The following is a 115343-nucleotide window of genomic DNA, read 5'->3' as shown; positions in this document are numbered from 1 at the left end:
TATTAACAGTCTCTTGTGGTTTCAATATGTCATTTGTTTTTTCCACAACTGATACCACATCAACATCAAGTACAGCCTTAATATCCTTGGAAGAGGTTCCAATCAAAAACTTATAATTTCCAGCATCCACTACCCATGAAGAAGAAGCTTCATCATAAGAAGCCAAATCCGTAGTGTTCAGTTTCAAAGTGGCAGTAACAGTCTCACCTGGCCTCAATTCCTTAGTTTTGGTAAAAGCTTTAAGTTCTTTTTCCGGTTTGTTCATCTGAAACCTATTGGGAGCGGAGACATAAAGCTGAACAACCTCTTTCCCTGCAAACTTACCAACATTCTTCACATCAATAGAAACAGAATATATACCATTATCAACTTTGACAGACGGATTGACATACTCGAATGTTGTATACGAAAGACCATAGCCGAAAGGATAAGACACTTGCTTTCCGAAACTATCGAAATAGCGATAACCGACAAAAATATCTTCTTCATAATCCGTATAGTCTACATTCTTCACTGAAGAGCTTTTGTCCTCCTTATTCCTCACATCTGTATTAGCCCTAGCATCCATAGGAAAATTGGTCGAAGAAGCAACGTCCATCAACTTGTTCGGGAAAGTCATTGTCAACTTACCCGATGGAGATACCTTACCGCTCAACACATCCGTCACACTATTTCCACCCTCCTGTCCTGCCTGCCAAGCCAGCAAAATAGCATCCGGTAGTTTTTTCCAAGAAGCTGTTTCGATTACACCTCCGATATTCAATACCACCACCACTTTCTTCCCAGCAGCATGGAAAGCTTGGCTGACGGACTTCAGCAGTTGCAATTCTTCCTCACTCAGTTCAAAATCACTGACATTACGGTCTACAAATTCACCGGAAGTACGTCCCAGCGTAACCAATGCAACATCCGCTTTAGCAACTTGTTCTGACAACACCTTTGTAGTAGGGATAAGTTCTGTCGGGCGAGGTACCGGCATAAATCTGGAGAAAGGCTGAGACGAGTCAGGAGTATTTTTCTTATTCTCGGCCTCAATATACTGTTCATAATCGGCCTTCAATGCTTCATCTATCTGGTATCCAGCATTCTTCAAACCATCCAATAATGAGACTGTATAGGCACGATTCACATTACCTGAGCCGGTACCTCCTGCTATGAAATCATAGGAAGTACACCCGAAAAGAGCTATATTTCTGACCTTCCTTTCAAATGGCAAGGTTTCGTTATTATTCTTCAACAAAACCATTCCTTCAGTCGCTGACTGGCGGGTAACTGCTGCGTGCGCCTTCAAATCAGGTTTATTGGAATATTTGTATTCTTTAAAATGAGGAGTTTGGAGAATAAGTTCAAGAACACGCTTCACATTACGATTCAGTATGGATTCATCCAATTTTCCGGATTTCACCCCTTCGATAATCATATCATACTGGTTAGCCCTTCCCGGTTGGAGCATATCATTACCTGCTATCATCTGAGCCACGGCATCCTTCCCTCCAAACCAGTCAGTTACCACCATACCCTCGAAATTCCACTCATCACGCAATAAAGTGGACAGCAAGTCTGTATTCTCAGAAGCATAGGTGCCATTAATATGATTGTAAGAGGACATTACTGTCCATGGTGCCGATTCCTTCACTGCAATTTCGAACCCCTTCAAATAGATTTCCCGTAAGGCACGAGGAGTGATACGAGCATCATTAGCATTCCGATTGGTTTCCTGGTTGTTAACAGCAAAATGTTTGATGGAAGTTCCCACTCCGTTGCTCTGTATCCCTCTAACATATGCAGCAGCTATCTTGCCAGACACCAACGGGTCTTCGGAATAATATTCAAAATTACGCCCGCACAAAGGATTCCGATGGATATTCAAAGCAGGAGCCAGTAAAACATCCGCACCATATTCCAACACTTCATTACCAATTGATTTTCCAACTTCCTCTACCAAATCCTGATTCCAAGTAGAAGCAAGTAACGTACCGATAGGAAAATGTGTACAATAATAAGTAGCAGAATCCCCTTCGCGGATAGGATCTATACGTAAACCTGCAGGTCCATCAGCCAACACAATGGCAGGAATTCCCAAACGGGGTATCGGATAAGTAGTACCTGCTGCACCGGGAACCAACTTCTTTGTAGTGCCAATCACCGTACTGTCACCCGAAGTACCCACCATTCCGGTACCGATAACCAAATGTGCCTTTTCTTCCAAAGTCATGGCACCAATAACATCCTCAACAGAATCTTTACCCAATTGAGGAGCCGCAGGGCCACAAGCGCTCAACACGCCTGCAGCCAACAGCAAATAAAACAGTTGTTTTTTCATAGCCTAGTCAGATTTATTTAAACAACTTGGGAGCAAATACAGAGAGATAAATACGCCAGCAGGTCCATACATGTCCACCAGGAGTTTCCATAAACTCATATTTATATCCTTTTTTATCCAAATCAGCGCGATAAGCTGCATTGTTTCTATAAAGAAAATCGTCTTTACCGATACCCAACCAGTAAAGTTTGGGAGCCTTATCAAACTGAACAGCTAACTTTTTATCCATATCCTGATAAACCGGACTATTTTTCTGACCTGCACTCTGGACATTAAGGGCCGCAGAGAATAAACCTACATAGTCGAACATATCAGGATAGTTCAAAGAAATATTGGCAGAATGAAAACCACCCATTGAAAGCCCCGCAATAGCACGATGAGCTTTGTCCGCTTGTACACGATAATTACTTTCTACAAACGTGATAATCTCAGGGAAATAGGCTTCAAAAGCACCGTCCATGGTTCCATTCTTCATATGGTAAGGTTTATAGTATCCCAGACTACTCTCACCAGGTGCAGCCTCCATGGCAGCATGCCCATTGGGCATCACGACAATCATCGGTTCAGCCTTGCCTTGTGCAATCAAATTATCGAGAATCTGTGCAGCACGTCCAAAAGTTGTCCACTCATCTTCATCCCCTCCCATACCATGCAATAAATAGAGTACCGGATACTTCCTATCACCGGATTGTTCATAACCTGCCGGCGTGTAGATATTGATACGGCGATCCATTTTCATACCATCAGAGTGATACCAACGATGGGCCAATGTTCCATGAGGAACTTTATTTACCTTATATAAATCTGCCTTACCATTCCCTACAATAAACACATTGCTTGTGGTAGCAAAGTCACGATAGACATAAACATTGTTAGGGTCTATAGTCGGCACACCATCTACCATGAATTCATAGCTATAAAGTTCTGAATCCAACGGCTTGGTAGTATAGGTCCAAATTCCTTCTGAATTCTTTGTCATGTCTATCAAACCTGCTCCCACCATACCTCCAATGTGTTGTCCCTCCGCCTTTTCGGCAAAGTCACCGGCAATCTGCACCTTTTGGGCATCAGGAGCCTTAAAGTTAAAAGTCACTGTGTTATCTTTGTTCACAATTGCAGACTCGAGGTCTTGCGCTACAAACAAATTCTGCTGGGCAGACATTTGCAGTCCACAGGCTGCCATAAATGCGGCCAATATAATCTTTTTCATTTCAGTTCTTCAAATTAAAGTTCATTGATTCAAGTTCATTCTGCCACTGTAATAATCAGACGATGATAGCGGTTCATCTGTGGCGTACCGTTATCCGTAGCTTCCAAAATCAAGTGGATGGTATCACCGGGGTTGGCATCAGCCGGAACAGTAAAAGTTGTATTTGCAGAAGCAGGGTCATCTACCGCTACTTTGCCCCGATATGTACCGGCTGACACATATTGCCACCATTTAATGGTAAGGGCATCCTTATCCGGATCGGTTACAGTGTATTTAAGTTTCAGCTTCTCACCCGGCTTGGCACTCATGGCAAGCGCCCCTTTTATCACCGGTTCATGATTTGCGTCGGCATAGTTTGGAGTGACCGACCATTTAAAACGGGCAGCCAATCCATTCATTACCGGAGCAGTGAAGTCGGGCAAAGGATAGTGCTCGGCTCTATACTTTATCTGTTCCATGCGCGGAAGATTCTTCACCGAATCGGGAAGGACGGTTCTTCCACCGCACCATCCCCCATAAGTGGGGTCTTCGTGACCACGCAGGCCGTTACCTATCAAATTCAGGAAACAGTAAGTGTCGCCTTCAGCCAGATAGGACCCTTTCGGCTGGATTCCGGTCCAAACCACATAGCCTTGCTTTTTCAATTCATCAATCGTATAACCCGACAAACCGAAGAAATCGAACTTATCACCTTTCACCATCTGCTTACCGTCTCCCCAGACCCGATACATCTCGCCGAAAGGACCTTTACTGCGGATGTTCTCCTGCATCCATTCCGGAGAGTAGAAAATCTGATTTTCCTTGGAGGCTCTTAACTGTGCATTATAAGCCAGGCCGACTGTCATGCCCCCCATCTCCATTTGTCTGAGTTCCGGCCAGAAAGGTCGGATATACCGTGCATACGTATCATCCTGATCACCCGAAAGGGAAAGGACCACTTTTCCTATTATCTTCTCACGGATGCCTTTCCAGGCATCGGTATGCTCATAAATATCCTGAATGGACTTCAAGGCACGGGCGATGGTGCTGCCACCTCCCCAAGCATTGATGAATACCGGATCCGTACAATCATCGAGCAATACAGCTTTAATCAGCTCCGACCCCGGAGTGTCCTTGGAAATATCACCGTCGAACTCGATATTACCGATACGCACTTTAGACTTCAGGTATTCGGGAGTCGGATAAGACGAGTCGTGCACTTTCAGATTGGGATATACTTTCTCATAAGCTTCCACAGCATCGTCAATGAAACGTTCATCCGGATCCCAACGCCAACTTTCCATCGGTCCGTAGTCTATGCCATTACGGGAATATTCACGTCCCGGCACATACCACTTCGTGCCGTGCCCGTCACCTTTCCAATGGAACTGGCTGCTGGCATAAATCAAGCCTTCCACACGGAAATCCGTACTGAAAAGCAGGAAACGTATCAAAGAGTTCAGGTCATCAAGTTCCGGGTCACAAGTAATGATGACACGCGGTTTTGACGATTTTTCACCGGGCGTCTGCTGTCCGCTCATGCAAACCGGCATCACAGCCATAAGGCCTGATAGGAATAAGCATTTTAATTTATTCATAAACTAAGTTTTATTGATTAATTACCAACCCGGGTTCTGGGTCATATTCTTATTGACATTCATTTCAGTGGCAGGGAACGGAAGCAGTTCATGCTTACCACTCTTGAAGCCGGCAGAAGCATTTTTCTGCTCATCCCAGCTTACACGGCCGTCTTTGTAAAGAGCCGGTCTTTCCTGCCCTCTCTTGGCAAGTACCGTAGCAGCATCACCCCACCGAATCAAATCCTGGTAACGGCAGCCTTCCATCCAAAGCTCCAGACGCTTCTCCTTCTTGATATCATCCATAGAAACGTTGCCCAATGCAGGCAACTGGGCACGGTCACGCACTTTATTCACATATCCGGCAGCCTTACTTGCATTTCCGGACTGAAGACTCGCTTCAGCAGCAAGCAGCAGAACCTCGGCATAACGCATGGCACGGGTATTGTTAGGACAACGCAACCACCAATAGTTAATGACATCTGCTTCATAAACACGGTATTTCCAGCTGAAGTAACCGGCATTGTCCGGCATATAAGCTATGGCATTGCTCAATGAGATACCCATATCCTCCATTTGCCGGTATGTCTTGATAGAGGCATTCAACCGATAAGTATCTCCCATTTCGACAAACGCATCGTAGCTTTCCTTCGTCGGATTAAAAAATCCCCAGCCTCCATGAGAATAGATTTGAGTAGGCTCATTGAATGCAAGCATGTCTCCACGCCAATGCACATATACCCAAATCATGTTACTCATAATGCCGGTAACATTGTTGGCGTCGTAAACATAATTACTTTCAAACAGACTTTCACAATTCGCCTCGCCTTTGGTAGTCTGGATATTCTCATAATCACTGTAAAGGTCGTACTTCCCGCTATTGATTACCTCATCCAAAACCGTAACAGCAGCACCATAATTCTTCTGGAATACGTATGCCTTGCCCAACAAGGCTTGTGCAAATTGTTTGGTGATACGATAGGTAAAGTTGTCCAAGCTTGTCTTTTCCTCCAAATTGCCACTGTTGACAGCTTCGGTCAAATCTTGGTTCACCAATGCCCACAGCGCCTCTGTATTGCCATTTGCCTGGGAATATTCGTTTGCTTTCAACGGATGGTCCACCAACGGCGGAGTTCCCCAAAGACTGATCAATTCGATGTAGGACATCGCACGGAAAACCTTTGCCTCTGCACGTGCACGAAGCTTAACCTCAGAATCATCGCCTACATACTGCAAAACAATGTTGGCGGCATAAATCACTTTATAAAGATTCGTATACAACGTTTTAATATGGGAAAAATCAGAGTCGAACGTATAGGTCGACAGCAACTGCGCACTGGCAGCCGTCCAGCTTTCCCCTGCCGAATAGCAATCGTCAGAAAGAAGATTCTTCAGCCAGAACGCAGGCTCATAGGTGTCCTTCCAATTGCTATAGCAGGCTATAATGGCTTCTTCCGCATCGGCATCCGTTTTATAGAAATTTTCGAAAGTGCTTACCCCATGCTGCGAAATATCCAGATTGTCCTCACAAGAGGAAAAGAAAGTGCAGCCGGCAAGTAACAGACTTGATAAAATATATTTTGCTTTCATATTTCGTATTGAATTAAAGATTAAAATACTACGTTAAGACCGAGCACGACTTTCTTGCTGGACGGATAAGAGCCCATATCCAAACCCATCGCATTGCCTGTACTCGTAAATTCAGGATCAAATCCGGGATATTTGGTAAATGTGAAGAAGTCGTCTAAAGAACAATACAAACGAAGGTTACTCAAACCCACCTGCTTCAACAAATTCTTAGGCAGGTTATAGCCCAACTGTATCTGCTTGATTTTAAAATATGAGCCGTCGAATACAAATTTGGAGCTCTTTAAATACTTATCATAATTGCTGGGATTGGAACGGGCATATTTTGCATTGTCTCCCACAGCAATCCACCGTCCGTCATAGAATTCCTTCAAGGTATTCGCTTTCATACGGGAAGTACGGTTATAGCCGGCAAACACATCATTGCCATGAGAACCGGAACCAAAGATTGTCAGGTCAAGGCCTTTCCAGGCAGCTGTCAAAGTAATACCATAAGTAAAGTCGGGAATGGCAGAACCGATCTCTGTCTGGTCGGCATCTCCAATAATGTCATCATCATTCTTGTCTTTGAACATTGGGTCACCCGTTTGCGGATCAATACCCGTGCACTCATAACCGCGCATGTACCAAATGGGATGTCCTTCTTCAAAATAATTCATAGTGCCGATACCTGCACTTGTTGTACTGGCAATACGCTCCAATGTTTCATGAAGATAAGTTACTTTATTCTTCAAAGTAGCGATGTTAGCTTTTACACTATAACTGAAATCTTTGATATGATCACGCCATGAGAGTTCAAACTCAAATCCGCTGTTCTTGACATTTCCCGCATTCATAGGTGAAGTAGTGTTACCCACAATCAAAGAAGGAGTAATACCGGTTACAATCAAGTCTTTGGTTTTCTTCTCATAATAGTCAAATCCGAAGCTCAAACGGTCATTCAGCATCCGGAGGTCGATACCCAAGTCTATCTGTTCGGAAGTTTCCCACTTCAAATCATAGTTACCGGTTGCAGATGGCAACGAACCTGTTTCATAAGACACATCACCTGACATCGGATAATTGATTCCAGACAAAATCGTAGCATCATACATATAGTCTGCCAAACCGGCGATACTACCATTCTGTCCCCAACTTGCACGCAACTTCAAATGAGAGATTGACTTGAGGTTTTCCATAAATTTCTCGTTGGAAAGTACCCAGCCGACAGACACAGCCGGGAAATAGCCCCAACGTTTCTGCAAAGGAAGGATAGACAAGTCGGCTGCATCCGCACGAAGGGTGAATTGGGCAAAATACTTGCCTGCATAGTCATAAGATGCCCGGCCAAAGTAAGAAAGATTGGCATACCTCCGCTTCTCTCCACCACTTACCGTACGAGTGGCAGTACCGGTCCGAAAAGCAAAATAGGCATAATTGGGATCCAACTTGGTAATACCCAAATCAACCTTGTCGCCGGAACGGCTACCATTGATTCCTCCCGTCACTCCAAAGGAAGTATTGGAAGAATAGGACATACCAAGCATCACGTTTACATTGTGCTTATCTGCAAATGTCTTGGTATAGTTGGCAAAGTTTTCCCATTGCCAGTACGTGGTGTTGGAGCTTGTCGCACTTACCGATACATAGTCCTGATAAAGGTCAGAGCAAGTAATGTTAGGCATAACATAGCCGTAGGAATTGCTGTAAGTATAACGGTATCCCAAACGTGAAGTGATGACCAACTCTTTGATCGGAGTAAAATCCAGATAAGTGGAACCGCTGAATACAAAACCATCCCTTTTCGTTGTGCCACGGTCACGCATGATATACGGATTGATATTATTGGAGTCGCCATAAGGGGAAATGGAATAATAATCACCATTGGCATTCTGAAGCAGAGTATGTCCCTGATTCATATAGTTAATCATAGTGTCGGGCAGTTTGTCCGGTGCATAGGTGACCGGCGTCAGAGGGTCAAGCTGAATGGCAGACAGCATCAGAGAACCGGTTGCCGAACCTTCGCTTACAGACTGTACATGATAACGGGAAAATGAATTGTTTGTCGTGAACTTCAACCAATCCTTTATTTTATAATCTGCATTGACAGTGCCGGTAATGCGGTCAAAAACATCCTTATTGCCAACAATGGGACCATTATTACTTAAATAAGAGAGTGAGGCGAATAATGAGCCATTATCATTGGCACCTTGGAAATTGACATTGTGACGCTGCATCATGGATGATTCAAATGTCTCTTCTATCCAATCGGTATTTGTCTTTCCATCCCAATACCTATCTATTGTTTCTCTGGGAATAAGATTACCTTCAGTCATATAATTGACATATTCCTGAGCATTCAGAATATCAGGAGTACGACCTAAAGACTGGGAGGACAACTGGAAATCATAAGAAATACGACGAACTCCTTTTTTTGCCTTCCGGGTGGTAATCAAGACAACACCATTACCGGCCTGGGCACCATAGATAGCAGCAGAAGCAGCATCCTTCAACACCTCCATACTCTCAATATCATTCGGATCGAGGTTACTGATGTCTTTCGTACGCAAACCATCGACCACATACAAAGGATCTGAACTGGCATTACTGCTATATCCACGGATACGAATGGCGGGATTCGAACCAGGAGCCGCAGATGCAGAAATAATTTGCACACCGGCTGTTTTACCCTGCAGGGCCTGCTCAGCATTGGTTATGGTACGATTTTCAAAATCTTCTGCTTTTACGGAAGAAATCGCCCCTGTTACGGAACTTTTCTTCTGTACACCATATCCTACAACAACCACTTCATCCAAAGTCTTGCTATCTTCCTTCAGTATAATATTCATAGTACCTGCAACGGCTTTCTTTTCCTGGGTCACATACCCGATATACGAAAAGACAATAGTGGAACCCTCGCTCGCTGATAAGGTATAATTGCCATCCAAATCAGTTATAACACCATTTGTCGTTCCTTTTTCCAATACACTTACACCAATCATCGGTTCATTAAGCTCATCAGTAATTCTGCCAGATACATTTACTTGTTTCTGTGCAAAAACAGATGTCATACCTACCAAAAGGAACAGCACTAAGGCCATTAACCTTTTCTGTCTAATTTGTGTTACAATCGTTTTCATTTAATATTATTTTGGGTTAACAATGAATTTAAAATATCAGTTTGAAAGAGTAATCAGTACCAGCCCCACAACAAAGAGCACAAACATGGTTGCAATCATAGGTACAGTCCCCTTTGGAGCGCCTTTGAACTCCTTCCATACAAAGAATCCCCAAATCATGGCTACCACCGGTGCGGCATTGCTCAATGCATAGGCTATAGCCGGATTGGCAGAACCAGCTCCCATAAAGCTGACTACCATACCACTCATCCAAATAAAACCTCCCAACATACCAATCAGATGTGTACGGGTGTCACCTTTCAGATAATCCTTCATTGTCACCTTGTTTCCCTGAGCCGGATGACTCATAGCAAACGTATTAAAGACAGGAGTCGTGATAAGGACACCGGCAGCAAAACAAAATACACCGGTATAGGGAGTCAGTGTTCCCGTACCACCCGTTACATACTGAGGATTTAGTGATTTTACAACCAAGCCATAGAAGAACATAATGGCCAACCCCGCTACAATAGCCAATAAGATACCTTTTTTAGGAGTAGACGCCTGACTTGCCGACATCTTTCCATAAGCCTTGCCACAAATGCAGATGGCTATCACAATAACAGCTACTCCTATCCAAAGCAATGTCTGGTTTCCAGGGTATACTTCGCCAGCTAAAGATATCAGTAGATAATTAAAAATTATACCGCCTATCCAAGCTAAGCCCCCACCAATGGGAAAACCTACCGACATCCCAGCTACAGCAATGGCTGCTGTCAGAAAGATATTACCGAAATTCCATACAATACCGCCCAGGAGCGCATACTTCATACTATTCCAGTCCATTACTGCCAAATCCTCAAAGAAAGTACGACCTTCACTTCCCAAGCTACCCAATGTCAGGGCACCTAACAGAGCTGTGAAAAATAAACCGAAAGTCAAATCCCAGTAGAAAAGCTCAAAACTCCAGCTTTTCGATGTCACCATCTTCTGCGTATTCGCCCAAGAGCCCCAACAGAGGCAACAATAGACACAACACAGAATGGCCCCAATATAGTTGTCAACAAGTATCATAATTTATTTTCTGTTGTTTACCGTGTGTTTACCTATTTATTCATGCACATACAGATTCCACCCCAAATAACCCTCGATGGCCTCATTCAGAATATCCTTTACATCATTACGAACCATAGCCACATGATGTTCAAAACCATTCTTGCAAATATGTTTCATCAAAATCTGTAAGTTATCCACTTTGGTAACAGCTATACATCCATCCATTCCATACGGATCATCCGTGATTTCACCAGTACCCAAATAAGCCTTGATAACGCCTTTAGTATCATCAGTGGAAATACGGAAGAATGTGAAATCACCTTTAGTCACTTTGCCATATACAGCACCGAATGTATTGACCTTACCTAGCGTACGTCCCAGAACGCCAAGTGTACCAAGCTTTAAGTCATTTCTGACAAACGATTTCGGGAAATTACCGCAATGAGTACACACACATTTATTCCGGTCTTCCGCAAAATTATTGTTCCAGTCAAGTAATGCCGATTGACCTTGCGCTGCCAATGTCAAAGCATACATGGATACAGCACCGGCAATATCAACCTCACAAGCGGCAGGTAGTAGTTTTTCACCCAGCATACTCATTGTCACACAAGCTGCACAACCATAGTTCTGTTCCAAAGAGTCCCAACACTGAACAGCCACAGCATCAATCTGATTGGCTTCAATCCACCGTTCCACAGCCACGCCAAACTTTGCCTGAAGCACCAGCTTGTCACTGTATTCTTTAGGAACTACTGCATAACACTTAATCTCTTCAAGTTTCTTCAGCAGTTCCACATCTGTATCCTCAATCTTACGGGCAGCACCGAGTATTTCAGAAAGATCGACAGGAACGACTGTAATACCACTCTTCTGCAACAGTTTTTCACTGGCACGTACCGTCTGAAAACCGGCTGGACGGGCACCGATAGCACCGACACGTGCATGGCGCAAACCATTGACCACACGACAGATACCGGCGAACTTATTAATATCCTTAGCCAATAGTTCAGAGTATATAGAATAGGTATGCAGCGTGGTATCTGTAAAAGGAATACCATATTGATACAAATTATTGCAAACAGAAATTTTACCACAGAAAGCATCACGGCGGCTGTCCAAGTCCACCTTGTCATTCTCGTCGTCACAGGCTTGTACCAAAATGGGAACATTCAAATCAGCCACACTGATAGCATTGATTATTCCAATCTCAAAGCCAAAGTTGGGTAGAGATACTATAATGCCGTCAATACGGTCACGATTTTGACGGAACAGTTCGGCACATTTCAATCCGTCTTCACGGGTTTCAATACTGCTACTGCCAGTAGGAGTAGCATCTTCAGGTAAAATTACATAGTCATAGCCTTCGTCTGCAAGTGTTCTCAACAGCTGTTTGCGAACATCTTTGGCCAATTCAGAATTAAAATAAGCACGAGTGCCGATAATTATACCGAAGCACATTCTTTCCTTGTTTTTCATCGTAAATAGTTGGTGTTAAAATTATACTTAGAAAATATTTATCCGATTAATTGATTTACTGCTTTCAGCCAGCCTTCACACCATTTCTCCATCAGTGGTAAGTTGCCCTGCGGTTCTATTCGGTAGCGGCTCCGGCGTAATACGGCCACTTGTTCAAAGCTCGTCCATATCTTGCGGGCCATTCCATTCATCACAACAGCTCCCAAAGCCGAGGCCTCCTCAACATCCGAACAATTGATCGGTACACGTAAACAGTCAGCCTGGAACTGCATTAAAAATTTATTTTTTGTAGGTCCTCCGTCAACCCTGATTTCTTTCAGTTTTATACCTGCCTGAGTGGTCATCGCTTTGACTAAATCATTAACTTGATAAGCTATGGATTCAAGCGCCGCCCTAAGAACATGTGGCTTCCCGGTACCTAAAGTCATCCCTAAAATGGCCGCCTTTATATCCCCTTGCCACCAAGGAGCACCCAGTCCGGCAAAAGCCGGTACAACATACACCCCTCCATTGTCTTCCACAGTAACAGCCAGTTCTTCTGCTTCATCGGGCGAACCGATCATCTGCAATCTCTGTTCCAACCACTTGATAGTACCGCCAGTACAATGAATATTCCCCTCAAAAGCATAGAACACTTTTCCAAGTGCGGCAAAACCTATGGAAGTGACCAATCCCCGAGGAGCTGTAGCAACCTTTTCGCCAATATTCACCATTACTGATGAACCGGTACCATAAGTGACCTTACCTAATCCCTCTTCAAAACACATCTGCCCAGTCAGTGCCCCATGCGAATCGCCCAATACACCGGCAATGGCAATAGGGCTCTTGAACAGCCCACCTACCGTAGTTTTTCCAAAAACAGCATCACAAGGCAACAATTCCGGCATCATGATTTTGGGTATAGTGAACAATTCCAACAAGTCATTATCCCATTGCATTGTATGAATATTCAATAAAAGGGTCCTGGAAGCATTCGTATAATCTGTCACATGGCGTTTACCATCGGTTAACTTCCAAATCAGCCACGTGTCAATGGTTCCCATCAATAAGTCTCCATTATCAGCAGCCTGACGGGCTCCCTCCACATTGTCAAGTATCCACTTCACACCACTAGCCGAGAAATAGGGGTCTAACAACAAGCCACTTCTTGCTTGTACAAACTCACTGTATCCTCTATTTTTCAAGTCATTACAGATATCAGCACCACGCATACATTGCCATACCACAGCATTGTATAGCGGTTTACCCGTATGTTTATTCCATACAACCACTGTCTCGCGTTGATTAGTGATAGCCAACGAATACATATTGTCTGCCGTTTCCTCTTCAATCAACTCAGCAATGCTTTTCAGCACATTCCGATAAATTTCTTCAACATCATGTTCCACCCATCCAGTTCGGGGATAATATTGTTCGTGAGTGACATTGACACGCTTCAGCATTTCACACCTCTCATTGAACAGCATAGCCTTGGTGGCCGAGGTGCTTTGGTCTATTGCAATTATCAAGTTTTTCATTTTAGGTATTATTAAAGGCTGATTATTTCTTACTTAAGGAAGTCAAGGGCAGTTTTCACGATACCAGGTGCATCCAACCCATAATGGGCAAAAATTTCGGAAGAACTCCCATGCACCACATTCTCGTCAGGAATCCCCAAAATTTTCACGGGTACGGGATTTTCGGAAATGATTTCAGTCACCATTGCTCCGAGGCCTCCATACTGACTATGCTCCTCAACCGTGATAATACGACCGGTTTCAGAAGCAGCTTTCAAAACAGCCTCCTCATCACAAGGTTTAATAAAGGACATATCCAGTACCCGGACTGAAATACCATATTTACGCAACTCCAAAGCCGCTTGATGTGCATGGTATACGGTTTCACCGGTTCCAATGATTGTCAAGTCGGTCCCGTCCAATAACCTATTTGCCTTACCTATGGCAAAATCAAAATCATCGTTCTCATAGACATCAGGAACTGCTGCACGTCCTACACGAACATAAACCGGTTCAGGATAGTCAATCAAAAACTCAACCAGTTTTTTTGTCTGTCGGGCATCACAAGGCAACACAATATTCATACCGGGGAAAGTACGTAACACGGCAATATCATGCAAGCTATGATGGGTAGCCCCCAAAGCTCCGTAAGCTACTCCTCCACTTACTCCCAATATCTTTACGTTGTTCTGACTATAAGCCAAGTCAACCTTTACCTGTTCCAGACTGCGAGCCACATAAAAACATGCCGGGCCACACACAAACACTTTCTTTCCGCTATGAGCCAACCCGGCTGAAATACCCACAGCATCCTGCTCCGCAATACCACACTCCACGAATTGCTGTGGCAATTCTTTGGCAAAATCATTTAACGTCACCGAACCACGTGCATCCGTTGTCACAGCAATGATATCTTTGTCCATCCGGGCCAATGACAACAAAGTGTCGGTGAAACTTTTTCTGCAAGCTATCATATCAATTATATTCTAAATTTTTTATCCTTTCTGAAATTTCCCGAATAGCCAGTTCATACTGCTCGTTGTTCGGAACCCCATGATGCCATTTGGCCACTCCCTCCATAAAAGACACTCCCTTGCCTTTTGTTGTATGAGCCACCAGCAAATGAGGATGGTGATTTGCATAATCAATGGAACGGAAAGTCCGGATAATGTCTTCCATATCGTCACCATTCATATCCTTTACCTCCCAACCAAATGCCGTCCAACGGTCACGGATGTCATCAATCCCCATCACATCTTCCGTATCTCCACTAATCTGCAAATGATTACGATCTATTACAGCTACCAGATTATCCAGCTTGTACTGCCGGGCAGCCATTGCAGCCTCGTATATGGAACCTTCACCCTGCTCACCGTCTCCCATCAGCACATAGGTTTTATAATTCCTCTTATCCATTTTAGCAGCCATGGCTATACCCACCCCGACAGACAAGCCATGCCCCAAGGCTCCAGTATTCACTTCAATACCCGGAACTCCGATAGTGGGGTGCCCCGAAAGAATGGAACCATATTGCCCCAATGTGTCCAAAATGCCTTTAGCCATGAACCCTCTGGATTCCAGCGTCACATACAAAGCCTCCACACAATGTCCCTTACTCAAAATGAAACGATCCCGCAAATTATCCTTAGGGTTACCTGCATCTACATTCATCACATCAAAGTAAAGAGCAGTAAGAACATTGAGGCAAGACAAGTCTCCACCGATATGTCCGGCTTTTGCTTTATAGATAATTTCAATTAATCTTTTTCGATTTCTTTCTGATTGAAGAATTAATTCTTTTGTTTTCATAGCTTATACACTTTCGTTTCCTTTGCAAATAAAACAAAAGAAAAGTATAAATCGAAAGAAAACGAAAGATTTTCACCTTATATTAACATATTTTACGATTAACAAGAAGGGAAAAGCAAATAAATAAAATATAAAACAAAAGCAATCGATAAAATAAAAGATAATTATTAGAATAAAAAAGAAGAAAAACAGTAAAAACGAACTTTCATTTGACTTTTTTTGACTACCTTTGCGAAAAAATTAAATGATTGCACAATGCTCAATACTATAGACGAAGGAATCAAAGCGGTTCGGCAAGGAAAAATAGTGATAGTTGTCGACGATGAAAATAGAGAAAATGAAGGGGATTTTATCGTATCCGGCGAAAAAATCACCCCTGATATTGTCAATTTCATGATTACACATGGAAGAGGGCTTCTTTGTGTACCATTACCTCGTTCCCGTTGTGAAGAGCTTCAACTATACCCGATGTCGGAAGACAACACTTCTCTTTTGGGCACTCCGTTCACCATGTCTGTCGACCTGAAGGGCTACGGCTGTACAACGGGGGTTTCTGCCTATGACCGTTCTGCTACCATACGCGCTTTGGTTACTGGCAATATAAAACCATCGGAATTGGCACGTCCCGGACATATTTTTCCTCTCTACGGACATGAGAATGGAGTATTAGGACGCGACGGACATACAGAAGCCTTGCTAGACCTGACAAGAATGGCAGGATTGACACCCGGTGGCGCCCTCATTGAGATACTGAACCAGGATGGAACAATGGCTCGTTTGCCTCAATTACTTGAAATAGCAGAAAAGTTCCAGCTGAAAATTATAGCTATCAAAGATATCCAAGAGTATCGCAGGAACAACAAGATATAACAATATATAAAGTAGATATGGCACTAAACCAAAGAAGAGTCAAGATTTTGGACCTAATCCGCGAAGACGGACATGCAAAAGTTCAAGAATTAAGCAGGATTTTCAATGTTACGGATGTTACAATCAGACAAGACTTGGAAGCCCTTGAAAAATTAGGGTATATCCAAAGAGAACATGGTGGAGCTTTCCTAAAAGACGTAGGCTCATTTGCAAAAACCGGAAAGGTCTTCAACCAAAACCATATTGAAGAAAAAAGAGAAATAGCCCGAAAAGCGGTATCGTTTATCCGCGAAGGCGAATGCATCATTCTCGATTCAGGTTCCACCACTACAGAAATAGCCAAACTACTTACGCAATACAAAGAGCTCACTGTCATCACCAATGCACTGAACATAGCGTTGATATTGGGCGAAAATCCCGGTATCACCCTCATCGTGACGGGAGGAGAGTTCAAAGCGCCTACCCTTTCACTGACCGGAAAGATGGCAGCCGACTCACTCAAAGGTTTCCATGCCAACAAATTATTCCTCGCCACAGCAGGAATATCTCCGGACATGAGCCTGACTTATCCAAGCCTCAGCGACCTGATGGTAAAATCGGCCATGATAAAGGCTGCCGAAGAAGTCATCCTGGTAGCCGATTCTTCCAAAATCGGGATAAGCGCATTCGCAAGTTTAGGGTCGATAACTATGGTGAACTCCTTCATCACAGACAATCATATCTCGAAAGAGAATATTGAGAAAATGAAGGGGAAAAACATAAATCTCCTGATTGGATAATTGAAAGGAAAAAAGAGACCCGGCCCTCGTACCCATTTATATTATATTACAAATATAAGTACAATCTGCCTGCATTCCCATGCCTTTTCATCTCACTCACTGAACGAACCGGATTCAGTCAGGGACTGAAAGCCTTTCACTCAGGGACTGAATGCCATTCAGTCCTTGAGTCATTGCACCCCCTCTCAGAAGGTATCAGGAAGGAGGTATAGCAAACCACCCACCCCGTAAAAACAAGCAATAAAATTATAGGACATCCTCCTCTGAAAGCCGATATGCTTCCCTGACCACTTCCTGCGGATAGCCGCACATCTCGATAATCCGGATGGCATTACGTTCCGTCACCGGTCCCGGCTTCAACTTATAATCAAAAGACAATGTATTGTCGGCAACACACTCACAAAAATGAAACAATTCATATTCGTCCTCAAGTAAGGAAGCCAGTTCGACATCGTGAGTGGAAGCAAACACAATACTGTTCTTGTGCGCCAAAGCAGACAGCACAGCTTTGGCTATAGCTATCCGTTCCACCGTATTCGTCCCCTTGAACAACTCGTCCAGCAGGAAAAACCGCCAACACTCCTTTCCGGCTTCCAGCATCTCTCGAACAATTTGCACCTCCTGCAGAAAGAAACTTTTTCCCTCCATCAGACTATCCTCCAGATGGATAGCAGAATATAACGCAGTATCCATAGGAAAACGGAAACTGCGAGCAAAACAAGTATGGAGCACTTGTGCGGAAAGCAGGTTAAGTCCGATGGCACGGATAAAAGTTGTCTTACCGGACATATTGGAGCCGGTAACAAGGACAGATTTGCCACAGAGTGTAATGTCATTAGGGATACAACGTTCTATAAGCGGATGATAAAGCCCTTCTGCATGAAACGTTTCACCCTCGCTGCAAGCTTCCGGTAAAACATAATAAGGCAGCCCATTCCGGAGTTCGGAAACAGAGCAAAGCACATCCACCAATCCGAAATAGCGGAAAACCTCTTCAATCTGTTCCTGTCTACCCTGCAATAGAAAGAAAGCCTTGGAAACCGGAATAACTTCCCGCAGAAAAAACACATTCACTATCTCGGTGAAGAAATAAGCGAAAATGGCGATGTCGCTCTCCAGTCTGATACTGAAACGGAAAGTGGAAAGTTTCTTTCGCAACGGATGCAATGCCTGCAAAGTCTTTTGGATATCCCGATGCACGGATGCACACAACGGAATCTGTGCCAACTTCTCCGCTTGCCTGAGCAACTGCCATAACTGAGGAATGGAAAAGAAATAGCCCTGAATCCGCGCCTTGCTGCGATAGTGCAGTACCATGTTCACCAATACCGATGTGCACAAAATCCCCAAAACATAAAGCGAAGACGTAATGTAAACTATTCCCAACAAAACAAAAGGCGCGAATTGCAAGATAGTCAGCAAACGGTAAAAGCGGCGGGAATACACGGGATGGGAAATGGAGAATAGCGATGCAATGGTATAAGCATCCGGCGTATCCAGTTTCCGCAACTCCGACCGGATTTCTGCACGCAACTCCTTGTCAGCAGAAAGCTTACGAATCACTTCCTCTTGTTCCGAAATCTCCGAAAGACGGTTGTAATGCAACACGTCGTAGAGGTACTGTCGGCCCACACAAGAAGAGGTACGGTCAGCCCATTCGAAAAAATCATCCAGATTGAGGTCATCCCAGGTTTTCTGCGACACCAAATGTTCTGTCTCCCTCGCCGACCGGTACTCGTGGTATAGCGATATATCCGAAAATGACTGTTCCATCAAAGAATTATTTGGAATGATGCACAAAAATAATGAAAAGATTGCATTCTATCTAATTTCCTTGCTGCTTTCCCTATATTATGTTTACTTTGCGGATACAAACACTTTTCATTACTTCACCATTAAAATTATAACAAGATGAAACACACTTTTTTCACATTGACACTGTTTTTACTGGCCTTACTGTCAACATCATGCGGAAACAAGAAAGTAGCATATCAGAATCCCCTGCCCATGGCCTTCGGAGACCCGTTCCTACTGAAAGCTTCCGACGGCAAATACTATATGTACGGAACGGGCGGAGTATCGAACGGTTTTAAAGTATACTCCTCCGATGACCTGGTGACATGGACAGACGAGGGTCCCATCTATCAAGGCGGCACCTCCGACTCATGGGCCACCGACTGTTTCTGGGCACCCGAAGTGTATGAACGGGACGGCAAATACTACCTATGGTTCAGCGCCAACTGGAAGGAAAATCCCACTAAGGAGCAAGAGAACTTCCGTATCGGTGTAGCCGTAGCCGATAAGCCTACCGGCCCTTTCAAAGAGCTGTTCAACCAACCGGTATTCGACCCCGGCTATCCTATCATCGACGCAAACATACTCTTTGACGATGCATCCGGAAAGACCTACCTCTACTACTCCCGCTGCTGCTACAAACATGCCGTCGAGAGCGAAGTCTCAGCATGGGCCAAAACAAAGGGCTGGTTTGACGAGATTGAGGAGAGCTGGATTTACGGCGTGGAGCTGAAACCGGATTTCTCCGGTGTCATCGGAGAGCCGGTAGCATTGCTTTGCCCGCCCAAAACGATGGACGACCCTCAAGCGAAATGGGAGAACCGTTCGGTGACTACACATGAGGTCAACAGACGCTGGACAGAAGGTTCGTATATGGTGAAACACGGGAATCTCTATTACATGCTTTACTCTGCAAACTTCTTCGGAGGAAAGAATTATGCGGTGGGCTATGCAACCTCCCAAAGTCCTTTAGGCCCATTCACAAAGGCTGCCAACAATCCGGTGCTGCAAAAGAACACAGAGCAAGGCGGCATCGTGACCGGAACCGGGCATTGTATGCTCATCGACATTCACAATCGGCTCTACTGTGTCTACCATGGACGCACCGAAACCACCGGTGACGAACGAATGGTATTCATCGACCTCATAGACATCCAACCAGACGGGAAACTGGTAGTCCACGGACCGAATACGGATTTACAGAAAATCACATATTAAAGCTATCAGGCGCAGACTGTACAGCATTTCACGGTTCATTATTCCCCGTGGCTCTCCTATACATTCCGCGCCTGATGAAAATTAAAAAGGACATATCCATACACAACAATCCGCTCCATATTTGTTCCTGACTTCAATTCTATTTTCACCGGTATCCAATACAATGCCTTTCCATTCCAGTACATTTACGGAATCAGGTTTTGCAGTCCCATATGCTTTGCCATTGATATACAATTTGGCAGCTCCGCTATTGCTGAATACTTGCACATCAACGGTTTTGCGGGTTCTGTTTACCAATCGTTTTCCTGCGATATATACAAACTTATCTTCTTGATTCCAGTTTGCCTTATAAAAGTAAAAGGCATCTTTCTTTATTTTCCGGTCGTAAGTCACCAGCCCCTTATCGTTGCGTCCCATAATGGATCCCTCCCTACGGCCTGCCGCCGAAAAGTCGAACATGCACCAGATGAAGTTGCACCACAAGAATTCACGTTCCTGAAGCTGTTTCCAATTCTCCACATGATAATAAGTCTGCCAGTTTTCGGGATGCCATTGCCCCCACGGTTCCGGATGCCTCAGCGAGTCTGCCTGCTGGAATACGCATGCCCCGGCACCATACTCGCTGATGCCCATCTTCCGCTCCGGATGTGCTGCATGCTCGCGGTCTATCCAGCGCCCCATGTCATCCATGTTGTCGCCATACCAGCCGAAATACTTGTTGAAAGCAATCAGGTCGGTGAATCCGTTGAAGTCGTCATCCTGATTACTGGCTCCCATAGTGGGACGGCTCGAGTCCAACTGACGGGCCAAAGCATGAAGCTCTGCCGCCATACGCGAAGGACGGTCCAGCCAACCGGAATTTATCTCATTGAACAGCCCCCAGAACAAAATGCAGGGGTGATTGTAGTTCTGTAAAATCAGTTCCTTCAATTGCAGGCGCAAGTTTTCATCATAAGCAGGATTATTCACATAAACATTGACAAAAGGAATCTCAACCCATGCCACCAGTCCCCGCTTGTCCATCTGTTGATGCATGTATTTGGCTTGCGGATAGTGACAAAGACGCACGGCATTGCATCCCATTTCCTGCATCAAGTCCAAATCTTCATCATGGTCTTGCGGATAAAATGCCGAAGCGCGTTCTGCCCTATCCTGATGCCGGTTCACGCCATTCAAGCGATAAGGCTTTCCATTCAGGAAGAAACCTTTCTCCGCATCGGCATGAAAGTAGCGGAAACCTATCTCTTCTTCGCGGCGGTCTATCTCTTTTCCATCCTTACGCAATATCACCACTCCTTTATATAAATAGGGATTCTTCACTCCATCCCACAAATGAGGCCTTTCAAGCACTATGTCCATCATCACCTTTTTATCCTCACCCACCTCTGCACTGGCAACACGGCAAAGCAACTTTTCCTTGTCATATAGTCGAAACTCCACCTCGCAACCGGTCACAGTAGTTTCCCTTGCCGAAAGCAGTGCTTCAATTTTCAAATGGGCCTTTTTCTCCGATACATCGGACTGAGTGAAGAATACACCTGAAGAGGCATAATAAGCAGGTTCTATGCAGACATCCTCCGTTACCAGCAGCTCCACTCCCCGATACAACCCGCCAAACATATTGAAGTCACCGCAAATGGGAGCGATATCCATAGTCTGAGCATTGCTGACACGAATTTCCAATACACTTTCTTTTCCCGGAACCAAGAAATCAGTCAGTTCTGCTACAAATGCCGTATAACCACCTTTATGTTGCATCACAAAATAATGGTCGATAAAAATGTCGGCAACCGTCTGTGCAGCCATCACTTTCAAGAAAAAACGTTTGCCCCGATAATGGGCAGGAACAGACAACTTACGACTGTAATTGCATAATCCCCTATAATAATCGGCATTGCCAAACATGCCATCGCCCGCATTCCAAGTGTGAGGCAAAGTAACCTTCACTATTTCCGAAGCAGGTGCCTGAAAACCCCGGTGGAAATTCCATCCTTCATTCAGTGGAATCACCTCTACGGCAAATACACATGTTGACAATATTCCCAAAGAGAATAAAAATAAAATGATGAATCTGTTCATTTTCGATAAAGTATTAGAAGGTTAATCATATTGGCAGGAACCAGTCCTTCCCTGCAAAGGTATGAAATAAATGTTGAATAATAAATGAGAAAAACACTTCAAGACACGCAAGACAACAAACGGATGACATGTTTAAGACTTATACGACCGCGATGCAACATTACAGACCTATTAATGCAACATATTTACGTTTATTTAAATAAGATATTGCTATCTTTGAGAATTCAATTTCAGATTATATAGTATGTCTTTTACAAACTATTTACACAAATTAGTGTTCCCCCTCATTATTCTGTTACTGGCTTATCTGCCGTTAGCAGGACAAACTCCGTATGTATTTCGCCATCTGAAAGTAGAAAACGGGCTTTCAAACAATAACGTAAAAACCATATTGAAAGACTGTGAAGGCTTTTTATGGATAGGGACCGCCAATGGATTGAACCGATACGACGGATATAACTTTAAAGTGTATCAACCCAAAGAAAAAGACATCCATTCTTTATTGTCTAACGACATCTGGAACTTACAGGAAGACGGTTTGGGCAATTTGTGGATTGGAAGCGAGGCAAGATATTGTATATACGACCGAGACAAAGACAACTTCATTACCGATATTCCCTCATACCTCCTTAAAATAGGCATCCAGATAAATGGTACCTACAAAGTACATGTTGACAAAAGACACAATTTATGGGTACTGCAAGGCCAAAATGCTTTTTACTTCAATTTTTCTCATAAAACCCTTAAAATATTCAAAATAGAAAACTTTCCAGAAGAAACTCCGGAACTGAGTATCAGCGATGATGGTGAAAACCTATATCTTCTTTGGAATTCGACCTTATTGAAACTAGAGAACAACGCAAAGAAATGTAAACGGGTAGATAACATCAGCTTACCCTCCAACTCTATTATCGAAAAGCACATATACATTGATTATCATGGAGGCATCTGGCTATATTCATATACCGATGAACAAATATTCTATAAGAAAAACATAAAATCGGAATGGAACCAAATCAATCTCCATTCCAAAATAGAGACAAAAAGTAATGCGGTAAGGAGCATACTGGATGACTCGAACGGACATGTCTGGATAGGAACGGACCATAAAGGAGTATTCATTTATGACTACGTAAATGATAACCTTGTCAACCTCCTGAATACCCCTATGTCTTCCACATCCCTTGCTTCCAACAGAATAAATACAATCTACCGTGATGATTCAGGCGTCATTTGGTTAGGAAATTTCAAAAAAGGAGTTTCTTATTATCACGAAAGCTTCCATGAATTTATTGATACCCAGCATAAAGAATGCGGTGATATAGCCTCCATTTTAGAGGATAAGGCCGGAAACATTTGGCTGGGAACAGATGGGAACGGACTTTATGTAAAAGAAAAGCAAAAAGGATTTGCCATTCGCAAACTATCCATCCCCGACATAGCCATCATCAGTCTTCTCGAAGACCATAAAGGACGGATTTGGGCAGGAAGTTATCAAGACGGATTGTTCTGCTATGAGAACAACAGTATTCGCCATTTTACTCCAGAGAACAGCCAACTGCCATACAGTGGCGTATGGAGTATGAAGGAAGACCGATATGGAAACTTATGGATAGGTTATGTACTGGAAACTTTGGTTTGTTTTAATCCGGACACAAATACTGCGACAAGTTATCTACTACCTGATGGGAATAATATCAATGTACTCAATATCTGTTATGACTATGGAGACAAAATGTATATCGGGACTACATACGGACTCTGTGTAATGGACATCGTGACGAGAAAACCCGAAATGATTTATGCCAATCGAAAAGAGACACAGCCATTCAAGCAGCTCTTCATTTCCACTGTATTCAAGGACGACAGAGATATATTGTGGTTAGCCCATAAACAAGGATTGACTGCCTGGGACTTAAAAAATGATTCACTACACTGGTTCGACGTAAACAACGGATTGTGTGACAATCTCATTAACAGTATAACCCAAGACAATCATGGTAACATGTGGCTTGCAACAAGTAACGGATTGTCTATATTGGAAGTAACCCCAGACACCCAGGAAGGAGTAGACTTTTCTTTCAAGAATCTTTCTACCAGAGACGGATTGCCAGAAAATCATTTCAACTCCCATTCCGCTTGTAAATTGTCCAGCGGAGATTTACTGCTGGGAGGCACCAGTGGCTATACATCTATAAATCCGAACAAGCTGACCGAAAAGAGCCGACCGCTGGCAAAGGTGTATTTTACAAATCTGACCATTGGCAATCAACATATAGAAGTAGACTCAATATATGAAGGGCGTAAACTATTAACAACTGTACTTGGCAGAACCCCATCATTGTCTGTCAGATATGACGATTATTTAATCTCCATCGAATTTGCCGCAGGCGATTTGCTGAATGCTGATAAAATAAGATATGCCTATAAACTGGAAGGATTAAATACCCAATGGTACTATACAAACGAGAACAAAGTAGCTTTCACCACCCTTCCTCCTGGCAATTACAAACTATTGATTAAAGCTTGTAACAGTGACGGTATATGGAATGACGAAGCTAGTGAGTTGAATATAACCGTTTCATCTCCAATATATTTATGTAATGTTGCTATCATCTTATACATATTGTTTGCCATTGGTATAATATCCTATGTAATATACCGATTCAAAAAGCATCACAACATAAGACTGGAGCAACAACGAGCAAAACTGGAGCAAGAACAAAAGTTGCTCCTGAATGAGATGAAGCTAAAGTTCTTTACAAATATAAGCCATGATTTACGTACACCACTGACGCTTATCATTAGCCCGTTACAAATGTTATTGTCAGAAACCCTGGATGACGGAATACGCAAAAAACTAAATACAATCAATAAAAATGCACAACAATTACTTACATCGATAAACTCTCTGCTTGATTTCCGGAAACTGGATGTAGGAGCCGAGACAGCTCATTACAAATCGGGAGATATTGTCAACTTTATCCGCGAGATTTGCAGTACTTTTCAAGAGTATGCTCTTGACCATACCATCAGCTTCTGTTTCATGTGCGAAGTAGAAAACCTGAACATGTCCTTCGATCCGGTTAAAATAAAAAAAGTAATGAACAACTTGTTGTCCAATGCCTTCAAATACACTCCTGATAAAGGAGAAATCAATGTACATCTTTATCGCGAAGATGACAATGTATGCATCTGTGTGGCAGACAACGGACAAGGTATCATAGACAAAGACAAGAAACATATCTTCGAACGTTTTTATCAGGTGCAACAAACTTCGGAAAAAACCGGCAGTGGAATCGGCCTGCATATTGCAAACGAATATGTACATCTACACAAAGGAACAATCTCCGTTACAGACAATTTTCCTAAAGGTTCCGTATTTACCGTTAAATTGCCTATCGTCACATATGCCAGTGAAAAGGAGGAATTACTTCCGGAACTGCTAAACAATGACAAAGCTCCGAATGAACTTCCCGTTCCAAATGCGGAAGAATTGCGGTATACCATCTTGTTGGTGGACGACAACAAGGATTTCTGTAGTTTCATGTCTGAATACCTGTCCGATGAATACGCCATACAGGTTGCCTACAATGGAGCAGAGGCATTGAAGATATTAGAAAAAAACAGTGTCAATATTGTAATAAGCGACATCATGATGCCAGTGATGAATGGAACAGAGCTATGTCGGCAAATCAAAACAAACATGCAATGGTCCCACATTCCCGTTATATTGCTTACAGCCCGTATGGCAGAAGAATACAAAAGTGAAGGATTTGAGCAAGGAGCCGATGACTATATCGTAAAGCCTTTTGACTTCAAATTACTAAAGCTGCGCATCAGGAAATTTATTGAATGGACAGAAAAAAGCCATCGTAAATTCAGTCAGAAAATAGAAGTGACACCTAATGAAATAACAATCACTCCACTAGACGAACAATTTATTGAAAAAGCTATCAAAATAGTAGAAGAGCGCATGAGTGATTCCGACTTCTCTGTGGAAATGTTAGGAGCAGAATTGGGGTTGAGTCGTAGCCATCTCTACAAAAAGCTGATGTGTATCACCGGTAAAGGTCCGGCAGAATTCATCCGGATTATCCGTTTGAAGCGCAGTAAGCAACTTCTAAAGGAAAGCCAGAAACAAATTGCAGAAATTGCCTATGAGGTGGGATTCAGTTCTCCAAAAAGGTTCACTGTAAACTTCAAGAATGAATTTGGAATATCACCATCTGATTACATCCGCAGTCTAAAATGATAACTTGAAACATAAAGGTATGTTATTTGAGACATGATAGACCTATGCTATTATGATAACTTTCCATATTTGCAGTAGCTTTTAATAACAGTTATTTTTAAATCTTAAATTAAAGTATTATGAAGTTACACGCAAATGTATGCTCTCAATGGGAATGGACAAAATTGAGACAATTGCTTGTTATCGTGTTACTAGGTTTGGGTATTGTTTCCACGTATGGACAAACCAAAACAGTATCCGGTATCGTTAAATCAGAATCGGGCGGTGAGCCACTTGTAGGAGCCACCGTCAAAGTGAAAGAAACCAATACGGGCGGCATTACCGACATCGACGGCCGTTACACCATCCAGGCAAATCTGGGACAAACATTGATAGTCTCTTACATCGGCTACCGCACCAAAGAGGTGAAAGTAGAGCGCACCACCCGCATCGACATACTGCTGCAAGAAGACAATGAGATGCTGGACGAAGTAGTAGTAGTGGGATACGGTACGATGAAACGCAGTGACCTGACCGGTTCCGTAGTCAGCGTGACGGGTGACGAACTGAAAAAGTCCGTAGTCACCTCGCTCGACCAAGCTTTGCAAGGACGTGCCGCCGGTGTGCAGGTGACCCAGAATTCCGGAACTCCGGGTGGCGGTATCTCGGTCAGCATCCGTGGTATCAACTCCTTGAACGGCAACGAACCGCTCTACGTTATCGACGGTGTAGCCATCTCAGGCAACAACACCAGCAACAGCAGCGTGCTCAGTTCCATCAACCCTGCAGACATCGTTTCCATGGAAGTATTGAAAGATGCATCGGCCACAGCCATCTATGGTAGCCGCGCCTCCAACGGTGTAGTACTCATCACCACCCGTCAGGGCGAAGAGGGCAAAACGAAGGTCTCCTACGAAGGTTACTATGCCTTGCAACAGCTTCCCAAGAAACTGGAAACACTGACACTCCCCGAATATGCAGTTTACCAGAACCTCCGCGCCGCCACCATCGGCTTCGGTGCACGCGAAGAGTTCAAAGACCCCTCACTCCTCAGCCGCGGTACCGACTGGCAGAATGAAATCTTCCGCACTGCCCCGATGCACAACCATCAGATAAACATCTCCGGAGGTTCGAAGAGCATGAAATACTCGCTCTCCGGCGGCTACATGCAGCAAGACGGTATTGTATTCGGTTCGGACTTTGAGCGTTTCTCTTTCCGCGTCAACATGGACAACGACATCAACAAGTGGCTCACCACCGGCTTGCGCGCCTCCGTAGCCCGTACACAGCAGACCAACAACGTAGACGGTTCGGGTGCCATCTACAATGCCCTGAACCAGCTCCCCGAAGTGCCTGCCCGCAACCCGGACGGCAGTTTCGGCATGCAGACGGAGAACATGTATGGAACTTACTTCTCCAACCCCCTCTCCGACCTTATCCAAAATGAAAACTATAGTCGCAACACACAAGTCTATGTCAACGCCTTTGCCGACATCAAGCTGTGGAAAGGACTCGTATTCCGCACGGAATATGCCGCCAACTTCAATTACAGCAACGACTATAAGTTTACCCCCTCCTACGACTACGAGCACTTCAAGCAGCAGTCGTCAGCAAGCCGTGGAGCCGGCAACGGAAGCAACTGGACATTGAAAACTTACTTTACTTATAATAATACCTTCGGCAAACACGGCCTCTCTGCCATGCTGGGACACGAAGCGCAAGAAAACAAGTACGAGTCGCTGAGCGGCAGCCGTACCAACTTCCTCTTCAACTCCGTACACGAACTGGATGCGGGTGATGCCACAACAGCAAAAGCCAACAGTTCCCGTGGTTCATCCGCCATCGAATCATACTTCGGCCGTCTGAACTACAACTACGACGACCGCTACTTGCTGACCGCTACGCTCCGTGCCGACGGTTCGTCTTCGTTTGCCAAAGAAAGTCGTTGGGGTTGGTTCCCTTCGGTAGCATTGGCTTGGAAAGTCAACAACGAAGCTTTCCTCAAAGATGTGGAAGCCATCAACTCACTGAAACTCCGCCTGGGTTGGGGTGTAGTAGGTAACCAATGGGCGGGTTCCTATGCCTACGGCGTCACCATGGCTTCGGCAGCCTCCATCTGGGGTACTGGTTTCTATGCAGGCAACTATCCTAATCGTGAACTGAAGTGGGAAGAAACAAACTCCTTCAATGTAGGACTCGACCTCGCCCTCTTCAACAACCGCATAGAGTTCATCGCCGATGCTTATTACAAGAAAACGGACAATCTGCTGATGCAAGCTTCTCTTCCTACCTACGTAAGCGGTCTGATTCGTGCACCGTGGGTCAATGCCGGTGCCATGACCAACAAAGGTGTAGAATTTACCCTGAACACGCACAACATCCAGACACGTGATTTCACCTGGACCTCAGGACTCACCTTCTCCATCAACCACAACGAAGTGACGAAGCTCTACTCCGAATCATCCGCTATTTCGGGAATCAACGGTTCGGAAACACTGACCTACACCATGGTGGGCGAACCGGTCGGGCAGTTCTACGGCTATAAAGTAATCGGTATGTTCAAGGAAGAAGGAGATTTCTACAAGAAAGGTGCCGACGGCAACTTCCTGCTCGACGAAACGGGCAACCGCATCCAAGTAGCCATCCCGAAAGACCAGACCATCGGCAAATCGGGCATCTGGGTAGGTGACTACATCTATGAAGACCGCGACAACAACGGTGTAATTGATGAGAAAGACCGCACGTTCCTCGGCAATCCGGCACCCAAATTCACGTTCGGCTTCAACAACTACCTTTCTTATAAAGGATTTGACCTCAACATCTTCCTGAACGGCTCGGTGGGCAATAAGGCTATCAACCTGATTCGCCGCACCTTCACCGATCCCATGCGTAACAGCAACCTGCTGAAAGAAGCTACCGGCATTGCCCAAATCGCCATGCACGACCCCGAAGTGGGCGACGAGGTACTTTCCAATGTTTACGTGGCCAACGCCGATGCAGCCAAAGTACAACGCATCACTACCAGTAGCGCCAACGACAACAACCGTATCTCCGACCGCTTTGTTGAAGACGCTTCCTACCTCCGCATAAAAAACATCTCGCTGGGGTACACCTTCCCACAGAAATGGTTGCGCCGTTTGCAGATAGACCATCTGCGCCTCTACGTCAACATCCAGAACCTCTGTACCATCACAGGCTACAAAGGCTACGATCCCGAAATAGGCGCTTTGAACTACAATGTATTGCTACGTGGTGTGGACGATGCGCGCTATCCTTCGCAACGTATCTATACATTTGGCCTTAACTTCAATTTCTAATGAGCCAGACAAATCATTTATCATTTAAAATCTCAATATAGTTATGAAACACAGATTTCTAACCCTTATATCATCGCTCCTTCTGCTTACGGCATGCAGCGACTCATTTTTGGAACGTGCTCCCGAAGGAAACTACGTAGATGTGACATACTACACTTCCGACGATGCACTCGAACAAGCCACTGCACCGCTTTACAACCGTGCATGGTTCGACCTCAACTCCCGCGCCATCGTGCCGCTGGGCAGTAACCGTGCCAACGATAACTTCAGTCGCTGGGGAGCTCCCGAGTTCACCAACTTCAAGGTGACAGCCCTGAGCGAAAACCTTGCCAATGCATGGACAGGTTTCTACTCGGTCATTACAATGGCCAATGCAGTTATCAGTGATGTGCAGACCAAATGTAGCAACAGCGTAAGCGAACGTGCCAAGCGCACAGCCATTGCCGAAGCCCGCCTGATGCGTGCTTGTGCCTACTTCTACATGGTTCGCCTCTGGGGACCGGTTATCATCATCGAAGACAACGACAAAGTGGTTGCCAATCCCATGCAACCGCTCCACCGCGAAGAAGATGTGCTGGAACTCGTTATTCGTGACCTCACTTATGCAGTCGAGAATCTTCCTGAAGTGGCAACCGCCAAAGGACGTGTCAACGCATGGGGTGCAAAAGGCATGCTTGCCAAAGTCTACCTCGCCCGCTCAGGCTGGAAAGGAGGCACACGCGACAACGCCGACCTGGAGAAAGCCAAGGAACTGGCCGCCGACGTGATAAACAACAGCGGCATCAGCCTTTACGAAAACTATGAAGACCTCTTCAAGTATAAGCACAACAACAATCCCGAATCGCTCATTGCCATGCAGTGGGTGCCACTGGGTGATTGGGGCGTATGCAACACTCTGCTTGCCGACCTCGCCGGCAACAGCAAGATGACCGGCGGTGTAAACGTATGGAGCAGCTATCAGGCAAGTATAGATATGCTCCAGCAATATGAGTTGGGCGACACTATCCGCCGCAACGCCACCTTCTGCACACCGGGTACATACTATTCATACATCTGCATTGCCGACGGTGGTTATACTTACGACGGCGCCACCTCTTGCATTAAAAAAGGTGTACCGGGCGGTCCGGACGACGACAACGACGGTTATATCCAGTCCATGAACTCTCCGCTCAACACCTACATCCTACGCCTTGCCGATGTTTACCTGACCTATGCCGAAGCTTGTCTGGGCAACAGCGAAGAACTGACCGGTGGTCCCGGCCTGGAAGCATTGAACCAGGTGCGCGACCGTGCACGTATCCCCCGCAAGGAACGCGTAACCTTCGAAGACATCATTCGCGAACGCCGCGTAGAGTTCTCGATGGAGTATTGTAACTGGTATGACATGGTATCGTGGTATCACTGGAAACCCGACTACATGCTGAATTACTTCCAGAACCAACACCGCGGCTACACAGTAGACCTCATCGTGAAAGACGAAGACGGTTACCTCCACTTCGGCAAGAAAGAAGGCGACACTTTCCTCGAAGGCATAGAAAATTGGCAGGAACCGGGCGAGAACATCGAAATCCACCACGGCAACATCCTGATGCCTTATCCGGAAAGCGATGTCATCCAGAATCCGCTACTGAACGAAGAACCGGTAGCATACGAATTCAGTGAATAAACCAAGTTATACATTCATTATCTCAAATAACGACTTTAATATGAAATATATACATTTTCCTTTTGTGTTGCTCACCATCCTGTTGGCATGCAACCTTTTCACCGCCTGCAACGATGACGAGGGCGGCGGTGTTCCCGTAATCCACCACATCCGTCTTGTCGACCCAGAGAAGGCCGACAGTACGTTCACCGATGTAAATCCGGGCACCATGATTGTAGTCATCGGCGAAAATCTGAATGATGTGCGGAAAGTGTTCATCAACGAACAAGAAGTTTCGTTCAATAGCAACTACGGCACTTCCACCAGTCTCATCCTCACTATCCCCGGCGAATTGCAACTGACGGGTGCCAACCCCGAACTGAAAGGCGAACTGCGTATCGAGACCTCGCACGGCATTGCCACGTACTCCATGCATGTACTCTCGCCCGCACCCTACATCACCCGTGTAGCCACAACCTTCCCCGTGGAGACGGGCACGCCTCTGCGCATCGTGGGCGGTAACTTCTACGAAATTCAGCGCGTTTATTTCACCACTGCCGTGGACGACATCACCAATGCACCTGTTTCGGTAGAAGTAACGGACTACACGGTAAACAAGAACTTTGACGAAATATCATTCAATGCTCCCGCAGGCCTGATTGATGAAGGCAGTCTGGTAGTGGAGTGCTATACCGCATCCGCATTTACTCCCTTCCGTCGCACAGCCCTCCCACCAAGTATCAGCAAGGTAAGCTCCATGATGCCTATCACGGGTACCACAGTTACCGTACTGGGACAGAATTTTATGGATATCGCCTCCATCACAATGGGCAATCGCTCGGTAGATCTCTCTACTGTTACCGTAAGCGAAGCTAACGATATGCTTACCTTTACCATGCCGCGTGCACCGCAAGGCACTTGCTCACTCGCCATTACCACAATGGGCGGTACTGCCGAAGTTCCGGGCTTCTATCCTTTGGAGAATATAGTATTGAACTATGACAACATCGGTTGGTTCTCCTGGGGCGGGCAAGCTGTACCCGTCACTGCCGACGGTACAGCAGCTCCTTTCTTCTCGGATGGTAAATGCTACAGCATATCAGGGGAACTTTCAGCATGGAATTACTGGTGGGGCCAATTGCAGAACGGTGCCGTATGGGGCATTGACACAGCCTTCCTGCCTACCGATACACCGACTTCCGAACTGGCTTTGCAGTTCGAATGCTTCGTGGCAGTGGAATATGGCGAAGGTCCTGTATTCCGCATCTACCTCAAAGGGAATGAGGCTCACAACTACACGAACTATCGTCCGGTGAGCGACTTCACCGGAAAAACCGAAGTAGGCCAATGGATGCAGTGCAGCATTCCGCTCTCCGAACTGGTAGACGAAACCACTTGGGGCGAGTTCCAAAAACGTGACGGTGACGAGTTGGCACTCCAGATGACAAACCCCAGCGAAAACGGTCCATACAACATCGAAATGTATTTTGATAATTTCCGAGTTGTCAAGATACAATAATTTGAATTAAATTCTGGCACAGGATTACACAAAGTGACACCTTCTTTTAAACTCTTAGACGCTGATTCAATTGAATCAGCGTCTAAAAATAAATACACCGAAATTATTAAAACGAAATTTTACCGATACCATGACACAAATCTTCAAGAAAACCTTATTAACCAGCCTGGTTCTATTTCTGATGACAGCTTGCTCTGACGATAAAAAGGAGCTGAAAATCATCGTAGAGCCTACTTCTTTCCATTTTGAACAAACGGGTGGTAGCAAGAAATTCGGTATCACCCCCAATGAACCAGCCACTTTCCAAAGTTCGGAAGCATGGTGCAAAGTAACCTCGGAAAGCAGCACTCCCGTACAGGCAATCTATAACATAACCGTAGAACCCAACACTACGCCCGACGTGCGCAACGCCATCATCACCGTCAGCGTAAAGGAGCATATACAAGAAATCAACGTGGAGCAGGCGGCCTATATCCAAAGCGATGAACCGGAAAAATACACTGTACGCGAGAATCTCACAACCCACCAACTGATTAACGAAATGGGACTGGGCATCAACCTAGGCAACACGCTGGATGCCGTGGGCGACTGGATAGACCCAAGCAACATTCTCAATTACGAACAAGCATGGGGAAGCCCTATTATCACACAAGAAATCATTGAAGGATATGCCAAAGCGGGCTACTCATCTCTGCGCATACCGGTCAGCTGGGGCAATCTGCTGTCCGACGACTTCAAAGTGCATCCTGACCTGATGGACCGCGTAGAGAAAATCCTAAACTGGACCCTCGACTGTGGCATGGTGGCTATCATCAATATCCACCACGAAAACGAATGGATTAAACAAGTACCCACCGACAGCAAAGCAAAAGAAAAATTCACTTCCATCTGGAAACAGATATGTGAACGCTTCGAAAAGTACGGTGACCACTTACTGTTCGAGCCAATGAATGAAATCGGATACGATGAGATTTGGACTCCGTGGGGCGGTAGTGAAGCCGACAAGGCAAAGGCACTGGGATACGTGAACGACCTCAACCAGCTCTTTGTCGACATAGTAAGAAACAGTGGCGGCAACAACGCCAAACGTCATCTGTTGGTGGAAATCTACAACACCAACTTGGAGTATGCTTACGACCCCTTGTTCAAGATGCCGAATGATCCCGCAAACCGACTTGCTCTTACAGTGCATTACTATACTCCCGCAAACTTTGCCATACTGGGTGGAGGCGAGGTTGTCGATTGGGGTGTAGGCCGGGAAAGCTGGGGAACGGAAGCTGACTTCAAGGAACTGAACGACAATATGGACCTACTGAAGAAGAATTGCGTAGACAAAGGAATCCCCGTCATCATAGGCGAATATTGCGCCGACTCCAGAAACAGAACAAAGGAAGTGATAAGACTCTTCTGTGTTTCCGTAACCGAAGCCATCTACTCGCGCGGCATGTGCCCAATGCTATGGGACACTCCGGGGGGACAATACAACCGACAGACTTGCCAGTTCGACGACCCTCTCTTCTTAGAAGAAATGATGGCTATTCCGGTTAAATATCCACGGAATTAAACAAATATTCATAATCAATAATCAAATAAAAATGAACAGAATCAGCACTTGTTTCGCCAGCCTATTGCTTTCTTGTGCATTGACGGCACAAGCACAGCAATATCAACTGAATTCACCGGACGGAAAACTAATTGTCAACATCGAAGCCGGACAAGCCCTCAACTGGGCGATTGCCCACGACGGTACCACCGTTCTTTTGCCTTCAGACATTGCCATGCAATGCACTGAATCTGAGGGAAAGCCCATTGCTTTCACCTTCGGCAAAGATGTGAAGGTGACCAAAGCTACCCGCACTTCCGTCGACACTTCCTTCCCCACTCCTTTCTACAAAAAGGCGAGTGTGAAGGACACTTATAACCAACTCACGCTGAAATGCCGTAACGGCTATAGCATACAGTTCCGCGCCTACGACGACGGAGCCGCCTATCGTTTTGTTTCCGAACTGCGCAAACCTTTCTGCGTGAAGGACGAGATTGCCGAGTTCAACTTCGACCGCGATTACCACGCTTTCGTGCCCTATATTAACGACAATCGCGCCGGCGAGCGTTACTGCTACTCCTTCGAGTCCTACTACGATGAGGCCCCCCTCTCTCGCATGTACAAAGACTCGCTTGCCATTACTCCGCTGATGGTAGAACTGGAGAACGGAAAGAAAGCCGTCATTATGGAAGCCGGATTGTCCAACTATCCCGGCATGTTCCTCACTGCCAACCCACAGATGCCCCACGGAGTGAAGGCAGAATTCGCCCCCTATCCACTGGAAACAGTCATCGGAGGCTATGACCGCTTGAACCTCGTCCCTACCAAACGTGCCGACGTTATCAGCAAGCCCAACAATGCCCCCTACTTCTGCCCCAACGGGCGTCCCACAGGGAAACAGACCTATCCTTGGCGTGCCGTGCTTGTTGTTACCCACGACACACAACTCGCCAACAACGACATGATGCAACGCCTCGCACCCGAATGCCGCATCGCTGACACATCCTGGATTAAACCCGGAAAAGTGGCATGGGACTGGTGGAATACTTGTAACCTGACCGGCGTGGACTTCAAGGCAGGCATGAATACGCCCACCTATAAAAAATACATCGACTTTGCCGCCGAAAACCAGCTGGAGTATATCATCATCGACGAAGGTTGGAGCGGAAAGGAATCATTAATGGAAGACATCAGTCCCGAAATCAATCTCGAAGAACTGGTGGCATACGGCAACCAAAAGGGCATAGGCATCATCCTCTGGGCAAGCTGGCGCAATCTTACGGGAGGAGGCGACATCTCCCCTGCCGTGGAACAAGTTATCAGCCACTACGCACAAATGGGAATCAAAGGTTTCAAAATTGACTTCTTCGACCGCGACGACCAACTCGCCATCTCTTCTACCGAACAACTCGCAGCATGTGCCGCCAAGCATCACATGTTGCTTGACCTACACGGACTGAAACCCTTCGGCATCCAGCGCGCCTATCCCAACATCCTCAACTTTGAAGGTGTGAAAGGACTGGAAAACAGCAAGTGGGAGCCCATCGTGAACGGTGCACCCTTGCATGACTTCCCGCGCTACGACGTTACCGCCCCCTATCTGCGCCAACTCGCCGGTCCGATGGACTATACGCCGGGAGCTATGGTAAATGCCACCCGTTCCCTGTTCCGCTCCGTCAACGACCACCCCATGAGTCAAGGTACACGTGTACACCAGATGGCTATGTACACCGTCTTCGAAGCACCCTTGCAGATGCTTGCCGACAGTCCCAGCAAATACATGAAGGAACAGGAATGCACCGACTTCATCGCCAAGGTTCCCACTACCTTTGACGAAACCATTGCTCTTGATGGTAAAATAGCCGAATACATCACGATAGCACGCCGCAAAGGAAACACTTGGTTTGTAGGCAGCATGACCAACTGGACTCCGCGTAGCTGCACCATCGACCTCTCCTTCCTCAGCGAAGGCAACTACGAAGCCGAAATCTTTGCCGACGGCATCAATGCCGACCGTGAAGCTACCGACTATAAAAAAGAAGTACGCATCGTCACTGCCAAAGACAAACTCAATGTACAACTGGCACCCGGCGGTGGATGGACAGCACGAATTACAAAAAAATGAATCTGAGAAAACTGTTTCTGCCATTGTGTTCAGTAGCCTTGTGCCTGCAATCCTATGCACAAGACAAATCCTTCCTTAAGGATATGCTCTGGTATATAGACAACCCTTCTGTATTTGAAAAAGGACAAGAGGAAGGACACGCTTGGCATATGCCCGAAAAGAGCATGCTACTGAATGGGACATGGAAGTTTTTCTGGTGCGATACACCGGAAGGGATACCTGCACACTTTTTTAACCCCGAATTCCCGGATAAGCAATGGGGCGACATCAAAGTTCCCTCAAACTGGGAAATGCAAGGTTATGGTGACAAGCTGTTCAGAAATGTATCTGCTCCCTTCGGGGTGAATCCACCACATGCTCCCAAAGAGTATAACCCTACCGGACTATACCGGCGAACATTCAAGGTACCTGCAAGTTGGGCAGCAAAAGACCAGATATTTTTAAGGTTCGAGAAAGTGGCATCCGCTTCTTTTGTATGGGTCAACGGTCATGAAGTGGGCTACAATGAAGGAGCACAAGAACCTGCCGAATACAACATCACTCCTTATTTGAAGCCGGGCGAAAACACGCTGGCTGTCTGTGTACTAAAGTATTCGGACGGCTATTACCTGGAAGGACAAGATTATTGGCGACTGGCCGGAATCTTTGACGACGTATGGTTGTACGCCACACCTGCTGTCAGGATATTCGACTGGCAAGTAATCACAGAGTTTGATAATACGTATACCGATTCGCAGTTAAGTATTCAGGTAAAAATCAAGGACTACCAAAAGAAGCCAAATGAGAATTATGGATTGAAAGCTTACTTAAAGGATAAAAACGGCAAGATTATCTGTAACTTTTCCGCAGCTCCATTTGAAATGGACGCTGCGGAAAAGACAATACAGTTGCATACCTTGGTACAAGAACCCCGGAAATGGACAGCCGAGACACCCGAGCTTTATACGCTCGGTCTGGAATTATCCAATCCGGCCGGTCTGCAGAAAGACAAGATAGAAACGGTCATCGGATTCAAAAAGACGGAAATCAAAGACGGTGTTTTTTATCTTAACGGTATCCCACTGAAAGTCAATGCACAAAATTCGCACATGCAGCATCCCGAAGAGGGACATGTCATGGACGAAGCCACCATACGCAAGGATTTTGAATTGTTGAAACAGTTTAATTTCAATGCCGTACGTACCTCTCACTATCCTCCGGTGAATAAGTATTTGGAACTGGCCAATGAATACGGGCTTTATATCATAGACGAGGTGGGCGATGAAGCCCATGCCTCGGAATGGATTTCAAGTCTCCCGGAATACGAAGAGATGTATCGCGAGCGATGCCGCAGAATGGTGTTACGGGACAGAAACCATCCCTGCGTCTTGTTCTGGAGCGCAGGAAACGAAAGCGGTGAAGGTATCAACATTACCCACACCATTGAAGAAGGGAAATCGCTGGACCCCACCCGCTTCTGGATGTATGGCGGAAATGCATTCTCCCATCCGGCAGAAGATATTATCGGACCCCGTTACCCTACTCCTATGGAACTGGAAATGCAGGTAGGCATAGGAGAGGATTCCCGACCATCGTTTATGGATGAATACTTATCGGTTGCAGGCAATGCCGGCGGTGCCCTGGACGATTATTGGGAAGCCATCTACCGACATCCCCGCCTGATAGGAGGGGCCATCTGGGATTTTGTAAGTCCGGGACTGACCGAACGGATAAGGCAAGTGGACGACCTTTCGCCCTTCCATACTCCCGCCCATCTGATGGGAAATGCCCGCTTGGTGAAGGAAGGAAAGAACACGGTGCTGGACTTGAACGGTCACGACCAATGGGTAGAGGTCTATCGTGCAGACAATGTGGAGTTGAACAGTAATGAACTGACACTCACTTGCAGAATCTACCCCCGGAAACTGGTAAGCAGTTGCGGCTCATTCATCACAAAAGGCAATTATCAGTTCGGGCTGCAACAACGCGGTAAAGACAAACTGGAATTTTATATCTATACTGATAAAAAGCATTCCGTATGCGCCTCCTTGCCTACTGACTGGGAATACAACTGGCATCAAGTGACGTGCGTCTACGACGGACAGAAAATGTCCATCTATATAGACGGAGCAGAAAAGGCCTCCACACAAGCATCGGGCAATATCCGGAACTTCCCCTACCCCGTCAACATCGGTCGGAATGCAGAAACACACGGCCAAGAGACTTCGGTCTACATCTGCGATGCTCAAATGGACGAAGTCGGCATTTTCGCCAAGGCACTGACTTCCTCTTTTCACCCGGAAGAAGCCGCTCTGTGGCTAGATTTTGAGCAAGAGACGGAAAATGGTACATTCTACAGTTACGGCATCGGTGCACGTACGTACGGCAGCATCTGGCCCGACCGTAGCGTACAGCCCGAAATGTGGCAAATGAAGAAAACCGGACAACCTCTTTCTTTTTCCATGTCGGATGTGACAGAGGGAGTCGTTGAGTTATGGAATCGCAATCATTATACAAATGCTTCCCGATATGCCATACGATGGGAATTGAAAGAAGATGACAAGGTTATTCAATCGGGCGACTTGGCACTCTCAACAGCGCCGCTTAGCCAAGAGCTGGTGCACATACCTTATAAGAAGCCAGCCCTGATTCCCGGCAAAGAATACCGCCTGATGCTTCATGCCGTCCTGAAAAAAGATGAATTGTGGGCAAAAGCCGGACATGAGGTGGCATGGGAAGAACTTGAACTGCCTTGGAGCCTGCCATGCTCTTCGGAAGAAAAGGCTCAAGGCGTACCTTCCTATTCACTTTCGGAGAAAGAATTGGTTGTCTCCGGAGATGGCTTCAAATATGTATTCAACCGTACCGACGGACAACTGACGTCGATGGTTGTTCAAGATATGGAACTGCTGGAATCACCGCTCCGGCTGAATCTTTGGCGTGCCCCGCTGGCCAATGAGCTGGACAACTGGAATGCCTCCAGCGCCCGCTCCTCCAACTGGAAAGAAGGTTACGGATACACGGTAGCCACAGAAATGTATTCTGCAGGGATTGACCGCCTGACACATCAGCCCCTCTCTTTTTCGGTGTCCGAAACCACCGAAGGCGTACATATACACATCATTGATGCGGAATTGATGGGCAAAGGAGAAAAAGAGAAAAAAGACCTCTACATCGAAGGAGTACAGAACAACGGCATCATCAACCACTATGAGTATATTATCAATAGTGAAGGGACGATAGAGATACGCCATGTATTGAAGCCTGAAGGGAAAATGCCGCTTTGGTTTCCTCGCATAGGACTTACGCTGACCGTAAGCGATGCGCTCGACCAAGTGAAATGGTACGGCCGAGGACCGCAAGAGAACTATCCGGACCGGAAAACCGGCTATCCGATGGGGATATATGCCTCTACCGTACAAGCTATGTACGAGCCCTATCTAATGCCACAAGATTACGGATTGCGGACAGATGTACGCTGGCTGCAACTGACCACGGACAAAGGCATCGGCCTTCAATTCAAGATGAACGAATGGTTCAACTTCAACATTTATCCGTACAGCACAGACAATCTGACGAAAGCGATGTATACCTACCAATTGCAGAAGCAGAAAGGCATGACCCTGAATCTCGATTATGCCACTACCGGGGTCGGCTGTACGGCCCGCGGTGTATTCGGTGCTTACAAGGCGATGCCGCAGGAATATCGGAGAACCATCAGCATAAGACCTATGATGAAATAAAAATATTGTATCGGACTGGTAAGATTATGAAAAACAAAAATTACTTTATTCTATTAGTGTTGTTTTTAAGCGCTTTACAAATAAAAGCGCAGTATTCATTCGACAACGTGCTTTATGGTGCAGCCTACTATCATGAATATATGCCCTATGAGCGACTGGATGAAGATATCCGGCTGATGAAAAGAGCCGGCCTGACAGTAGTGCGCGTTGGAGAATCTGCCTGGGGAGTATTTGAGCCGCAAGAAGGAAATTTTGAATTTGAATGGATGGACCGCATTCTGGACAAGATGCATGCAGCAGGAATCAAAGTCATCTTGGGAACTCCCACCTATTCCATTCCTGCATGGCTGGCATACAAACACCCGGAAGTGCTGGCAGAACACGCCAAAGGAAACAAAGCCTATTATGGAATCAGACAGAACATGGATTTTACAAACCCGACCTACCAATTCTATTGCGAACGGATTATCCGCAAGATGCTGGAAAGATATGCACAGCATCCGGCAGTCATCGGGTATCAAGTGGACAACGAAACAGAAGCGCGCGGAGTAAACAACAGAGACTATTTCTTCGGATTCAGGAACTACATCAAACAGAAATTCAACAATGACCTGAATCTGCTTGCCAAGGAATGGGGAATGAACTACTGGGGAATGAACATCAACACCTGGGAAGAGTTCTATCCGCGCGATGGAGTGACAAGCCCCTCGTACAAGAATGAATGGGAACGCTATAACCGGAAGGAAGTGGCCGATTTTCTGAATTGGCAGTGCGACCTTGTAAATGAATACAAGCGTAAAGACCAATTTGTCACCCACTGCTTTATGCCCGACTTCCATAATATAGACCAAGTGGAAAGTTTCAGGCAGATGCAATATCCTGCCATCAATGTCTATCACGATGTACAGGATAAACAAGACGGCCAGCGCATCGCTTATGCCGGTGACTTCGTGCGCACCGTGGCCGACAACAATTACATCGTCATGGAAACCAACGCACAAGGCATCGGCTGGGATGCCCGCACCCAGTTTCCTCCCTACGACAACCAGTTGCGGCAGAATGTGTACGCACATTATGCTTCCGGAGCCAATATGGTGGAATACTGGCACTGGTCTACCCTGCACTACGGGCAGGAGACATACTGGCGAGGCGTGCTGGGCCATGACCTCCAGCCCAACCGCATATACAAGGAATTCACCACCACCGCCAAAGAGTTGGAAAGAATAGGCAGCCACATCGTGAACTTGAAAAAGAAAAACCGGGTAGCTATCCTCTACAGTCATGATTCTTATCATGCTCTCGGCTTCATGCCCTACACTTACAAGAGCAATTATCCCATTGATATGGTGCATAAAGCCCTCTATTTCCAAAACATAGAAACGGACATCATCCCTTGTGACAAGACAACCGATTTCAGCGGATATGACATGCTTGTCATTCCCCCTTTGTATGTGGCTACCGACCAATTGCTATTAGCCATTGATGAATTCGTACAGTCCGGCGGACACGTGGTAATGATGCACAAAAGCGGTTACTGCAATGAGCACTCCGCAGTTCGGGCCACCTTGGCTCCCGGGCCGCTACGCAAAGCCTGCGGCTTCCATTACCAGGAATTCTCCACTATCGGTGACTTATCATTAAAGGATAACCCCTTTCAATTAGAGGGAAAGAACCAGATAAGCGACTGGTATGAATTCCTGATTCCCGAGACAGCCACCCCGTTGGCTTATGCAGAGCATCCGTTCTTCGGCAAATGGCCCGTTGTCACCGAAAACAAGTATGGCAAAGGCAAACTGACCTACATAGGAGCCTACCCTTCGCAGGAATTGCTGAATGCCATCGTGCGAAAGGCAGCCATCCATGCCGGTATCATCTCTTCAGAGAGCGACGTGTTCCCCATCATACAGCGTTCGGGAATAAACAAAGCCGGAAAAGCCATCCGTTACTTCTTCAATTACAGCAGCGAGAGTAAAGAAATCACTCATAACTATCCGACATCCAAAGAGCTGATTTCCGGCAAGACTGTAAAAGAAGGAGACCATGTAACATTGCCCCCCTGGGGAGTTCTCATCATGGAAGTTTATTGACCATCAGAAAACATGAGAAAAAATGAGAAAAAAGATATTTGCCTTTCTATTGCTAAGTGCCCTATATGCCGGCGTCCAAGAAGCTCCGGACTGGGAGAATCCTATTGTAGTCGGCATCAACAAAGAGCCGTATCATGCCACACTGACATTGCCTTCGCAAAAAGTCGATTGCAAAGAAATCATATCCCTGAACGGCAAGTGGCGATTCCAATGGTCTGCCGACCCGGGAAAGCGCCCGGCCGACTTCTACAAGAATGATTTCAATACCGACACATGGGATACCATCACAGTGCCGGGAGCATGGCAATTGCAAGGTTATGGGAAACCTATCTATTCCAACGTAAACTATCCCTTCCAGAAGGATGCACCCAGAGTGACAAGCGAGCCTCCCGCCGAATATTACAGTTACGGGCACAGAAATCCCACAGGCTCTTATGTCACCACGTTCGAAGTGACGCCCGATATGAAAGACAAGTGCCTATACCTTCACTTTGAAGGAGTAAAATCGGCCATGTATGTCTGGGTAAACGGAGAGCGGGTAGGCTACAGCCAGAATTCGATGTCGCCTGCCGAGTTTGACATAACCGAATTTGTGAAGAACGGAGCCAATCGTCTGGCAGTGGAAGTGTATCGGTGGTCGGACGGCAGTTATCTGGAAGACCAGGACATGTGGCGGCTTAGTGGAATACTCAGGCCGGTAGAGCTATGGGTACGTCCCCGGACAAATATCCGGGACTATAGGTTCAGCAGCGACTTGTCGGACGACATGCGTTCAGCTACATTCGGAACCGAAATTTGGATAAGAAACCAGACCGACCGCAAAGTAAAAGACCTGACCGTAGAAATAAACCTGGTGGGGAAAGACAACAGAGGAAATAAACTCGACAAAAAAATGGTGGCTCCCGTAGGTACTATTCAGGCCTTTTCTGAAACGAGCGTCACACTGTCCGAAATGCTCCGGGAGCCTCAACTATGGTCTGCCGAAAAACCGCATCTATATGACATCCACATCAAGCTTCGCAGGAAGAATGAACTTTTGGAATCGTTCGAATACCATTGGGGCATACGGAAAATAGAAATCGCGGGAGACGTCTTCAAAGTCAACGGGAAAGCCGTCAAGCTGAAAGGAGTGAACCGTCACGACTTCCATCCCCGTATGGGATTCTTTGTCGACAGCCGGACGATGGAGAGAGATATCCGGCTGATTAAACAAGCCAACATCAACATGATACGCACGTCCCACTATCCACATCTGCCATTGCTGTACGAGCTATGTGACAAGTATGGAATCTACGTAATGGACGAAGCGAACCACGAAAGTCATGCCTACGGTTTGGGGAACAAAGTATTAGGAGACAACCCTCAATGGACACTGGCCCATGTGGACCGGGCAGTAGCCGTGGTGGAAAGGGACAAGAACCATCCGTGCATCCTATTCTGGTCATTGGGCAACGAGGGTGGAAGCGGTGCCAATTTGCGAGCTATGGCAGACACAATCCGTGCCTTAGACCCCACCAGACCGATATACGACGATACAGACCGCACCGTATCCGATGTCTATGACGAAGCTTATCTGCATCCCGACGCTTTGAAGGAACTTGGCGAGAAAATAACCGACCGCCCCGTATTCATGAGAGAGTATGCCTACGCCATGGGAAATTCCATCGGCAACCTCAAGGAGTATTGGGATGTGATTGAAAAGGACGAAAGTATTATCGGAGCTGCCATTTGGTGCTGGGTAGACCAAGGCATTCCTAAAAAGCTTAACGGTGCACCGTTAAGTTTCGGCGAGAGCCCCTCGTCACTCCCATTACTGCCCGATGAATTCTGGGCGTATGGAGGAGATTTCGGGGACTATCCCAACGACGGTCCCACCGGCATTAACGGGCTGGTATCTCCCGACCGGGTGCCTCACCCCCATTACTATGAAGTACAAAAAGTATATCAATACATCAAGTTTGAAAAGAAGGGAACACAGCAAATCAAATTGACCAACGGGTATGCGTTTTCCGATTTGGATGAATTCGATTACAGCTATGAGTGGATATGCAACGGAAAGGCTGTACGCAACGGCGACCTCCACTTGTCCGAAGGGAATCTGCTGGAGGTACCTTCAAGACCGGATAAGTGTGGGGAACTTTGCCTCAATGTATATGCCACGTTGAAGGAATCCACGACGTGGGCAGAGAAGGGCTTCAAAGTTGCCAAGGAACAACTTACGTATCATGACTATGAATTCCCACAATTGAAGGATGACGGCGGGAAGGCCACGTTTAAGGAGACACCCGAAGCGGTGGAAATTATAGCCGCCGATGCCTTGTTCACCATAGAAAAAGGTACCGGTGCTTTGGTGAGTTGGCGAGTCAAGGGAGAAGAGTTGTTGCACAGTGCCTTGGAACCCTATTTTTGGAAACCGGCAAATGACATTCAGGTCCGCAACGGCTACAATGAACGTTTGAGCGCTTGGAAAAATGCAGAGCAAAAACGTATCGTAAAGGCATACCAAGCAACCGTAAACGATGGTATGGTGATAGTGGATGCCAGTCTCTCCCTCCCCCGGATAGGAGCCGGTTACCATCTCCGCTACACTGTGGACGGCAAAGGCCGCATACAAGTAGAAGCAACCTATCAGCCTGAAAAGGAAGATATTCCGCTGATGCCCAAATTCGGTATGCGCATGAGAATGCCCTCGGCGCTGAACCGGATAGCCTGGTACGGACGCGGCAAGTTCGAGAACTATCCCGACCGCAAGAGCGCCGCTTTCCTGGGAGTCTACGAGTGTGGCATACACGAATTTATCACGAACTACATCGTACCGCAAGACAATGCCAACCGGTGCGATACACGCTGGTTCATGCTGGGAGACAGTGAGCGATGGAAAATACAAGTCAAAGGCTTGCAACCCCTATGTTTCCGTATATGGCCCTACGGGGAAGAAGACCTGGAAGGGAAAGAGCATGCGCACGAACTGCCCGAACGCGACTTCATCAACCTGAATATCGACTCCAACATACACGGAGTAGGTGGAAACGACGGATGGGGCGCACAGACCATGAAGCCATACACCATTGACGGCAATCGCTCCTACCGGTATGGGTTTATCATGGAGTATATGGACAAAACAGAATAATCCGTTCATCAATGCATTCAAAAAGGGAATAAACATTTTGTAAACAACAATAAAGGTATGAAAAGAAACATCTTTAAAACAATTCTCCTATCCGCCTGCATCCTGCAAGGGGGCAGTGCATTGGCACAACAAGAGAAAGCAGAACCGGGCAAGTTCTCACCTACCTGGGAGTCATTGTCCCAATACGAAGTGCCCGAATGGTTCCGCAACGCCAAATTCGGCATATGGGCACACTGGGGTCCGCAATGCCAACCCGAAGCCGGCGACTGGTACGGTCGTGGCATGTACGAAGAGGGCGGTGCTGCCTACAAGTGGCACTTGGAGCATTACGGACATCCTTCGGAATTCGGCTTCAAGGATGTAATCAACGAATGGAAAGCCGAAAAATGGAATCCGGAGAGGCTGGTAGCCCTTTTCAAGAAAACCGGTGCCCGATATTTCTTTGCTATGGGCAACCATCACGACAACATGGACTTGTGGGACAGTAAATACCAATCATGGAACTCCGTCAACATGGGCCCCAAGCGAAACGTACTGGGCGAATGGGAGAAAGCGGCCCGCAAAAACAAACTTCCCTTCGGTGTCAGCATCCACTCCTCCCATGCTTGGACATGGTATGAAACTGCACAAGGAGCCGACAAGAAAGGCCCATACGCAGGAATCTCCTACGATGCCCGCGTAGTGACTAAGGAAGACGGCAAGGGAAAATGGTGGGAAGGCTACGACCCGCAAGAGCTATACGTACAGAATCATGCCCTGAGCGGACATGCTTGGGCTGCATGGGACTGGCCCGAAGGAACCTCTGTCCCCCCACAGAGCTACTACGACAACTTCTTCGACCGCACAGTGGACATGATAAACAAATATCATCCCGACCTGGTCTATTTCGACGACAGCGTACTCCCCTTCTGGCCCATCAACGATACGGGGCTGAAAGTCGTGTCGCACTACTATAACCAAAACATGAAGCTTCACAAGGGCAATCTCAATGCCGTAGTCTTCGGAAAGAAGCTGGAAGCTAAACATAAAGAGGCCATCGTATGGGATGTAGAAAAAGGGGTTCCATCGGAATGCCAGGACAAGGCGTGGCAAACCTGTAGTTGCCTCGGTACTTGGCACTATAACCGCTCTGCTTACGAAGACAACTGGTATAAATCAGCCGAGACCGTCATCCACATGCTCATTGACATCGTCAGTAAAAATGGCAACCTATTACTAAGCGTACCAATGAAAGGAAACGGCACCATCGACGACAAGGAAGAAAAAATTCTGGAAGACATAGCCGCCTGGATGGAGGTGAACGGAGAAGGAATATTCGACACACGTCCCTGGTGTATTTATGGTGAAGGTCCCTCCACAGAAACAGCAATACCTTTGGACGGAGCAGGATTCAACGAAGGCAAGAACGCACCCTACACTTCTGCCGACATCCGGTTTGTGAAAAAAGGGAAATACTTGTATGCCCATATCATGAAATGGCCCTCAGACGGAAAAATACAGATAAAATCACTGGCTACCGGCAGTCCCTACTGCAAAGGAGAAATCGAAAAGGTAGAATTATTAGGAGGTGGAAAGGCAAAGTTCAGAAGAACTTCCAAAGGCTTGCTTATTGACCTTCCCAAAGACAAGACACCCAATCCTATTTCTTTGGTACTGAAAATCACTAACCGTTAAACTGCTGATATTGTATGAAAAAGGGATTTTTTTTAAGACTATTTGTCCTGCTGATGCTGACATTTTTCATAGCAGAACAAGGCAGAGCACAAACCTACCAACGCACCTCACAAGGCATAAAAAGCACTGTGCAAGGTATAAATATAGATATTAGCTTCTTCTCTCCTGTCACAGTGAGAATCTTAAAATCGCCTGACGGCTGGAAGTATACCAAAGAAAGTTTGTCGGTCATCGGGCAACCGGAAAAAGTAAAACTATCCGTCTCTTCGAAAGGGGGCATATTGACTATCAAAAGCCATCAGCTTACAGTCCATCTCAACGAAGAGACCGGACAAATAACTTTTGCCTCTTCCGATGGAAAATCGCTGTTGCAGGAACAAAATAAAGGCGCACGTTTTGATGATTTCAACGATGCCGGCACAAAAACCTTCAGCGTTTATCAATCGTTCACCTTAGAGAAAGACGAAGCTATTTATGGATTGGGACAATTGCAAAACGGCAAAATGTCGCAACGTAACCAGACCAAACGCCTTATCCAAGACAATCTTGAGGATGTGATTCCCTTCTTCCAGTCCGTCAAAGGCTACGGTCTCTTTTGGGACAACTATTCGCCAACCATCTTCAAAGACAATCAAGAAGAGACATCCTTCCTTTCTGAAGTCGGCGACTGCATTGACTACTATTTCATGTACGGCGAAAATGCCGATGGAGTAGTTGCCCAGATGCGCTACCTCACAGGACAAGTGCCCATGTTTCCATTATGGACATATGGATTCTGGCAAAGCCGTGAACGCTACAAAAGCCAAAAAGAGATTGTTGGCGTAGTGCAAAAATACCGCGAACTGGGTGTGCCCCTCGATGGAATTATCCAGGATTGGAGATACTGGGGAAGCAACTACCTGTGGAACGCAATGGATTTTTTGAACGAAGAATTCTCCGACCCCAAAAAAATGATGGAAGACATACACGGAATGAATGCCCACATTATCATCTCCATTTGGTCAGCTTTCGGACCACATACCAAACCCTATCACGAGTTGGATAAAGGGAACATGCTCTTCAACTTCCGCACATGGCCCGAATCCGGTTCCGAGAAGTGGCCTCCCAATATGGACTATCCATCCGGTGCCCGCGTGTACGATGCCTACCATCCGCAAGCACGCGACATCTATTGGAAGTACCTGAACGAGAACCTACGTTCTGTGGGTATAGACGGCTGGTGGATGGACTCTACCGAACCCGACCATTTTCACCCCATTCCTGAAGATTTTGACACGCCCACCTATTTGGGGTCATTCCGTAAAGTACGCAATGCCTACCCTTTAATGAGTGTAGGTGGAGTGTACGACCACCAGCGTGCCGTAACTTCGGATAAACGCGTATTTATCCTTACCCGCTCAGCCTTTGCCGGCCAGCAACGTTATGGTGCCAATACATGGACAGGAGATATCACAGCATCATGGGAAGTTTTGGAGAAGCAAATACCTGCGGGATTAAACTTCTCACTATGCGGCATTCCCCATTGGAACAGCGATATCGGCGGATTCTTCCTATGGCAATATCCCTTGATGCTGGATGACCCGGATTATCGCGAGCTTTATGCCCGTTGGATACAGTTCGGTACATTCTGTCCCATGATGCGATCACATGGGGAAGGTGCTCCCAGAGAAATCTATCAATTCGGCAAAAAAGGCGAGCCAATATACGATGCGATTGAGAAATACATTCGGTTACGCTACAGTTTGTTACCATACATCTACACAACTGCCTGGGAGGTAACTGCCAATCAGTCCAGCTTCATGCGTGCCTTGGCAATGGATTTTGCCCACGATCGCAACGTGTGGAACATCCACAATCAGTATATGTTTGGCAAATCCCTATTGGTATGCCCTGTAACCCAACCCATGTATACCCAAACAGTTTCGGACACCATCCGTGTAGAAGATTTCAGTACCGTTAAGTCTATGCGAATATATCTGCCTAAAAATACGGAATGGTATGATTTTTGGACCAATCAGAAACACTCCGGCGGACAATATATCGTGAAAGATACCCCTATTGACATTTTACCACTTTATGTGAAAGCAGGTTCCATCCTGCCAATAGGTCCCGAAGTGCAGTATAGCACCGAAAAATCATGGGACAACTTGGAGATAAAAGTGTATCCCGGTTGTAACGGCGAATTCACACTTTACGAAGACGAGAATGACAACTACAATTATGAAAAAGGAATGTACAGCACCATTACGATGAAATGGAATGACCGTACTCGCATGCTCACTATTGAAAATCGGAAAGGAGAGTTTTCCGGTATGTTGAAAGAACGGAAATTCAACATAGTAACTGCTGATGGCGCAAAAAAGGCAGTGGCTTATAATGGGAAAAAAGTAACGGTTAAAATGTAATGGTTTCTAAAAACAGCTATTAATTTGCATTATGGAAATAAATACTCGTATGAAAAAATATCATCATTATCTTACCCTTTTAAGTTTATTTATGCTGCTCGGCATCCTGAAATTGCAAGCAGCGATACAACTCCCTGCCATATTTTCCAACCATATGGTGCTACAACGTAACTCAGAACTTACTTTCTGGGGATGGGGTATTCCGGGAGAAACAATTTCCATCGCCCCCGAATGGATGAAAGGAGAAATAATCAAAACCCAAGTCAATAATACGGGGAAATGGTCAGCCCGTGTACCTTCCGGCGAAGCCGGCGGACCTTATGAGATTCGTTTCAGCGGCTCGTCAGAAGTAACCTTGACCGATGTCATGCTAGGCGAAGTTTGGCTGTGCAGCGGACAATCCAATATGGAATGGAGCGCCAACCACGGCATAAAGAACGGAGACGAGGAAACGGCAAATGCCCATTGTCCCAATCTCCGAATTTTTCACGTGGCCAGAATAGCCGCCCCGTTCCCTCAAGAAAACTGTTTCTCGCAATGGACACAGTGCACGCCCGAAACGATGCGCAGCACGAGTGCCCTGGCCTACTTCTTCGGCCGCAACATCCAGGAAGAGCTGGACGTGCCGGTAGGAATCATCGTAGCCGCATGGGGCGGAACCACCGCCGAGACATGGACGCCCCGCGAATGCGTAATGAGCGACCCGGTCTTGTGCGACTATCCGTATGAATCCAATCCTTGGTTTCCGGCTGAAACAGGCACGTTGTACAACAGCATGATTTATCCCGTGATGCCCTACGGCATTGCCGGATGCATCTGGTATCAGGGAGAAGCCAACCAAGGCCGTGCCAGCTCCTACGCCCGGGTGATGCAGCGGCTGATAGGCTCGTGGCGTACCGGATTTAACAAGGAATTCCCATTCTATCTGGTCCAGATAGCCCCCTTCCAATACCACTCCAAAGACAACGGACCGGCACTGCTACGCGAGCAGCAGGCCATGTTGCCCGAAATGCTGGACAAGGTCAAGATGATTACCGTGTCAGATTTGGTGGACAATGTGCAGGACATCCATCCACGTGACAAAAGAAGCGTAGGCAAACGTCTCGCCAATCTTGCACTGGACGATACATACCATATATATGCAGGCCCCTATAAAAGCCCGGTCTTTGAAAGCGCCTGCCGCAAAGGCAACCATGTGACAATCTCTTTCAAAGACATAAAGAACGGACTGGCCGTACACGGGAAAAGGATAGAGGGGCTGATGATGGCCGCAGCCGGCCAGGAATGGCAAGAGGCCCGGGCCAGGATAGACGGGGGAAAGCTGATTGTCCCGGTAAAAGGAATCGAAAGCCCGGTTTCCATTCGCTACTGCTTCAGTGACGCTGCTCAAGGCAACCTTTTTTCAACGGAAGGCATCCCCTTAGCCCCCTTCCGGGCAGACAGCATTGCCTCTTCTGAAAACATTCCGGTTTCTACAGACAGCGCTTTGGAAGAATCTTTTGAATTCTCGCCCAAGTTCTCTACCGGCAATGCCAATCCCCTTCTCGACTTCCAATACATGGCCGACCCCACAGCAGTGGTGCACGACGGCCGCATTTATGTGTACGGCACTAACGACCACCAGCAATATGATGTAGTGGGCCGTAACGGGAAAAACACCTATCAGCACATCCATTCGCTGACGATGGTCTCTTCTGACGACATGGTGAACTGGACTTATCACGGAGTAATCAATGTAAAGGCTCTGGCTCCCTGGGGAATGGCTTCGTGGGCACCTTCCATCGCTTCGCGCAAGGAGGCCGACGGCAAAACCCACTTCTATCTGTACTACTCCAACAGCGGTTCCGGTGTAGGTATGCTGACTGCCACTTCCCCCGTGGGGCCCTGGACAGACCCATTGGGCAAATGTGTGGTAGACGGTAATACTCCAGGACTCGGCAAGTGTAAAGCTCCCTTCGATCCGGGAGTAGTCATCGACGACAAGGGCATCGGCTGGCTCTCCTTTGGCGGGGGCGACAGCGACGACTACATTCCCGGAGACGCACGCATCGTGCGGCTGGCAAATGACATGAAGACGCTGGACAGCGAAATAGTTGAAATAAAAGCGCCATACCACTTTGAAGCAAACGAACTGAACTATCTGAACGGCACTTGGATTTACACCTACAACACCAACTGGAAGAACCGGGATGCATGGCCCCACAAGGATATAGACAAGCCGAGCCGGTGCTGCATGAGCTACATGACGAGTCGCACGCCACTTGAGACAGACAGCTGGACCTATCGGGACAACTACTTCAAAAATCCCGGCGACTATGGCATGTCCGACAGCAACAACCATACACATCTGGTAAAATTTCAAGGGAAGTACTATCTCTTCTACCACTCACTGGGCTTGCAGGACAGCCGCGACCTCAAAGTGGGTGTCCGCAGTATCTGCGTGGAAGAAATAGAGGTGGACGAAAAGGACCTCACTATCCACATGGGCACAGCCACAGCCAAGGGCGTTTCACAAATCAAGCCTCTCGACCCGTTTGCGCAGCAACAGGCCGAGACCACAGCCGCCACACGCGGCGTTGCCTTTGAACCGACCGGACAGACAGGCAACATGTCTGCCGTAGGAAACAAGAGCGGACAGGCCATCTGTGTCCGCGGTGCGGAATTCCCGCAATCACCTCAAGCCATACAGATGAAGATAAAAGGGAAAGGCTCCATCGAAATACACATGGACAGTCCAGACGGTCCGCTCCTATCCACCTTGACCTTTGATACCGATACGTGGCAAACATTGACAAAGCCGTTGGACAAACAGATAAAAGGCAAACACGACATTTACTTCGTATTCGGGAACGGAAAGTTCTTATTTGACGAATGGAAATTCACAAAATAATGAATCCGTCGGCAGAATCTGCCCAGTATCTCTTCACCCTTGTGATGATATCGCTGCACAATTCGAGCCAACACACAACAAGCTAGCAAGTTACTTTGCCAGCGTTTTGCCACCATATTGGCAAAGTTTTGCCATGCCTTTGGCAAAGCTTTGCCAATGTGGTGGCAAAACCTTGCCAACTTGTCGGCAAGAAAGACAAAAGCAACATCGCTGTCCGCAAAGAGGCGGAAGCACGTCCTCAATATAATTCCGCTAACGGGAAAGAGACAGATTGGTTCCATTAACGGGCAGAAGTTTTAAAAAATGGGAAGGATTTGGCACAATAGTTCCGCGCAAATTCTCATTTATCGAACAAAAATTGTATTTTTGCCTGCGACTGAAAAATCAGTAATATCATAGAATAGACAATTCCCGAACAAATATGAGCGAAGATTTTGAAGCACCGAAAGATGATTTGGACAAGGAACTCCCGGCCGGGAGCGAAGAACACTCGGATTACAAACCTGCGGACGCAAAGGATGCCAATATAAAGCACCAACTGAGCGGCATGTACCAGAATTGGTTTCTGGACTACGCCTCATACGTTATATTGGAACGTGCCGTACCCCATATCATGGATGGTCTGAAACCCGTACAGCGGCGTATCCTCCACTCCATGCGCCGCATGGAAGACGGGCGCTACAACAAGGTGGCGAACATCGTAGGACATACCATGCAGTTCCATCCGCACGGTGATGCTTCTATCGGCGATGCTCTGGTACAGCTGGGACAAAAGGACTTGCTCGTGGATTGCCAGGGAAACTGGGGTAACATTCTGACGGGTGACAGCGCCGCTGCCCCCCGTTATATCGAAGCACGTCTCTCCAAGTTTGCACTGGACGTGGTATTCAACCCCAAGACCACCGAATGGAAACTCTCTTATGACGGGCGAAACAAAGAACCGGTTACACTACCGGTAAAATTCCCACTGCTGCTTGCACAAGGTGTGGAAGGTATTGCCGTAGGCCTGTCATCCAAAATATTACCACATAACTTCAATGAGCTGTGCGATGCTTCCATCAGCTATCTGCACAACGAAGAATTCAAGCTGTACCCCGACTTCCAGACGGGAGGCAGTATCGATGTATCCAAATACAACGACGGTGAACGTGGCGGTGCGATACGCGTGCGCTCCAAAATAGAAAAGATAGACAACAAGACACTTGCCATTAAGGAAATTCCTTACGGGAAAACGGTGGCCAGTGTATGCGACTCCATCGTAAAGGCCAGCGAAAAAGGAAAAATCAAGATACGTAAGGTAGAGGACCTAACATCCGGCAGTGTGGAAATATTAGTGCATCTAGCCCCGGGTGTATCATCCGACAAGACCATCGATGCCCTCTATGCCTTCACCGACTGTGAAGTGAGCATCTCTCCCAACTGCTGTGTCATCGACGACCAAAAGCCCCACTTCCTCACCGTGAGTGATGTATTGCGCAAATCAGTCGACAACACATTGGCACTGCTACGCCAGGAACTGGAAATCCGTAAGGGAGAGATACTGGAAAGCCTGCATTTCGCTTCACTCGAAAAGATATTCATTGAAGAACGTATTTACAAGGATAAGGAGTTTGAACAAGCCAAAAACATGGATGCCGCCTGCGAACATATCGATGAGCGCCTGACTCCCTACTACCCGACTTTTATCCGCGAAGTGACCAAGGAAGACATCCTCCGGCTGATGGAGATAAAGATGGCACGTATCCTCAAATTCAACTCCGACAAGGCAGAGGAACTGATAGCACGCATGCGAAAGGACATAGAGGAGATAGACTGCCATCTGGCAAACATCGTGGAATATACCGTCGACTGGTTCCGTATGTTGAAGGACAAGTACGGCAAAGCCTTCCCCCGCCGCACGGAACTGCGTAACTTCGACACCATCGAAGCAACCAAAGTCATCGAAGCCAACGAAAAGCTGTACATCAACCGCGAAGAGGGGTTCATCGGAACTGGATTGAAGAAAGACGAATTCATAGGCAACTGCTCGCCCATAGATGACGTGATTATCTTCTTCCGCGATGGAAAATATATCATCACACCGGTGGCCGACAAGAAGTTCGTGGGCAAGAATATACTTTATGCCAACATTTTTAAGAAGAACGACAAACGTACCATCTACAATGTCTGCTACCGTGACGGCAAGGAGGGGACAAGCTATATCAAGCGTTTTGCCGTCACTTCCGTGGTGCGTGACCGCGAATACGATGTGACGCAAGGTACTCCCGACTCCCGTATCACCTACTTCACCGCCAATCCCAATGGAGAAGCTGAAATCATCAAGGTAACCCTGAAACCCAATCCCCGTGTACGCCGTATTATCTTCGAGGAGGATTTCAGCAACATCAATATCAAGGGACGGCAGGCCATGGGAAATATACTCACGAAACTCCCCGTACACAAGATAGCCTTGAAACAACGTGGAGGCTCCACGCTGGGTGGACGGAAAGTCTGGTTCGACCGTGATGTGCTACGTCTCAACTACGACGGGCGCGGAGAATATCTCGGAGAATTCCAGAGCGAAGACACCATCCTTGTCGTACAGAACAGCGGAGAGTTCTATGCCACCAACTTCGACTTGAACAATCACTATGACGATGGCATACGCGTATTGGAGAAATACGATCCGAACAAAGTATGGACCGCCGTACTCTACGATGCCGACCAGCAGAACTATCCTTACATCAAGCGTTTCTGCTTCGAGGCAACCGCCCGCAAGCAAAACTACTTGGGAGAAAACAAGAACAGCAGCCTCATTCTGCTGACAGACGAGTGCTACCCGCGTTTAGAGGTGGTGTTTGGCGGCCACGACAATTTCCGAGAGCCGATGGTGGTGGAAGCCGACGAATTCATCGCCGTGAAAGGCTTCAAAGCAAAAGGTAAGCGCCTGACCACCTATACTATAGAAACCATCAACGAATTAGAGCCTACCCGCCAACCTGAACCCTCGCAGAAAACCGAAGAGCAGGAAACGGATGAAGAACCGGAAATTCTGGACCCCGACCACGGTAAAAGCGAAGGGGACATACTGGACGAGATGACAGGACAGATGAAACTCTTTTGATGAAGGACGGAAATGAAGTATTAGTGGCTAACGATTACTAATTTGTAATTGATAATTTAATATGTACATATACAAGATAATAATCCTATGCGGACTGCTCTTGGGAAGTGTCGGACTGAAAGCACAAGAAGCACAATGCAGCATCGACCGGAAGCTACGGGCTGACTCCACCAACCGTAACCGTATTATCACCCGTGCCACCATGTATGGTGTCGGCTTCACCAACGTGTTCGACACTTATCTTTCACCTCAGGAGTATAAGGGAATCGATTTCCGTATCTCCCGCGAAAGCATGCGGATGACACGGTTGATGGACGGCAACGTGTCTCTGCAAACTTTCTTCCAGGCAGACTTGGGATATACACACAACAAAGTAGACAATAACAATACATTCTCCGGACTGGCCAACTGGAACTACGGCCTGCATTATAATTTTCCAATCACGGGCAATTTCAAACTGCTTGCCGGAGGAGTCGGCGACTTCAACGGTGGCTTTGTCTATAATCTGCGCAACGGAAACAACCCCGCCCAAGCACGTGCCTATATCAACCTTGCCGCATCGGGAATGGCTATTTGGGACTTGCGCATCAAGAACCGTCCCATCACACTACGCTATCAGGTAAATCTTCCCTTGGCAGGTATCATGTTCATGCCCAACTATGGACAGTCCTACTACGAGATATTTACGTTAGGACATTGGGACGGAGTAGTGAACTTCACCTCCCTGCACAACCAGCCCTCTCTGAGACAAATGCTGACCGCAGACTTTCCGGTGGGACGTGCCCGGATGCGTTTCGCTTACATATGGGACGCACAACAGTCCAAAGTAAATGAAATAAAGACACATACTTACTCGCATGTATTCATGGTGGGGTTCGTAAAGGAACTCTATCTGTTTCCTAACAAGAGAAAGTAAAAAGTGACAAGGTGATAAACGATAAGATGATAAGGATAATGTGCATGAAAAGAAGATATATTTTAATAATTTGGAGTATCCTACTCACGTTATTGCCCCTATTGAACGGATGTATTCGTGAGGAAGAGTTCGACAATACCCCACAAGGCAATTTCGAAGCCTTGTGGGAAATAATAGACGAACAGTACTGCTTCCTGGACTACAAGCAAATAGACTGGGATGCCATCCATGACAAGTACCAGCCACTCATTACCCCGGGAATGAGCAACGACGGTCTATTTGAAATATTAGGTAACATGCTTGCCGAGTTAAAAGACGGACATGTCAACTTGTACTCTTCTTCCAACATGGCGCGCTACTGGGACTGGTATCTGGATTATCCTCGTAACTTCAACGAAAGTATCATTGAAAAGTACCTGGGAAGAGACTACCGCATTGCTGGAGGCGCCAAATATACCATATTGGAGGACAACATAGGATATATCTATTACGGTGATTTCTCCAGCGGCATCGGAAACGGCAACCTGGATGAGATTCTGTTATACCTTTCCGCTTGTAACGGCCTGATTATCGACGTGCGCAACAATGGTGGCGGCAACCTGACAAACGCCACCCGAATGGCACAACGCTTCACGAATGAAAAAGTACTGACGGGATATATTCAGCACAAGACCGGCAAAGGCCATAGCGATTTTTCAGATCCGACTCCCATTTATGTGGAACCTTCCAACAGTATCCGCTGGCAAAAAAAGGTAATTGTCCTGACCAACCGTCATTCCTATAGTGCAACCAATGATTTTGTCAACTCCATGCGCTGTTTTCCCAATGTCACCCTGGTTGGTGACAAAACCGGCGGCGGGTCGGGCCTGCCATTCTCTTCGGAACTGCCCAACGGATGGGGGGTACGCTTTTCTGCCAGCCCGCACCTCGATGCCCAAAAACAGCATATCGAGTTCGGCATCGACCCGGACAAGAAAGTGGATATGAGCAAAGAAGATGAGAACAATGACTTGGACACCATCATTGAGGAAGCAAGAAAAATACTGAAAGTGACTTTCTAAAACGACTTTATCTACAAAACAATTTGCCAAAACGAAAATTCTTTCTATCTTTGCTCCCGCTAATCGGAATTATTCCGCGGATGTGGCGTAATTGGCAGCCGCGCCAGACTTAGGATCTGGTGCCGTGAGGCGTGTAGGTTCGAGTCCTATCATCCGCACAATCCCTATAATAAATTTCAAAAGACAAACAACTAAGAGGGGAGGATATTCATTAAGAAGCATCCTCCCTAACCGCTTCAAGTACCTTTTTTATCTCATCAAAACACAATATTTAGAATACTTATTGTATCTTTGCTTCCAAGAAACACTTCGATTAACCTGAAAAAATGAAACAAAATACGATAAGACCGATGCTTTTCAAGTATTGGGTAGTGTGCCTTCTATTGTTCATCCTCTTCATCCAGGCCAGGGCTTCTTCCTTCATGCCCGCCGTCACCAACTATCTTGCCAAAGACTATGAAGCCGGTTATCAGAACTGGGCATGTGCGCAAGGCAGCAACGGCGAAATGTATTTCGGCAACAGCCAGGGGCTCCTGGTATATGACGGTTATCGCTGGACTCTCCACAAAGTGCCGGGGAACCATATTGTCCGTTCGGTGTATGTGAAAGAAGACCGTATCTATGTGGGGGCATTCGAGGAATTCGGCTATTTCAAGTATTCGGAGGCAGGCACTCTCCGGTACCATTCTTTGAGCAAATTCCTGAAAAATTTCCCCATGGAGAACAACGAGATATGGAACATTGTAGAGCTGGACGGTCGCATCTACTTCCAGTCGTTCAGCGCCTGGTTCTCCTACGACGGGAAGATGGTACACGCTTTCCGCAACAGACAGCAACAGCCGCTCTACTTCTACACCCAAAACGGACATATCTACACACAGATGATTGATGAGGACTTCTATGAATTCGACGGCAAGGATTTCCTTCATCTCTTCCCCCGCAGCCAAGTGAACGATGACAATGTAGTGGCATTACTGCCCGACGGGGACGACAGCTTCCTGATGGTCACAGAGAATAACGGATTGTTCCGCTACAACGGTGACATCACCCCCTGGAAAACAGACATTGATGCAGAGCTGAAGAAACAGCGGGTGAACCGCGCCGTCATGACCAATGATTCCATATTCATGATAGGTACAGTCTTGAATGGCATATACGCCATCGACCGCAAAGGACATTGCCTCTGGCACTTCAATCTGGATAACCGTCTGGACAACAACACAGTCCTGGGCTTGTTCTGTGACAAAGACAACAACGTATGGGCAGCATTGGACGACGGCATCGCATACATCCACCACAACTCACCCGTCATGCTGCTGACTCCTGCCAACCATGAAACCAAACTGGGCATGGTGTACGACATAGCCCACCGGGGCGACTGTTTCTATCTGGCCACCAACCAGGGCTTGTACGAATACCACCAGGTTACCGAGAATCTGCGCCTGCTTCCCCATACTGAAGGACAGAACTGGTATGTGAAGGACATTGACGGGCAACTCTTTGCAGGCAACAATGCCCATACCTTATTAATAGGCGAAAAAGGGAATGTTTCCGTCATAAGCAATACCAACAGCAGTACGTGTCTGATAAAGTGCACCCTCTATGGCGAAGAGATACTGTTGGAATCATCCTACGCCAATTTGCGTATCTATAAAAAGAAGAACGGGCAATGGACCTTTTCGCATGTCATAGACGGCTTCATTGCACCGGTCATGCACTTGGAGGTGGACCAAAGCGGTGTCATCTGGGCTTCACACATGTATCAGGGAGTCTATAAAATAGTCTTGAGCGATGACTTGTCGGCTGTAAAAAGCGTACGGCACATCTCCCATTTAGGCTCGGAATATATCATCGGCCCTATCCAAGTAATGAAAATGCGAGGACGTATCGTCTTTTCCAGTCCCAACGGCTTCTATACCTATGACGACATCACCCGGCAGATTATCCCCTTCCAAAAGCTGAATGCCATTCTGCCCTATATCAGGAATGCTCATTCTGTGGTATCCGTCACGAACGACCGCTTCTGGCTGTCCGGTTCACATGAGTACGTACTGGTAGAGTACGCAGAAGGAGAGTACATCGTGAAGCAGCGCATCCTCATCGAACTGTTTGATTCTCCATGCATAGAGAACTACAACAATGTGTTCGTCGACAATGACGTTGTCTATTTTAATCTGAACAACGGAATCGCCAGTTACAGCAAAAACACAGACAGCCTCAGTCCTACTCTGGAGTCCGCCCTCTCACTGAGCTCGGTCACTGCTTCCTCTTCCGATAAAAAGGAGAAACGCCTGCCTCTGTCTGGAAATGTCGAACTGGAAAGCAATTACCGGGATTTGCTGTTCTCAGTAAGCCTGCCGCATTACAATAAATTGTCCGTACATTTCCATTATGTCCTGCAAGGAGGACAAGGCATGGCGCTGACATCGGACCTGAAAGAGCCCGAAATCCGCTACGGTAGCCTGGATTACGGAGAATACACATTCCAGGCAGAAGCCTATAATGATTTGGGACAGAAAATCGGTGAGGTGGAATATCATTTTGCCATAGCCCGCCCTTTCTACCTCTCCTATTATGCCTTTGCGCTCTATCTCATAGTTCTCACAGCGCTTGTCTACTTTTTCTCCAAGTGGCGCGCCAACCGTGCCATGGAAAAGAAACGGAAGGAGTATGAGGCAGAGCAGGTGCAGCAGAACATCAAGATGCGCGAGCAGGAGCATCTGATAACTCTGCAGCAACAGCAATTGCTGGAAGCCGAGTTGTCGGCAAAGAGTAAAGACCTTGCCAGCATGGCACTGGGTGTATTTGCCAAGAACGAGGTCCTGGAGAAACTTCGTACTGTCGTACAAGAGTCCCTGGTGAAAGGGCAATATGGACGCAAGAACCTCGAATCTCTGCTGAAGCTCATCAACGAAAACATCGAGACACAGGAATTTTGGGATGTATTCCAGAACAATTTCGACCTGATTCATGAGAAATTCTTCCGTAATTTGCGCGAACGTTATCCCAGTCTTACCGCTACCGACCTCCGTTTTTGTGCGCTGCTGCGCCTGAATCTTTCTACGAAAGACATTGCGCAAATGACCAACCTCACTATCCGGGGAGTAGAGGCAGCACGCTACCGTTTGCGCAAGAAACTGGATATCCCCGACGGAACGGGATTAGTGGATTTTCTCATCGACTTGAAATAAAGCGGCTACAAATCATTCAATCATAACAAACTGATTATTAGAAACAAGTAACACGAAAACGTAGTAAAACGGTACCCATTTTTACCCTAAACGTATTATCGTGGTAGTGTTTTTTTTTGCCTTACTTACCGTAATTACTTCCTTTGCCGGCAGAATTATTAACTCTTAAATTTAGTTTATGAGAAGGCAAACTTTATTTCTTCTATTCATGATTTTGTTCTCATTGCCACTGACAGTTTTGGCACAAGGAACAAAGACAGTTAAAGGAACTGTTGTTGATCAGAACAACGAACCGATTATTGGAGCCACGGTTGTAGTAAAAGGCTCTACTATTGGAGCAGCTACCGACCTCGACGGTAACTATGTACTGAACGGCGTCCCCGAAGACGCAACTCTCGTATTCAACTATTTGGGCATGTTGCCGCAGGAAATAAGCGCTGCGGGACAATCCGTCATTAATGTAAAGCTACGTGAAGATGCACAACTACTGGAAGAAGTTGTTGTTATCGGTTACGGTTCGGCCAAGGCGAAAGACCTGACGGCCCCGATTGACGTTGTCAAAGAGAAAGAACTTATCAATGTTCCTACCTCCTCCCCGATGGCAGCATTGCAGGGAAAGGTACCGGGTGTTAACATCATCAATTCGGGAACGCCGGGCGAAGGTCCTAAAGTGACCATCCGTGGTATGGGTTCCTTCGGTGACACTTCTCCTCTCTATGTAGTGGACGGAATGTTCTACGACAACATCAACTTCCTGAACAATTCCGACATTCAGGACATGACCATCTTGAAAGACGCATCCGCATCTGCCATCTACGGTGTACGCGCCGCCAACGGTGTTGTAATCATCACCACCAAGAAAGGAAGCCGCAACCAGGATGCCAAGATTACCTATAACGGTTATGTAGGTATTCAGAAAGCCACCAACCTGCTGGAGATGTGTAACTCTCACGAGTATGCCACCATGATGTTGGAAGCCAACCCGGAAGCTTACCGGTCGATTTTCGAAAAGTCAGTAGCCGAATTCGGAGGCAATATGGAAAACCTGCAATTCAATGCCGATACCAACTGGTATGACGAACTGTTGCGCACAGCCATGATGACCAATCACAGCTTGAATATCTCCGGTGGTACGGAAAAAGCGACCTACTCTGCCGGCATGAGCTATCTGGCACAAGACGGTATCATGGACGTGGAAAACTACTACCGCCGCTTGAACTTCCGTGCCGCCCTTGACTACGAAGCCCGCAAATGGCTGAAAGTAGGCTTCAACGGCGTATTCAGCAACTCGCAGCAGCAGCTTCCCAAGAATGCCGCATGGCAACAGGCATACAACACACCGTCTATCATCCCGGTGTATGATGACCGCCGCGACGATGCCGTGTTCCCTAAGAAGTACACATCGCCCGAGCAGGTGGGCCTGACCAACAACTTCAACAATCCGGTAGCCACTGCCAACTATTACGACAACCGGAACGAGACCTACCAAGTGCTGACCAACTTCTATGCACAGCTCAACCTCATCCCCGACAAGCTGAATATACGCAGTAGCTACAGCTACGACTACTCAATGATTCGCGGTTCTGAGTTCACTCCTACCTACTATGTAGGCACCAACCAGAAGAAAGAGGTTACCGAACTCACTAAAAAGAACACTAACTACTACAAATATATATGGGACAACGTGGCCACTTATACTGACAAGTGGGGCAAACACTCCTTTACCGGTATGCTGGGTGCATCCATGCGTCAAGAGCAATACCGCCTGCTCGAAGGTACCGCCACCAACGTGCCCGAAGGTGAGGACGTGTGGAAATACATCGCACTGGGCAACAAGGAAGGCGCTACGGTGAAAGACGACGGCTGGAAATACCGCGGTCTCTCCTATTTCACCCGACTGAATTACAACTACAACGACAAGTACATGTTGATGTTCACCTTCCGTGCCGACGGCTCGTCCAAGTACAACGACAAATGGGGCTACTTCCCCTCCATCGGTGCCGCATGGGTCATCTCCCAAGAACCGTTTATGAAGAACCAGAATATCTTCGACTACATGAAGCTGCGTGCCAGCTGGGGTAAGCTGGGTAACGACAAGATTGCTGCCAGTGCAGGCTTCGCAAGCATACAGAACGTACAGTCCGTATTCGGTCCCAATACCGCCATCGACGGATTCATCAACACCACCAACTTCAGCTGGCTGGGTTGGGAAGTAGTGAACGAAACCAACGTGGGCGTCAACTTCAGTACACTGAAGAACCGCTTGAACGCCGACATCGACTGGTACTACCGTCTGACTGACAACGCCGTGATTTCACCCAAGCTCCCGATGAGTGGCGAGCTGCTGGCCGGCAACAACGGACAGATTCTGAATACCGGTATCGACCTCTCCTTGAACTGGAACGACAAGATTGGCCAGGACTTCAATTACAACATCGGCGTCAATCTCTCTTATCTGCATAACGAAGTGAAAAGCCTAAAAGGAAACATGAAAATCATCAAAGGCGGAAAGACCGTGAATATGGTGGGCGAGACGATGAACTCATTCTATGGCTACAAGGTCATCGGCATCTACCAGACTCCTGAACAATGTGCTGCCGACCCCATCGCCGTGGCCAACGGACTGGAACCCGGCGACTTCATCTACGAGGACGTGAACGGCGACCATGTGATAGACGGAAACGACAAGCAGGTGTTGGGCTCATACGTGCCCAGCTTTACTTATGGCTTCAATGCCGGATTCTCTTATAAGAACTTCGACTTCAGCCTCACTACCTACGGACAAGCAGGCGGCGAACTGTGGAACCGTAAGCGTGCCCTGCGCTATGCAGCCGACTACTATAACTTTGACCGCGCACAGTATGAGAACCGCTGGACGGGTGCAGGCTCTACCAACGAACATCCGTCGGCCAAGGCTCTTCTCAAAACCTGGAACAAATCAGACAGTAACAACGCTTCCTATTTCGTAGAAAGCTCCGATTACTTCCGCATCCAGAACATCACGCTGGGCTACTCGTTCAAGAACTTGAAGATAGGCAGCTACGTGATGCCGGGACTCCGCCTCTCATTGACGGCCGACCGCCCCTTCACTACCTTCAAGGCCAACAGCTTCACACCTGAAGTGTCGGATGCCGAAGGTTGGGATACCGAAGTATACCCTCTGACTTCAACCTATACTTTCGGAGTGCAAATAGATTTCTAAACCCTAAAACGTAAAACAATGAAATTCTTAAAGAAAACATTCGCATATATACTTCCCGCCATGATGGTGCTGGGAGGAGCCACCGCTTGCACCGATTTCATAGAAATCGATCCGGAGAACAAAGTTCCCGAACAAGGCGTAGACTTTACCAACAAGAACAATATGTACCAACCCGTAGTGGGTGCCTACTCCAAAGTACGCACACAGGGCATGCACTGGTGCAACGCACTATTGATGTTCACCCGCGACGGTGACGTGTGGTCGGGCCGTACCGACGACCAGGGCGATGCCGTGACCTTCGGACGCAAGTTCAACTATAACAACTCCTTCTGGGCGCTGAACCAGGTATGGATGAACTTCTACGACATCATCCGCATCACCAATGCCGCCCTGCAAAGCCTCGACAGCTATGCCGAACACCTTGCAGCAGGAAGCGAAGACTACAAGACCTACGAATCCTATTGCGGCGAAGTGCGTACCATCCGCGCATGGGCCTACTACTGCCTGGTGACCAACTTCGGCCCCACCGTCATCTACCGTGACAACCTGCAGACCGATTTCCGCCGTTCTACCGTAGACGCCGTATATAATTATATGCTGGAAGATTTGAACTATGCCATCGGAAAACTGCCCCGCATGCGTCCCAACCAGATGGAGCACAAGGGAGCCGTGACAGCCTTCACCGCCCAAGCACTTGCCGCCCGCGTCTATCTGCTGAAAGGAGACTATGCCCAAGTGGAGACTCTGACCGACGACATCATCAAGAATGGCGGATTCCGTCTCTACGATGACTTCTACCAACTGTTCAAGATTCCCGGAAAGTTGTGTGACGAGTCTTTGTTCGAATGCCAGGTGACGGACTACGGCAATGGTTCGGGCGATTATCTGGGCGTAGACCAGTGGTTCAACTTCCAGGGTCCGAACATGGCAGAGAAGTATGTTGAAGTAGTGAACGCAGATGGCACCATCAGCTACAAGCAGGCCGAAGGAGCCAAGTCCATAGGCGGCTGGAACTTCATCGGCTACGAACCCGAGTTCGTGGCATGGGCCGAAGCCCGTGGCGAAGGTGTGCGTGCCGAGACTTCTTTCCTGAAAGCCCTGAGCAAGACACGCGAGGGTTGGCAGGTAGGTCCCACATCGGCCACCAAGACCGACTGTTGGAACGGCAAAGGTTACCTTCCCTACAATCAGATGACTCTTCCACGTACGACCTACGGAGCCAACAACAATGTGCGTATCATCCGCTATGCCGAAGTGCTGCTGATGAACTCCGAAGCCAAAGTCAGACTGGGCAAGGATGGAGACGCAGGCTACAACGAAGTGCGCCGGCGTGCAGGCATGAGCACCAAAACCGGTGTTACCCTGAAAGACGTGATGGACGAACGCCGGATGGAGCTTTGCGGCGAATGGTGTGCCCGTTATGTGGACTTGGTGCGTACCGGCGATGCCGCCACCGTACTCGGTCCCAAAGGATGGACAGCAGAAAAGACTTATTGGCCCATACCGGCCAACCAGTTGGACGACCTTCCCGACCTGAAGCTGGAACCCATTGACGGAATTGCCGAATAAATCCGCTCCAATATGGTAAAAAGATTCCTAATCAGTTGTGGAATAGCCTTTGCCGCTCTGGCGGCAAAGGCAACCCCTGACGATTCCATCAAAGTGGTGAAGGGGCAAGTCAGTGACTATTACATCACTGTAACCCAAGACCGTATCGTAAAAGGACACGTACTGGACACCAACCGCCAGCCACTCGCAGGCGCCACAGTCATGTTCTTCGCAAGTCCCATGCACAATACCACTGCCCACGACGGCAGCTTTGCCATCAAAGGAGCGAAGAACGACGTGCACCTGTATGTCTACTATCCCGGGAAAAAGATAGTGAACAGAATCCTGGCACTGGATGAAACCGATATTGAGGTAGTGATGGAAGAAGAGGTACACAAGGCAACCGCAATCCGCCGTCCCGCCCAGGCGACCCGGTGGTATGACCCGCAGGCGCCTCTGTCGCGCACCTTCTGCAATCCGATGAACATCAGTTATAACTTCGAGCCTTTCAACAACAATGTGCGTCCCAACGGTTCGTTCCGTTCCTCTGCCGACCCGATGGCGGTGGAATACAAGGGAGAATACTTTCTGTTCTCCACCAACCAGGGCGGTTTTCACTATTCCAGGAACCTGGTGGATTGGGATTTCGTTCCTGCCGGCTTCCAACGCAAGCCTACGGACGACGACCAGTGCGCGCCGGCAGCCTATGTAAGCGGTGACACGCTGTTCTATACCGGCTCCACCTACGAAGGCCTTGCCGTGTGGTACAGCACACACCCCAAAACGGGACGTTTCAAACGTGCCATCGAAAAGAATGTGCTTCCCACATGGGACCCCTGCATGTTTCTGGACGATGACGGCAGACTGTATATGTATTATGGCTCCAGCAATGAATATCCGCTAAAGGCGGTGGAACTGGACCGGAATGATTTCTATCCCATCAGCAAGATTCACGACGTGATGATGCTCCGCCCGGAAGAACACGGCTGGGAACGTTTCGGAATGAACAACGATGACGAGGTGACGCTCCGCCCATTCACAGAGGGCGCTTACATGACCAAACACAATGGCAAATATTATTTCCAATATGGTGCTCCGGGCACTGAATTCAAAGTCTATGCCGATGGCGTATATGTTTCGGATTCCCCGCTGGGCCCGTTTGTCTACCAGAAGCATAACCCGATGTGCTACAAGCCGGGCGGTTATGTGCAAGGTGCCGGTCATGGAGGCACGTTCTGCGACGTGAAAGGCAATTACTGGCACGTGGCCACCTGCATGCTCTCCCTGAAGTACAAGTTCGAACGCCGCATCGGTCTTTATCCGGTGGCTTTCGACAAGGATGGTGTCATGTATTCGTCTACTGCCTTCGGCGATTATCCCAACTGGGCAGAACCGATGGACGTAAAGAACCCTGCAGAGCGTTTCACGGGATGGATGCTTCTGTCCTACGGCAAACCGGTGGAGGTATCATCTACGGATAGCATCCATGCAGCTTCCAACCTGACGGACGAAAGTATGCGCACCTACTGGGCAGCCCGTTCCGGCAACCCCGGCGAATGGGCCGGGATAGACCTGGGCAGTACAAAGAATGTACGTGCCGTGCAGTTGAACTTCTACGACCATAAAGCGGTTCAATACAACCGTGCCATGGATATTTATCACCAATACCGTATTTTTGCTTCCGAAGACGGAAAAGAATGGACATTGGTCATAGACAAGAGCGACAGTGACAAGGATTGTCCGCACGACTACATCGAGCTCAACGAGCCGTTGCGTGCCCGTTATCTGAAATACGAGAATGTGCACATGCCTACGGGAAATGTCGCCTTGTCCGGCTTCCGCGTCTTCGGGAACGGTGACGGCGATGTCCCGCAAGCCGTGAAAGGACTGACTGTGAAACGTGACAGGAAAGACCGCCGGAATGCCCTTATCTCCTGGCAACCCGAAGCAAGCGCCTATGGCTACAACATCTACTACGGCACCGCCGAAGGCAAGATGTACAATGCCATCACGGTACTGGGACAGACGGAATATGACTTCCGCGGACTGGATGCGGACACGGACTATTACTTCACTATCGAGGCGCTGAACGAAAACGGCCGTTCGCCATTGTGCAAGATGACAAAAAATTAAACACAAGAAATAAAGATATGAAAAAACCAATAATGATACATGTGCTGGCTTTGTTCCTGATTTCCACATTGGCGGGCTGTGCATCCTGCTCTTCCGACTTGAAGGAAAACGGGAAAGAGAACGGAAAAGAGGAAAAGCCCGACACAGAGGAAGTACGTCCCGAATCATTCGCTTCGGATGACGAAATGCTTGATTACATCCAGAAGGTACATTTGAACTACATGTGGGACGGTGCGGAACCGACCTCCGGACTGGCACGCGAACGCATCCACCTGGATGGGGATTATCCCGAAAAGGACCAGAATGTTGTCACCACCGGCGGCAGCGGATTTGGTATAGCCGGACTGCTGGTAGGCATCGAACGCGGCTTCATCCCCAGGGAAGAAGGCGTGAAGCGCCTGACCAAGATTGCCGATTACCTGAAACGCGCCGACCGCTTCCACGGCGTATGGCCCCATTGGTTGTACGGCCCTACCGGCAAGGTGAAACCTTTCGGACAAAAAGATAACGGCGGAGACTTGGTGGAAAGCTGCTTCCTGATGCAAAGCTTGCTTTGCGTACGCCAATACTTCCGCGACGGCAACGAGCAGGAAAAGGCGCTGGTAGAGAAGATTGACCAATTGTGGAAAGAGATGGAGTTCAGCTGGTATCAGAATGGCAAGGATGTCATCTACTGGCACTGGTCTCCCGAATACAACTGGGAAATGAACTTCCCGCTGGAAGGCTACAACGAAGCATTGATTGTGTATGTGCTCGCAGCCTCCTCCCCCACTTATCCCGTTCCGGCTTCAGCCTACCACAACGGCTGGGCACGCGGCGGCGGCATCAAGTCCGACTCTGCCCCCTACGGCCTGCCTTTGGAATTGAAACACAACGGAGCCGAGAAACTGGGCGGTCCCTTGTTCTGGGCACAATACTCGCACATCGGTCTGGACCCGCGCAACCTGAGCGACCGCTATGCCAACTACTGGAACGTGGTGCGCAACCATGCCCTCTCCAACTACCGCTACTGCGTGGAGAATCCCAAACAATACAAAGGTTACGGCGAGGACTGCTGGGGACTGACCGCCAGCTACTCTACCAAAGGCTATGCAGCCCACTGCCCGGGCGACAACGACCATGGTGTCATCACACCGACAGCAGCCTTGTCCAGTTTTCCCTACACACCGGAGGAATCCATGCGTGCACTGAAGTATTTCTATTCCAAAGGCGACTGGATTTGGGGCAAGTACGGATTCTACGATGCCTTCTCCGAGGGAAGTGACTGGACGGTACCCCGCTATCTTGCCATCGACCAATGCACCATTGCCCCGATGATTGAGAACTATCGTTCCGGCTTGTTGTGGAAACTCTTCATGAGCTGTCCCGAGGTTCAGGAAGGATTGCAGAAGCTGGGATTTAAGGCTTAGGGATTTACGATTGAAGTTAGTATGCGACATGATGGAGCAGCTAAGCTTAAGTTGAATTTCTATATCACTATTCCCCTCCCCCTTCAGGGGGCCGGAGGGGATAATCAAAATTATATCATATGAAGAAATACACATTATTAGCAGCCTTGGCTTTCTCTGCCCTCACCGTGACGGCAACGCCCAAAGAAAACACATCCCAAGGCAATCCGCAGGAGATGGATAAATTCATTACGGAGCTGATGGGCAAAATGACGCTGCACGAGAAAATCGGTCAGCTCAACCTGCCGGTAACGGGAAACATCGTCACCGGACAAGCCAAGAGCAGCGACGTTGCCGGTAAAATCCGCAACGGTGAAGTCGGAGGTCTGTTCAACCTGAAAGGCGTGAAGAACATCCGCGAAGTGCAGAAACTTGCCGTAGAGAACAGCCGCCTGGGCATCCCCTTGCTGTTCGGTATGGACGTGATTCACGGTTACGAAACGGTATTCCCCATCCCCTTGGCACTCTCGTGCAGTTGGGACATGGAGGCTATAGAGAAATCGGCCCGTATCGCCGCCATTGAGTCGAGTGCAGACGGTATCTGCTGGACGTTCAGCCCGATGGTGGACATCTGCCGCGATGCCCGTTGGGGACGTGTATCAGAAGGCAACGGTGAAGACCCCTTCCTGGGTTCAGCCATTGCACAAGCCATGATTCGCGGTTATCAGGGCAAGGATATGAGTGCCAACAACGAGATAATGGCTTGCGTAAAGCACTTCGCACTGTATGGTGCCGGAGAAGCCGGCCGCGACTACAACACGGTGGATATGAGCCGCAACCGTATGTTCAACGAATACTTCCCTCCCTACAAGGCTGCCGTAGAAGCCGGTGTGGGTAGCGCAATGACCTCCTTCAATGAAATTGACGGAGTACCCGCCACTGCCAACCACTGGCTGCTGACCGACGTACTGCGCAACCAATGGGGCTTCGACGGCTTCGTGGTGACAGACTATACAGCCATCTCCGAAATGATAGACCACGGAATCGGCGACCTGCAGGAAGTATCCGCACGTGCCTTGACCGCCGGAACAGACATGGACATGGTAGCCGACGGATTTATCGGCACACTGGAAAAATCCCTGAAAGAAGGCAAAGTGACTGAGGCCGACATTGACAAAGCCTGCCGACGCATCCTAGAAGCCAAATACAAGCTGGGACTGTTTGCCAATCCGTATAAATACTGCGACGTGAAGCGTGCCGAAAAAGAAGTGTTCACTCCCGAACACCGTTCCATCGCCCGCCAGATTGCCACAGAGACATTCGTACTGCTGAAGAACCAGGACAATCTGCTGCCCTTGCAACGCAAAGGCAATATCGCCTTGATTGGCCCGCTTGCCAACACCCGTGCCAACATGCCGGGCACTTGGAGTGTGGCAGCCACAGCAGACAAATACAGCACCCTGCTGGAAGGTTTCAAGAATTCTGTCGGCTCCAAGGCCAACATTCTCTATGCACAAGGCAGCAACCTGATGTACGATGCCGACTACCAGACACGCGCCACGATGTTCGGCCGTGAACTGCCCCGTGGCAATGACCAAGAACTGCTGGACGAAGCCCTGAAAGTAGCCGCACAAGCCGATGTCATTGTAGCCGCCCTCGGCGAGTCCTCCGAGATGAGTGGTGAGAGCAGTAGCCGTTCCGAACTGGAAATGCCGGACGCACAGCGCCACCTGCTGGAAGCATTGCTGAAAACGGGCAAACCCGTAGTATTGGTATTGTTCTCCGGACGTCCCGTAGTGCTGACTTGGGAGAATGAAAATGTTCCTGCCATCCTGAATGTATGGTTCGGAGGTAGTGAAGCTGCAGACGCCATTGCCGACGTAGTGTTCGGAGACGTTTGCCCCAGCGGTAAGCTGACCACCACTTTCCCGCAGAATGTGGGCCAGTTGCCTATGGCATACAACCACAAGAATACCGGCCGTCCTCTGAAAGAAGGCAAATGGTTCGAGAAGTTCCGCAGCAACTACCTGGATGTGAGCAACGACCCGCTGTATCCTTTCGGCTATGGCTTGAGCTACACCACCTTCCAGTACAGTGACATCACGCTCAGCTCCAAGCAACTGAATGCGGACGGCAAGCTGACCGCTTCCGTAACCGTAACCAATACGGGTAACTACGATGCAGATGAAATCGTACAGCTCTATATCCGCGACTTGGTGGGCAGCATTACCCGCCCCGTGAAAGAGCTGAAAGGCTTCGAGCGCATCCACCTGAAAAAAGGCGAAAGCAAGCAGGTGACCTTCACCATTACCCCCGAATTGCTGAAGTTCTACAACTACGACATACAGTATGTATACGAACCCGGCGAGTTCCATGTAATGATTGGACCCAACAGCCGCGATGTAAAGACTACGAGTTTTGAGTTGAAATAGGTATAGTTTTGCTTTTAGGTAAGAGGGCAGTCCGCGAAAACCGGGCTGCCCTTTTTTAACACCGTCACCAAATCTTTTTTGCATTTTGATTGTTCAGAGGAGAAACTGAATGATTTATCCACTAAAAAATCAATGTAATGAAGAAGAACCTAAACCTTCCCAAGAAGAAAACCGGAAGACTGAGAAACCTATTTCTGACGGTGTGCCTGCTGGCAAGTGTCGCTGCATCGGCGCAGGAGAAAACAGTAACCGGTACCGTGACCGATGCCCTGGGTGACCCGCTGATTGGTGCCACCGTATTGGTGCAGGGAACCTCCAATGGCGTGATTACCGACATAGACGGCCGGTACTCCATCCAGGCCACCCCGGAGAACACATTGGATTTTTCCTATGTAGGCATGGTGAAGCAAGCTGTCAAGGTAGGCAGCCAGTCGGTAATCAACGTCCAGATGAAAGACGACTCGCAGATGCTGGCCGAAACCGTTGTCATCGGTTATGGCAGCGCCAAGAAGCGAGACCTTACGGGCTCCATCACCAACATTAAAGGCGACGAAATCGCCAACAAGCCGGTGGTCAACCCCGTATCCGCACTGCAAGGAAAGATTGCCGGCGTGCAGGTGATAAACTCCGGCAAGGCAGGCTCCGACCCGGAAATCCGTGTACGCGGAACAAACTCCATCAACGGCTACAAGCCACTCTATGTGGTGGACGGACTGTTCAACGACAACATCAACTTCCTGAATCCGCAGGACATCGAATCCATGGAGATACTGAAAGACCCGTCGTCGCTCGCCATCTTCGGTGTGCGCGGTGCCAACGGCGTGATTATCATCACCACCAAGAAGGCGAAAGAGGGACAGACACGCGTCAATATCAACGGCTCGTTCGGTTTCAAGTCCATCACCGACAAAATTGCACTGACGGATGCCGAAGGCTTCAAACTGCTGTACAACGAACAGTTGAGGAATGAAGGCAACCCGGAATACAACTTCTCGGACTGGACGGGAAACACCAACTGGCAGGATGAAATCTTCCAGACTGGGTTCATCACCAACAACAACATCAGCATCACGGGTGCCTCGGACAAGAACAGCTTCTATCTCGGTGCGGGCTATGCTTACGAGCAAGGCAACATCAAGCACGAGAAGTACAGCAAAATCACGCTGAACATCAGCAACGACTATAAAGTGACGGACAACCTCAAGGTAGGTTTCCAATTCAACGGGGCACGCATGCTGCCCGCCGACACGAAGAGTGTGGCTACAGCCCTGCGCGCAGCTCCGGTGGCGCATGTATTCAACTCCGAGTACGGCCTCTACACTTCACTGCCCGGATTCCAGAAGGCGCAGATGAACAACCCGATGGTGGACGTGGACCTGAAGGCGAATACCACGAAAGCCGAGAACTACCGTGGCTCGGGCAACGTGTACGGTCAATGGGATTTCCTAAAACACTTCCAGTTCAAGGCCATGTTCTCCCTGGACTATGCCTCGAACAGCACACGGACATACACCCCGGTTATCCAGGTATATGACGCAAGCGTCGAAGGAGACATAGCCACGCTGGGCAACGGCAAGACCGGAGTGTCCCAAGCCAAAGAGACTGAAATGAAGGTACAGAGCGACTATCTGCTGACCTACACCAACTCCTGGGGCGACCACAGCCTGACGGCCACCGCCGGTTTTACTACCTACTACAACAAGCTCGAGAATCTGAACGGCGCCCGTACCCAAGGGGTAGGCCTGGTCATTCCGGACAATCCCGACAAATGGTACGTCAGCATCGGTGACGCAGCCACCGCCACCAACGGCAGCACGCAGTGGGAACGTTCCACCGTGTCCGTACTGGCACGTATCCTCTACAACTACAAGGGCAAGTACCTGTTCAACGGCTCCTACCGCCGGGACGGCTCTTCCGCCTTTTCCTACACCGGCAACCAATGGCAGAACTTCTACTCCGTCGGCCTGGGCTGGCTGATGAGCGAGGAGGCATGGATGAAGGACATCACCTGGCTGGACATGCTGAAACTGAAAGGCTCATGGGGCACACTGGGTAACCAAAACCTGGACCGCGCCTATCCCGCCGAACCGTTACTGACGAATGCCTACTCTGCCGTGTTCGGCACCCCGTCCGCCATCTATCCGGGCTACCAGCTTGCCTACCTGCCCAACCCCAAACTGCGCTGGGAGAAGGTGGAAGCCTGGGAAGCCGGTGCAGAAGCCAACTTCCTCCGCAACCGCCTGCACTTTGAAGGCGTGTACTACAAGAAGAAAACCAAAGACCTGCTGGCCGAAGTGCCGGGCATCTCCGGAACCGTACCGGGTATCGGCAATCTCGGCTCCATCGAGAATTCGGGCGTAGAGCTGGCCCTGAGCTGGCGCGACCGGATAGGCGACTGGAACTACAACGTGGGGATGAACCTTGCCACCATCAAGAACAAGGTACTGAGCCTCGTGCAGGAAGGCTACTCCATCATAGCCGGAGACAAGCAGCAGAGCTACACAATGGCAGGATACCCCATCGGCTACTTCTACGGCTACAAGGTGGAAGGCGTCTACCAGACCCAGGAGGAGATTGAGCACTCTCCCAAGAACACACTGGCAACCGTCACCCCGGGCGACCTGAAATTCCGCGACGTGAACGGTGACGGAGAAATCACCACGGCAGACCGTACGATGATTGGTAACCCCACCCCCGACATCACCTACGGCTTCACGCTCGGACTGGGTTACAAGAACTGGGAGCTTGCCGTTGACATGATGGGGCAGGGCGGCAATCAGATTTACCGCACGTGGGACAACTACAACTGGAGCCAGTTCAACTTCATGGAGCAACGCATGGACCGCTGGCACGGCGAAGGGACCAGCAACACCCAGCCACTGCTGAACACCAAGCATACCATCAACAATCTGAACTCCGAGTATTACATAGAGGACGGCTCCTTCTTCCGCATCCGCAACGTGTCGCTGGCGTACAACTTCGACAAGGCGCTGATTTCGAAGATAGGCATGCAGGCACTGAAGCTCTACGTGAACATACAGAACCTGAAGACCTGGAAGCACAACACCGGATATACCCCGGAACTGGGCGGCTCGGCCATCGCTTTCGGGGTGGACGACGGCAGTTATCCGATGCCGGCGATTTATACGTTCGGATTTAATCTGACGTTCTAAAAGCCCTCCCCTAAATAAGAAAGAGTAACTTCAAACCTCCCCCGACTCCTTCAAAGGGAACGGGGAATGAAAAATATAAATTTATGAAACTGATAAAATACATATTTACATTGCTGGTGGGTGCAACAGCCCTCTCACTGACATCCTGCAACGACTTCCTGGACCGCGATCCGCTGGGGCAGTTCACGGAAGATGACTCTCCCAACGCCCTTGTAGGCGGGAAGATATTCAACGTCTACTACCTGATGCGCTCGTACGACATCACTGCCGGTATTCCAGCTTTTATGGTGCACATGGTGCGCAGCGAAGACTCCGAGAAAGGCAGTGACGCCGGCGACGGCAGCAACGAGGCCGCCATGTGGGACGACTTCGAATACACTGCCTCCAACGGGCCGCTCAGCGCCTATTGGGGACAGAACTACAAAATCATCTACCAGTGCAACGAAATCCTGGACGACATTGAGAAGAGCGGACACAAGGACGACACCGAAGCCATCCGCAACCGCGGCGAAGCGCTCTTCTTCCGTGCCTGGTGCTACTTCAACCTGGTACGCGCCTTTGGCGAAGTGCCGCTGGTCACCATCAAGGTAGTGGAAGCCTCCGATGCCAACGTGCCCAAGACCACGGCGGAAAAGATATACGAACAGATTGACAAAGACCTGACCGAAGCCGAAGAATGCCTGCCCCTGCGGTGGGACAGCGACTACACGGGACGGCTGACCTGGGGCGCCGCACGCTCCCTGCACGCACGCACCTATATGATGCGAAACGATTGGGACAATATGTACACAGCCTCCACCGAAGTGATAAAATCGGGCATCTACAACCTGAATACACCGGTCGACAAAGTCTTCACCGTAGAAGGGGAGAATTGCGGTGAGAGCATCTTCGAACTGCAATGCGAAGCCACCGATGCCATGAAAGAGGACGCCAGCATCGGCAGCCAGTTCTGCCAGGTGCAAGGGGTGCGCGGAGCCGGCGAGTGGGACCTGGGATGGGGCTGGCACATGGCCACCAAACTGATGGGAGAAGCTTTTGAACCGGGCGACCCGCGCCGGAACGCCACATTGCTCTACTTCCGCCGCAGCACGGACGAGCCCATCACACCGGAGAATACCAACCAGCCTTATGGCGAGTCACCCGTATCCACCGCCATGGGTGCCTACTTCAACAAGAAGGCCTACACGGACCCGACACTGCGCCGCAAGTACACCCGCATGGGTTTCTGGGTAAACATCCGCCTCATCCGCTACCCGGACGTGTTACTGATGGCTGCCGAAGCCGCCAACGAGAAAGGGCTAACGGGCGAAGCCGCCGGGTATCTGGAACAAGTACGCGCCCATGCCCGCGGCACACTGGCAGACGTGCTTCCGAAGGTAGAATCTGCCAGCCAGTCTGTGCTGCGTGACGCCATTCGCCACGAACGCCGCGTAGAGCTGGCACTGGAACCCGACCGCTTCTACGACCTCGTGCGCTGGGGCATTGCCAAAGAAGTGCTGCAAGCTGCCGGAAAGAATTACCAGGACAAGAATGCGCTGCTGCCTCTGCCCCAGACAGAGATAGACAAATCGAACGGAGTACTGGTGCAGAACCCCGACTATTGATACCCGGCCAAAGGAAACAGCCGGCCCAATCAATGGCAAAAGGTCTGTTTCATAACTTACTTGCAATCAAAGCATTGCTACTGCAAAGAGCTGCAAACTTTTTGCAGTGGCACTGCAAAGGTGTTGCAGTAGCACTGCACAACAGTTGCAGTGTCGCTGCAAAGCAGTTGCAGTAGCGCTGCAAACCGTTTGCAGTATCACTGCAGAGAAATTGCAGCACCGTTGCAAAGAAGTCATAGCACTACTGCAATAGAGTGACGGCAATCTAAAAACAATGAAGGGAACATACTTACAAACAATTAATTCAATATGAATATGAAGAAAATTTTCAAGAGAACAAGTCTGCTGCTCGCGACCGCTTTAATAGGCGTCACCGTGCAGGCGCAGAAGTCTCCGCAGGACATGGACCGCTTCATCGACGCACTGATGCGCCGGATGACTGTGGAAGAGAAAATCGGCCAGCTCAACCTGCCCGTGACCGGAGAAATCACCACCGGTCAGGCAAAGAGCAGCGACGTGGCCAAGAAGATTGAGCAGGGGCTCGTGGGAGGGCTTTTCAATCTGAAAGGAGTGGCCAAGATACGCGACGTACAGAAACTGGCCGTAGAGAACTCCCGCCTGGGCATCCCCCTGCTGTTCGGCATGGATGTGATACATGGCTATGAGACCATCTTCCCCATCCCCCTCGGCCTCTCCTGCACGTGGGACATGGCAGCCATCGGGCAGTCTGCCCGCATCGCCGCCATCGAAGCCAGTGCCGACGGCATCTCATGGACCTTCAGCCCGATGGTGGACATCAGTCGTGACCCGCGCTGGGGACGTGTATCCGAAGGTTCGGGCGAAGACCCGTTCCTCGGAGGCGCCATCGCCCGCGCCATGGTGTTGGGGTATCAGGGAAAAGACCTGAACGACCAACTGACACGGAACGACGAAATCATGGCATGCGTCAAGCACTTCGCACTGTACGGTGCCGGAGAAGCCGGACGCGACTACAACACCGTAGACATGAGCCGCAACCGCATGTTCAACGAATACATGTACCCCTATGAAGCAGCCGTCCGCGCCGGAGTGGGTAGTGTGATGGCCTCCTTCAACGAAGTGGACGGCGTGCCCGCCACCGCCAACCGCTGGCTGATGACAAACGTGCTGCGCAAACAATGGGGCTTCAACGGTTTTGTGGTGACCGACTTTACCGGTATCTCCGAAATGGTGGAACACGGAATCGGCAACCTGCAGACCGTTTCCGCTCGTGCGCTCAACGCCGGTGTGGACATGGATATGGTGAGCGAAGGTTTCGTGGGCACGTTGAAAAAGTCGCTCACCGAAGGCAAAATAACCATGAAGACGCTGGATGCAGCCTGCCGCCGCATCCTTGAAGCGAAATACAAGTTAGGGCTGTTCGATGACCCTTACAAATACTGCGACCTCAGCCGTCCCGCACGCGACATCTTCACGCGCGAGCACCGCGACGCCGCACGCCGGATTGCCGCCGAAAGCTTTGTGCTGCTGAAAAACGAACCTTTTGAGGGACAAGGCAAGAAGTCTTCTCGTCCCGTCCTTCCTTTGGAGAAGCAAGGCACCGTCGCCGTCATCGGCCCCCTGGGCAATACCCGCAGCAACATGCCCGGTACCTGGAGTGTTGCCGCACGCCTGGACGACTATCCCTCTCTGTACGAAGGATTGAAAGAAATGACAGCCGGCCGGGTGAACATCACCTACGCCAAAGGCAGCAACCTCATCGGTGATGTAGCCTACGAGGAACGCGCCACCCTATTCGGCCGATCGCTGGGCCGGGACAACCGTACGGATAAGGAACTGCTGGACGAAGCTTTGAAGGTGGCCTCCGGTGCCGACGTGATTGTAGCCGCCCTGGGCGAGTCTTCCGAAATGAGCGGTGAAAGCTCCAGCCGTACCGACCTCGATATCCCCGACGTGCAACGCACCCTGCTGGAAGCCTTGCTGAAGACCGGAAAGCCCGTTGTACTAACCCTCTTCACCGGCCGGCCGCTGACGCTCACCTGGGAGCAGGAACATGTGCCCGCTATCTTGAACGTATGGTTCGGTGGCAGTGAAGCGGCATACGCCATCGGCGACGTACTGTTCGGCGACGTGAACCCAAGCGGTAAGCTGACCATGACTTTCCCGAAGAACGTGGGGCAGATACCTTTATTCTATAACCACAAGAATACCGGTCGCCCGCTGGCTGCCGGCAATTGGTTCGAGAAGTTCCGCAGCAACTATCTGGATGTGGACAATGAACCGCTGTATCCCTTCGGATACGGACTCTCATACACCACTTTCCAGTACAGCGACATCGCCCTCAGTACCCCGGTCATGGGACAAAATGGCTCCACCACTGCCGTAGTCACCGTGACCAATACCGGTAAGCGTGACGGCGCAGAAGTCGTGCAGCTCTATATCCGCGACCTCGTAGGCAGCATTACCCGCCCCGTACGCGAGCTGAAAGGCTTTGAAAAGGTGTTCCTGAAAGCGGGCGAAAGTAAGACCGTATCCTTCAAGATTACCCCTGAGCTGCTCCGCTTCTACGACTACGACCTCAACCACGTGGCCGAGCCGGGAGATTTCGATGTGATGATAGGTGGCAGCAGCCAGGCAGAAAAGACAGCCCGACTGACACTGAAATAAAATAAAATATTTAATATTGCACTCTAAAAACAAGAAAACATGAGATATACTACTTTACTCCTTTGTTTTTGCAGCATTCTGCTCCTTGGCAGCTGCAAGAGCCAGCCCTCCGCACAGAACGGACAGCCGCTGGAAGTGATGACGTTCAATGTCCGCCTGGATATTCCTTCGGACAGTGTAAACAACTGGAATTACCGCAAGGGTGACGCCTGCCGTATGATAGCCTACTACAGCCCCGACTTGCTGGGCATGCAGGAAGTGCTTCACAACCAAATGGAAGACCTAAAACGCGGGCTGCCGCAATACACAGCACTCGGTGTGGGGCGCGACGACGGCAAGGAAGCAGGCGAATACTGCCCGATATTCTTCCGGACCGACCGATTTACACTGGTGGAATACGGTAATTTCTCCCTCAGCGAGCAACCCGAAACTATCGGCATCAAGGGCTGGGACGCTTCCTACAACCGTGTCACCACCTGGGCGATACTGCAGGAAAAGAACAACGGACAAAAGTTTGTATATTTCAACACCCATCTGGACAACGACGGAAAGACAGCCCGCAAAGAGGGCGTGCAACTCATTCTCGACAAAATCAAGGAGATAGCACCGGGCATGCCCGCCATCATCACCGGTGACTTTAACTGTACGCCTGGTGAAGAACCTCTGCAAACGCTGGAAAAGGGAGGAATGGAAAATGCTGCAAAGACAGCTGCCGTCACCTACGGCCCGTCCTGGTCTTTCCATGACTTCGGCCGCCTGCCGGTGGAGGAACGCGTACTGCTGGACTATGTCTTCGTGACCAAAGGCGCAAAGATAGACCGCTACCGCGTTATCCAAGACAAACCAGAGAACAGCTATCTTTCTGACCACTGTCCTATACTTGTTGAATTGACCGTGCAATGAATATAGATAAGTAAATGATAAAAAAACAAGTAAGCATTGGTACAATGAAAATACAATACAGTTTATTATTGTTCCTGCTGTTGCTCGGTTTCACGCAATGCAAAAGCCCCGCCGCCAAAGAAGACCGGCTGAGCGACGATGCCCTGATGGACACCGTGCAGCGTCGCACCTTCAACTACTTCTGGGAAGGTGCCGAGCCCAACAGCGGACTGGCACGCGAACGCATCCACATGGACGGTGTCTATCCGGAGAACGACCAGAACGTAATCACGTCCGGCGGAAGCGGCTTCGGCATCATGGCCATACTTGCCGGTATAGACCGCGGCTATGTCACCCGCCAGGAAGGGCTGGAACGAATGGAGAAAATCGTCTCCTTCCTCGAAACCGCTGACCGTTTCCACGGTGCCTACCCACACTGGTGGTATGGCGATACGGGCAAGGTGAAACCCTTCGGGCAGAAAGACAATGGCGGCGACCTGGTAGAAACAGCCTTCATCATGCAGGCGCTGCTCTCCGTCCACCAGTACTACATCGACGGTTCGCCCGCCGAGCAAGCCCTCGCCGCCCGCATCGACAAGCTGTGGCGCGAAGTGGACTGGAACTTCTACCGCCAGAACGGCCAGAACGTGCTCTATTGGCACTGGAGTCCGGAATACGGTTGGGAAATGAACTTTCCCGTACACGGTTACAACGAATGCCTCATCATGTATATCCTTGCCGCCGCCTCGCCTACCCACGGCGTGCCTGCAGCAGTCTATCACGAGGGCTGGGCGCAGAACGGGGCCATTGTAGACCCTCATAAAGTGGAGAATATCGAGTTGCATCTGCGCTATCAAGGCACAGAAGCCGGACCGCTCTTCTGGGCACAATACTCGTTCCTCGGCCTCGACCCCATCGGGCTGAAGGATGAATACTGCGCCAACTACTTCGACGAGATGCGTAACCTGACGCTTGTGAACCGTGCCTACTGTGTCCGCAACCCCAAGCACTACAAAGGTTTCGGGCCCGACTGCTGGGGACTGACAGCCAGCTACTCCGTCAACGGATATGCCGCCCACGCTCCCAACGAACGCGACGACCAGGGAGTCATCTCTCCAACTGCCGCCTTGTCATCCATCGTCTATACCCCGGAACAGTCGCTGCAGGTGATGCGGCATCTCTACGAGATGGGCGATAAAGTCTTCGGACCCTATGGCTTCTATGATGCCTTCAGCCAGACGGACAACTGGTATCCCCGACGCTACCTCGCCATCGACCAGGGCCCGATAGCCGTGATGATTGAGAATTACCGGTCGGGGCTGCTGTGGAAGCTCTTCATGAGTCATCCGGATGTGCAGAAAGGACTGGAGAAACTGGGATTCTCAACGATTCCCAAATGACATCTTATGCTAAAAACGGGTGTATTGGAACAGACTATACACCATTTTTCAGACGCAGATGATGCAGATTTATTTTTCAGACAGAAGAACAAAAAGACAAAAGAGAGGAAATAAATATGTTCTTTTGTTCTTCTGTCTGAAAAATATTGCCCATTTCCACTCTCCCGAAACCCGCACTTCTCTATTCAGCAGAGAGTGCAAGCTTCAAAAAGGGATTTTTGGGCAATTCAATACCCTAAAGTTCATCTATTTGCGTCTTGATCCTCTCCACCCGGACAATCAAACTATCAAGTCTCTGTCTGTTCCTCCGGATAATTCGGGGACGAAAAACAAACCAGTTCAAACCAACCCACAGAAGGAAAACCGAATAGGCAACGACCCTGAACTGTAGTGAACTCTCCTGAATATGCTCGTACATATAAAGTCCTATTCCTACAGACAACGAGATGAAATAAAAGTTCATCAGCTTGGTTTGCATAAAGTTCTCCTTACGCCTCACGGCAAGTAACTCATTCAGATACTCCCGGTTGGATTGCTCCTCATCCACAATTCTATACAAGGGAATCATCTTATGAGTGAACACAGCAACAGTGCCCATAGCCACGATTGTCAAAAGAATCCCTATCTTCGTAACCAACAATTGCGGCTTAAAGTATATCCAGACAAACGCAACAAAGCAGATGGTCATCCATAAAACCGCATTAAGCACTATCAGTTCAAGAACCTTCTTTCTCTTGAAGTGATTTACCTCCTTGAATAATCCGGAACAGTCGGCAAATGGGACAGCCTGTTTCCGCCACAATTCTTTTATATCTATGTCACTCTTCATACGCTCTTATTTTCTTTGTCAACAATGCTTTGATTCGATGAATCCTCACCCGGACATTACCTTCAGACAGACCAGTGATTCGGGCAATCTCTGCCTGCCTGACATCTTCCAATTCGAGTGAAATGAGGATGCGGTCCATCTCCGGAAGTTCGGCAATGAGTTTGTACAACAGACGAAGCCGCAGACCGATACCCGTCCTTTCTTCTTCGGGCAGGTCGGTCGAGAGAGTAACCGGAACCATGCGGCTCTGCCGTTCCAACTGACGAAGACAGCGATTGGTGGCAATACGAAAAATCCAAGTACCGACTGCTGCCTCATTTCTGAATGACGACAGTTTCTGCCAAACGGCAACAAATGTCTCCTGAGCCATATCCTGGGCCAGACCATAATCATTCACATATCCCATACACAGACGGAACACCTTACTCCAATATTCCCTATATATAGCCTCAAACTCCACTCGTCACTCTTTTATAAAACCGGTTAGCTCATTCATAAACCACTCCTTATCATCAAACATCATGAAATGCAGTCCCTGCTCGGCATACCTTAACCGCACTCCGTGCAGATTCCTATACTGTTCATTTACAATAGATGCTATATTCTTGAAATGCGGTTCCAGCAAGACCAGGACCGGAACGGCAATACTTCTGATTCGCTCCCTCAAATCCGTGTTCGCAAAGTCACAATACATCGCGGCATACGTCTTTCTGTCAGAGGCTGCACCCCATTCCACGATTTCGTCAAACTTCAAAGAGTCCGTTGTCAAACTAGCCACACTCATTCGCTGCATCCGGACAAACTGCTCGTGGTTCATGGCAGTTATCCGGGTAATCATATCAGAACAGTCTTTATCCGCTACGGGGTTAAAGTCTGGGTGGGTCAAAGCCATCAAACAAGGCAAAGCATCCACTATGACAATCTTTCCAACGAGTGTGGGAAAGTCTGCTGCAACAGCAAGTGCCAGTCCGCCTCCCATACTGTGCCCTACGAGTATGGGGCTGTCAATCCTTTCTTCCTTAATGAATGTCGCAATCTCGTTTTTCCAGCCCTCGAAGGATGGATTTTTTTCCGGCGGTACACCGGCAAAACCAGCCATAGTCAACACGTAGCAGGTATAATGTGTTCCCAATTCCGCCACTGCCTCCTTCCAGACGTCTCCCGAACTCGCAAAGCCGGGAATAAAAATGACAGACTTCTTTCCTATACCCGATTTTATCACCGAAAAAGAGTAATCTTCTGCAAAAGAACAGACAGAAAACCAAAACAATACTAAAGTCAGAAATAACTTTTCCATCACTGTACACTTTTTAATTCACTCTTTAGATACAAAGAACTTGAAAATGTTACAATGCCGGTTACTATATTTTCCGTTCATTCCTTATCAACAAAAATACAATATTCCCCTGAGAACCAATACATATTATTTATTAATAAAAGAATTATCACTATCTTTGGGCAAATTCAAACCAATCATCATCATGAAACGTATCTTATTGGCCATCTGCATGATGGCAATGTCCGCACTATCTTACGGACAAAGTAACCGCGTCTCGTTCACTTTCGCCTGGCTCAGTGACGTACACCTCAATTCCTTCGCTTATGCCGAAGACGACCTGCGGCAATCCATTGAAGACATCAATGCCAATCCTGCCGTGGACTTCACGATTCTCAGTGGAGATGTCACCGAATTCGGTGATACAAAAGAGTTCCTGCTGCTGCAGGAAATTCTGGAAGGCTTCAGGAAACCTTATCTGCTGCTACCGGGAAACCACGACGTGAACTGGAGCGAAAACGGCTGCACCATGTTCAACAAGATTTTCCAAGCATCCCACTTCTGCTACGATTGGCAAGGAGTACGCTTCATCGGTTGTGGTACCGGACCAAGCCTGCGCATGGGGCCTCCCCACATTCCACGTGAGGAAATACTCTGGTTGGACTCCATTGTACGGGCCACCCCTAAAGAACTGCCGGTCATTTTCGTCAACCATTTCCCACTGAACCGGGATTTAAGTAACTGGTACGAAGTGACGGATATTCTCAAAACACGCAATGTACTGGTGACTCTTGCCGGACACCTGCACACCAACCGCGCTTATGATGCCGAAGGCATTCCGGCAGTCATCGGGCGCTCCTCCCTGCGGAGGGAAGACCCGATAGGTGGCTATAATCTCGTCACAGTCAACGAAGATTCCATCACCTTCTGCGAACGCATCATCCAAACGGAAACCCGTCCCGCATGGAATATTGTCCGCCTGAATGCAACAGCTATTGCTTCATCGAACATTCCGGGTGAAAAGAAAGATACCGTCTACTACCGCCCTGATTTCAGTATCAACAGCACCTATCCTGCCGTTCGTGAGGTGTGGAAGCAGAAAGACGTAACCGACGTTGCCTCACAAGGAAGCATTGACGGAGAACTGTATATCTATACCAATACGGCAGGAATGGTTCATGCCCTGAATGCCCGCAACGGAGAAACGGTATGGACTTATGCCACAGGAAATAAGATTTTCTCGGCTCCCTTCATCACTTCCCAACTGGTGGTTGTCACTTCCTGCGACGGGTTTATTCATGCACTGGACAAAAAACAAGGTTCCGCCCGTTGGAAATTCAACACGGATTACCCCATTGTAGCCTGCCCTACAGTAGCAAACGGCAATGTCTATACAGGCAGCAGCAACGGAAAATTCTACTCCATCCGCCTGGCAAACGGCACGCTCAATTGGGTTACCGACGGACTGAACGGCTACATCGAGTCCCGCCCGGCTATAGACCACGAACGCATCTATATCGGAACCTGGGGAGCCATGTTCTATGCCATCGACCGGAAAACCGGGAAAAAAGTATGGGAATTCGACACCGAACGCGGAAGATACTTCTCTCCGGGAGCCTGCTGGCCCACAGTTCTGCCCTACCGGAAGAATGGAAAAGCATCAGAACAGGTCATAGTGCTCAGTTCCGACTACTTTGTACGCGCCTTCAACCCGGAAGACGGAAAAATCCTCTGGGCATCGGATGAAGCGAAAGGACGCGAATCAATCGGTTTCTCTCCGGATGGAAAGACCATGTACATAAAAGGAATCAAGAACAACATTACGGCAGCAGATGTCTCAAAAGGAAACTACACTCCACTTTGGAATACATTGATGCCGTATGAAGGTAATTTCATCCCCACCCGCATGGAAACCACGGAAGAGTATGTGTTCATCCCTACCGAATTCGGAGTGGTCCATGCCGTGCGGACAGACGGAAGCGGGATAGCCTGGAGCCATAAAGTATCCCATTCGGCGGTCACCTCACTGAAGAAGGCAGGTGACCACCGTCTCATCGTCATGACAATGGACGGAACAGTCACCTGCCTGATATATCCGTAAATGAATTCGTAGTAGTCTATTCACCGCCGCCACCGGAACCGCTACCGCCACTCTTCACATCGTCATTGCTGATGGTGCGTGCAGCCTTCTTCACGCTTGCCTTCAGCTCGCCGATGCGGTAGCTGACGCTTATGCCGAAACGTTGGCGGCTATACTTATAGCTGCTTTCGCGTATAAAGCCGGCACCTTCGGTAGTAGAGCTCTGGTCCATATACTTCTTGAAGAAGTTGCTGGCAAAAGCGGACAAAGTGAGACGCTTGTTTAGGAATGACTTGTTGACACTCAAGCCATAATCGAAGAAGCTGCTACCCTTACCTTGCAGCATAATCCACGGCGTCTGTCCGAAGACATTCAGACTGATGCGCCAATCGTGGGGCAGCGTCTGCTGTGCACCACCGTAGGCAAAGAGGCTCCAGCCGTCGTTACGCATGCCCTCACTGCCCTCCATGTAAGAATAATCACCGCTCATGTTCATGTAGATACGTGTACGGGGAGTAGCGTTCCAGTTGACGTAAGCACTCACACTGGCACGGCGGGTCTTACCGATGTTGGCGTAGGTAGAATAGAGCACATCCTTTCCCGTGGGGTTCTTCAATCCCTCAATCTCCGTATCGGGCATGAGCTTCGTTACATTCTCAATACTGTTGTTGGTGAATGAATAGCGTGCTGAAAGGTTAATATTGAACTTCTGCGTGAAATTACTATAACTCAAATTGAATGCATGGCTCTTCTCACTGTCCAGTTCCGAATTACCCTGACTGATGTAGGAGGGGTCGGTATCATTCAGATACGGATTCAGGTACCAGATTCCCGGACGATAGATACGCATGTTGTAGCCCAAGCGCAGATTGGACATATCCGTCAGCTTGTAGCCGATGGAGGCGGAAGGCACTACGTCGTCAAAGTTCTTTGTGAAGTCCTCGCCACGCCCCACCAGATACTTCACATCCTGGATGGTATGCTCGTAGCGCACTCCCAAACGGCCGGACAGCCTTTTCACTTTCAGCCCATATCCCAGATAGGCGGCAATAATATCATTCAGATGCTTGTAGTGCGAGCTCTGCTCCTTGTTGTATTCATACTTTCCGGTATCGTCTGCATCAAAACGGTCGTCCTCCGAAGAGTTGTTGCGCAGGATGTACTTGGCACCAGCCTCCAGCGTATGCAGCTTGCCGATAGGCGTGGTATAGTCGGCCTGGAAAGTATGCTCGGTGGTGTTCTGCTCGCCGTCGTTATGCAAATTTCTCAGACGTTTCAGATAATCAGCCCAATCGGGATTATAGCCTTTGTCTATTTCATATTCCGTGTAGGAATCCGACGTTTGCGGACGGGTGTTTATCTTGTAGGAGAATGTCAGCATGCGGTCCTTCACCTTGAACAGACGCTGGTAGTCGACACCTCCATCGATGGAATACCAAGAAGACTTGCTGCGGTTGAAAGCCGAATAGCTATAAATGGGAGCGGCGTTTATGTTCTCCGGAAAGGTGGCGATGTAGTCCGTAGAGCCGTTGCTCTTGTTTCCGCCACCCCAAAGTCCGAAAGACATAGTGACCAAGCGCAGTGTATCTATTTCGTAGCTGGCCTCCATGCTGCCCGACTGGAAGGAACCGTGGCCCTTGTTACTGCCGTCATAGTCCAGATTGGAAGAATTCTCCGTAACAGCTTCCGACGTCACATGCTGGCTGCCGCTGCTGTAGTTGCGGGGCTGGTCATTATAATTGTAGTTGTAGCGGGCGCTGACAGTCAGCTTGCCGCTCTTTATCGTACCGAATGCTCCACCGCCTGCACCGCGGTTGCTGACGTTGGCACTGAACGTAGCCGTATAGCCTTCGAGTCCGCTACCCACGGTGACAATGTTCAGAATACCGCCCACACCTTCAGCATCATACTTGGGGCCGGGATTGGTAATCACCTCGATATGCTTAATGCTGTTGGCAGGCATACTCTTCAGTACCTCGGTCGGGTTATTGCTCATCATGTTGTTGGGCTTTCCGTTGACGTACACCTTGAAGCTGCTGCTCCCGTTCACCTGAATATTGTCCTCGCCGTCCACCGTCACCAACGGTACCTTGCGGAGCATCTCCAGCACAGAGTTCGACTGGGCATCAGGGTCATCCTGCACATTATATTCTATCTTGTCGATGTCCGCCTTTACCAAAGGCTTTTGAGCTACAATTTCCACTTGTCCCAGCTCATTGGAAGCATCCACGATGTAGAGTGTGCCGAAGTCCACCAGGTTCTCTCCAGCCTTCACAGAGAAATCCTTCACGATAGGGGTACGCCCCACGGAAGTGATGGTCATTACGAAGTTGCCCGTACCGGGAACTTTTTCCTGAAACTGGCCTTTCATATCCGTTACCAGCATTTTCAGCGCCTTTGCAGGGGCCTCTTTCTTCACGATTTTAATGGTAGCATAAGGTTCACCCTCCTGGGTGAGCGAGTCGAGCAAAATTCCTTTAACCTGGAAAGAAGTGTTTGCCGTGTTTTGCGCTGCAAGCAGTCCCGAAATCATCAGCATCCATAGCAGCACAGTCCATTTTGTTCTCATTGCGTTTTTATATTTAGTGACTATTCATGTTTATTGTCTTGGTATTAGACGTTTCCCGTTCGAGTTTTGTCACAATGAATTCGGCAAAAATAGCCCCTTTTTCATGCATTTACGAGACTTTCGGAGTTAAAAAAGCAAAAAGAAAGCAATTTAGAGAAAATAGAAGAAAAGTAACAGACAGATATTTGCGGCAATAACAGAGCCGAATCCCCCCAATATCCACGGCCGCAAAGGGCTTTTTCCACCGGCAAAGAATAACGCGTAGCACATGTTTACCGCTATATTGCTGACAATAGCCTGCATGCTGCAAGCCGTAATTACCAGCACCGCCACGCTGCCCGTCCCTTGAAGCAGGTTCAGGATGAAAGGAGTGATGTCACTGAAGCCCGAAATGAAAGAGAGCAGGTTCAGCCCACCCGTACCGGCATACACCAGCGTATAGTGTGTCAAGATAGTGAACACGACAAACAGCATGGCAAAAATCAGCGCCACTTTAAACTCCAACGGATTACTGCTGTCCTCGTCCTCCGTGGTCTGCGTGCCGTCGTCCACCCGTTTCCGCTTGGAATGCAGATACCATGCCACGGCAGCCGTTACCACCGACATTATCAGCAGGTAGGGATAAATGGCCAGTAGCGTCTCCCGGCTGAAAATACCTATCAATATCAAGAAACGGAGGAACATCATACTGACCGCCAACAACATGGCCGCCACATATTCGGGAGCATCCTGCACAGAAGCCTTACGGCTCTTTCGCGCCAGTACGGAAATGGTAGCCGTGCTGCTGTACAAGCCTCCCACGATGCCCGAAACCAGAATGCCCGACTCATGGAAAACGTAACGCTTCAACAGATAAGAAAGGTAGGAAATGCCCGATACAACCACCGTGGCCAGCCAAATACTGTATGGCGTCAGGTTGATGCCGGGAATAAGATTCTCATTGGGCAGCATCGGCAGGATAATGCCGCTGATGGCAAGGAACTTGGCAAGCGTAATCATCTCGTCGTTCTTCATGCGCTGGGCCAGTTCCGTGAAGGTGTGTTTCAGCTCGGTGAAGAGCAGGACGGTCACTATGACCATGACGTAGAACCACGACGGCTGCGTGGCCACAATGGGAGCAATGCAGTAGGTGATGAGTGCAATAATGATGGTGGTTACTCCGAACACATGGTACTGTGACTGCTTCACATAATAGTTCAGTCCGAGCAGCAGTCCCAGAATGGCGCCTCCTCCCATGAACAGACGATAGCCCGTAGGGTCGAGGATATAGAGCAGATAGCCCAGAATGCCTATAAAAGTGAAGGTGCGGTCGGTACCGAAAAGCGTAGTTTCCCCTTCGCGCTTCAAGCTGATTTTACGCTGTGAAAGCCCGATGAGTAAAGAGAATACAGTGACCAAAAGGAAGGTGACCAGTTCTCTTGGCAGGTAGTCGTAAAGTTTCTCCATGACGATTAAACAAGTACGGCATACAATTGGTTTGCTACCATGTGGTGAAAGGGTGTTTCATCAGTTGCGAGTTATAGTAGCGGACATCTCCCGTCACCTCCCGTCCGATGAATGCAGGTTTCACGAAAGGCTCGTCTTCCGAGGAGAGTTCCACCTCGGCCACAGTCAGTCCCTCATTCTCGCCATAGAATTCATCCACCTCAAAGACGTGCTGTCCGCTGCGCACCAGGTAACGGGTCTTGTCGATGATACCCGGTTCGCACAGCTTCAGCAATTCCCGCGCTTCGCACAGCGGAATTTCCTTTTCCCACTCGTAGCGGCTGGTTCCCGATTCATTGGATGCACCCTTGATGGTGAGAAATCCCCGTCCATCGCGGATGCGCACCCGTACTGTCCGTCCACGTACACTGCTGATGTATCCTTGTACGATACGGCTGTGTGCATACGCTTGTGGCTTGTATTCTCCCGTCACGAGGAATTTCCGTTCTATCTCCTGCGGCATGTCGTTTCCAGTGATTTTATCAGCCCCAGTAAGAGTAAGCCACAAACATGGCGATGACCAATACAATGGCTATTACTCCCATCGTCATCATCACTTTCTTGGCTTGTTGCTCTTCCTTCTGGCTGTGCATTGCTTTCTTTTTACTTTTTCCCATGGTGTGTTTTATAGTTTAAAGTTCAACGATGAACAAAGTAAGAAGAAATTCGGGAAGAATGCAAATGAAAGGGAGAAAATTTATTCGCCACTTCCTGCAAACTCCATCAGGTAAGCTTTGATAAAGCCGTCTATCTTTCCATCCATCACACCATTCACATCACTGGTCTGGAAGTTGGTACGGTGGTCCTTCACGCGGCGGTCGTCGAAGACGTAGCTACGAATCTGGCTACCCCATTCGATTTTCTTCTTACCGGCTTCCACCTTTGCCTGCTCGGCCATGCGGTGTTGGAGTTCCTTGTCGTAAAGCATGGAACGGAGAAGGCGGAGAGCGTTCTCGCGGTTCTTGGGCTGGTCTCGTGTCTCGGTATTTTCAATCAGGATTTCTTCCTCTTCGCCCGTATATGGATCCTTATACTGATAGCGCAGACGGACACCGGACTCTACCTTATTGACGTTCTGTCCACCGGCGCCACCACTTCGGAAGGTATCCCATGACATGCGGGCAGGTTCGATGTTCACCTCGATGGTATCATCTACCAAGGGAGTGACAAACACGGATGCAAAAGAAGTCATACGCTTGCCCTGGGCATTGTAGGGCGAAACACGCACCAAGCGGTGTACACCGTTCTCACCTTTCAGGTAGCCGTAGGCATAATCGCCGGAAATCTCGATGGTACAAGTCTTGATACCTGCCTCGTCTCCTTCCTGCAGGTTGGCGATGGTGGCCTTATAGCCGTGAGTCTCGGCATAGCGCAGATACATACGCATCAGCATGCTTGCCCAGTCCTGGCTCTCCGTACCACCGGCACCAGAGTTAATTTTCAGCACACAGTCCATCTGATCGGCTTCCTCGCGAAGCATATTCTTGAGTTCGAGGGCCTCGACAGCAGTGATTGCCTTGGCATAGGCATCGTCCACTTCCTCTTCAGTCACCAGTTCGTCTTTGTAAAAGTCGAAAGCCAGTTGTACCTCGTCAGTCAAGGTCTTTACCTCATTGTAGCCGGAAATCCATTGCTGCAAGCCTTTCACTTTCTTCATCTGAGCCTCGGCAGCCTTCTGGTCGTCCCAGAAACCGGGAGCCTGGGTGCGGAGCTGCTCTTCTTCCACCTGTATCTTCTTTCCTTCAATGTCCAGATAGCGGTTCAACGCCTCGGTACGTTCTTTGATATCTTTCAGTTGTTCTGCGGTAATCATATATGCATTTACAATTTAGGAAGTGCAAAGGTATAAAAAAACACATAATTCCGCAATTGTCAATCCAATAAGTAATGCTAACGGCAAATGATTCCACCAGAACACCCTAAAGATTTATTCAAAAGACAAGGTGCCGAAAAAGGCCGGACAGTGGAACATGGGGCGTTCCAGCCCGATAGGACTCCAAGAAAGGAAGTGGGGAGTCTGGAGTTTGTCACCACACTTGTAGAAATTCCCTTTCATTGTTTTTCCGTCCAGAGAACCGACGGAATGCTGGAAGAAAGCGGAAACGGGAATAACCATGGCCAGTTCCCAGCTGCACTCGCCCAAACGTTCCTCGAAAGGTTCGCCGGCCAACGAGCTCCAACGTTTCACCATGCCCAGCACCTCCTGACTCGCCGTAGGACGGCGCTCATTGACTGCACCTCCTTGAATCAGCAGCCTGCCGGCGCAGTTACATTCGAAATTGTAATAGCGGTCGTCACCTTCGGGAGATACGAAGAATTCCACACAAGCATCTTCCCATACCCGGCCATTGTCTCCGGAGGCCACTGCACGCACACTGGCTTCCTTCACTTTGTAGTGGAGCAGGATTTCGCGCCCCGTATGGGCTATGCGGAAACTCACTTCCGGCTTGTAGGGATAATCTTTCCAGTTGACCACATCAAGGGGCTGAAACTCTATCCCGTTCTCGTCCAGCAAAGACGGCACAGCCTCACCTTCCGGTGAAGCCGTACACATTACTTTCTTTACGGACAAGCTCTTTCCACTCTGGGCATTGCAACAAACCATGCCTACCATTGAAAACACCAAGAGCAGAAGGAGTTTGCTCCCGTAATCTCTCACTATCATAAAACGTCCTTTCATTTCTTATTAGTAGAAGCCTTGTCTGCTACTGCTACATCCCAACCGGAAACAACGTCGCCGTAAAGATAGAATGTCACGTCAAAAGTAGTCTTGCTATTCTCATCCACCACTTGGTAGCAGCGTGTCGCGTCATAGGAATCCACCTCCTTGTACTCGCCCAATGCCAGCGGAGCCGGCTCTTCCTTGCCGGCAGCCTTGGCTATGATTTGCTGCATGCGTTCCTGCATCAGCTTCATAATGCCTTCATGCTTGAAGGGGTCGGGATCCGCCACTTCGGGATGGGTAGCCTTTATCACCCCGCCATTGGCGGCACGCACGACTCTGACACTGTCCGTATAAGCCTTGAACTGCCTCTTCACCTCCGGAGAACGCAGTCCATGAATGGTAAATACGGCAATTCCCTGGGCGCCGTTGTTGAGAGCGGCATCCATGCATTCGAACATCATCGGGCCGTCGGTGGCGGTCATGCCGCAGTACAGTGTAGTCATATCGTTCTTGTCGCGTACATTCTCAACCGTACAGTCGGAAATGAAGCTGGCATCGCCCGTATAGAAGGTATGGTAAACCATCGGGAACACGATGTCGAGATTCCATTTGCCCCAGTCCTGGCGCACCATGCGTGAAGCCATCTTCGGGGTGGGGAACGGGGAGGCAGCCATTGTCTTGCCGTAGGAGTGCACCACTTCGGCAATCATATTGGCCACTTCGGTTATCTGGTCGCAACGGAACTGACGCCACTTCACATCAAGCGAAGGGTCTTCCTGTTCGCGAGGGTCATAACCATGCTGCTCCTTGAACAACCTGAGCATTTCCGGATGGTAACCGTAATCCCACGCAGCGTATTCACGGTCCTGCACAATGCCATAATGGGGCCACAAGGTGGTGGGAAGCACCACATCCACAAAACGATGATAGTCGATGGCAATGCCATTCAAGCCTTCCACTTCGCAGTAGGCCTTGATTTTTTCCTTGATGAACTCGCGGACTTCGGGCAATGCCGGGCAGAGAAACTTGTAATAGCCTACATAGGCGGTAGTGTCTGCCAGGCTCTTGCCGTTACGATTCACGCTGAACCATTCGGGATGCTCCTTCAATATCTTGTCACGGTCGTGTTCCAGATTCATGGTCCATAACCAGGCATACACTTCGATTCCGTGTTTATGGGCAACCGGTATGGCAGCCCGGTAATCGTCGGGAGTCGGCGCATTCAGCATAATTCCATCCATGCCGATGTCGTTCATCACTTGGCAGATGGAGTCGAAGTTCATGCCGGGACGATAGTCCAGCCACGTCCAGAACATGGGATATTCCTTGGTTGTTTCCTTAGCTCCCTGCTGGCACGAGAACATGCCCAGCGCAAGGAACAGCAGCAAGAATGCAGGTAAAAAGCTCTTTTTCATTCTATCTAAATTTTAAGTTTAACATGCAGTTTTTCCATCACCCACGTAACGCCGATTACCACAAAGGCAAAACAAAGGCAGTTGACCAGCCCCATGAATCCATGTGTGAACCAGTCCGGCAGGACAACACCGGTCACATCAGCAAAGCCATAGAAGACATAAGGCACCAGATAAGTGGTCAGCGTAGCCGTTCCGGCAGGGCGTATCAGGTTGAACCAACCTGTGACCTGATGGCTGACCAGATAGCCGAGCAGTGTGTAGAGCCCCACGGAAATGGCAGTCACATAGAACACCCAGGGAGGAGTACCACCCATCTTGGCCACAATCCAGAAATGGTGTGTCCCAATTCCGACCAGCAGAAGCAGAACGGCAACCGTCAGCCCATTGCGGAGTTTCCAGCCGTCACCCTTGCCGGCATAGCGGGCGCTGAGAATGGAAAGGATGACACCTCCCATTGTAAATGCGGGCAAAGCCCCGTTGCCGATATGCAGGATGGACAACATGCCCTGATAGAAGTTGCGTTCGGGAAAGGCAAGGATAGCCTCACCACCAAAGCCCTCGCGCAAAGGCGTACCCAGCAGGCATATCAGGATAAAGGCACCCCAGGCAGGCAGCAGATACTGCAACCGGTCACGGCTGAAGATATAGATTACGGCACATACCAGATAGGTCCAGCCGATGGAGCCCAATATTCCCCAATAGGCACCGAATACACCTCCCTGCGGATTGCGGAACGTGAAGGCAAGGTAAAGGAGAACCAATACTCCGATTATTTTAAAAGCACGGAAAAGGTTCTTCTGAGTGCCGGAAGCCGGTTTCGGATATTGGTTCCACACACCGATAAAGCCTATGGCCATCAGGAACCAGTATACTCCTATCGGATAGGGAGCTTCCGGTGAAAGCCGGAACTCCGAGTTCGTTATAAACGCCCCCATCACCAGCAAGGCAAAGGTGCGGGAAAGGATATGCCCCAAGGTGGACTCTGCCGAGAAGCCCTTGGCATATCTGCGCTCAATGGCGTAAGGTATGGACATTCCCACTGCAAACAAAAAGCAGGGGAATACAATATCCGCCAGTCCCATAAAATCCTCACCATAGACGGCATGTTCCAGCCAATGGGGTACGTCATGCACTTTCCAGAAGTCATTGACGAAAATCATGATGAACATGGTCAATGCCCTCAGCATGTCGATGGCCAGGTTGCGCCGTGAATAAACAGTCTTGTCACTCATATCATCTTGCTTTAGAATTCAGAAACCAACATCAGCCATCTGGCTGCCGAAGAGCCCCACACCTCTTTATAAGTAGCCGTATTGAACTGTGGCCAATAGGGCGCGTCCTCATTGAAATAGGACTGCATGCCTACGGGTATCTCTCCCACCGTTTCTCCGGGCAATGCCGTGTAGAGCTGCGGATAGTTGCTGCCTTCCCCATAAATCATGGACTGCCCGAAAGGATTCCGGCCTACAACCCAGAAGAGCTGCTGTTCTGCAATGTCTTTCAGTTCCTTGTCCTTCAGTACCCTGGCACAGATAGCGGCAGCTTTACCGGTAGACAAATGTACGGCAATATTTCCCTTAAACGAGAACCAGACGGGGAATATGCGCAAATAATGCTCTTTATCCAGACGGATACCGTTTTCGAGCTGTTCCTCAAAATCCTTATCGGCACCGCTGCGAATCCCTACCTGAACGGCATAGAAGTTGGCGGAATCCTTCACTTCATCTTTGTGATAGATGCCACTGGGCACCATTCCATAAGGATATACATACTTCATGATATTCTTCAGATAACCGCCATAGAGTTTCATGGCACGAATCCACTGCTCATACTCGGCATGGCCGGACTGTGTCTCGCAAAGGGCGGCAAGGGCTTCCATATAGGCATAGTCGCGAGACTGGTGGGTATAGTGTACAATGGACTTCCTGGCCAAATCACGGTAGAAGAAGCCGCAGGTCTTGTCTTTGTCTTTCAGCGGTTCGGTGCGCTGGCACTGCAAGGTGTAGCGGATAGCCTTCACGGCCTCATCGGCATACTGCTGTTCGCCGGTCAGCTTGTAGAGCATGCTGGCTGCCCATGAAATATTGGCGTGATACTGGCTTTCGGATGCCATGGCGGCATGTCCCCCACCCTTCTTTATCAGTTCGGCAAAGCCCAACTCATTAAAGCGTTTCATGGCATAACCGAAGTCTTCCTTTGCAATCTTTTTCAGATTGCTCCTGAGGGCTTCATCCTTCTCAACCATCATGGAGGCATACGCTTCAATTCCTGCAAGCAGGAAATTCTCCAAAGCTCCGTTATGGACAAGCAGTTCGCGGCGACCGGCATCATCGTCGGTGCCCACCTTACCGTCGGTCCATAGGTTGGTGCCCCATGTCTGTGCACGGTAGCCATCGCCCAGACGGGTCTTCATCACATAGTCCATTCCCCACAAAGCCTCTTCCATCAGGCGGTTGTACAAGTCTACATTGCCTTTTTCTTTGGCACGTTCGGCCATCAAGAGCAAGGAATAGGCTATCTCTCCCGTCTGTAAGGTCTGTTGGGACATATCGGCGGCATCGTGCCATCCTCCGTTTATAGGAATGATATGTCCGTTGTAAGTGGCATGCAGGTCATTATGACAAGCCCCGTGCTTTCCGGGAACGGGATAACCGCAACGCTCGCAGAACAGGAAGTTCACCATACGCCAGGCAGAATCATCCCACACATCCTGATGGATATAGAAAGGCAAGGTGGTGACATCCCCTACCTGAATGACGTAACGGCCTTGTGTCTTGAAGTCCGAGAAGTCTATCGTCTCGAACTCTCCCAGGCCGGTCTTTTCCTTACGAACGGGACCGGTATAAACAATGGCCTGCGTAGCGGCATCCTTCAACTGGAACTGTCCGCCGTGCTTTTCCACATTGACAATGGCGCTCTTGGGGCTCTCTATACTATAACCGGTAGTAGAGAAGATGATGCGGTTCTGTGCAGGCATCCAGCCTTTCACGGTTTCCGGGTTCTCCACCTTCTGAAGTTCCACGGCATCTACATCGAAGCGAAGAGAGTCACCCATAGTACGTTCTTTGCCGAACACTTCGATGGCAAATGAAATCTTGGTTACCTTGTCGCGCGCCAGTCCAGACATCTCGACGAAGCATTCGTTCCATTGGTTATTCTTCAGATTGATTTCGTGGTAGCCTTCCCGACCGTAAATGTCGGGTACTTTTATTTCTCCGTCATTCTCCACATAAAGGTTGAGGTAGATGCTGCGTGCTCCTTCGCACGTGGGATAGATATAGAACTTCAGACGGTTGTAACCTTCCCAGTCCGCGCCTCCTATATCATAAGAGGCCATGCAAGTGCCGCGTCCCAACCCCCAGCCGAGAATCTTCTCCGGATGGGCGGGAGCTTCCAGACGCAGACTGTACTTGCCGGACTTACTCCGTTCGTCAGTCAAACCAATCTTACCGATGCCCTTGTGCGACCATTTGGAGAAATCCTCCATATCACACAGCATCACGGTTTCCAACACTTTCTTTTTCAAGCCGAATGTTTCGAAAGCCTTTGTCTCGTCGAGCGGTAACGGACTGTGCACGTAGCCCGTACTGACGATGTCGGCTTTCAACTTTTCATCTACCTGGGCATGAAGCAAAACGGCCGGGGCACAAAGCAGACCGGTCAACAAGCAGAGAGGTTTAATGAGTTTCTTCATGATATATTTTAAGATTAAATCAGACTATTGAGAAAATTAAAATCAACTGTTAACTATATTGAGCAAAAAATATTTTTATAATCAAAGACCAACAAAAAAACACAAATCCTAATGTTAATGTATTGCTTATTAGTTAATAATCTTCAAAGAGATTATTTAAGGCCCAAACATCATCTTCGATTTCCATAAGACATTTTATTATTCAACACGTGTTAATCTAGTAATTTGATCTATATACTCCCTTTTCAAGGAATACTTTTCTCCATAAATAGTCGTAACACGAACAGAGACACCAGAAGTATATGGGCTTCCAAAAACAATATCCGCTGAATCATCATTAACACGGACAATCCACCCACCAGACGTATTCCAATTTTCATAACCAACAATCGGATGACTGCCTCGAACGCTCAACCTATGTACATCAACTCCCCAATGCTTCACTTCTTGAGGATAACCCACAAAATCTGCAGTAAAAGTAGATGGATACAAATATTCAATAGCTTTCTTGTCTCCCTCACTAAACCCAGACCATTGATATTCGGCAGTTCCTCCATTCATCACAGAATAGGAATCAGAATCAGGCGTTCCATAAATGTCATAAGCGTTAGATTCATTCCTTGATTTCCAATTTGTATGTCTTAAACCAAAGCAATGTCCCAACTCATGCACCATATTGTATATCTTCTGAAGTCTTGGAATGGTTTTGTTATAATCATAATCCAAATTTATCCAAATAGAGGGACCTGGTTTTCCGTTCATAGGCCAAGAGCCTGCCGCAATAGCATTGTTCGGTAAAGGAGTGCTGGCATCACTACGGATAAGTATATCCGGATTAGCAGCTGTAGTATAAGTCATTTTAAGGTTACTCAGAGGATTCCACAGATTGATGGCTTCCTGTATTTCATCTCGCCAATCATCTACACCTGATGCAGGTATCGAGCTATCAACACCAACGGTAATCGCTCTTTGTTTGGGGTGACCAATTAAACCGGTAGTATGATAAGCTTGTCTTGTTTGTGGCTGACCATAAGCAACAAGTTTACTTTTTTCTATATATATATCACCTTGAATCAGATATCCTGATTTTAGTTTTACTACATCTAAAGTATCAAATCCAAGTGATTGGATTATGCACATATCATCTCCGATAGAGGCGGGTCGTTGTGGCTTTTGTTTTTCAAAGCTAACTGCTTCTAATCCATTATCACAAGCACTTGTTAATGCTAAAAACATTGAATAGCACAATATGAATAAACTGTTCCGAATATATTTTGCATTCATAAAAATCAAGTATAATATCAAATATTGTATAAGGAGAAGTATGAGAAACATATCTCAGACTTCTCCCTATTTTCATTTATCAAAGATTATTTTTTCCAGAACTCTTTTATCTATGATACGATTAGCCTAGAAGTTCGGTTTATCTATATCCCAAAATACACGAGTACCCGCATTATCAGGACCACCCAATTTGGAAACCGCATCCGCATAGTCGGGATTAGTAGTTTTCTCAGCCAATGTGAAAGGCAGACGACGAGGTCCCAAATCCGTGTCAATCTCTCCTTGACTATAGTTAACGTCGTTCTTGAAAAGCTTAGGATAACCTGTACGACGATAATCGGCCCAACCGTTGATACCTTCGGGGAAGATAGCAATCCAGCGCTGTGTGGCAATCTTGGCAAACTTCTCTTCGTTGCTCAAAGCATCGTTCCACTTGGCTGTCACCTTGCTGACAGCTTTTGTAGAAGCTGTCGGCAACAAATTATCGTTATGGTCAGTTGCAGGAGTTTCACCTTCAAGGTAGTTTCCAATAACTGCTCCCCATTGTTCGAACGAAGTCTGTACCCCTCTTTCATAAAGGCTTTTTGCGGTTCCTTTGCCGTTAACGTTCCAACCACGCAAAGCAGCCTCGGCCTCCAGTAAAAGCGTTTCACTGGCAGTAACCAAAGGAATCGTTTCATCAATTTTTGTAGCAGGCGAACTTACCTTGCCAAAAGCCACGTCTTTAAAACCACCCGGAATATCAACACCTGTTCTAAAACCAACGACTTTACCATCTATTTCATTGGCCATCAGCTTCAAACGAGCATCGTTCATACCGCCCAAGATAGAAGTCATATTCGCATTCAAACTGCAATCGCCCCATGCAACCAAAGTTGTCAACGGATTAGTATAGCCTTTACCAGAGAATTTGAGGTTGCCATCGTTGGTTTCAATCAGACCATTAGAATCGCTCATGGCAGCTTCAGCTTCTGTCTGCGCCCAAACGGCATCAAACTTCACTACACGCATAGCTAAACGAAGACGCAAAGAGTTGCACAGCTTGGCCCACTTGGCAAGGTCTCCACCATAGGCAAGGTCGAAGGCACCAAAACCTACCACTGATTTCGTCAGAGCGTCACGCAATACATCTGCAGCCTCTTTCAATTCCTTAAAGAAAGCCTTATAGACCACATCACCAGCATCGTATTTACCTCCGGTGGCCGACTTGCCATATTCAGAATAGATGATGCAACCGTATTGGTCAGCCGTACGCGACATGGCAAGCACGCGGATAATGGTACTGATGGCATTGAAGTGAGCATAGGTATCCGGGTCTTCCGCACATTTTTTCTGTGCCTTCAGGCATTCCGACATGACCGTATTATAAGCATAATCCCAGCAGTAATCGTTCCAACCGGCATTCATGGAATAAGTCATATTATTGACATTGCCATTAAAGGGATTGATACTTGACATATAGCCGGAAAACATGTCGGCGTGCAAGTTCTGCGTCAACTGGAATTCCCAGTTTCCACCGCTGGTATTGTAATAAACCGACTTCATCATAGGTACAAAATGAGCACCTATATAATTACCGTCCTGTTTCAGTTCTTCGTCTGTAACCCCTTTGGGATCTGTATTCATATCTTCAAAAGCTCCCGTACAAGCAGTAAGGAAAGAGGCTGCTAAAAAAGCAATACCTGTATATTTTATAAATTTCTTCATATTTGCTAAATCATTTAAAAGTTAACCTTCAAGTTGAAACCAAACGAGCGATTAGTCGGCATACCGAATACATCGACACCTTGCAAACGATTGCTGGTAGACATCAGACCGTCCGGGTCGTAAGGAGCATTATTCTTGAAGAAGAACAGATTGCGCCCTATCAAAGAAATTTGTAGCCCTTTGATGAAGCCGGTTTTGGCAAGCAGTGCTTGCGGCAATGAGTAAGAGAGTGACAATTCGCGCAGACGGATGTTGGTAGCATCATACATATAGTGTTCTGTCACACCGGCACGTCCGCCCACCACATTGTAGAATTCCTGAATATTCCGGTTGTTTTTTCCACCGTCGATGCGGGTTCCTTCCAACATAATGTACCCACGGTCACGGGCATCACCCGATGTCTTGCTTACACCTTGTTGATCCAAGTCAGCTTCTGTCAATGACATCACATCACCGCCAAACCGTCCATCAATCAAGAAGTAAAGAGAAAAGTCCTTCCAAGTGATGGTGTTGCTCCATCCCAAATTGAAGTCAGGACTGGAATTGCCCAGCTTCACGGGATCCTTATTGACCATTGGAATAGTCATGGTCTCTTTCGTTCCGTCAATTTCCACTTCTTTCTTCTCATACTGAATCTTGCCATTGTCATCGCGTACAAACGTAGTACCATAAATATCACCGAACGAGCCGCCCACTTCCAGATAGCTCCATACATTATTACTTTCACCACCGTTGAACATAAAACGGTCAAGTTCATCCACCAGTTTGATTGCTTCATTCTTGTTGGTGGCAAAGTTCACACCTGTTTTCCAACGGAAATCCTTAGTCATCACCGGAGTGGCATTCAGCACAATTTCCACACCCTTGTTTTGGATTTCACCGGCATTGACATAATAACGCGCATAAGAAGAACCGGTAGGAGCCGGCAGATTGAAAAGCTGATCCTTGGTACTTGTCTTATAATAGGTAAAGTCAAACTCCAAACGGCTATTGAAGAAGCGCCATTCCGTACCGAATTCTATAGAAGTAGTTCTTTCCGGTTTCAGTTCGTCAAACGGGGCAGTAGTATTAAAGTTTACATTACCATTTTTGCTAATAGAATTGAGTGGATGAGAAATATAAGAACTCAATCCGTTACCCACTTGCGACCATGCACCACGAATTTTACCCAAGTCAATCCATTCGGGTAGTTTCAGCGTTTCGTTGAGCAACCAAGTCACACCTACCGACGGATAGAAGAAACCTTTGTTCTTGTATTTAGTGAATGCAAGTGTGGAAGTCCAATCATTACGAGCAGTGACATCTAGGTAAAGTTGGTCCATAAAGCCTACCTGTCCGGTGAAGAATACTGATTGCGACTGCGTGTGAGTCTTCCAATCGCTCGGAAGACCTCCGTTCACATCCACATTACCTATTACAAATACATTCGGAATGGAAAGCGTACCCGGATAGGAGTCAAATCCCGTACCTCTGCCGGTATAGTCATTTATACTGGCGCCGACTGATGCGTTCACACTAAACTTCTCGAATTGTTGCTGATAAGTAAACAGAATATCACCATAAGTGGTCAGTTCACTGCTTTCGCCATAGATATAACGGCCATTGGAACCCGTCTGCTGGGCGTTCAGACCCGCCAAGATAGAGCTGGTACCGGCATACATGTGTGTCTCATTCTTGTCGTTGATAAAGTCTGCACTACCACGGGCTTGCAGGCTAAAGAGTTTGTTAAACTGATACTTTACACTCAAATTAAACATGGCACGATAACGGGTATCCTCGTTAGGAGCTTTGTTAATCAACCAATAGGGATTCTGCTCAAAGTCGCCTGCACCTACACTGGCGTTCTGATACCAAGCTTGATCCATCATATTACGAGACGGATTAAGTACCTGATAGTTCTCTTTATAGTAGTAGAAGTCTTTGCCCCCTTCTACTCCACCACGTGGGAAGTGATAAAGACCTACCAGAGGATTCATATAGTAACCGCCGGAAGTTACACGGTTGTTACCACGCTGGTACATACCATTAATATTAGCATCAATAGTCAACTTGTTATTCAAGAAATTGGCAGTTTCGCGGAAGTTGAAGTTATGCTTCATCAGACGATTGTTTTCTACCACACCCTTTCCTACGGTATTGGCATACGAGAAATAAGTCTGCATAGCCTGCGAACCCATGCTCAAAGAAAGGGAGTTGATGGTAGTTACACCGGTTCTGAAGAACTCGTCGGCATAATCGGGACTACCGTTGATTTCACTACCCCAACTTTGGCCGGTACCTGTATAATGGTTTTGAAACTCGGGAATGCCATAAGCCGCATTATCAATCGTCGTACTTGAATTGAAAGTAATACTGGCGCGTCCTTCCTTGCCCTTCTTAGTGGTAATAATCACCACACCATTGGCAGCCGAACTACCGTAAAGTGCAGCAGCGGCAGGGCCTTTCAATATGTTCATGCTCTCAATATCATCGGGATTCAGATTGGAAATACCGTCGCCACGGTCGTAGTTACCACTGTCGTTGTCTCCGCCGATAGTAGTTGAGGTATTTTCGTTGGCAGATGAACCGAACGGTACACCGTCTATCACATACAACGGCTGGTTACTTCCGCTTACAGAACGGTTACCACGGATAATCACTTTAGAAGAACCTCCCAAACCGGAAGAACTCTTATTAATCTGCACACCTGCCGTCTTACCGGCCAATGCGTTCATCATATTGGGGTCTTTCACGCGTGCCAGTTCATCACCGTTTACCACCTGGGTAGAGTAAGTCAGTGATTTTTCTTTCTTTGCGATACCCAATGCCGTTACCACCACTTCATCCAGCAGCTTGGCATCATTCTTTAATGTGACTCTTATCGTCCCCGGAGTGATGGGAACTTCTTGTGTTATCATACCTACGAAAGACACTTGCAGGATTTTCGCACCTGCGGGCGCATCTGTAATAGTGAATTTGCCGTCTAAATCTGTTACGGCTCCGGTAGTGCTTCCTTTTACCAATACGGAAGCTCCGATAATCGGTTCATTGTCCTCAGCTGAAATAACGATACCGGTAATGGGGGAATTCTGGGCTGCTACCCAACCGATGGCTGCCAGCAGGCAAACCAAGGTCAGCATAATTCTTTTTTTCATAAGCTGTTTTTCGGAAAATAAATATTAGATTAAATGTGTTAAGTTAATAAACAGATTCTGATGGGGTCTGTCTTTCCGATTGACAAGCAGGGTTGAATGTCAATCTCATTTGTTTCTTTTTGTATGCTACATAGGCTATTAGAATGTTACGGTTAATACTCGAGCTTATTAAAATGTCTCTTATTCTGCAGATTTCTTTTTAAGCTTCGTATATAAAACCGGGTAGAGAACCGCAACCCTATCGAGAAACAGAAGTTTCTTTGCTAATAAAAGTTAATCGGGTTCGGAAGAAGAAGGAAAAACTAATACGATTTTCTTAATGTTGCCCTCACCGCCCTCACTCACTTCCCGAACCGCCCTGTTCATCGGCATTACATGGGTGAGTGAGGGCAAATAAAAAGGGTGAGGGCAAATTTTGCCCTCACCGGTGTTCGGTCTGTCCCGTTCCCTTGCTTTCTCTTGTCTCGTCCCCTTCTTTCTCTTGTTGTGTCCGCTTCTTTGTCTTATAGAGGCTTTGAGTTTCTGAGCGGCTCACTATAGTGGTCTGACTCGTTCACTATAGTGAACGGAGTTGTTCACCATAGTGAGCTGATTTGTTCACCCGAGTGAGCCGACAATGAACAAAGGCTGTTTCGGGGACAGACACCAAGCGTTTGAGGGATAAAGCAACGGGGAAAGACGGACTGAACAAGGGGAGCGTTCCGGACTACGTGCTTGAATCCCGTGACAGATGACAGACGGTTCTTCCCCTTTATCTTTGAAGAAGCTGTTTTGAAATGATAAATCCCCATTTATCTACCAGGCTGTTTTTTTAAGCCTAACTAACGTGCACATACTCGAGAGTCCTATCTGCCAAGGGCAAGTCCATACATAAAACAAACCGTCCGGCCCGGAATGAAAATAATTCACTCCAAGTCGGACGGTTCAAAAACAAACAAATGGAAATCTATTCCTCGTACATCTTGTCAATCAGCCCCTTGTAGTTCTTTGCCACTACAGAGCGTTTCAGCTTCAGCGTGTTCGTCAGCTCGCCACGCTCCATGCTGAACGGTTCGGTCAGGAGCGTGAAGCGCTTCACTTGCTCGTAATGGGCGAACTGTTGCTGCAAGGTATCGATACGGGCACGGAACAACGCTTGTATCTTGGAATGTTGCAGTAACTCATCCATATTGTTGTATGCAATGCCTTTCTCCTTGGCATAATCCTTCACAAAGCCATAAACGGGAACTATCAAAGCGGAAACAAACTTACGCTCATCGGCAATGACAGCAATCTGGTCAATGTAACGGTCAATAGCCAGCTTCGTTTCCAATGCCTGCGGCGAAATGTATTTTCCGTTGGAGGTCTTGAACAAGTCTTTGATACGCTCCGTCAGATACAGATGGCTATCCTTCAAATAACCGGCATCACCCGTGTGGAACCAACCGTTACGGTCGATGGCAGCAGCCGTTGCCTCCGGTTTCTTGTAATAGCCGGTAGTGATAGTCTTACCACGAAGAAGTATCTCGTTGTTCTCGCCAATCTTCACCTCCACATCAGGCATCACCGTACCTACGGAACCAATCTCATAGCCTTCGTTGAGGAAGCAGGAAACGGTAGCCGTAGATTCCGTCAGACCATAGCCCACCACCATGTTTATACCTACAGAATGCACAAACTCGCAGATTTCATCGGGCACAGCAGCACCTGCCGTAGGGAAGAAATTACCGTTCTCAATACCTATCGTCTTCTTCAGCAGAGCATAAATGGTCTTTTCGTAGAACTTGTATTTCAGATGAAGCATCATCGGAGGAGTCTTTCCTTGGCGCAAATAATCAATGTTATGCGTCCTGCCCACCTTGATGGCATCCAACATCATCGCCTTACGCAGACCGGTTTCCTGGGAAATCTTCTCCTGCACACCGGCATAGACTTTCTCCCAAAAACGGGGTACACTGCACATCAGTGTAGGGCGTATCTCTTTAATAGTAGTTTGGATATCTTGTGGACGGAGATTGATGCAGACCTGCACCCCCCGGTGTATACAAAGGTAGGTCCATGCCTTTTCGAATACATGGGTCAGCGGAAGGAAGTTCATGGAAACATCCCGGTCTGTCATGAAAGGCAATCGGATATCATGAATGCGGAAAGCCTCTCTATAATTGAAATGATGGAGCATGACACCTTTCGGCTCACCGGTAGTACCGGAAGTATAAAGGATATTGGCGAGGTCATCATCTGAGGCAGCTGCTGTACGTTCTTCTACAATGGCATTGTGCTGCAACTCTTCATCCATTGCCATAAATTCATCAAAATAGATGGAAGTCATGTCGCGCGGATCTTTCACCACAGCACGGTCGAAGATGATGAGCTGCTGCAGAGACTGGCAAAATCCGAACACGCTGAAAGCGGCATCGTACTGGAACTGCTCGCCTACAAACAGATAACGTATCTGTGCATCGTTGATGATATACTGTGCCTGGGCCGGTGAGCTGGTAGCATACAAAGGTATAGTCACCGCCCGGTTGGCGAATGCACCGAAATCAGTAAAGAGACATTCGGGTTTATTCTGCGAGAAGATACCGATATTCTCTTGTGGCTCTATTCCCAAAGCCACCATTGCATTGGCAGTCCGGCGTACAGTCTGTGAGAACTCTTTCCAAGAGATGGGTATCCATTGTGCAGTTTCATAGTCCCTGTATTTCAGGGCTATTTTGTCTCCATACTTCTCTGCCTGGCGATGCACCAGGACAGATAAATGATGATAAGTCATAACTTTTGATATTGGTAAATACGGTACAAAGGTAGTGGTTTCATTTGAAACTAATTTGATATTAGCGGGTAATTATTCAAACTTTACCTTTAAAGTATCCGACCATCCGTTAGCAAATTATCCACAAAAGATACTTTCTTTACCATTAAAACAATAGAAATATATTAAATATATATATATTTGTGGTGATATACAAACTAAATCAAATTCAATGAACATGAAAAAAGTATTGCTTTTAATGGCTATGCTGACCATAGGTTTAGCAAGCATCAATGCTCAAGACAACCTCAGATGGGGAGCAACAGTCGGCATGAACTCCAGTAACTTCTCCATTACCGGTTTCGACAGTAAAATAGGCTTTCATGCTGGGGTAAAGGCTGAAGTAGGATTGCCTCAAATTTCAGAAGGAGTCTACCTCGATATGGGTGCATTACTTACGCTGAAAGGAGCCAAAATAGACGGAGGCTCTGCTGCTTCTATCAAGTTCAATCCCTACTACCTGGAAATTCCTGTACACATTGGCTATAAATATGCAGTGAATGAGAACTTTGCCATATTCGGCAATGCCGGTCCTTATTTAGCCATCGGTCTTTTTGGCAAAGCCAAGGCAGAAGGAGATATTCTTGACGAATATGAGTTTGATGATAACTCCACCAATGTATTCGGGGATGATGCCATGAAGCGTTTTGATTTCGGTCTCGGATTAAAAGCCGGAGTCGAATTCAGTCAGAAATATCAGATTTCCATCGGTTATGACTGGGGACTGGTAGAGAACATTAAAGATTCAGGCAACAAAAACCGCAACTTGATGATATCACTCAGTTGCTTCTTCTAAACAATATTGAAAAAACAGAAAGGACGTCGGTTTGGCGTCCTTTTCATTTTTTATCCGTAAGTTTGCGGCCAGATTATTTATTTACCGAATATGATTTACGATATACCGACTTTAACTTCCGAAGCAATCGGATTGCTCAAATCACTGATAGCCATTCCTTCCTTGAGCCGCGACGAGGAGAAAGCGGCGGATTATCTGCAGAACTATATCGAAATGCAAGGCATGGCAACAGGACGTAAAGGCAACAATGTATGGTGCCTCAGCCCGATGTTCGACCTAAAGAAACCGACCTTGCTGCTGAATTCCCATATCGACACCGTAAAACCCGTCAACGGGTGGCGGAAAGATCCTTTCAAACCAACGCTGGAAAGTAATGGAAAGCTCTACGGGCTGGGCAGCAACGATGCCGGAGCCAGTGTAGTCAGCCTGCTGCAAGTATTCCTGACATTGTGCCGCACCACTCAGGCCTACAATCTGATATATCTTGCCTCGTGTGAGGAGGAAGTATCAGGCAAAGGGGGAATAGAATGCGTATTGCCGGAACTCCCTCCCATACAGTTTGCCATTGTAGGCGAGCCGACAGAGATGCAACCTGCCATTGCAGAAAAAGGATTGATGGTGCTGGACGTAACTGCTACCGGAAAATCGGGACATGCTGCCCGAAGCGAGGGAGATAATGCTATATATAAGGTATTGGATGATATTACCTGGTTTCGTGATTACCGTTTTCCAAAAGAATCTTCCCTGCTGGGTCCCGTGAAAATGAGCGTAACCATGGTAAACGCCGGTACACAGCATAACGTCATTCCCGACCGTTGTACTTTTGTCGTAGACATTCGCAGCAACGAGTGTTATAGCAATCATGAGCTATTCGATGAAATACAGAAACACATCACGTGTGAAGCCAAAGCCCGCTCCTTCCGGCTAAGCTCTTCACACGTAGCTCCGGAGCATCCGGTAGTGCAAAAGGCCATTGCCATGAAACGTACTCCTTTCGGCTCACCGACCTTGTCCGACCAGGCACTGATGCCGTTCCCTTCTCTAAAGATGGGGCCGGGGAAAAGTGCCCGTTCACACACTGCCGATGAATTTATCTTTGTCAAGGAGATAGAGGAGGCGATAGGGATGTATCTGGAGTTGCTGGAAGGAGTAAAAATTTAAATTATCATTATCTGTTCAGCCACGGCTCCGGATTCAGTTTTTCCTTCTCTTTCCTCAATTGGAAGTGTAGCACCGTACGACCATTGTCGGCCCCATCCGAGAAGATTTGTCCGAGAGTCTGTTTGGTGGCAACATCATCGCCCTGCTTCACCGAGGCCGATGACAAGTTGCAATAGACTGATATATAATTCCCGTGACGGACAAGGATATTGAACAGTCCGTTCAGTTTAAAGACAGCCGCCACTTTACCATTGAAGATGGCACGGGCTTGGGCACCCGGTTTCCCTTGTATATCGATGCCCTTATTGTCCAGCTTGACATTGCGCAAACCTTCCACAGAATACTGGCCGTAATGGCTGGTAATGATATACGCTCCGGTGATGGGCATCGGCAACTTACCGCGATTATTAGCAAAGTTCCCTGATAATTCACGGTCTGCCTTACTCATGGAGTAAGTTTCCAAAGGCTGTGCCTTCGGTTTTGCGGGCGTAGAGGCAGTTGCCGTTTTTTCGGTTTTCTCACCAGCCTTTTTACGTGCGGCTGCCTCACGGCGCGCTTCTTCTGCCGCACGCTTACGCGCTTTCTCTATTTCTTCCGCTATCAGACGGTCAATGCGTGCATTGAGCTGATTGGCTTCACGGCGTTTCTTATTCAGTTCGTTCTGCAATCCCCGCTGTTTCTTTTTCAGATTGGCTACCAACAACTTTTGTTCCTTCTCCTGCGCTTCCAGCTTGACTTTCTCCTCTTCACGTTCTTTCAACAATCCTTCTTTGGCAACCTTCACTTGCTGAAGCTCAGTCTTCTTACGGTTCACCTGCTCCTGCTTTTTCAACACTTCCTCGCCTTGCAGGCGCTGATAAGTAGCATATTCACGTACATAGCGCATGCGTCGATAGGTCTGTGCCAGGCTCTTGGCAGAGAAAATGAACATCAGCTTCTCTTCAATGGAGCGGTTCTTATACAAATATTGAACGGACGATTCGTATTTCTTCTTCTTGTCCCTTAGGTCACGTTGCAGGCGGGTCAACTGACGTTCTAATGAAGACAACTCGCGCTCTATGGATTCCACATCATTATTGATAGTCAGAATATAGCGTTTGCGCTCTTCTATCTGTCCGGTCAGTGCAGCAAGACCGTTCAACTGGCTTCCCACATCCTTCTTGGCGGTTATCAACAGCGTTTCCGACTCTGCTATCTGTTTCTGCAAGGCACCACGCTTGCTTTCCAGTTCCTTAATCAGCTTGTTGGACTGGGCAAGGAGCGGGGAAACCGGCAAAAGGAGGAGAAAGAAGAGAAGGAGAAGCTTCATAAGTTATGAGTTATAAGTTATGAGGGATTATCCGACAATTATCAATTATCAACTATTAATTATCAACTAATCAAAGGTCCATCAGCATTTCCAGCAGTTCTTCCAGCTCCACCTCTTTATATTTCTGTGAGAGCTGGGTAGGAGTCAGGGCAAAAGGCTTATCCGAGAAGTTGGAAAGTTCAATCTTTCCCTTTTCCAGAGAGGGTATCCCGAGTTCCTTGCCGGTAAGCACCTTCTTGCCATTGGGTTTGGAAGCAGCATAAAGCAGTTTCTCCAAATGGGCAAAATCCGCCTTCTTGGGCAGCACATCCTTCAGTTCCTTACGTGTTGCACGGACATAACGTTTTCCCATACGGTCTACCAACAGAATCTCATCCGGGGTGACTTCCATACGTGCCACCTCCGTACGAAGTATCGGCATCAGAAAGGAAATCTGCATGCATTCTTCCTTCTTCAACTTCATCGTACCGTTCACAGTAAGGGTGGCATCTTTATGGGGTACCGTCAGCTGCACTTTGGAGGAAAGGCAGGCAGATTCTCCGGACAGAGAACTTGAGTGACGCGAAGTCTTGCAACCGGCAAGCCCCACAGCCAGCAACAACAGCAAGGACAATAGGCGGCACGTCCTTGCCATATCATTCAGCAGGTTTAGTTTCATCTGATATATATTTCTTTTTTTGTATTTTCTGTTTCAACGTATCAGAGCGATTGCCCTTATCCCAGGCTTGCTTCCAGTATTTCAAGGCACCTTCCGCATCGCCAGTCATGTAATAGATATCTCCGCAATGTTCCAAGACCACGTCACTGCTATCTTTATCATTCTTTATCGCCTCATCTATGTAGAGACGCGCCTCGGCATAATTACCTTTAACAAACAATATCCATGCATATGTATCGAGATAGGTGGAATTGTTCGGCTCGGCTTTCACTGTCTTGTAGCTCATCTCTTCCGCCTTGTCCAAGTCGCGGCGCTCCACGGAAAGATAATATGCGTAGTTATTCAAGGCACCGATGTTTGAAGGATTGTACACCAAAGCGGAATCATAAGCCGCATAAGCTTCCGCATGCAGATTCTTGGTGTGATAAGCATCACCGATAATGGCATAAAAATCTGATACGACCTCCTTCTTGCTGTCGTCCTTGACGTGCGACAAAGCCTTTTGACAGATGGCAAGGGCATCATCCGTCCGTTCCGCCTGGTTGTAGGCAATGGCCAGATAGAAATAGAACTCCAACATATCGGGATTGGACTCCACACCGGCTTCGCACAAATTCATTATTTCCTTGTAATCCTCCTGGCGCACAGCTTCCCCCAGCAATGTCATACGAGCCGCTGTGTTGGTAGGGTCTATCGCCAGAACCTGGCGCAGAACCGGCCCTGCCTCCTTGTTCATTCCTTTGGAAAGAAGATATTGGGCATACAGCAAAGGTAATTGCGCCTCATCGGGCTCCTGCTCCATGATGCGGTTGAAGAGCGTAATGACACGTGTACTGTCCTTGCCTGCCTGCTCGTTCTGCACGATGAACTGCCGCATCACATTCAGTTTGGTGTCCGAAGCCACTTTCTTGTTCAGCAACAGCGTGTCCAATTGCTGTTCATACAGCTCCTTCTGTCCGGTCTCTTCGTAGTAAGAAGCCAATGAGTACATGGCCATTGCATTGTCCGGCTCTTCGGCCAGCACCTTCTTGTAAATCTCATAAGCTTCCTGCTTTTTCCCGTTCTGCATATAGACATCCCCCAGCACAACCTGATAGCGCATATCGTTGGGATACTCTTCTACCAGACTTTCTATTTCATGAAAGGCGCTCTTGTCGTCCTTCTTTTGCAGATAGATGCGGAACTTCTCCATACTGAGCTGTTCATTCTTGCCCATCCGTTCCTCGAGCTTGTTCAGTATACCGATAACTTTGTCATACTCTTCCTGGCGGTTGTAAATCTCCAGCAAGTTGTATAGCGGGTCCAGCTTATCCGAGAAACGTACCGCCATATTTTCCAACAAGGCAGCGGCTCTCTCCGTTTCGTTTTGCTGCATATACAGATTGGCAAGTCCCTGGGCATACCAGTAATTATGGGGAGCATTCTCCACCGCCTTTTCCAAGGCGGCTTGTCCCAACGGCACCTGCTTGAGGTACATATAATACTGGGCCATCTCATACAAAGCCGATGATGCGTTCGGGTTTATCGTCAGGCAATGTTGCAGGACATCGAAAGCCGCATCATAGTCTTTTTGGACTTTCAGACGGGCGGCTTCAAGAAAGAAGTAGTCGTAACGGCGCTGCTGTTCGGGGGTAAGCTCCTTTACGAGCGAAACGTCGGCTTTCTTCGACTTCTTCCGTTTCTTCAATTCCTTCCGTGCCTTTTCAGACCGACCGTACCCGCTCATTTTCTCCTTTGAAGCTTGAACGTTGGCAGCCTGCACTCCGTACGTAGTAAAGCAGAAGGTACCTATCAACAACGCAAGTATTATTTTTACTCTGATTCTCATCTATTTAATTATAAATTCTTAACCCGTAAAACGGAACAATATCCATTCATTTTTTACCCGTATGCCCGAAACCTCCGGCACCGCGCTCCGTCTCATCCAGCACTTCCACTTCCTGCCAAAGAGCTTGTTCGTGACGCGCTATCACCATTTGTGCAATCCTCTCCCCATCTTCGATGACGAAGGTTTCTGCAGAAAGGTTGACGAGAATAATACAAACCTCACCACGGTAATCGGCATCAATCGTTCCAGGGGAGTTCAGCACGGTAATCCCCTTCTTAATGGCCAATCCACTACGCGGACGCACTTGCGCCTCAAATCCTTCCGGAAGAGCGATATAAAGGCCCGTAGGCACCAGACACCGCTGCATCGGAGCCAGCGAAATAGGTTCGTTAAGGTTTGCACGGATATCCATTCCTGCAGACAGCTCAGTGGCATAAGCCGGAAGCGGATGCTTTGATTTATTGATGATTTGTACGTTCAACATGATGTTATTTACGATTTGACGATTTACTATTTACGATTGGGGCTACTTCTATTCTTACAATTCGAGTAATTCAAGTTTCGCAATTCATCTTCCTTTTACTATAAACTTGGGCGAAAATACGGCTTTTTATACAAAATAGTGATACATTTGCAGTTAAATAATAGTAACTTCAATCGTAAATAGTAAATCGTCAAATCTCAAATAACATCATGATGAATTGGAATACGCTCATATCTGCCAAACGCTTCGGACTGGAAGAGTTTCACCAGGAACGCCATGAAAACCGCTCGGAATTCCAACGTGACTATGACCGCCTTGTCTTCTCTGCTCCCTTCCGCCGTCTGCAGAACAAAACCCAGGTATTCCCTCTTCCCGGTAGTGTATTCGTCCACAACCGATTGACACACAGCTTGGAAGTATCATGTGTAGGCCGCTCACTAGGCAACGATGTATCGAAAGCTCTCATTGCCCGCCGTCCGGAACTGCAAGACAGCTACCTCACCGAAATAGGCTCCATCGTTTCCGCCGCCTGCCTGGCACACGACTTGGGAAATCCTCCTTTCGGACATTCGGGAGAACGAGCTATTTCCACCTTTTTTTCTGAAGGAAAAGGAATGTCCCTGAAGGGCCAACTGACACCTTCCCAATGGGAGGACCTTACCCACTTTGAAGGGAATGCAAATGCGTTCCGCCTGCTTACCCACCAGTTTGAGGGAAGGCGACAGGGAGGATTTGTACTCACCTACTCCACCTTGGCAAGCATCGTGAAATATCCCTTTTCATCGAGTCTTGCAGGCAAAAAGTCAAAATTCGGTTTCTTCATCACAGAGGAAGAAAGTTTTCGCCGCATAGCAGAAGAGTTGGGTATGGAGAAGCAGAACGATGCCCCGTTGAAATATGCCCGCCACCCGCTGGTCTATCTGGTGGAAGCCGCCGATGACATCTGCTACCAGATGATGGATATTGAGGATGCTCACAAACTGAAAATTCTGACTACACAAGAAACCAAAGAGTTGCTTCTTTCTTATTTCTCGAAAGAGCGCCAAGCACACCGGCTCAAAACGATGGAGATAGTAAGTGACACCAATGAACAAATAGCCTATCTGCGTTCCAGCGTTATCGGACTGCTTATCGGCGAATGCGTGCAAGCCTTTGTAGACAATGAAGAAAAGATTCTGAAAGGAGAATTTGAAGGAAGCCTCATCAACCATATATCCGAGGTACCAGCCAATGCCTACAAGCACTGTGCAGACATCTCCCTGAAGAGGATTTACCGTTCACGCGATGTACTGGACATTGAACTTGCCGGTTTCCGCATCATCAGTACCCTGCTCGAACTGATGATTGACGCCGTGCGTTCTCCGGAAAAGGCATATTCGCAACTGCTCATCAATCGCGTATCGGGCCAGTACAACATAAAAGCGCCTGCACTCTACGAAAGGATACAGGCGGTATTGGATTACATCTCCGGAATGACGGATGTATTTGCACTCGATTTATATAGGAAAATAAACGGGAATAGCTTGCCAGCGGTATAACAGACGACAAACATTCCTCCGGATAGTCCTATGATACAACCTTATTTGCTCCCGACGTAAGCTTGCACGCCTCCGGTTCGCTCGCTATGAACGACTCGATGTGGCGAATGCGCTTTTCTGCCAAAATCTCGTCCACGGCAATTAGGATACCCGTTTCCTCCACATCTCCGAAACCGTAATTGATGGCTGTACCGAACATACGCATGGTAGGGCTGAGACTCATATAGGCATTCACCAGCGGGGGAATATTATACCCCGCCTTACGGATTTCACAATTCAAAATCTTATAGTCTTCCTTAAAAGAGTCTTTACAGAAGAGAGCCGCCAATTCATTCTCGTCCGATTCCAGAAGCAACGGCTTCATCGGAGTAATCAGGTTGTCCTTATCCGCAAAGTGTTTCCGAAGAAAATAAAGAATCTTATCACGACTCTGACGATGATAGCTGGGATACATAGTCACCTTTCCGAAGAAATACTTCACATTGGGCATGACTACGGTCAGTGCGCCCAAACCATCCCACAGATTATCCAACGCAAACAGACCTTTACTGTCTGCACGCGTAGACTGATACTCCAACGTAACGAACGAACGTCCTAACTCGATGGTCGTAGGAAGATAGTCCTTCAAAAACTTATCCGAAAAGTTAAACATATGGGCAGTTGCCAGAATAGGGGCACCATGTTCATCAAAACGCACATCCGTACCTAAGATATAACGGTATCCACCCAAAATTTCTTCTGCTTCCGGATTCCAGACAATCAACTGCTTGTACGGGTTGTCCATGATGTCATATTCATCAATATCCATAGACTTGCCCGTTCCTCCTCCCGCAGCACGGAATGCAATCTCGCGCAAACGGCCGATCTCCTTCATTGTATTCGGAGAGTCTTGGGCAGTAATGATATATATCTGATTATGACTTCTATTGGTCATGCGCAGACGCTTTTCCTCAGTCAACTCCGCTTTCAACAGCTCCTTGCTTATCGGTGCAATAACATCTTCCATATTTTTCTGTTAGTAGTTCTTCTTTAATATAAATACGGTCTCTCTACAATTTATATACAATATCCTTCACATATTGCGCCCATCCGGCCGGGCTTTTCGATTTGTCGAAAGTTTGCCAGGGGATAGGCTTCCCTATGGTGATGGTAAATGTTTTATGGCGATTCTTCAGCATTTCATCTGCCAGGTAAAGCATGGCGATATTGAACTTGATGCCCAACATCTTACAAAAATTGGCAAGATTATAAAAGAAGTTGGAGTTCCGCCCCTCGAAGTGGATGGGAACTACATCACGGTGGGCTTCGACACTCTT

The 115343-nt window shown here is 48.1% G+C and carries 68 protein-coding genes and 1 tRNA gene (2 of these 69 running past the window's edge); 35 read left to right on the top strand and 34 right to left on the bottom strand.

Annotated features, from left to right (window positions below; translation table 11 throughout):
* From DXD78_RS08620 to DXD78_RS08575, 10 genes are all read right to left on the bottom strand, one after another.
* Window positions 1-2323, bottom strand: the 5' portion of a protein-coding gene (locus tag DXD78_RS08620; protein ID WP_005824986.1) for a glycoside hydrolase family 3 protein. It extends 14 nt beyond the left edge of the window; only the first 2323 of its 2337 coding nucleotides appear in the window; the start codon lies at window positions 2321-2323; the stop codon falls past the left edge of the window.
* A gap of 13 nt (window positions 2324-2336) precedes the next feature.
* Entirely contained in the window at window positions 2337-3533 is a 1197-nt protein-coding gene (locus DXD78_RS08615; protein ID WP_005824987.1) for an esterase, read from the bottom strand.
* Window positions 3534-3568: 35 nt separating this feature from the next.
* Complete coding sequence (locus tag DXD78_RS08610; protein ID WP_034529284.1) at window positions 3569-5110, bottom strand: DUF1593 domain-containing protein; 1542 nt, start codon at window positions 5108-5110, stop codon at window positions 3569-3571.
* A 21-nt stretch (window positions 5111-5131) separates the two neighbouring features.
* Window positions 5132-6679, bottom strand: coding sequence for a RagB/SusD family nutrient uptake outer membrane protein (locus DXD78_RS08605; protein WP_009037748.1), 1548 nt, complete (start codon window positions 6677-6679; stop codon window positions 5132-5134).
* A gap of 20 nt (window positions 6680-6699) precedes the next feature.
* Window positions 6700-9756: a TonB-dependent receptor gene (locus DXD78_RS08600; RefSeq protein WP_009037747.1), complete on the bottom strand. Its 3057-nt coding sequence runs from the start codon at window positions 9754-9756 to the stop codon at window positions 6700-6702.
* A gap of 75 nt (window positions 9757-9831) precedes the next feature.
* The gene (locus DXD78_RS08595; RefSeq protein ID WP_034529281.1) at window positions 9832-10848 is read right to left on the bottom strand and encodes a GRP family sugar transporter; all 1017 of its coding nucleotides are present in this window, start codon (window positions 10846-10848) and stop codon (window positions 9832-9834) included.
* A 36-nt stretch (window positions 10849-10884) separates the two neighbouring features.
* A complete protein-coding gene (locus DXD78_RS08590) occupies window positions 10885-12309 on the bottom strand; it encodes an L-fucose/L-arabinose isomerase family protein (protein WP_009037745.1) in 1425 nt (474 codons plus the stop codon).
* A gap of 38 nt (window positions 12310-12347) precedes the next feature.
* The gene (locus DXD78_RS08585) at window positions 12348-13826 is read right to left on the bottom strand and encodes a glycerol kinase (protein ID WP_009037744.1); all 1479 of its coding nucleotides are present in this window, start codon (window positions 13824-13826) and stop codon (window positions 12348-12350) included.
* Between the two features lie 29 nt (window positions 13827-13855).
* A complete protein-coding gene (locus DXD78_RS08580; RefSeq protein ID WP_009037743.1) occupies window positions 13856-14779 on the bottom strand; it encodes a transketolase family protein in 924 nt (307 codons plus the stop codon).
* A 1-nt stretch (window position 14780) separates the two neighbouring features.
* Window positions 14781-15614 carry a transketolase gene (locus tag DXD78_RS08575; protein WP_009037742.1) on the bottom strand — a complete coding sequence of 278 codons (834 nt, stop codon included), beginning with the start codon at window positions 15612-15614 and terminating at the stop codon, window positions 14781-14783.
* A gap of 255 nt (window positions 15615-15869) precedes the next feature.
* Here DXD78_RS08575 and ribB point away from each other — a divergent pair, with 255 nt between their 5' ends.
* Together ribB and DXD78_RS08565 are read left to right on the top strand one after the other, a co-directional pair.
* Entirely contained in the window at window positions 15870-16484 is a 615-nt protein-coding gene (gene ribB / locus DXD78_RS08570) for a 3,4-dihydroxy-2-butanone-4-phosphate synthase (protein WP_009037741.1), read from the top strand.
* 17 nt (window positions 16485-16501) lie between these two features.
* Window positions 16502-17263 carry a DeoR/GlpR family DNA-binding transcription regulator gene (locus tag DXD78_RS08565; protein ID WP_009037740.1) on the top strand — a complete coding sequence of 254 codons (762 nt, stop codon included), beginning with the start codon at window positions 16502-16504 and terminating at the stop codon, window positions 17261-17263.
* Between the two features lie 246 nt (window positions 17264-17509).
* Here DXD78_RS08565 and DXD78_RS08560 read toward each other — a convergent pair whose 3' ends face one another.
* Entirely contained in the window at window positions 17510-19036 is a 1527-nt protein-coding gene (locus DXD78_RS08560; protein ID WP_009037739.1) for a hypothetical protein, read from the bottom strand.
* A gap of 138 nt (window positions 19037-19174) precedes the next feature.
* On the opposite strand from DXD78_RS08560, the gene DXD78_RS08555 reads away from it, so the two are divergent.
* Entirely contained in the window at window positions 19175-20275 is a 1101-nt protein-coding gene (locus DXD78_RS08555; RefSeq protein WP_009037738.1) for a glycoside hydrolase family 43 protein, read from the top strand.
* An 81-nt stretch (window positions 20276-20356) separates the two neighbouring features.
* Here DXD78_RS08555 and DXD78_RS08550 read toward each other — a convergent pair whose 3' ends face one another.
* The gene (locus DXD78_RS08550) at window positions 20357-22354 is read right to left on the bottom strand and encodes a glycoside hydrolase family 2 protein (protein WP_009037737.1); all 1998 of its coding nucleotides are present in this window, start codon (window positions 22352-22354) and stop codon (window positions 20357-20359) included.
* A 244-nt stretch (window positions 22355-22598) separates the two neighbouring features.
* Here DXD78_RS08550 and DXD78_RS08545 point away from each other — a divergent pair, with 244 nt between their 5' ends.
* The 28 genes from DXD78_RS08545 to DXD78_RS08410 all read left to right on the top strand — a co-directional run bounded on the left by DXD78_RS08545 (window position 22599) and on the right by DXD78_RS08410 (window position 81324).
* Complete coding sequence (locus DXD78_RS08545; RefSeq protein ID WP_009037736.1) at window positions 22599-26609, top strand: hybrid sensor histidine kinase/response regulator transcription factor; 4011 nt, start codon at window positions 22599-22601, stop codon at window positions 26607-26609.
* 119 nt (window positions 26610-26728) lie between these two features.
* The gene (locus tag DXD78_RS08540) at window positions 26729-29905 is read left to right on the top strand and encodes a TonB-dependent receptor (RefSeq protein WP_005834643.1); all 3177 of its coding nucleotides are present in this window, start codon (window positions 26729-26731) and stop codon (window positions 29903-29905) included.
* A 43-nt stretch (window positions 29906-29948) separates the two neighbouring features.
* The gene (locus DXD78_RS08535) at window positions 29949-31571 is read left to right on the top strand and encodes a RagB/SusD family nutrient uptake outer membrane protein (protein ID WP_009037735.1); all 1623 of its coding nucleotides are present in this window, start codon (window positions 29949-29951) and stop codon (window positions 31569-31571) included.
* 40 nt (window positions 31572-31611) lie between these two features.
* Window positions 31612-33069: a glycan-binding surface protein gene (locus DXD78_RS08530; RefSeq protein WP_005834641.1), complete on the top strand. Its 1458-nt coding sequence runs from the start codon at window positions 31612-31614 to the stop codon at window positions 33067-33069.
* A 130-nt stretch (window positions 33070-33199) separates the two neighbouring features.
* Window positions 33200-34633, top strand: a complete 1434-nt coding sequence (locus DXD78_RS08525; RefSeq protein WP_005830286.1) for a cellulase family glycosylhydrolase — start codon at window positions 33200-33202, stop codon at window positions 34631-34633.
* 31 nt (window positions 34634-34664) lie between these two features.
* Window positions 34665-36737 carry a glycoside hydrolase family 97 protein gene (locus tag DXD78_RS08520; RefSeq protein WP_005834638.1) on the top strand — a complete coding sequence of 691 codons (2073 nt, stop codon included), beginning with the start codon at window positions 34665-34667 and terminating at the stop codon, window positions 36735-36737.
* A complete protein-coding gene (locus DXD78_RS08515; protein ID WP_227741076.1) occupies window positions 36734-40459 on the top strand; it encodes a glycoside hydrolase family 2 TIM barrel-domain containing protein in 3726 nt (1241 codons plus the stop codon). Before DXD78_RS08520 ends, DXD78_RS08515 begins: the two co-directional genes overlap by 4 nt.
* A gap of 26 nt (window positions 40460-40485) precedes the next feature.
* Complete coding sequence (locus DXD78_RS08510; RefSeq protein ID WP_005830295.1) at window positions 40486-42546, top strand: beta-galactosidase; 2061 nt, start codon at window positions 40486-40488, stop codon at window positions 42544-42546.
* A gap of 22 nt (window positions 42547-42568) precedes the next feature.
* Entirely contained in the window at window positions 42569-45676 is a 3108-nt protein-coding gene (locus tag DXD78_RS08505; RefSeq protein ID WP_009037732.1) for a glycoside hydrolase family 2 TIM barrel-domain containing protein, read from the top strand.
* Between the two features lie 57 nt (window positions 45677-45733).
* Window positions 45734-47350 (top strand): alpha-L-fucosidase, encoded by a 1617-nt coding sequence (locus tag DXD78_RS08500; protein ID WP_009037731.1) that lies wholly within the window; start codon window positions 45734-45736, stop codon window positions 47348-47350.
* A gap of 14 nt (window positions 47351-47364) precedes the next feature.
* Window positions 47365-49755 carry a TIM-barrel domain-containing protein gene (locus DXD78_RS08495; protein ID WP_009037730.1) on the top strand — a complete coding sequence of 797 codons (2391 nt, stop codon included), beginning with the start codon at window positions 47365-47367 and terminating at the stop codon, window positions 49753-49755.
* Between the two features lie 49 nt (window positions 49756-49804).
* Window positions 49805-52645, top strand: coding sequence for a family 43 glycosylhydrolase (locus DXD78_RS08490; RefSeq protein WP_016272467.1), 2841 nt, complete (start codon window positions 49805-49807; stop codon window positions 52643-52645).
* 158 nt (window positions 52646-52803) lie between these two features.
* Window positions 52804-52929: a hypothetical protein gene (locus tag DXD78_RS21440; protein WP_255342453.1), complete on the top strand. Its 126-nt coding sequence runs from the start codon at window positions 52804-52806 to the stop codon at window positions 52927-52929.
* A gap of 137 nt (window positions 52930-53066) precedes the next feature.
* Complete coding sequence (locus DXD78_RS08480; RefSeq protein ID WP_009037727.1) at window positions 53067-55748, top strand: DNA gyrase/topoisomerase IV subunit A; 2682 nt, start codon at window positions 53067-53069, stop codon at window positions 55746-55748.
* A 61-nt stretch (window positions 55749-55809) separates the two neighbouring features.
* Window positions 55810-56664, top strand: coding sequence for a DUF3316 domain-containing protein (locus tag DXD78_RS08475; RefSeq protein ID WP_005830316.1), 855 nt, complete (start codon window positions 55810-55812; stop codon window positions 56662-56664).
* A gap of 44 nt (window positions 56665-56708) precedes the next feature.
* Complete coding sequence (locus DXD78_RS08470) at window positions 56709-57725, top strand: S41 family peptidase (RefSeq protein ID WP_085939557.1); 1017 nt, start codon at window positions 56709-56711, stop codon at window positions 57723-57725.
* 76 nt (window positions 57726-57801) lie between these two features.
* Window positions 57802-57883: transfer RNA gene (locus tag DXD78_RS08465), tRNA-Leu, on the top strand.
* A gap of 168 nt (window positions 57884-58051) precedes the next feature.
* The gene (locus DXD78_RS08460; RefSeq protein WP_005830320.1) at window positions 58052-60916 is read left to right on the top strand and encodes a hypothetical protein; all 2865 of its coding nucleotides are present in this window, start codon (window positions 58052-58054) and stop codon (window positions 60914-60916) included.
* A 178-nt stretch (window positions 60917-61094) separates the two neighbouring features.
* Window positions 61095-64118 (top strand): TonB-dependent receptor, encoded by a 3024-nt coding sequence (locus DXD78_RS08455; protein ID WP_005830322.1) that lies wholly within the window; start codon window positions 61095-61097, stop codon window positions 64116-64118.
* Window positions 64119-64136: 18 nt separating this feature from the next.
* Entirely contained in the window at window positions 64137-65687 is a 1551-nt protein-coding gene (locus tag DXD78_RS08450) for a RagB/SusD family nutrient uptake outer membrane protein (RefSeq protein ID WP_034529274.1), read from the top strand.
* A 12-nt stretch (window positions 65688-65699) separates the two neighbouring features.
* The gene (locus DXD78_RS08445) at window positions 65700-67799 is read left to right on the top strand and encodes a family 43 glycosylhydrolase (protein WP_009037724.1); all 2100 of its coding nucleotides are present in this window, start codon (window positions 65700-65702) and stop codon (window positions 67797-67799) included.
* Window positions 67800-67816: 17 nt separating this feature from the next.
* A complete protein-coding gene (locus DXD78_RS08440; RefSeq protein WP_034529406.1) occupies window positions 67817-69208 on the top strand; it encodes a glucoamylase family protein in 1392 nt (463 codons plus the stop codon).
* A gap of 119 nt (window positions 69209-69327) precedes the next feature.
* Complete coding sequence (gene bglX, locus DXD78_RS08435; RefSeq protein ID WP_005830329.1) at window positions 69328-71619, top strand: beta-glucosidase BglX; 2292 nt, start codon at window positions 69328-69330, stop codon at window positions 71617-71619.
* 137 nt (window positions 71620-71756) lie between these two features.
* Window positions 71757-74792: a TonB-dependent receptor gene (locus DXD78_RS08430; RefSeq protein WP_009037722.1), complete on the top strand. Its 3036-nt coding sequence runs from the start codon at window positions 71757-71759 to the stop codon at window positions 74790-74792.
* Between the two features lie 83 nt (window positions 74793-74875).
* Window positions 74876-76396 carry a RagB/SusD family nutrient uptake outer membrane protein gene (locus tag DXD78_RS08425; protein ID WP_009037721.1) on the top strand — a complete coding sequence of 507 codons (1521 nt, stop codon included), beginning with the start codon at window positions 74876-74878 and terminating at the stop codon, window positions 76394-76396.
* A 315-nt stretch (window positions 76397-76711) separates the two neighbouring features.
* Entirely contained in the window at window positions 76712-79042 is a 2331-nt protein-coding gene (gene bglX / locus DXD78_RS08420) for a beta-glucosidase BglX (protein WP_034529404.1), read from the top strand.
* A gap of 39 nt (window positions 79043-79081) precedes the next feature.
* A complete protein-coding gene (locus DXD78_RS08415) occupies window positions 79082-79945 on the top strand; it encodes an endonuclease/exonuclease/phosphatase family protein (RefSeq protein WP_034529271.1) in 864 nt (287 codons plus the stop codon).
* A 44-nt stretch (window positions 79946-79989) separates the two neighbouring features.
* The gene (locus DXD78_RS08410) at window positions 79990-81324 is read left to right on the top strand and encodes a glucoamylase family protein (protein ID WP_034529401.1); all 1335 of its coding nucleotides are present in this window, start codon (window positions 79990-79992) and stop codon (window positions 81322-81324) included.
* 235 nt (window positions 81325-81559) lie between these two features.
* Here DXD78_RS08410 and DXD78_RS08405 read toward each other — a convergent pair whose 3' ends face one another.
* The 3 genes from DXD78_RS08405 to DXD78_RS08395 are packed head-to-tail and all read right to left on the bottom strand — an operon-like array spanning window position 81560 to window position 83450.
* Window positions 81560-82153 carry a hypothetical protein gene (locus tag DXD78_RS08405; protein WP_009037717.1) on the bottom strand — a complete coding sequence of 198 codons (594 nt, stop codon included), beginning with the start codon at window positions 82151-82153 and terminating at the stop codon, window positions 81560-81562.
* On the bottom strand, window positions 82143-82613 hold the full coding sequence (locus tag DXD78_RS08400; RefSeq protein WP_009037716.1) for an RNA polymerase sigma factor: 471 nt from the start codon (window positions 82611-82613) through the stop codon (window positions 82143-82145). The genes DXD78_RS08405 and DXD78_RS08400 overlap by 11 nt, the downstream gene beginning before the upstream one ends.
* Window positions 82614-82616: 3 nt before the next feature.
* The gene (locus DXD78_RS08395; protein WP_016272457.1) at window positions 82617-83450 is read right to left on the bottom strand and encodes an alpha/beta fold hydrolase; all 834 of its coding nucleotides are present in this window, start codon (window positions 83448-83450) and stop codon (window positions 82617-82619) included.
* A gap of 184 nt (window positions 83451-83634) precedes the next feature.
* On the opposite strand from DXD78_RS08395, the gene DXD78_RS08390 reads away from it, so the two are divergent.
* Window positions 83635-85530 carry a PQQ-binding-like beta-propeller repeat protein gene (locus DXD78_RS08390; RefSeq protein ID WP_187370432.1) on the top strand — a complete coding sequence of 632 codons (1896 nt, stop codon included), beginning with the start codon at window positions 83635-83637 and terminating at the stop codon, window positions 85528-85530.
* Between the two features lie 16 nt (window positions 85531-85546).
* On the opposite strand, the gene DXD78_RS08385 is transcribed toward DXD78_RS08390, so the two are convergent.
* The 13 genes from DXD78_RS08385 to DXD78_RS08330 all read right to left on the bottom strand — a co-directional run bounded on the left by DXD78_RS08385 (window position 85547) and on the right by DXD78_RS08330 (window position 106214).
* Complete coding sequence (locus DXD78_RS08385; RefSeq protein ID WP_034529267.1) at window positions 85547-88078, bottom strand: TonB-dependent receptor domain-containing protein; 2532 nt, start codon at window positions 88076-88078, stop codon at window positions 85547-85549.
* Window positions 88079-88228: 150 nt separating this feature from the next.
* On the bottom strand, window positions 88229-89524 hold the full coding sequence (locus tag DXD78_RS08380) for a DUF4010 domain-containing protein (RefSeq protein ID WP_005830344.1): 1296 nt from the start codon (window positions 89522-89524) through the stop codon (window positions 88229-88231).
* A 34-nt stretch (window positions 89525-89558) separates the two neighbouring features.
* Window positions 89559-90026: a CYTH domain-containing protein gene (locus tag DXD78_RS08375; protein ID WP_009037712.1), complete on the bottom strand. Its 468-nt coding sequence runs from the start codon at window positions 90024-90026 to the stop codon at window positions 89559-89561.
* Between the two features lie 19 nt (window positions 90027-90045).
* Window positions 90046-90180 carry a hypothetical protein gene (locus DXD78_RS21435; RefSeq protein ID WP_005830349.1) on the bottom strand — a complete coding sequence of 45 codons (135 nt, stop codon included), beginning with the start codon at window positions 90178-90180 and terminating at the stop codon, window positions 90046-90048.
* A gap of 80 nt (window positions 90181-90260) precedes the next feature.
* The gene (gene prfB / locus DXD78_RS08370; protein ID WP_005830350.1) at window positions 90261-91376 is read right to left on the bottom strand and encodes a peptide chain release factor 2; all 1116 of its coding nucleotides are present in this window, start codon (window positions 91374-91376) and stop codon (window positions 90261-90263) included.
* Between the two features lie 114 nt (window positions 91377-91490).
* Window positions 91491-92243: a carbohydrate-binding family 9-like protein gene (locus DXD78_RS08365; RefSeq protein WP_009037711.1), complete on the bottom strand. Its 753-nt coding sequence runs from the start codon at window positions 92241-92243 to the stop codon at window positions 91491-91493.
* A complete protein-coding gene (locus DXD78_RS08360) occupies window positions 92240-93643 on the bottom strand; it encodes a family 10 glycosylhydrolase (protein WP_034529265.1) in 1404 nt (467 codons plus the stop codon). Before DXD78_RS08360 ends, DXD78_RS08365 begins: the two co-directional genes overlap by 4 nt.
* Before the next feature lie 5 nt (window positions 93644-93648).
* Window positions 93649-94875 carry a DUF5009 domain-containing protein gene (locus DXD78_RS08355; RefSeq protein ID WP_009037709.1) on the bottom strand — a complete coding sequence of 409 codons (1227 nt, stop codon included), beginning with the start codon at window positions 94873-94875 and terminating at the stop codon, window positions 93649-93651.
* An 11-nt stretch (window positions 94876-94886) separates the two neighbouring features.
* A complete protein-coding gene (locus DXD78_RS08350; protein WP_009037708.1) occupies window positions 94887-97337 on the bottom strand; it encodes a glycoside hydrolase family 9 protein in 2451 nt (816 codons plus the stop codon).
* 198 nt (window positions 97338-97535) lie between these two features.
* Window positions 97536-98621 (bottom strand): M57 family metalloprotease, encoded by a 1086-nt coding sequence (locus DXD78_RS08345; protein WP_227741064.1) that lies wholly within the window; start codon window positions 98619-98621, stop codon window positions 97536-97538.
* A gap of 126 nt (window positions 98622-98747) precedes the next feature.
* Window positions 98748-100328, bottom strand: coding sequence for a SusD/RagB family nutrient-binding outer membrane lipoprotein (locus DXD78_RS08340; RefSeq protein ID WP_009037705.1), 1581 nt, complete (start codon window positions 100326-100328; stop codon window positions 98748-98750).
* Window positions 100329-100342: 14 nt separating this feature from the next.
* Entirely contained in the window at window positions 100343-103462 is a 3120-nt protein-coding gene (locus DXD78_RS08335; RefSeq protein WP_009037704.1) for a SusC/RagA family TonB-linked outer membrane protein, read from the bottom strand.
* A 946-nt stretch (window positions 103463-104408) separates the two neighbouring features.
* Window positions 104409-106214, bottom strand: coding sequence for a long-chain fatty acid--CoA ligase (locus tag DXD78_RS08330; RefSeq protein WP_009037703.1), 1806 nt, complete (start codon window positions 106212-106214; stop codon window positions 104409-104411).
* Window positions 106215-106431: 217 nt separating this feature from the next.
* Between DXD78_RS08330 and DXD78_RS08325 the strand changes: the two genes are divergently transcribed.
* Window positions 106432-107049, top strand: a complete 618-nt coding sequence (locus DXD78_RS08325; RefSeq protein ID WP_005834577.1) for a porin family protein — start codon at window positions 106432-106434, stop codon at window positions 107047-107049.
* Window positions 107050-107139: 90 nt separating this feature from the next.
* Window positions 107140-108210, top strand: coding sequence for a M20 family metallo-hydrolase (locus DXD78_RS08320; RefSeq protein WP_009037702.1), 1071 nt, complete (start codon window positions 107140-107142; stop codon window positions 108208-108210).
* A gap of 7 nt (window positions 108211-108217) precedes the next feature.
* Here DXD78_RS08320 and DXD78_RS08315 read toward each other — a convergent pair whose 3' ends face one another.
* From DXD78_RS08315 to dut, 4 genes are all read right to left on the bottom strand, one after another.
* Window positions 108218-109519, bottom strand: a complete 1302-nt coding sequence (locus tag DXD78_RS08315) for a murein hydrolase activator EnvC (RefSeq protein ID WP_117652681.1) — start codon at window positions 109517-109519, stop codon at window positions 108218-108220.
* Between the two features lie 70 nt (window positions 109520-109589).
* A complete protein-coding gene (locus DXD78_RS08310; RefSeq protein ID WP_005830366.1) occupies window positions 109590-110177 on the bottom strand; it encodes a DUF4292 domain-containing protein in 588 nt (195 codons plus the stop codon).
* A complete protein-coding gene (locus tag DXD78_RS08305; RefSeq protein WP_034529262.1) occupies window positions 110155-112005 on the bottom strand; it encodes a tetratricopeptide repeat protein in 1851 nt (616 codons plus the stop codon). The genes DXD78_RS08310 and DXD78_RS08305 overlap by 23 nt, the downstream gene beginning before the upstream one ends.
* Before the next feature lie 46 nt (window positions 112006-112051).
* Window positions 112052-112486 carry a dUTP diphosphatase gene (gene dut, locus DXD78_RS08300; protein ID WP_025831605.1) on the bottom strand — a complete coding sequence of 145 codons (435 nt, stop codon included), beginning with the start codon at window positions 112484-112486 and terminating at the stop codon, window positions 112052-112054.
* 212 nt (window positions 112487-112698) lie between these two features.
* On the opposite strand from dut, the gene DXD78_RS08295 reads away from it, so the two are divergent.
* The gene (locus DXD78_RS08295; RefSeq protein WP_009037700.1) at window positions 112699-114027 is read left to right on the top strand and encodes a deoxyguanosinetriphosphate triphosphohydrolase; all 1329 of its coding nucleotides are present in this window, start codon (window positions 112699-112701) and stop codon (window positions 114025-114027) included.
* A 28-nt stretch (window positions 114028-114055) separates the two neighbouring features.
* On the opposite strand, the gene DXD78_RS08290 is transcribed toward DXD78_RS08295, so the two are convergent.
* Both DXD78_RS08290 and DXD78_RS08285 read right to left on the bottom strand, forming a co-directional pair.
* Window positions 114056-115033: a GNAT family N-acetyltransferase gene (locus DXD78_RS08290; RefSeq protein ID WP_005830370.1), complete on the bottom strand. Its 978-nt coding sequence runs from the start codon at window positions 115031-115033 to the stop codon at window positions 114056-114058.
* A gap of 43 nt (window positions 115034-115076) precedes the next feature.
* Window positions 115077-115343, bottom strand: partial view of a 1-acyl-sn-glycerol-3-phosphate acyltransferase gene (locus DXD78_RS08285; RefSeq protein WP_005830371.1) — the end only. It continues 552 nt past the right edge of the window; 267 of the gene's 819 nt are visible here — the last part of the coding sequence; the start codon falls outside the window, past its right edge — the gene reads right to left on this strand; its stop codon occupies window positions 115077-115079.

It is taken from the genome of Bacteroides sp. D20, assembly GCF_003436255.1.
Taxonomy (GTDB): Bacteria; Bacteroidota; Bacteroidia; order Bacteroidales; family Bacteroidaceae; genus Bacteroides; species Bacteroides uniformis.
The sequence above is the reverse complement of the archived record's forward strand: the minus strand, read 5'-3'. Positions and strand labels throughout refer to the sequence as shown.

Bases quoted from the DNA above. Each gene is read 5' to 3' on its own strand.
- DXD78_RS08545 (WP_009037736.1), top strand. From the start codon at position 22,599: ATGTCTTTTACAAACTATTTACACAAATTAGTGTTCCCCCTCATTATT.
- DXD78_RS08555 (WP_009037738.1), top strand. From the start codon at position 19,175: ATGAAACACACTTTTTTCACATTGACACTGTTTTTACTGGCCTTACTG.
- DXD78_RS08540 (WP_005834643.1), top strand. From the start codon at position 26,729: ATGAAGTTACACGCAAATGTATGCTCTCAATGGGAATGGACAAAATTG.
- DXD78_RS08320 (WP_009037702.1), top strand. From the start codon at position 107,140: ATGATTTACGATATACCGACTTTAACTTCCGAAGCAATCGGATTGCTC.
- DXD78_RS08495 (WP_009037730.1), top strand. From the start codon at position 47,365: ATGAAAAAGGGATTTTTTTTAAGACTATTTGTCCTGCTGATGCTGACA.
- DXD78_RS08475 (WP_005830316.1), top strand. From the start codon at position 55,810: ATGTACATATACAAGATAATAATCCTATGCGGACTGCTCTTGGGAAGT.
- DXD78_RS08355 (WP_009037709.1), bottom strand. From the start codon at position 94,875: ATGAGTGACAAGACTGTTTATTCACGGCGCAACCTGGCCATCGACATG.
- DXD78_RS08445 (WP_009037724.1), top strand. From the start codon at position 65,700: ATGGTAAAAAGATTCCTAATCAGTTGTGGAATAGCCTTTGCCGCTCTG.
- DXD78_RS08470 (WP_085939557.1), top strand. From the start codon at position 56,709: ATGAAAAGAAGATATATTTTAATAATTTGGAGTATCCTACTCACGTTA.
- DXD78_RS08305 (WP_034529262.1), bottom strand. From the start codon at position 112,005: ATGAGAATCAGAGTAAAAATAATACTTGCGTTGTTGATAGGTACCTTC.
- DXD78_RS08530 (WP_005834641.1), top strand. From the start codon at position 31,612: ATGAAATATATACATTTTCCTTTTGTGTTGCTCACCATCCTGTTGGCA.
- DXD78_RS08390 (WP_187370432.1), top strand. From the start codon at position 83,635: ATGAAACGTATCTTATTGGCCATCTGCATGATGGCAATGTCCGCACTA.
- DXD78_RS08340 (WP_009037705.1), bottom strand. From the start codon at position 100,328: ATGAAGAAATTTATAAAATATACAGGTATTGCTTTTTTAGCAGCCTCT.
- DXD78_RS08360 (WP_034529265.1), bottom strand. From the start codon at position 93,643: ATGAAAAAGAGCTTTTTACCTGCATTCTTGCTGCTGTTCCTTGCGCTG.
- DXD78_RS08520 (WP_005834638.1), top strand. From the start codon at position 34,665: ATGAACAGAATCAGCACTTGTTTCGCCAGCCTATTGCTTTCTTGTGCA.
- DXD78_RS08330 (WP_009037703.1), bottom strand. From the start codon at position 106,214: ATGACTTATCATCATTTATCTGTCCTGGTGCATCGCCAGGCAGAGAAG.
- DXD78_RS08405 (WP_009037717.1), bottom strand. From the start codon at position 82,153: ATGAAGAGTGACATAGATATAAAAGAATTGTGGCGGAAACAGGCTGTC.
- DXD78_RS08325 (WP_005834577.1), top strand. From the start codon at position 106,432: ATGAAAAAAGTATTGCTTTTAATGGCTATGCTGACCATAGGTTTAGCA.
- DXD78_RS08490 (WP_016272467.1), top strand. From the start codon at position 49,805: ATGAAAAAATATCATCATTATCTTACCCTTTTAAGTTTATTTATGCTG.
- DXD78_RS08430 (WP_009037722.1), top strand. From the start codon at position 71,757: ATGAAGAAGAACCTAAACCTTCCCAAGAAGAAAACCGGAAGACTGAGA.
- DXD78_RS08380 (WP_005830344.1), bottom strand. From the start codon at position 89,524: ATGGAGAAACTTTACGACTACCTGCCAAGAGAACTGGTCACCTTCCTT.
- DXD78_RS08605 (WP_009037748.1), bottom strand. From the start codon at position 6,679: ATGAAAGCAAAATATATTTTATCAAGTCTGTTACTTGCCGGCTGCACT.
- DXD78_RS08375 (WP_009037712.1), bottom strand. From the start codon at position 90,026: ATGCCGCAGGAGATAGAACGGAAATTCCTCGTGACGGGAGAATACAAG.
- DXD78_RS08550 (WP_009037737.1), bottom strand. From the start codon at position 22,354: ATGAACAGATTCATCATTTTATTTTTATTCTCTTTGGGAATATTGTCA.
- DXD78_RS08455 (WP_005830322.1), top strand. From the start codon at position 61,095: ATGAGAAGGCAAACTTTATTTCTTCTATTCATGATTTTGTTCTCATTG.
- DXD78_RS08410 (WP_034529401.1), top strand. From the start codon at position 79,990: ATGAAAATACAATACAGTTTATTATTGTTCCTGCTGTTGCTCGGTTTC.
- DXD78_RS08310 (WP_005830366.1), bottom strand. From the start codon at position 110,177: ATGAAACTAAACCTGCTGAATGATATGGCAAGGACGTGCCGCCTATTG.
- DXD78_RS08580 (WP_009037743.1), bottom strand. From the start codon at position 14,779: ATGATAGCTTGCAGAAAAAGTTTCACCGACACTTTGTTGTCATTGGCC.
- DXD78_RS08395 (WP_016272457.1), bottom strand. From the start codon at position 83,450: ATGGAAAAGTTATTTCTGACTTTAGTATTGTTTTGGTTTTCTGTCTGT.
- bglX (WP_005830329.1), top strand. From the start codon at position 69,328: ATGAAGAAATACACATTATTAGCAGCCTTGGCTTTCTCTGCCCTCACC.
- DXD78_RS08595 (WP_034529281.1), bottom strand. From the start codon at position 10,848: ATGATACTTGTTGACAACTATATTGGGGCCATTCTGTGTTGTGTCTAT.
- DXD78_RS08575 (WP_009037742.1), bottom strand. From the start codon at position 15,614: ATGAAAACAAAAGAATTAATTCTTCAATCAGAAAGAAATCGAAAAAGA.
- DXD78_RS08335 (WP_009037704.1), bottom strand. From the start codon at position 103,462: ATGAAAAAAAGAATTATGCTGACCTTGGTTTGCCTGCTGGCAGCCATC.
- DXD78_RS08500 (WP_009037731.1), top strand. From the start codon at position 45,734: ATGAAAAGAAACATCTTTAAAACAATTCTCCTATCCGCCTGCATCCTG.
- DXD78_RS08345 (WP_227741064.1), bottom strand. From the start codon at position 98,621: ATGAATGCAAAATATATTCGGAACAGTTTATTCATATTGTGCTATTCA.
- DXD78_RS08385 (WP_034529267.1), bottom strand. From the start codon at position 88,078: ATGAGAACAAAATGGACTGTGCTGCTATGGATGCTGATGATTTCGGGA.
- DXD78_RS08600 (WP_009037747.1), bottom strand. From the start codon at position 9,756: ATGGCCTTAGTGCTGTTCCTTTTGGTAGGTATGACATCTGTTTTTGCA.
- DXD78_RS08525 (WP_005830286.1), top strand. From the start codon at position 33,200: ATGACACAAATCTTCAAGAAAACCTTATTAACCAGCCTGGTTCTATTT.
- DXD78_RS08515 (WP_227741076.1), top strand. From the start codon at position 36,734: ATGAATCTGAGAAAACTGTTTCTGCCATTGTGTTCAGTAGCCTTGTGC.
- DXD78_RS08505 (WP_009037732.1), top strand. From the start codon at position 42,569: ATGAGAAAAAAGATATTTGCCTTTCTATTGCTAAGTGCCCTATATGCC.
- DXD78_RS08535 (WP_009037735.1), top strand. From the start codon at position 29,949: ATGAAACACAGATTTCTAACCCTTATATCATCGCTCCTTCTGCTTACG.
- DXD78_RS08315 (WP_117652681.1), bottom strand. From the start codon at position 109,519: ATGAAGCTTCTCCTTCTCTTCTTTCTCCTCCTTTTGCCGGTTTCCCCG.
- ribB (WP_009037741.1), top strand. From the start codon at position 15,870: ATGCTCAATACTATAGACGAAGGAATCAAAGCGGTTCGGCAAGGAAAA.
- DXD78_RS08560 (WP_009037739.1), bottom strand. From the start codon at position 19,036: ATGGAACAGTCATTTTCGGATATATCGCTATACCACGAGTACCGGTCG.
- DXD78_RS21435 (WP_005830349.1), bottom strand. From the start codon at position 90,180: ATGGGAAAAAGTAAAAAGAAAGCAATGCACAGCCAGAAGGAAGAGCAA.
- DXD78_RS08480 (WP_009037727.1), top strand. From the start codon at position 53,067: ATGAGCGAAGATTTTGAAGCACCGAAAGATGATTTGGACAAGGAACTC.
- DXD78_RS08565 (WP_009037740.1), top strand. From the start codon at position 16,502: ATGGCACTAAACCAAAGAAGAGTCAAGATTTTGGACCTAATCCGCGAA.
- bglX (WP_034529404.1), top strand. From the start codon at position 76,712: ATGAAGAAAATTTTCAAGAGAACAAGTCTGCTGCTCGCGACCGCTTTA.
- DXD78_RS08440 (WP_034529406.1), top strand. From the start codon at position 67,817: ATGAAAAAACCAATAATGATACATGTGCTGGCTTTGTTCCTGATTTCC.
- DXD78_RS08415 (WP_034529271.1), top strand. From the start codon at position 79,082: ATGAGATATACTACTTTACTCCTTTGTTTTTGCAGCATTCTGCTCCTT.
- DXD78_RS08615 (WP_005824987.1), bottom strand. From the start codon at position 3,533: ATGAAAAAGATTATATTGGCCGCATTTATGGCAGCCTGTGGACTGCAA.
- DXD78_RS08425 (WP_009037721.1), top strand. From the start codon at position 74,876: ATGAAACTGATAAAATACATATTTACATTGCTGGTGGGTGCAACAGCC.
- prfB (WP_005830350.1), bottom strand. From the start codon at position 91,376: ATGATTACCGCAGAACAACTGAAAGATATCAAAGAACGTACCGAGGCG.
- DXD78_RS08365 (WP_009037711.1), bottom strand. From the start codon at position 92,243: ATGAAAGGACGTTTTATGATAGTGAGAGATTACGGGAGCAAACTCCTT.
- DXD78_RS08510 (WP_005830295.1), top strand. From the start codon at position 40,486: ATGAAAAACAAAAATTACTTTATTCTATTAGTGTTGTTTTTAAGCGCT.
- DXD78_RS08295 (WP_009037700.1), top strand. From the start codon at position 112,699: ATGATGAATTGGAATACGCTCATATCTGCCAAACGCTTCGGACTGGAA.
- DXD78_RS08610 (WP_034529284.1), bottom strand. From the start codon at position 5,110: ATGAATAAATTAAAATGCTTATTCCTATCAGGCCTTATGGCTGTGATG.
- DXD78_RS08585 (WP_009037744.1), bottom strand. From the start codon at position 13,826: ATGAAAAACTTGATAATTGCAATAGACCAAAGCACCTCGGCCACCAAG.
- DXD78_RS08590 (WP_009037745.1), bottom strand. From the start codon at position 12,309: ATGAAAAACAAGGAAAGAATGTGCTTCGGTATAATTATCGGCACTCGT.
- DXD78_RS08450 (WP_034529274.1), top strand. From the start codon at position 64,137: ATGAAATTCTTAAAGAAAACATTCGCATATATACTTCCCGCCATGATG.
- DXD78_RS08460 (WP_005830320.1), top strand. From the start codon at position 58,052: ATGAAACAAAATACGATAAGACCGATGCTTTTCAAGTATTGGGTAGTG.
- DXD78_RS08290 (WP_005830370.1), bottom strand. From the start codon at position 115,033: ATGGAAGATGTTATTGCACCGATAAGCAAGGAGCTGTTGAAAGCGGAG.
- DXD78_RS08350 (WP_009037708.1), bottom strand. From the start codon at position 97,337: ATGAAGAAACTCATTAAACCTCTCTGCTTGTTGACCGGTCTGCTTTGT.